At 69.1% G+C, this 114,343-nt stretch carries 105 protein-coding genes and 3 pseudogenes (2 of these 108 running past the window's edge); 62 read left to right on the plus strand and 46 right to left on the minus strand.

Going from position 1 to position 114,343, the window contains the following annotated elements; translation table 11 throughout:
• Positions 1-72: the beginning of a TetR/AcrR family transcriptional regulator gene (locus tag HEB94_RS19690; RefSeq protein ID WP_192751255.1), read on the minus strand. The gene continues 549 nt to the left of window position 1, outside the view; 72 of the gene's 621 nt are visible here — the first part of the coding sequence; its start codon is at positions 70-72; its stop codon lies off the left edge, out of view.
• A gap of 111 nt (positions 73-183) precedes the next feature.
• On the opposite strand from HEB94_RS19690, the gene HEB94_RS19695 reads away from it, so the two are divergent.
• The 3 genes from HEB94_RS19695 to HEB94_RS19705 all read left to right on the plus strand — a co-directional run bounded on the left by HEB94_RS19695 (position 184) and on the right by HEB94_RS19705 (position 3,102).
• Entirely contained in the window at positions 184-1,101 is a 918-nt protein-coding gene (locus HEB94_RS19695) for a class I SAM-dependent methyltransferase (protein ID WP_192751256.1), read from the plus strand.
• 127 nt (positions 1,102-1,228) lie between these two features.
• Positions 1,229-2,650 (plus strand): HNH endonuclease signature motif containing protein, encoded by a 1,422-nt coding sequence (locus HEB94_RS19700; RefSeq protein ID WP_192751257.1) that lies wholly within the window; start codon positions 1,229-1,231, stop codon positions 2,648-2,650.
• Between the two features lie 185 nt (positions 2,651-2,835).
• Complete coding sequence (locus HEB94_RS19705) at positions 2,836-3,102, plus strand: hypothetical protein (RefSeq protein ID WP_192751258.1); 267 nt, start codon at positions 2,836-2,838, stop codon at positions 3,100-3,102.
• A 52-nt stretch (positions 3,103-3,154) separates the two neighbouring features.
• On the opposite strand, the gene HEB94_RS19710 is transcribed toward HEB94_RS19705, so the two are convergent.
• The 5 genes from HEB94_RS19710 to HEB94_RS19730 all read right to left on the minus strand — a co-directional run bounded on the left by HEB94_RS19710 (position 3,155) and on the right by HEB94_RS19730 (position 8,665).
• Positions 3,155-3,928 carry an SDR family NAD(P)-dependent oxidoreductase gene (locus tag HEB94_RS19710; RefSeq protein WP_192751259.1) on the minus strand — a complete coding sequence of 258 codons (774 nt, stop codon included), beginning with the start codon at positions 3,926-3,928 and terminating at the stop codon, positions 3,155-3,157.
• A gap of 103 nt (positions 3,929-4,031) precedes the next feature.
• On the minus strand, positions 4,032-5,561 hold the full coding sequence (locus tag HEB94_RS19715) for a GMC family oxidoreductase (protein WP_192751260.1): 1,530 nt from the start codon (positions 5,559-5,561) through the stop codon (positions 4,032-4,034).
• Between the two features lie 231 nt (positions 5,562-5,792).
• Entirely contained in the window at positions 5,793-6,473 is a 681-nt protein-coding gene (locus HEB94_RS19720; protein ID WP_337918538.1) for an SDR family NAD(P)-dependent oxidoreductase, read from the minus strand.
• A gap of 183 nt (positions 6,474-6,656) precedes the next feature.
• Positions 6,657-8,366, minus strand: a complete 1,710-nt coding sequence (locus tag HEB94_RS19725; RefSeq protein WP_238361577.1) for an amidase — start codon at positions 8,364-8,366, stop codon at positions 6,657-6,659.
• Positions 8,363-8,665 carry a hypothetical protein gene (locus HEB94_RS19730; protein ID WP_192751262.1) on the minus strand — a complete coding sequence of 101 codons (303 nt, stop codon included), beginning with the start codon at positions 8,663-8,665 and terminating at the stop codon, positions 8,363-8,365. Before HEB94_RS19730 ends, HEB94_RS19725 begins: the two co-directional genes overlap by 4 nt.
• A 710-nt stretch (positions 8,666-9,375) precedes the next feature.
• On the opposite strand from HEB94_RS19730, the pseudogene HEB94_RS54645 reads away from it, so the two are divergent.
• The 5 genes and pseudogenes from HEB94_RS54645 to HEB94_RS19760 all read left to right on the plus strand — a co-directional run bounded on the left by HEB94_RS54645 (position 9,376) and on the right by HEB94_RS19760 (position 14,021).
• Positions 9,376-10,217: pseudogene (locus tag HEB94_RS54645) on the plus strand (small ribosomal subunit Rsm22 family protein).
• Positions 10,218-10,412: 195 nt separating this feature from the next.
• Complete coding sequence (locus HEB94_RS19745) at positions 10,413-12,143, plus strand: phosphotransferase (RefSeq protein ID WP_192751265.1); 1,731 nt, start codon at positions 10,413-10,415, stop codon at positions 12,141-12,143.
• A gap of 42 nt (positions 12,144-12,185) precedes the next feature.
• Positions 12,186-12,944 carry a methyltransferase domain-containing protein gene (locus tag HEB94_RS19750; protein ID WP_192751266.1) on the plus strand — a complete coding sequence of 253 codons (759 nt, stop codon included), beginning with the start codon at positions 12,186-12,188 and terminating at the stop codon, positions 12,942-12,944.
• A 121-nt stretch (positions 12,945-13,065) separates the two neighbouring features.
• On the plus strand, positions 13,066-13,362 hold the full coding sequence (locus HEB94_RS19755) for a hypothetical protein (RefSeq protein WP_192751267.1): 297 nt from the start codon (positions 13,066-13,068) through the stop codon (positions 13,360-13,362).
• A 71-nt stretch (positions 13,363-13,433) separates the two neighbouring features.
• The gene (locus HEB94_RS19760; RefSeq protein ID WP_192751268.1) at positions 13,434-14,021 is read left to right on the plus strand and encodes a hypothetical protein; all 588 of its coding nucleotides are present in this window, start codon (positions 13,434-13,436) and stop codon (positions 14,019-14,021) included.
• A gap of 203 nt (positions 14,022-14,224) precedes the next feature.
• Here HEB94_RS19760 and HEB94_RS19765 read toward each other — a convergent pair whose 3' ends face one another.
• On the minus strand, positions 14,225-14,785 hold the full coding sequence (locus HEB94_RS19765) for an NADPH-dependent FMN reductase (RefSeq protein ID WP_192751269.1): 561 nt from the start codon (positions 14,783-14,785) through the stop codon (positions 14,225-14,227).
• A 449-nt stretch (positions 14,786-15,234) separates the two neighbouring features.
• On the opposite strand from HEB94_RS19765, the gene HEB94_RS19770 reads away from it, so the two are divergent.
• From HEB94_RS19770 to HEB94_RS19780, 3 genes and pseudogenes are all read left to right on the plus strand, one after another.
• Entirely contained in the window at positions 15,235-15,720 is a 486-nt protein-coding gene (locus HEB94_RS19770) for a MarR family winged helix-turn-helix transcriptional regulator (RefSeq protein ID WP_192751270.1), read from the plus strand.
• 199 nt (positions 15,721-15,919) lie between these two features.
• Positions 15,920-16,603: pseudogene (locus HEB94_RS19775) on the plus strand (MBL fold metallo-hydrolase); the annotation flags it as partial.
• Between the two features lie 131 nt (positions 16,604-16,734).
• A complete protein-coding gene (locus HEB94_RS19780) occupies positions 16,735-17,199 on the plus strand; it encodes a MarR family winged helix-turn-helix transcriptional regulator (RefSeq protein WP_192751271.1) in 465 nt (154 codons plus the stop codon).
• A 121-nt stretch (positions 17,200-17,320) separates the two neighbouring features.
• On the opposite strand, the gene HEB94_RS19785 is transcribed toward HEB94_RS19780, so the two are convergent.
• Positions 17,321-18,202: an SDR family NAD(P)-dependent oxidoreductase gene (locus tag HEB94_RS19785; RefSeq protein ID WP_192751272.1), complete on the minus strand. Its 882-nt coding sequence runs from the start codon at positions 18,200-18,202 to the stop codon at positions 17,321-17,323.
• A gap of 103 nt (positions 18,203-18,305) precedes the next feature.
• On the opposite strand from HEB94_RS19785, the gene HEB94_RS19790 reads away from it, so the two are divergent.
• Positions 18,306-18,983 (plus strand): TetR/AcrR family transcriptional regulator, encoded by a 678-nt coding sequence (locus tag HEB94_RS19790; RefSeq protein ID WP_192751273.1) that lies wholly within the window; start codon positions 18,306-18,308, stop codon positions 18,981-18,983.
• 191 nt (positions 18,984-19,174) lie between these two features.
• The gene (locus HEB94_RS19795; RefSeq protein ID WP_192751274.1) at positions 19,175-20,524 is read left to right on the plus strand and encodes a hypothetical protein; all 1,350 of its coding nucleotides are present in this window, start codon (positions 19,175-19,177) and stop codon (positions 20,522-20,524) included.
• Between the two features lie 59 nt (positions 20,525-20,583).
• Here the strand turns inward: HEB94_RS19795 and HEB94_RS19800 are convergent, their stop codons facing one another.
• Entirely contained in the window at positions 20,584-20,967 is a 384-nt protein-coding gene (locus tag HEB94_RS19800) for a DUF5990 family protein (protein WP_192751275.1), read from the minus strand.
• A gap of 175 nt (positions 20,968-21,142) precedes the next feature.
• Here HEB94_RS19800 and HEB94_RS19805 point away from each other — a divergent pair, with 175 nt between their 5' ends.
• Positions 21,143-21,703, plus strand: coding sequence for an NUDIX hydrolase (locus HEB94_RS19805; protein WP_192751276.1), 561 nt, complete (start codon positions 21,143-21,145; stop codon positions 21,701-21,703).
• A 55-nt stretch (positions 21,704-21,758) separates the two neighbouring features.
• Here HEB94_RS19805 and HEB94_RS50810 read toward each other — a convergent pair.
• Positions 21,759-23,261 (minus strand): annotated as a pseudogene (locus tag HEB94_RS50810) (HNH endonuclease signature motif containing protein).
• 412 nt (positions 23,262-23,673) lie between these two features.
• Between HEB94_RS50810 and HEB94_RS19820 the strand changes: the two are divergent.
• The gene (locus HEB94_RS19820; RefSeq protein WP_192751278.1) at positions 23,674-24,006 is read left to right on the plus strand and encodes a hypothetical protein; all 333 of its coding nucleotides are present in this window, start codon (positions 23,674-23,676) and stop codon (positions 24,004-24,006) included.
• A gap of 61 nt (positions 24,007-24,067) precedes the next feature.
• The gene (gene sigJ, locus HEB94_RS19825; protein ID WP_192751279.1) at positions 24,068-24,973 is read left to right on the plus strand and encodes an RNA polymerase sigma factor SigJ; all 906 of its coding nucleotides are present in this window, start codon (positions 24,068-24,070) and stop codon (positions 24,971-24,973) included.
• Positions 24,974-24,998: 25 nt separating this feature from the next.
• Here the strand turns inward: sigJ and mca are convergent, their stop codons facing one another.
• A complete protein-coding gene (gene mca / locus HEB94_RS19830; RefSeq protein ID WP_202896445.1) occupies positions 24,999-25,898 on the minus strand; it encodes a mycothiol conjugate amidase Mca in 900 nt (299 codons plus the stop codon).
• 123 nt (positions 25,899-26,021) lie between these two features.
• Here mca and HEB94_RS19835 point away from each other — a divergent pair, with 123 nt between their 5' ends.
• Positions 26,022-26,660, plus strand: a complete 639-nt coding sequence (locus tag HEB94_RS19835) for a TetR/AcrR family transcriptional regulator (RefSeq protein WP_192751280.1) — start codon at positions 26,022-26,024, stop codon at positions 26,658-26,660.
• Between the two features lie 43 nt (positions 26,661-26,703).
• Positions 26,704-27,723, plus strand: coding sequence for a GNAT family N-acetyltransferase (locus tag HEB94_RS19840; protein WP_337917818.1), 1,020 nt, complete (start codon positions 26,704-26,706; stop codon positions 27,721-27,723).
• Positions 27,724-27,775: 52 nt separating this feature from the next.
• Here the strand turns inward: HEB94_RS19840 and HEB94_RS19845 are convergent, their stop codons facing one another.
• The 3 genes from HEB94_RS19845 to HEB94_RS19855 all read right to left on the minus strand — a co-directional run bounded on the left by HEB94_RS19845 (position 27,776) and on the right by HEB94_RS19855 (position 31,482).
• Entirely contained in the window at positions 27,776-29,389 is a 1,614-nt protein-coding gene (locus tag HEB94_RS19845; protein ID WP_192751282.1) for a DUF885 domain-containing protein, read from the minus strand.
• 58 nt (positions 29,390-29,447) lie between these two features.
• Entirely contained in the window at positions 29,448-30,080 is a 633-nt protein-coding gene (locus HEB94_RS19850; protein WP_192751283.1) for an alpha-ketoglutarate-dependent dioxygenase AlkB, read from the minus strand.
• Positions 30,081-30,162: 82 nt separating this feature from the next.
• Positions 30,163-31,482 (minus strand): ABC transporter substrate-binding protein, encoded by a 1,320-nt coding sequence (locus HEB94_RS19855; protein WP_192751284.1) that lies wholly within the window; start codon positions 31,480-31,482, stop codon positions 30,163-30,165.
• A 246-nt stretch (positions 31,483-31,728) separates the two neighbouring features.
• Here HEB94_RS19855 and HEB94_RS19860 point away from each other — a divergent pair, with 246 nt between their 5' ends.
• The 4 genes from HEB94_RS19860 to HEB94_RS19875 all read left to right on the plus strand — a co-directional run bounded on the left by HEB94_RS19860 (position 31,729) and on the right by HEB94_RS19875 (position 36,375).
• Entirely contained in the window at positions 31,729-32,703 is a 975-nt protein-coding gene (locus HEB94_RS19860; protein ID WP_202896447.1) for a carbohydrate ABC transporter permease, read from the plus strand.
• Between the two features lie 7 nt (positions 32,704-32,710).
• Positions 32,711-33,616: a carbohydrate ABC transporter permease gene (locus HEB94_RS19865; protein WP_192751285.1), complete on the plus strand. Its 906-nt coding sequence runs from the start codon at positions 32,711-32,713 to the stop codon at positions 33,614-33,616.
• A gap of 75 nt (positions 33,617-33,691) precedes the next feature.
• Positions 33,692-34,753, plus strand: a complete 1,062-nt coding sequence (locus tag HEB94_RS53635; protein ID WP_202896448.1) for an NAD(P)-dependent oxidoreductase — start codon at positions 33,692-33,694, stop codon at positions 34,751-34,753.
• Positions 34,754-35,145: 392 nt separating this feature from the next.
• Complete coding sequence (locus tag HEB94_RS19875; RefSeq protein WP_192751286.1) at positions 35,146-36,375, plus strand: IS110 family RNA-guided transposase; 1,230 nt, start codon at positions 35,146-35,148, stop codon at positions 36,373-36,375.
• A gap of 442 nt (positions 36,376-36,817) precedes the next feature.
• Here the strand turns inward: HEB94_RS19875 and HEB94_RS53640 are convergent, their stop codons facing one another.
• The 6 genes from HEB94_RS53640 to HEB94_RS19905 are packed head-to-tail and all read right to left on the minus strand — an operon-like array spanning position 36,818 to position 43,304.
• On the minus strand, positions 36,818-38,071 hold the full coding sequence (locus HEB94_RS53640; RefSeq protein ID WP_192751287.1) for a glycosyltransferase: 1,254 nt from the start codon (positions 38,069-38,071) through the stop codon (positions 36,818-36,820).
• The gene (gene wecB, locus HEB94_RS19885; protein ID WP_192751288.1) at positions 38,068-39,213 is read right to left on the minus strand and encodes a non-hydrolyzing UDP-N-acetylglucosamine 2-epimerase; all 1,146 of its coding nucleotides are present in this window, start codon (positions 39,211-39,213) and stop codon (positions 38,068-38,070) included. The genes HEB94_RS53640 and wecB overlap by 4 nt, the downstream gene beginning before the upstream one ends.
• Positions 39,210-39,542 (minus strand): polysaccharide biosynthesis C-terminal domain-containing protein, encoded by a 333-nt coding sequence (locus HEB94_RS52575; protein WP_337917820.1) that lies wholly within the window; start codon positions 39,540-39,542, stop codon positions 39,210-39,212. The genes wecB and HEB94_RS52575 overlap by 4 nt, the downstream gene beginning before the upstream one ends.
• Positions 39,539-40,498: an NAD-dependent epimerase/dehydratase family protein gene (locus tag HEB94_RS19895; protein WP_192751289.1), complete on the minus strand. Its 960-nt coding sequence runs from the start codon at positions 40,496-40,498 to the stop codon at positions 39,539-39,541. Before HEB94_RS19895 ends, HEB94_RS52575 begins: the two co-directional genes overlap by 4 nt.
• Complete coding sequence (locus tag HEB94_RS19900; protein ID WP_192751290.1) at positions 40,495-41,583, minus strand: MraY family glycosyltransferase; 1,089 nt, start codon at positions 41,581-41,583, stop codon at positions 40,495-40,497. Before HEB94_RS19900 ends, HEB94_RS19895 begins: the two co-directional genes overlap by 4 nt.
• Positions 41,580-43,304, minus strand: a complete 1,725-nt coding sequence (locus HEB94_RS19905) for a polysaccharide biosynthesis protein (RefSeq protein WP_238361578.1) — start codon at positions 43,302-43,304, stop codon at positions 41,580-41,582. The genes HEB94_RS19900 and HEB94_RS19905 overlap by 4 nt, the downstream gene beginning before the upstream one ends.
• Before the next feature lie 338 nt (positions 43,305-43,642).
• Here HEB94_RS19905 and HEB94_RS19910 point away from each other — a divergent pair, with 338 nt between their 5' ends.
• From HEB94_RS19910 to HEB94_RS19935, 6 genes are all read left to right on the plus strand, one after another.
• Positions 43,643-44,410: an SDR family NAD(P)-dependent oxidoreductase gene (locus HEB94_RS19910; protein ID WP_192751291.1), complete on the plus strand. Its 768-nt coding sequence runs from the start codon at positions 43,643-43,645 to the stop codon at positions 44,408-44,410.
• A 56-nt stretch (positions 44,411-44,466) separates the two neighbouring features.
• The gene (locus HEB94_RS19915) at positions 44,467-45,459 is read left to right on the plus strand and encodes a sugar phosphate isomerase/epimerase family protein (RefSeq protein WP_192751292.1); all 993 of its coding nucleotides are present in this window, start codon (positions 44,467-44,469) and stop codon (positions 45,457-45,459) included.
• A complete protein-coding gene (locus HEB94_RS19920) occupies positions 45,456-46,235 on the plus strand; it encodes an SDR family NAD(P)-dependent oxidoreductase (protein WP_192751293.1) in 780 nt (259 codons plus the stop codon). Before HEB94_RS19915 ends, HEB94_RS19920 begins: the two co-directional genes overlap by 4 nt.
• A gap of 57 nt (positions 46,236-46,292) precedes the next feature.
• Positions 46,293-47,462 carry an enolase C-terminal domain-like protein gene (locus HEB94_RS19925; protein ID WP_192751294.1) on the plus strand — a complete coding sequence of 390 codons (1,170 nt, stop codon included), beginning with the start codon at positions 46,293-46,295 and terminating at the stop codon, positions 47,460-47,462.
• Between the two features lie 56 nt (positions 47,463-47,518).
• Positions 47,519-48,526: an acetamidase/formamidase family protein gene (locus tag HEB94_RS19930; RefSeq protein WP_192751295.1), complete on the plus strand. Its 1,008-nt coding sequence runs from the start codon at positions 47,519-47,521 to the stop codon at positions 48,524-48,526.
• Positions 48,527-48,614: 88 nt separating this feature from the next.
• The gene (locus HEB94_RS19935; RefSeq protein ID WP_192751296.1) at positions 48,615-49,532 is read left to right on the plus strand and encodes an ABC transporter substrate-binding protein; all 918 of its coding nucleotides are present in this window, start codon (positions 48,615-48,617) and stop codon (positions 49,530-49,532) included.
• 1 nt (position 49,533) lies between these two features.
• Here the strand turns inward: HEB94_RS19935 and HEB94_RS19940 are convergent, their stop codons facing one another.
• The 4 genes from HEB94_RS19940 to HEB94_RS19955 are packed head-to-tail and all read right to left on the minus strand — an operon-like array spanning position 49,534 to position 53,022.
• Positions 49,534-50,391, minus strand: coding sequence for a metal ABC transporter permease (locus tag HEB94_RS19940; protein WP_192751297.1), 858 nt, complete (start codon positions 50,389-50,391; stop codon positions 49,534-49,536).
• Positions 50,388-51,281: a metal ABC transporter permease gene (locus HEB94_RS19945; RefSeq protein WP_192751298.1), complete on the minus strand. Its 894-nt coding sequence runs from the start codon at positions 51,279-51,281 to the stop codon at positions 50,388-50,390. The genes HEB94_RS19940 and HEB94_RS19945 overlap by 4 nt, the downstream gene beginning before the upstream one ends.
• Positions 51,282-51,295: 14 nt before the next feature.
• Positions 51,296-52,060 (minus strand): ATP-binding cassette domain-containing protein, encoded by a 765-nt coding sequence (locus HEB94_RS19950; protein ID WP_202896449.1) that lies wholly within the window; start codon positions 52,058-52,060, stop codon positions 51,296-51,298.
• Complete coding sequence (locus HEB94_RS19955) at positions 52,057-53,022, minus strand: metal ABC transporter substrate-binding protein (protein WP_192751299.1); 966 nt, start codon at positions 53,020-53,022, stop codon at positions 52,057-52,059. Before HEB94_RS19955 ends, HEB94_RS19950 begins: the two co-directional genes overlap by 4 nt.
• Positions 53,023-53,203: 181 nt before the next feature.
• Here HEB94_RS19955 and HEB94_RS19960 point away from each other — a divergent pair, with 181 nt between their 5' ends.
• The gene (locus HEB94_RS19960) at positions 53,204-54,088 is read left to right on the plus strand and encodes a hypothetical protein (RefSeq protein ID WP_192751300.1); all 885 of its coding nucleotides are present in this window, start codon (positions 53,204-53,206) and stop codon (positions 54,086-54,088) included.
• Positions 54,089-54,139: 51 nt separating this feature from the next.
• Here HEB94_RS19960 and HEB94_RS19965 read toward each other — a convergent pair whose 3' ends face one another.
• From HEB94_RS19965 to HEB94_RS19980, 4 genes are all read right to left on the minus strand, one after another.
• Positions 54,140-54,820, minus strand: a complete 681-nt coding sequence (locus HEB94_RS19965; RefSeq protein WP_192751301.1) for a hypothetical protein — start codon at positions 54,818-54,820, stop codon at positions 54,140-54,142.
• A gap of 113 nt (positions 54,821-54,933) precedes the next feature.
• Complete coding sequence (locus tag HEB94_RS19970; RefSeq protein WP_192751302.1) at positions 54,934-55,368, minus strand: organic hydroperoxide resistance protein; 435 nt, start codon at positions 55,366-55,368, stop codon at positions 54,934-54,936.
• A gap of 195 nt (positions 55,369-55,563) precedes the next feature.
• Positions 55,564-56,832 carry a glycosyltransferase gene (locus HEB94_RS19975; RefSeq protein ID WP_192751303.1) on the minus strand — a complete coding sequence of 423 codons (1,269 nt, stop codon included), beginning with the start codon at positions 56,830-56,832 and terminating at the stop codon, positions 55,564-55,566.
• Positions 56,833-56,847: 15 nt separating this feature from the next.
• The gene (locus tag HEB94_RS19980) at positions 56,848-57,984 is read right to left on the minus strand and encodes a glycosyltransferase family 4 protein (protein ID WP_337917824.1); all 1,137 of its coding nucleotides are present in this window, start codon (positions 57,982-57,984) and stop codon (positions 56,848-56,850) included.
• A gap of 475 nt (positions 57,985-58,459) precedes the next feature.
• Here HEB94_RS19980 and HEB94_RS52580 point away from each other — a divergent pair, with 475 nt between their 5' ends.
• Positions 58,460-59,416: a sensor histidine kinase gene (locus HEB94_RS52580; RefSeq protein WP_192751305.1), complete on the plus strand. Its 957-nt coding sequence runs from the start codon at positions 58,460-58,462 to the stop codon at positions 59,414-59,416.
• A 357-nt stretch (positions 59,417-59,773) separates the two neighbouring features.
• Positions 59,774-60,124 carry a DUF6221 family protein gene (locus HEB94_RS19990; protein ID WP_192751306.1) on the plus strand — a complete coding sequence of 117 codons (351 nt, stop codon included), beginning with the start codon at positions 59,774-59,776 and terminating at the stop codon, positions 60,122-60,124.
• Between the two features lie 115 nt (positions 60,125-60,239).
• Here the strand turns inward: HEB94_RS19990 and HEB94_RS19995 are convergent, their stop codons facing one another.
• The 3 genes from HEB94_RS19995 to HEB94_RS20005 form a co-directional block, all read right to left on the minus strand.
• Positions 60,240-61,526 (minus strand): choice-of-anchor P family protein, encoded by a 1,287-nt coding sequence (locus HEB94_RS19995; RefSeq protein WP_192751307.1) that lies wholly within the window; start codon positions 61,524-61,526, stop codon positions 60,240-60,242.
• 449 nt (positions 61,527-61,975) lie between these two features.
• On the minus strand, positions 61,976-62,695 hold the full coding sequence (locus tag HEB94_RS20000; protein WP_192751308.1) for a hypothetical protein: 720 nt from the start codon (positions 62,693-62,695) through the stop codon (positions 61,976-61,978).
• A 152-nt stretch (positions 62,696-62,847) separates the two neighbouring features.
• A complete protein-coding gene (locus tag HEB94_RS20005) occupies positions 62,848-63,717 on the minus strand; it encodes a DUF72 domain-containing protein (RefSeq protein ID WP_192751309.1) in 870 nt (289 codons plus the stop codon).
• Between the two features lie 113 nt (positions 63,718-63,830).
• Between HEB94_RS20005 and HEB94_RS20010 the strand changes: the two genes are divergently transcribed.
• The 4 genes from HEB94_RS20010 (at position 63,831) to HEB94_RS20025 (ending at position 67,929) form a co-directional block, all read left to right on the plus strand.
• Positions 63,831-64,460 carry a MerR family transcriptional regulator gene (locus HEB94_RS20010; protein WP_192751310.1) on the plus strand — a complete coding sequence of 210 codons (630 nt, stop codon included), beginning with the start codon at positions 63,831-63,833 and terminating at the stop codon, positions 64,458-64,460.
• A 43-nt stretch (positions 64,461-64,503) separates the two neighbouring features.
• On the plus strand, positions 64,504-65,508 hold the full coding sequence (locus HEB94_RS20015) for a hypothetical protein (protein WP_202896450.1): 1,005 nt from the start codon (positions 64,504-64,506) through the stop codon (positions 65,506-65,508).
• 98 nt (positions 65,509-65,606) lie between these two features.
• Positions 65,607-66,296: a DUF4118 domain-containing protein gene (locus HEB94_RS20020; RefSeq protein WP_273376007.1), complete on the plus strand. Its 690-nt coding sequence runs from the start codon at positions 65,607-65,609 to the stop codon at positions 66,294-66,296.
• Positions 66,297-66,519: 223 nt separating this feature from the next.
• Entirely contained in the window at positions 66,520-67,929 is a 1,410-nt protein-coding gene (locus tag HEB94_RS20025) for a sugar porter family MFS transporter (RefSeq protein WP_192751311.1), read from the plus strand.
• Positions 67,930-67,958: 29 nt separating this feature from the next.
• Here HEB94_RS20025 and HEB94_RS20030 read toward each other — a convergent pair whose 3' ends face one another.
• Entirely contained in the window at positions 67,959-68,360 is a 402-nt protein-coding gene (locus tag HEB94_RS20030; RefSeq protein ID WP_192751312.1) for a VOC family protein, read from the minus strand.
• 247 nt (positions 68,361-68,607) lie between these two features.
• Between HEB94_RS20030 and HEB94_RS20035 the strand changes: the two genes are divergently transcribed.
• The 8 genes from HEB94_RS20035 to HEB94_RS20070 all read left to right on the plus strand — a co-directional run bounded on the left by HEB94_RS20035 (position 68,608) and on the right by HEB94_RS20070 (position 79,657).
• Complete coding sequence (locus HEB94_RS20035; protein WP_337917832.1) at positions 68,608-70,707, plus strand: phosphocholine-specific phospholipase C; 2,100 nt, start codon at positions 68,608-68,610, stop codon at positions 70,705-70,707.
• A gap of 196 nt (positions 70,708-70,903) precedes the next feature.
• Complete coding sequence (locus HEB94_RS20040; RefSeq protein WP_202896452.1) at positions 70,904-72,382, plus strand: chondroitinase-B domain-containing protein; 1,479 nt, start codon at positions 70,904-70,906, stop codon at positions 72,380-72,382.
• Between the two features lie 316 nt (positions 72,383-72,698).
• Positions 72,699-75,308: a M14 family metallopeptidase gene (locus tag HEB94_RS20045; protein ID WP_192751314.1), complete on the plus strand. Its 2,610-nt coding sequence runs from the start codon at positions 72,699-72,701 to the stop codon at positions 75,306-75,308.
• 205 nt (positions 75,309-75,513) lie between these two features.
• Positions 75,514-76,113, plus strand: coding sequence for a GNAT family N-acetyltransferase (locus HEB94_RS20050; RefSeq protein WP_192751315.1), 600 nt, complete (start codon positions 75,514-75,516; stop codon positions 76,111-76,113).
• On the plus strand, positions 75,999-76,535 hold the full coding sequence (locus HEB94_RS20055) for an MFS transporter (protein WP_337917835.1): 537 nt from the start codon (positions 75,999-76,001) through the stop codon (positions 76,533-76,535). The genes HEB94_RS20050 and HEB94_RS20055 overlap by 115 nt, the downstream gene beginning before the upstream one ends.
• A gap of 33 nt (positions 76,536-76,568) precedes the next feature.
• Positions 76,569-76,865: a hypothetical protein gene (locus tag HEB94_RS20060; protein WP_192751316.1), complete on the plus strand. Its 297-nt coding sequence runs from the start codon at positions 76,569-76,571 to the stop codon at positions 76,863-76,865.
• Positions 76,866-76,869: 4 nt separating this feature from the next.
• Positions 76,870-77,823, plus strand: a complete 954-nt coding sequence (locus HEB94_RS20065; protein ID WP_192751317.1) for a hypothetical protein — start codon at positions 76,870-76,872, stop codon at positions 77,821-77,823.
• A 298-nt stretch (positions 77,824-78,121) separates the two neighbouring features.
• Complete coding sequence (locus HEB94_RS20070) at positions 78,122-79,657, plus strand: CYTH and CHAD domain-containing protein (protein WP_192751318.1); 1,536 nt, start codon at positions 78,122-78,124, stop codon at positions 79,655-79,657.
• 49 nt (positions 79,658-79,706) lie between these two features.
• Here HEB94_RS20070 and HEB94_RS20075 read toward each other — a convergent pair whose 3' ends face one another.
• Entirely contained in the window at positions 79,707-80,447 is a 741-nt protein-coding gene (locus HEB94_RS20075; protein ID WP_192751319.1) for a GntR family transcriptional regulator, read from the minus strand.
• A gap of 140 nt (positions 80,448-80,587) precedes the next feature.
• On the opposite strand from HEB94_RS20075, the gene HEB94_RS20080 reads away from it, so the two are divergent.
• The 5 genes from HEB94_RS20080 to HEB94_RS20100 all read left to right on the plus strand — a co-directional run bounded on the left by HEB94_RS20080 (position 80,588) and on the right by HEB94_RS20100 (position 86,062).
• Positions 80,588-81,322: a phytanoyl-CoA dioxygenase family protein gene (locus HEB94_RS20080; protein ID WP_192751320.1), complete on the plus strand. Its 735-nt coding sequence runs from the start codon at positions 80,588-80,590 to the stop codon at positions 81,320-81,322.
• A 66-nt stretch (positions 81,323-81,388) separates the two neighbouring features.
• Positions 81,389-82,783: an ABC transporter substrate-binding protein gene (locus tag HEB94_RS20085; protein WP_192751321.1), complete on the plus strand. Its 1,395-nt coding sequence runs from the start codon at positions 81,389-81,391 to the stop codon at positions 82,781-82,783.
• 165 nt (positions 82,784-82,948) lie between these two features.
• On the plus strand, positions 82,949-83,806 hold the full coding sequence (locus tag HEB94_RS20090; RefSeq protein ID WP_192751322.1) for a carbohydrate ABC transporter permease: 858 nt from the start codon (positions 82,949-82,951) through the stop codon (positions 83,804-83,806).
• Between the two features lies 1 nt (position 83,807).
• A complete protein-coding gene (locus tag HEB94_RS20095; protein ID WP_192751323.1) occupies positions 83,808-84,683 on the plus strand; it encodes a carbohydrate ABC transporter permease in 876 nt (291 codons plus the stop codon).
• Between the two features lie 29 nt (positions 84,684-84,712).
• Complete coding sequence (locus HEB94_RS20100) at positions 84,713-86,062, plus strand: family 4 glycosyl hydrolase (RefSeq protein ID WP_192751324.1); 1,350 nt, start codon at positions 84,713-84,715, stop codon at positions 86,060-86,062.
• An 18-nt stretch (positions 86,063-86,080) separates the two neighbouring features.
• Here HEB94_RS20100 and HEB94_RS20105 read toward each other — a convergent pair whose 3' ends face one another.
• From HEB94_RS20105 to HEB94_RS20125, 5 genes are all read right to left on the minus strand, one after another.
• A complete protein-coding gene (locus HEB94_RS20105; RefSeq protein ID WP_238362406.1) occupies positions 86,081-86,824 on the minus strand; it encodes a phytanoyl-CoA dioxygenase family protein in 744 nt (247 codons plus the stop codon).
• A 69-nt stretch (positions 86,825-86,893) separates the two neighbouring features.
• A complete protein-coding gene (locus tag HEB94_RS20110; protein WP_192751326.1) occupies positions 86,894-87,793 on the minus strand; it encodes a carbohydrate ABC transporter permease in 900 nt (299 codons plus the stop codon).
• Between the two features lie 10 nt (positions 87,794-87,803).
• Entirely contained in the window at positions 87,804-88,775 is a 972-nt protein-coding gene (locus HEB94_RS20115; protein WP_202896454.1) for an ABC transporter permease subunit, read from the minus strand.
• A 6-nt stretch (positions 88,776-88,781) separates the two neighbouring features.
• Entirely contained in the window at positions 88,782-90,545 is a 1,764-nt protein-coding gene (locus HEB94_RS20120; RefSeq protein ID WP_192751327.1) for an extracellular solute-binding protein, read from the minus strand.
• 190 nt (positions 90,546-90,735) lie between these two features.
• A complete protein-coding gene (locus HEB94_RS20125; RefSeq protein ID WP_192751328.1) occupies positions 90,736-91,518 on the minus strand; it encodes a glucosamine-6-phosphate deaminase in 783 nt (260 codons plus the stop codon).
• Between the two features lie 143 nt (positions 91,519-91,661).
• Here HEB94_RS20125 and HEB94_RS20130 point away from each other — a divergent pair, with 143 nt between their 5' ends.
• Positions 91,662-92,660 (plus strand): substrate-binding domain-containing protein, encoded by a 999-nt coding sequence (locus HEB94_RS20130; RefSeq protein WP_192751329.1) that lies wholly within the window; start codon positions 91,662-91,664, stop codon positions 92,658-92,660.
• A 7-nt stretch (positions 92,661-92,667) separates the two neighbouring features.
• Here HEB94_RS20130 and HEB94_RS20135 read toward each other — a convergent pair whose 3' ends face one another.
• On the minus strand, positions 92,668-94,089 hold the full coding sequence (locus tag HEB94_RS20135) for a Gfo/Idh/MocA family oxidoreductase (protein WP_192751330.1): 1,422 nt from the start codon (positions 94,087-94,089) through the stop codon (positions 92,668-92,670).
• Positions 94,086-95,147 carry an alpha/beta hydrolase family protein gene (locus HEB94_RS20140; protein ID WP_192751331.1) on the minus strand — a complete coding sequence of 354 codons (1,062 nt, stop codon included), beginning with the start codon at positions 95,145-95,147 and terminating at the stop codon, positions 94,086-94,088. The genes HEB94_RS20135 and HEB94_RS20140 overlap by 4 nt, the downstream gene beginning before the upstream one ends.
• 375 nt (positions 95,148-95,522) lie before the next feature.
• Here HEB94_RS20140 and HEB94_RS20145 point away from each other — a divergent pair, with 375 nt between their 5' ends.
• Complete coding sequence (locus HEB94_RS20145; RefSeq protein ID WP_202896455.1) at positions 95,523-96,674, plus strand: inorganic phosphate transporter; 1,152 nt, start codon at positions 95,523-95,525, stop codon at positions 96,672-96,674.
• Positions 96,671-96,904: a hypothetical protein gene (locus HEB94_RS20150; protein ID WP_192751333.1), complete on the plus strand. Its 234-nt coding sequence runs from the start codon at positions 96,671-96,673 to the stop codon at positions 96,902-96,904. The genes HEB94_RS20145 and HEB94_RS20150 overlap by 4 nt, the downstream gene beginning before the upstream one ends.
• Positions 96,905-96,953: 49 nt before the next feature.
• On the opposite strand, the gene HEB94_RS20155 is transcribed toward HEB94_RS20150, so the two are convergent.
• Positions 96,954-97,415 (minus strand): Lrp/AsnC family transcriptional regulator, encoded by a 462-nt coding sequence (locus tag HEB94_RS20155; protein WP_192751334.1) that lies wholly within the window; start codon positions 97,413-97,415, stop codon positions 96,954-96,956.
• 94 nt (positions 97,416-97,509) lie between these two features.
• On the opposite strand from HEB94_RS20155, the gene HEB94_RS20160 reads away from it, so the two are divergent.
• Positions 97,510-97,995: a DUF2000 domain-containing protein gene (locus HEB94_RS20160; RefSeq protein ID WP_192751335.1), complete on the plus strand. Its 486-nt coding sequence runs from the start codon at positions 97,510-97,512 to the stop codon at positions 97,993-97,995.
• A 10-nt stretch (positions 97,996-98,005) separates the two neighbouring features.
• On the opposite strand, the gene HEB94_RS20165 is transcribed toward HEB94_RS20160, so the two are convergent.
• The gene (locus HEB94_RS20165; protein WP_337917839.1) at positions 98,006-99,418 is read right to left on the minus strand and encodes an aminotransferase-like domain-containing protein; all 1,413 of its coding nucleotides are present in this window, start codon (positions 99,416-99,418) and stop codon (positions 98,006-98,008) included.
• 126 nt (positions 99,419-99,544) lie between these two features.
• On the opposite strand from HEB94_RS20165, the gene HEB94_RS20170 reads away from it, so the two are divergent.
• The 7 genes from HEB94_RS20170 to HEB94_RS20200 all read left to right on the plus strand — a co-directional run bounded on the left by HEB94_RS20170 (position 99,545) and on the right by HEB94_RS20200 (position 106,960).
• A complete protein-coding gene (locus HEB94_RS20170) occupies positions 99,545-100,774 on the plus strand; it encodes a Tm-1-like ATP-binding domain-containing protein (protein WP_192751337.1) in 1,230 nt (409 codons plus the stop codon).
• Complete coding sequence (locus tag HEB94_RS20175) at positions 100,771-101,616, plus strand: phosphoenolpyruvate hydrolase family protein (protein ID WP_192751338.1); 846 nt, start codon at positions 100,771-100,773, stop codon at positions 101,614-101,616. Before HEB94_RS20170 ends, HEB94_RS20175 begins: the two co-directional genes overlap by 4 nt.
• Positions 101,617-101,694: 78 nt before the next feature.
• Positions 101,695-102,075, plus strand: a complete 381-nt coding sequence (locus HEB94_RS20180) for a cupin domain-containing protein (RefSeq protein ID WP_192751339.1) — start codon at positions 101,695-101,697, stop codon at positions 102,073-102,075.
• Positions 102,076-102,146: 71 nt separating this feature from the next.
• The gene (locus HEB94_RS20185; protein WP_192751340.1) at positions 102,147-103,142 is read left to right on the plus strand and encodes a Gfo/Idh/MocA family protein; all 996 of its coding nucleotides are present in this window, start codon (positions 102,147-102,149) and stop codon (positions 103,140-103,142) included.
• Complete coding sequence (locus HEB94_RS20190; RefSeq protein WP_202896456.1) at positions 103,136-103,891, plus strand: sugar phosphate isomerase/epimerase family protein; 756 nt, start codon at positions 103,136-103,138, stop codon at positions 103,889-103,891. Before HEB94_RS20185 ends, HEB94_RS20190 begins: the two co-directional genes overlap by 7 nt.
• A 121-nt stretch (positions 103,892-104,012) precedes the next feature.
• Positions 104,013-105,716 (plus strand): DUF885 domain-containing protein, encoded by a 1,704-nt coding sequence (locus HEB94_RS20195; protein WP_192751341.1) that lies wholly within the window; start codon positions 104,013-104,015, stop codon positions 105,714-105,716.
• Positions 105,717-105,721: 5 nt separating this feature from the next.
• Positions 105,722-106,960, plus strand: coding sequence for a metal-dependent hydrolase family protein (locus HEB94_RS20200; RefSeq protein WP_192751342.1), 1,239 nt, complete (start codon positions 105,722-105,724; stop codon positions 106,958-106,960).
• A gap of 88 nt (positions 106,961-107,048) precedes the next feature.
• Here the strand turns inward: HEB94_RS20200 and HEB94_RS20205 are convergent, their stop codons facing one another.
• The 4 genes from HEB94_RS20205 to HEB94_RS20220 all read right to left on the minus strand — a co-directional run bounded on the left by HEB94_RS20205 (position 107,049) and on the right by HEB94_RS20220 (position 111,695).
• Entirely contained in the window at positions 107,049-107,900 is an 852-nt protein-coding gene (locus HEB94_RS20205) for an LLM class flavin-dependent oxidoreductase (RefSeq protein ID WP_192751343.1), read from the minus strand.
• Between the two features lie 134 nt (positions 107,901-108,034).
• A complete protein-coding gene (locus tag HEB94_RS20210) occupies positions 108,035-109,087 on the minus strand; it encodes an NAD(P)-dependent oxidoreductase (RefSeq protein WP_192751344.1) in 1,053 nt (350 codons plus the stop codon).
• Positions 109,081-110,628 (minus strand): FGGY-family carbohydrate kinase, encoded by a 1,548-nt coding sequence (locus tag HEB94_RS20215; RefSeq protein ID WP_192751345.1) that lies wholly within the window; start codon positions 110,626-110,628, stop codon positions 109,081-109,083. Before HEB94_RS20215 ends, HEB94_RS20210 begins: the two co-directional genes overlap by 7 nt.
• Complete coding sequence (locus HEB94_RS20220) at positions 110,625-111,695, minus strand: LacI family DNA-binding transcriptional regulator (RefSeq protein ID WP_192751346.1); 1,071 nt, start codon at positions 111,693-111,695, stop codon at positions 110,625-110,627. Before HEB94_RS20220 ends, HEB94_RS20215 begins: the two co-directional genes overlap by 4 nt.
• Positions 111,696-111,894: 199 nt before the next feature.
• Here HEB94_RS20220 and HEB94_RS20225 point away from each other — a divergent pair, with 199 nt between their 5' ends.
• From HEB94_RS20225 to HEB94_RS20235, 3 genes are all read left to right on the plus strand, one after another.
• A complete protein-coding gene (locus HEB94_RS20225; protein WP_192751347.1) occupies positions 111,895-112,866 on the plus strand; it encodes an aldo/keto reductase in 972 nt (323 codons plus the stop codon).
• Entirely contained in the window at positions 112,863-113,750 is an 888-nt protein-coding gene (locus tag HEB94_RS20230) for an aldolase (protein WP_192751348.1), read from the plus strand. Before HEB94_RS20225 ends, HEB94_RS20230 begins: the two co-directional genes overlap by 4 nt.
• A gap of 298 nt (positions 113,751-114,048) precedes the next feature.
• On the plus strand, positions 114,049-114,343 hold the 5' portion of the coding sequence (locus HEB94_RS20235) for a glycoside hydrolase family 127 protein (RefSeq protein WP_192751349.1). 1,700 nt of this gene lie beyond the right edge of the window; the window shows 295 of its 1,995 coding nt (coding positions 1-295); its start codon is at positions 114,049-114,051; its stop codon lies beyond the right edge, outside the window.

A 114,343-nucleotide genomic window follows, 5' to 3' on the forward strand; every position in this document is an offset into this window, starting at 1 on the left:
GATCGCGGCGATGCTGCGCTCGGCGTCCGCACGTCTCCGGCGCCGTGGCCGTTCGGGTGAAAGCTCAGACATGGTTGTCAAGATTAGCGGTATCGGTTAGCTTTGACAGCGACGTCAGAGATATGGGGACGTCGTACGCGCTCCGGAGCCTTTCCGCGCGTCACCTGTCAACGAGGAGTTGTGATGCCAGCGATCGTCAACACCCATCAGGCCGAGGCCTGGAACGGCTACGAGGGCCACCACTGGGCGGAGTACCAGGAGCGTTACGACCTCGTGAACGGCGGGATGAACGAACCGTTGTTCGACGCCGCCGCCATCGCGGACACCGACCGCGTCCTCGATGTCGGCTGCGGCAACGGCCAGACCACCCGCCTGGCCGCACGCAGAGCCTCCCGCGGCCACGCGGTGGGCGTCGACCTGTCGGCGCCGATGCTGGAGCGAGCCCGCGCCTCGACGGTCGACGATGGCATCGACAACGCGACCTTCGTGCAGGGTGACGCACAGGTGTACCCATTCGAGGAGAACACGTTCGACGTGGCGATCAGTCGCGGCGGGATCATGTTCTTCTCCGACCCGGTCGCGGCGTTCGCGAACATCGGACGCGCCCTGCGGCCGGGCGGACGACTGACGTTCGTGTGCGCGCAGGAGGTGTCGAGGGAGGATCCGTTCGCCCGTGCACTGGCGCCCTTGTGGGCTTTGATGCGAGGCGCGGAGGAAGCGAGGAAGAACGTCGAAGGCACGGACGACGAACGTCAGCGCGCCGACCGTGACGGTAGCCGGCCCGGCGCCGAGACGGGTGGCGTGGGACCTACGTCGCTGGCGGACCCGGAGCGGACCCACGCGGCGCTCTCGGCCGCCGGCTTCACGCAAGTGAGCATCGAGCCCCTGCGGATCCCCATGGTGTTCGGGGCGGACGCCAAGGACGCGGCCGACTTCTTCTTGTTGATGGGACCGATGGAGTTCAACCTGCGCGGCATCGACCCGGTTGCGGTCGCGTCGGCCCGTGACGAGGTGGCCGTGGCGCTGGGCGAGTACGTCGACGATAACGGTGTCAGCCTGCCCAGCGCGTTGTGGCTGGTTCAGGCGCTGCGTCCCGTGTAGGTGGTCGCGACTTCTCCTCCGCGCTGGTCGGGGGGTGGGCGGAAGTTGTCAGAACGAGTTTGCCGATGGGCTCGGATGCCCTTGTTTTGTTGGGGTTGTTGTCGGTGGTCGGGTCTAGGGTTTGGTCATGGTCATGGACATCGACACCGGTGCTGGCAGCGGGGGTGCGGGCTTCGCGCATCCGTTGCTGGCTTGGCTTGCTGGTGTGGGTGAGCAGCTCGACGGTGCGGTGGAGTGCCCGACTCTGTCGTTGCCGCTGGATCAGTACGAAGGGGCGATGCGGCAGATCGCTGTCTGCGAGGCGAGGCTGGCGTCGTTGCGGTTGTCGTTGACGCGGCAGGCGGAGCTGAACGAGGTGAAGAAGCTGACCGGTGCTGCGAACACTGCGGGTTGGGTGCGGCAGGTGACGCGGATGGGGCGTCGTGAGGCGTCGGTGTCGGTGCGGTTGGCGAAGGCGCTGGACCAGATGCTCCGTTCGACGGGTGAAGCCCTCTCTGACGGTGAGATTTCGTTGGGTCAGGCGCAGGTGATCGAACGTGCGATCCGACGGTTGCCCAACGACGTCGACGCCGACGTGAAGGCGGAGGCGGAAGCGTTCCTGCTCGACAGTGCGCAGGCCCTCGACACCGATGAGTTGGACAAGGCCGGCAAGCACCTCTACGAGGTGATCGCCCCTGAGGACGCTGAACGGCGGATCGGGAAGCAACTGGAGGAGCAGGAACGCAGAGCCCGAGAGAACCGCACCCTGAGCTTCGGCCCGGTCCGCGACGGGATGGGCACGGTTTTCCTGCGGGCGGATCTGCCGACCCCGGCGATCCTGCAGGCGCTCCTGGATCCGCTGGCTCGGCCGCGTCCGAGCGGTCCTGGTGGGCCGGACCTGCGCAGCAGCGAACGCCGTCAGGCCGACGCCTTCGCCGAACTCGTCGCCCTGGCCCAGGCAGCCGTCGACGCACCCACCCGCGGCGGCACACGGCCACGCCTCACCGTGACGATGAACCACGACAACCTTGCCAACAAACTCGGGTACGGCACCCTCAACTCCGTCCTCACCGACTTCGGACCCGCGCACCTGCACGTGAAGACCCACAGCGACGAGGACGGGAGCGGGCGGCAGGAGATGATCGGCTATCGGATCACGGGGCCGCCGTTGTCAGCCACCTTGGTGCGACAGTTGGCGTGTGACGCGGAGATCATCCCCATGGTGCTGGGTGGTGACGGGGCCGTCCTCGACCTCGGCAGGGGGACCAGGCTGTTCACGTCCTCCCAACGACACGCACTCGCCGAGCGGGACGGCTACTTCTGCCACTTCCCCGACTGCAGACGGCCCGAGAAGTGGACCGAAGCGCATCACATCCGGCACTGGGTAGACGGCGGAGCGACCGACTTGAACAACGGCGTCCTCCTGTGCCAACACCACCACACCGTCATCCACACGAAGGGTTGGACCGTCCGCATGAGCGGCGACGGACACCCGGAATACACCCCACCACCATGGGTCGACCGCCACCAGAACCCCATCCGCCCCAACGACACCACCATCCGACGCTGAGCTGAGGTGGCCGGAGTGTCCTGGTGGAGCAGGAGTGGAGGACCGCCGCGAAGAAGATCGCCCGAGCACGTTATCCCCGGATGAGAAAAGGGTAATGCGATCAGCAATCGCCGGGGTCAACCTGCCTCGGGCCGCGTCAGCGACCGAGGCGGTCGTCCTTCTACACACCTGCATATGGGGGAAGCGTGTTCGAGCAAAACCCGGACCTGGTCCTGCTCTTCGGTGCCGCCATCGTCGTCGTCGGCTACGTCCTCAGTCTCTATCTCCATCCCTATACGCAGTGCGGCAGATGTAAGGGCACCTCGATCCACAAGGGCGCGCTTTTCGGTGGCGCCCACCGCAGGTGTCACAAGTGCAGTGGAACCGGTCGCCGTCAACGCCTCGGTGCCATGGTGCTGAAGATCGGCGATCCACGTCGTTCGACCAGCAGGTTCCACCCTCGACACCGCTGACGTCCGCACGACCCAGGCACAGAAACAGAAGGACCGGCCCGGGCGTCGTGGCTCAGCGATCCGTTCGCAGCGCCATGGGTCCGGAGGCGAGCAGCCCACCGTCGACGGGTAGCACGACGCCGCTGATCCATGCCGCGTCGTCGGAGGCGAGGAACGCGACGGCAGCCGCGATGTCCTCCGGTTGGCCGACCCGGCCGAGCGGGTAGAGCCTGGTGAGGCGTTCGAGCGCACCGGGCTGGGTGTCCCACACGCGGGTGCGGATGGTTCCGGGCGCGATGAGGTTGAACCGTACGCCGTGTGGACCATAGCGCGAGGCGAGGTTGACGGTGAGGTTCTGCAGGCCCGCCTTTGCAGCGGAGTACGGCTCACCACCGAGAGCGCTCATGCCGTTGACGGAGCCGATGGTCACGACGCTGCCGCCGTCGGGCGCGACGAGCAGGTGGGGGAGCGCGGCCCGGATGCAGCGCGCGACGCCGGTGAGGTTGAGGTCGACGAGACGGTCCCAGGCGTCGTCGTCGGTGTCCAGGAACGTCGTTCCGTCGCGCATGCCGCCGGCGGTGTTGACGAGTACGTCGAGCCGCCCGAACCGTGTCGTCGCGAGCTCGACCGCGGAGTCCACCGAGGCCCGGTCGGTGACGTCACACCCGACGGCGATCGCCGTCCCCCCGGATCGGTTGACTTCGTCGGCGACCTCCAGCGCCGCCTTCAGGTCGACGTCGGCAAGGACGACCGATGATCCCTCGGCGGCCAACCTGAGCCCGGACGCGCGACCGATCCCGTGCCCGCCTCCCGTCACCAGCGAGACCCGCCCATCGAACCGTCGCATGTCGATCGTCCCCCGTCGTGGTGGCCGAAGTGTGGAGTACGACCGTACCGGTGCCACTGGCCCACCTCGACCGTGTCGACGACGGGAAACGTGCGGGCAGTGGCTATCCGCGGATGAGGTCCACGGCGCGTTCGGCGATGGCGTACACCGTGGCGTTCGTGTTCGCGGACACGATGGTGGGCATCACCGAGGCGTCCGCCACCCGCAGGCCCTCGACGCCGCGCACGCGTAGGCCGGTGTCGACGACGGCCAGGGCGTCCGTCCCCATCCGGCAGGTACCGACCTGGTGCGAATAGGTACGCAGGCTCCTGCGTAGGTACTCCCGCATGCTCGCGTCGTCCCGCACCTCGCCGCCGGGGAACACCTCCCGGCCGCGCCAGGGCTCCAGAGCGTCCGCCGTTCCGATCCGTCGGGCGACGCGAAGGCCGGCGGTCATCACCTCGAGGTCGTGCGGATCGGAGTAGTAGTTGGGATCCAGCACAGGGGGCTCGCCCGGGTCGGCGCCGGCGAGTCGGACCGAACCGCGGCTGCGGGGCGTCATCGCCGCGAGCGCAATGCTGTAGCCGGACGCGTCGGCGGACATCGGCGGAGGCAGTGCCGGGGCGAAGTACGGAATGTCGACGAGTTGGAGCTGCAGGTCCAACGCGTCAAGCTCGGGGTCGCTGCGAATCAGCCCGAGCGCGTCGGCGTGGCTGTTCGTACGGTCCGGCATGGGCCCAGCCGCCTGATAGATGACGGTCGACCTCGGATGGTCCTGGACGTTCGCGCCGACACCGGGAAGGTCCACCACGACGTCGACCCCCACGTCGCGCAGGTGGGACCGCGGACCAATGCCCGATCGCATCAGCACCAGTGGTGAGCCCACGGTCCCGCCGGTCAGTACGACCTCACCGCGGGCCTCCGCGACGAAGACCTCGCTACCGACGCTGTACTCGACGCCCGTGCAGCGCCCGGCGTGCAGCCGCGTCCGGTGCACCAGCGCGTCGGTCACCACGTCGAGGTTGGGCCGGTCCAGCGCCGGGACGAGGTAGGCGTCGGCGGCACTCTGCCGCCTACCGTCGACGATGTTCAGATCGTTGCTCCCGAAGCCCTCGTCCAGCCCACCGCTGACGTCCGACGCCGCCGGGTATCCGACCTCGCTCGCCGCGGCCAGGAACGCCTCGGTCACCGGGTGCAGCGAGTGCGCGGGCGCCACGTGCACAGGGCCGGCGTCGCCCCGGACCGTGGGGTCGCGTCCCTCGACGTGCTCGCTCCGCAGAAAGTAGGGGAGCAGGTCATCGAATCCCCAGCCTTCGGCGCCGGCCCGCACCCACGCGTCGTAGCTCGAACGATGCCCACGCAGGAAGGCCATGCCGTTGATGGAGGAGGATCCGCCCAGGCCACGTCCGCGCGGCCACGGAATCCTCCCACCCGTCGCGGCCTGCGGAACGGAGACGCCGGCCCAGTCGGCCGACGTACCCTGCAGGCTCGGCCACGCCAACGGCGCGGCCACGGCTGCCGGGGGTTCCGCCGCGCCGGCCTCGAGGAGGAGTACGCGGACGCCGGCGTCCTCGGACAACCGTGCGGCGATCACACAGCCGGCCGTGCCGGCGCCGACGACGACGAAGTCGTAGCTGTTGGTCGAGGAAGTCATCGGGTGTCAACCATCTCGGACGTTTCCGCGTTTCACAGCGGTACGTTCGACGCTACCCGACGTCTGGGTGTGGAGCCTCGTTCCGGCAGCGCCGGGTGCTGAGTGCCTGGTGCTGGATGCCGGGTGCCGTGTCCCGTGATCCTGAAGGTGTTGTGTGGGTATGTGACCCCATGCCCGTGATCACGAACATCACCACGGGCATGGTGTCATGCACGGGGCATGGCGGACGCGTCACCGCGATGTCAGCCGCCCGCCGTAGAGGATCTCCTGCTCCCACTCCTCGCGCGGCTGGGAGTGCAGGCGCCAGTAGCACTCGGCGATGTCGTCCGGATCGAACGCCGTACCAGGAGCGACGGGACCCGCCACCGTGACCGACGCCACGTGGACACCACCGGGCCCGTACTCCTTGTCGAGCAGGGCCGCCAGGGTACGCACCCCGGCTTTGCCGAGTGAGAGGCTGACGTACCGCGGGTCCGGTTCGGGCATTCCGCCGGTGATGAGGAACGAGCCGCTGCCACGCCGGACCATCGCCGGCGCCACGTGCGCGGCGGCGGTGAGCGCACCGACCACGTTGACCGCCCAGGCGTCCAGATGGGCACGGACCGAAAGTTCCCCGGGCGCGTCCGGCTGGATGATCGCGGCGTTGTAGACGACGACGTCCGGAGTTCCGAGTCCCTCGGTCGCGGTGTCGAGTGCGGCGCGCAGCGCGATCTCGTCGGTGCTGTCGGCGACCAGCGGGATCACCCGCACTCCGGAGGCGGCGACGCCTCGGACTGCCGCGTCCAAGGTCGCCTCGGTACGCGCGACGAGGGCGACCGGCAGCCCTTCCCGCGCGAACCGCCGCGCGACCGACTGACCTATTCCCGGTCCCGCACCAATGACGACCGCACCGGACATCTCCTGCTCCTTCACCTCAGGCAACAGCGAAGAAGCTAGACCTTCACATTGATGTGAGAGTCAATCGCGAGTGACGGACGTTACAGCCGGCGGTGCTTCGGCGACGGGTTCGAGGCGAGCGCGAGGGCTCCCAGCGCGGACCAGGTGCTTCGTGGCCGAGTCCGCGCCGGGAGCCATGAGCCCAGGACCCCGGGAGCCCTACTGCATCAGGTCGACGACCTCCTCGGCGCTCAGCCGACCGCGCGACGGGTCGGCGGCGGCCGCCCGGACGACGCCCTGTGTCTTCATCGCGGCGACTCGACCGCCGGCCGCGGCGGACTCGGGCGGGTTCGGGGGCCGGCGCCAGTGCCAGTCGGTGCTCGCCTGGTACGCCGCCACCACGGACAGCAGGCGGTCCTCGCCGTACGGCATGCCGCCCAGGATCGTGCCGATCGGAACGCCGGCGGAGGTGAAGCCGATCGGGAACCCGATCTCCGGCAGGCCGAGGATGTCGAACGGCACCGGGTCCGTCTGCACCACCACGTCGCAGTGGTCGAAGATCTGGTCCAGCACCCGCTCCAGCAGAAGGAGCTTCGCCCGTTGCCCGGTGAGGAACTCGTTCCCGCCGAGCAACGCACCCTGCAGCCAGCCGGTGACCGAGACGCCGAAGTCACGCAGGTCGCCACGGAGGTACGGCATGAACGGCTCACTGCGCTCGGGCAGCCGTACGTTGTTGAACGCCGAGCCGGTGAGCAGCTCCCACTCGTCCGGGAACGGAACGTCGACCATGGTGGCGCCCGGAATCTCGGCCATGGTGGCCAGGAACGCCTGTCGCGCCTGCGCGGTGGCGGAGGTTCCACTCGTGTAGCCGGGCAGCACGCCGATCCGGGTCTTCCAACGCAACTTCGCCTTGCCGCGGTTGGTGATCGGGGTCGCCGCGGTGATGAGGTTGGGCACCTTGGGCAGCCCCTGCGTACGCGGATCCGCCGGATCGGGTCCGGCCATCGCGGTCATCATGATGGCCGCGTCCTTCGCGTCGCGGGCGAGCGTGCCCGGGTGGTCGCGGGTGTAGCTGAGCGGGATGATGCCGTGCAGGGAGACCCGGCCCATCGTCGGCTTGAGACCGGTGAGGTTCTGCGCGTTCGACGGTGCGGTGATGGAGCCGCCCGTCTGCGTACCCGTTCCCGAGGTGGCCATCCGCCCCGCGACCGAGGTCGCGGTGCCGGTCGAGGAGCCACCGGGGTCGACGCCTGGATCGGTGGGCGTCCAGGCGTTGACCGTCGTGACGACGCCCGCCGGTGTGGTTGCCCGCGTGGTGGCGAGCGGTCCCATCTGCGTCTTGCCCAGCACGATCGCGCCGTTCGCCTTGAGCCTGGCGACCGGGGTCGCGTCGAACGGTGCCACGAAGTCCTGGAAGATGTAGGAGTTCGCGGTGGTCAGCACACCTTCGGTGTAGTAGTTGTCCTTGATGGCAAGGGGAATCCCGTGCAGCGCACCGCGACGCGGTGTCTTGCCGGCGGTGCGCGCGTTCTGCAGGGCCGCACTGGCGAGGACGACGTTGAAGGCCTGGTACGTCGCGTCGTAGGCGCCGATCCGTTCGAGATAGGCCTCGACAAGCTGCTCCGCAGTGAGCTTGCGCGCCCTGAGCGTCCAGGCCGCCTCGGCGAGAGTCAGCTCCGTAGGGTCCGCCATCGCCTCGGGGCGCGGCCGTACGTAGGCGTTCGGGTTGTCCAACGCGGGGTTCTGCGCGCCGCGACCCGCCGGAGCGAACCTGGTCGCGGCGGTGGCGGTCGCGGTGGTCGCGGTGGTCGCCGCGCTGGCCGCCGACGGCAGCGCCACGGCACCTATCGCTCCGGCCGCGGTCAGCGCCGCGGAACGGGCGAGGAACGCGCGCCGGTCGATCGTGCGGTCGATGGGTTCGATCGTCATGACTGCCGCCATTCGGTGCTGATGGACGGGTAGAGCATCGGCGCCGGCTGCTGCGAGAGAGCCTTCGCCAGATCCGCGTCGGCGTCGGCGGGTGCCGGCAACTGGTAGGCCGCGAGCGTGCCGACAGTGCCGCGTACGAACGAACGCAGCGAGGCGAGTACGGAGTCGCGACCGGGTGAACCCGTCTCCGGGTCGGCGGCGGTGCCGGGCGGAAGCTGGTCGAGGTCGATTCCCAGGGACGCGAGTCGAGCGCGGATCGCGACGTCCAACTCGGCATCGGTAGGTGGGGTGGGTGCCATGGCTCTCCTCGGCGGAGCAGGAATGATCCACCACTGTCCGGCCGAACCGTGTCGAACGTGTATCCACGACATCAAGCGGTCATGAACCGGCCCATTTCGGCCAGCTGGTTGGTGCTTCCGCGCGGAGCGCGGACGGCCCGCGGACCGTTTATGCACCTGCGCTCGCGAGGCCGCGTGGATAGGCTGCGCGCACCTGTCCGACGACCCGGAGGTGGGGAGATGGCGTTGCGATCCGCGCTGATGGTGGCACCTGCTTCGACGCGGGAGTCGACCACGCAGGGCTGACGCCTGCCCCGATCGGGTTCCTGAGGCAACTCACCCGACACGTCGCCTTCGGACGCCTGCCGTCCGCGGGTTTCTTCTCGCGCCGTCGAAGCATCCAGGGCACCGGCTTTCCGGTCGCCCTTCTTCGCCGTGCCCTGGGCTGCCGAGCTTCCTCCGGCACGCCCCGGCCGGATTCCCCGGATCTTCTTCGCTCGAGGAGTCTCCAGATGTGCCCGTCGTGCGCGTAGTACTCGACGCCCGCTCTTGCCCGCTTCCTCACCCAGGCGGTGGAGGACGAACTCTCCGAACGCTCCGAACACCCCCGGCACTCGCAGCGGAACCTCGCCCGCCAGGTGCGTGTGCTGAGTGAGGCCTACCGCTCGGGTCCGCGTGATCGGCCGATCCTGCGGACCCGCCAGGACGTCGCGGCCTACGCGGTCTACCGGATGCCGGCCACCTACGCCGCGACGCGGTCGGTACTGCTGCGCACCGTCGAGACTGTGCCCGACTTCCGTCCGCAGACCCTCCTCGACCTCGGAGGAGGAACCGGCGCGTCGTTGTGGGCGGCCGCCGACGTCGTCGACACCCTTCGTACGGCGGTCGTCCTCGACCACCTGCGAGAGGCACTCACCCTCGGACGGCGGCTCGCCGCGCGGTGCCCACGCGCCGTCGTCTGCAACGCCACCTGGTGCGAGCAGACGATCACGTCCGGCACGGCCGTACCCGTGGCCGACCTGGTCACCGTCGCCTACGCCTCGGTGAACTCGATCCCCGAACCCGTCAGGCCCTGGTGGCCACGGCGGCCGGCGTGGTGGCGGCGACCGGCACGGGCGGAACTGTCGTCGTCGTGGAACCCGGTACGCCGCAGGGGTTCCGCCGCGTCCTGGACGCCCGCGGGCACCTCGTCGCTGCCGGGCTGAGCATCGTCGCGCCGTGCCCGCACGACGGCACGTGTCCGCTGTCGAGCCGGGACGACTGGTGTCATGTCGGCGTACGACTCGACCGGTCGGCACTGCACCGGCGGGTGAAGGACGGCTCGCGAGGATTCGAGGACCAGAAGGTGTCGTACGTCGTCGCGACCTCGCTTCGGGCCAGCCCGGCGAGGGCGCGGGTGGTCCGAAGGCCCCGTCCCCGCAAGGGGCTCGTCACGCTGCCGCTGTGCACCCGGGACGACGGCCTTCGAGAGACGACCGTGTCGAAGCGTGACTCCTCGTCGTACCGCGCCGCGCGCGACACCGGCTGGGGCGATCCCTGGCCACCGCCGCCGCCCAGTCCGAGCCGACGCTGAGCCGGTAGCCGAGCCCGGACCGGCAGGGTCAGCCTGCCGGTCCAGGGCTGGACGATCGCCGCGAGCGGTGTGCGGGTCTGGCCGTCCGCGGACACTGTCCGCGACGGTTCGTCGTGCTTGTGATTGGCTTCACGTACTCCGGGACGACTGGTCGAGGTCTCCCGGCGACGCGACCCTCGTCGGAAGGGGATGCGAGTGAACGGCTACCCAGCGCAGGAGATGCTCGAACGGGCGAAGGAATGGGCCAGCGGCGACGACCGGATCTCGGCGGCCCTCGTGTACGGCTCGGTCGCCACCGGGCGGGCGGATGAATGGTCCGACCTGGACCTGCTGGTCGTGACGGCGGGTGACCGGGAGGAGGTGTGGGCGGAGCGTCAGCAGATCGCCGACCGGGTCCTCGGCGGCGAGGGGTGTGTATGGGCGGGGGAGGTGTCCCACCAACGCCCCTATCGGTACGCCGCCTACCGTGCGGATGCCGCCCAGCTGGACCTGACGATGGACGACGGCCGTGCGAAACCGTGGCGGGGACTCGCCGACGGGTTCGTGGCGATCCTCGACCGCGACGACATCGTCGCGAAGCTGCGAGCGGACTTCGAGGGTTGGAAACCTCTCGAACCAGACGTCGAAGTGAGCGACGGTGCCACCTGGGTGTGGCTGAAGTACCTCGCCGGCCGGTTGCGTCGCGGGCAACACTGGATGGTGCGGTGCGGACTCGTGAGCCTGGCGTACGAGCGCATCGTGCCCCTCCTCGGAGTGAGCCCGAACGCCGTCGAGACCGCGCTGCCGGCCGAGCTGCGCACCAGGCTTCACGGTGCGATTGCCGTCCGACGCGGAGGTCGGCGAACTGACCCGAGCGCTCCGAGCGACGGCCGAACTGTACGTCGACGCGCTCGACCTCTGGTCCCGGCGAACCGGGCTGGCCCGACCGGTCCATCCGCTGGCGCCCGCGATCCTGGACCGCATCGGCAGGCTGTGATCGGCGCGACCGGCGCGATCGGGTGCGATCGGGCGCGTCAGCCGATATCGGGTGGCCCGAGCACGAGGAGCCCCGCTAGTTTGCGGACCATGCCATGGGATCGCGATTCCCTGATCGCGGCGGTCGCCGCGGAGGGGCGGGATGTCGACCTCTCGGACGCGGTGCGCAGGTCCGGCTGGGAGAGCGTCGTCCTGGAGACGAGAGACGGTTGGATCCTGCGGTTTCCGCGCCCGCACGTGGCGTTCGAACGCGAGGTCGCGCTCCTCCGCCGGATCGCGGGTCGGCTGCCGGCGCGCACACCCGTCATCGTGTGGACGGGTGAACGGACGAAGTTCGCGGCCTACCGGAAGCTGAACGGCTGCGTGTTCGACGTCGAGGCCTACCGTCGTGCGCCTTCCCATCAACGCGATCGGCTCGCGCGTTCCCTCGCCGGCTTCCTCGTGGCGATGCACGCCGTCCTCACACCGGGGGAGATCGCCGAGCTCGGGATCCCTGGCGGCGGGGACTCCGACGACGCGCAGATTCTCGACCGGCTCGATCGGGTGCCCAGAGTCGTCCGCCACGACGTCGAAACTCTGCTGGCCGAGATCGCCGCCCTGCGACGCGAGCGTGCCGAGCTTGGGCGCCCGGTCGTACTCCACGACGACTTTCACTTCGGGAACGTCGTCCTCGACGGGCCGGTCGGCTACCTCGTCGGTGTGTGGGACTTCTCCTGCGTTCGAATGGGTGACCCCAGCGAGGACCTGCGGTACCTCGCCGGCGGCCCGGTCGACCTGCTGGATCGAGTCGCCCACGCGTACGAGCAACTCAGCGGTCGACACGTCGACACCCGCGTCGCCACCATGGCGCACCGACACGAGGTCGTCTCCGACGCGCTGGACCTCGACGAACCGGAGACCCTCGTCGATGTCGTCACGCGCTGGCGGGTGGCCGATGCTTGCGCATCCTGACCGCGAGGACCCGAGGCGCGGACCTCGGCAGGATCGATCCACGTGACGTCCCGGTCGGCGAGCACGAGTCAGGAGCGCCCCTTCTACGCCCAGTACGCCTGGGCCTACGACCATCTGATCGATGACTCGCCGGAGCCGTGGGCCGCGGCGGTCCACGACCGGCTCGTTCGTGCCGGGTTCCCGCGTGCCGCCGTGCTCGACGCCGGATGCGGTACCGGTCGTCACGCCGCCGCGCTGGCCGCGAGAGGGCATGAGGTCGATCTCGCCGACGCGTCGAAGGAACTGCTCCGGCAGGCGGCCCTGCGTTGCCCGTCCGCACGGGCCCTGCACGTGGATCTCTGTTCGTTTCGGCCGGAGTCCCTCTACCAGGCAGTCGTCTGTAGAGGTGTGCTCAACGACATGACCACCGACGACGAGCGAGACGCCGTACTCCGCGCGTTCGCGGCCAGCCTGCGCGCGGGAGGCCTGGTGGTGCTGGACGTGCGGGAGGAGGCCGGGTCCAGGGGCCGCGCGAACGGGACTCCGCACCGTCGGACCGTGGATCTGCACGGCCGAGGGCGGCTGACGTTCACCAGTACCAGCACCTGGAACGCGGACCTCCTGCTGGTCCGGGAGGAGTACGAGCTCGACCTGGACGGAGAACCCTCGCGGCAGTCGACGTACGAGTTCGCCATGCGGCCCTGGAGCGGGACCGAACTGCGCCAGCGACTGGCTCGGGCCGGCTTCACCGACGTCGAGATCGCACCCGGTGTTGGGCGAAGGACCGACGACCGGTTGTTCGTCACCGCGGCACGCGCCTGAGGAGACGCGCCCGCAGAACCGGTGCGCGGAACCGGCAGGAAAGGTAGGGCGTTCCGACCTCGCCACCAGCCGCCAGCACCGGGTAGGTTGCGCTCCACCATGTCGAGGGAGGGCGACGTTCGTGGCCGAGAGTAACGAGAACGACGCGCGGTGGATGGCGCGACGCCAGCGGAGCTGGCGAGTGCGGCGCGAGGCGGAGTTCGCCCGGGCGGGGATGTCGGAGCAGTCGTCGGCGAATCCGCGGCTGCACCACAACCCCTACGTACGAACCCTGCTGTACGGCGCCTTGGTGTGTGCCGGTCTGGGGCTGATCGCCGCCCTCGGCGGAAGCGGTGGAGGGGGGCTGTGGGCCATGGCCGCCCTGTTCTTCCTGGCATGGCTGGCCGTCAGCGCGATCCTGTGGCGGCCACCGAGCTAGCCCGCGTCGCCGGCCCGCCTCACCAGCCCGGCTCACCAACTCGCGTTCGCGTCCGCTACGGTCGCGTGCTCATGGCCGCAGACGACTCCATCGCACGCACCGAGCAGCGCGTGCGGGACGCCCACCAGGTTCTCGCCGAGCTTGGTCTCCTGGATCGCTGGCGACGCTACGGTGACCCGGTCCTGTGCGGCTCGGTCGCCTACGGCCTCGTCGTGGAGCCGGACATCGATCTGGAGATCTTCACCGACGAGCCGTCGATCGACGACGGGTTCGAACTCCTGCACGAGATCGCGAAGGTACCGGGCGTCGCGAGGTGCGCCTTCACCAACGGGCTGGCCGGGCCCGACCAGGGCCTCTACTGGCGAATCGTCTACGACCGTGAAGGCGTGCGCTGGAACATCGACAACTGGTTGCTCGCCCGCGACCATCCGGGGCCACTCAGCGCGTGGCTGGTCGAACCGATGCTGGCCGCGCTGACCCCGTCGACGCGGGAAGCCGTTCTCGAGATCAAGGAAGCGGCGTACGAGAGAAGCGAACCAGTACAGGGGATCTGGGTCTACCGTGCGGTGCTGGAGGAAGGGCTGCGGGGGTACGCCGCGTTCCGGGAGTGGCATCGAACCGTCGACACGGACGCGCTCACCGACTGGACCCCGCGCTGAACACGCACTGACTCCGCACTGTCTCTGTCGTGCGTCGCACCGGCTCTGTCGGACGCGGAAATGTCGACGGCCATCCCGGACCCGACACCGATCCCGCCCTTGTGCGGGGGGCTCGCACGCGGGCGGGATCGATGTCGAGGTCCGGGATGGCCGGAGGAGATCCAAACGGGATCTCAGTCGACGAGCTGTTCACGCGGCGATGTTCACGCGTTGCGAACGGTCGCGAGCGCCTTGCTCCACGAGACAACCTGGTCGAGCGTGGTGGTCACCGCGTCGGCCTGGTGCGGGCCAGGGGTGAACTGGCTGAAGTTCTGGAAGTCGGTGAACAGCGACAGGGCGACCTGCGAACGCACGTCGGCGACCTGGAGCTCACCCATGATGAGGCGCAGGTGCTCGACCGCACGGGTACCACCGACGGAGCCGTAGCTGACGAAGCCGGCCGCCTTGTTGTTCCACTCCGCGAAGAGGAAGTCGATCGCGTTCTTCAGCGCGCCGGACGTGGAGTGGTTGTACTCCGGGGTGACGAAGACGAAGCCGTCGAACGACGCGATCTTCTCGGCCCACGCCTTGGTGTGCGGCTGGGAGTACTGACCCATCGACGGCGGGATCGCCTCGTCGAGGTGGGGCAGCTTGTACTCGGCGATGTCGACAAGCTCGTACTCGGCGTCGCTGCGCTGCTTCGCGATGTCGTACACCCAGTTGGCGACGGCCTCGCCGTTGCGGCCCGGGCGGGTGCTGCCGAGGATGATCGCGATTCTGGTCATGGAACTACTCCTAGGGGGTGGCCCGGCGGTCGGAGTTGCCTGGGCAGGGGTTGCGGTCGAGGATCGGCTCGACTCAGGGGGTGACTGGCGGAAGTCCTTCGGCGCGTTCCGGCGGAACAGCCGGTCTAGCCACCGGGCCGTCACCGGGTGCTCCCGCCCGCGTCGGACGGCCGAGGGGCAGCACCCGTCGCTCGTTCTGGTGTCACGTCAACAAACCGTACGGCCAGGCTGCTGTCACGTCAACATAAGTCGGGTGTCACGTCAACAAACTCGTCCGCGGCCGACTCTGAGCGTGATTCACCTGACATTCGAGGGGCCCCGGGAAGCCGACGGCGAGCCACTGGTGATGCGGGCGGCCACGACCCTGGATCATGACCATCGGGTCCTTTGCCGACGTATCCCCGCAATCGCGGTTGATGATGCGTCAACATTAGACGTAGGATGTGCTCATGGACGAACCGCGGTGGCTCAACGAGCAGGAGGCGCGCGTCTGGCGGAGCTACATCCACCTGAAGCGCGATCTGTCGAGTCTGCTCGAGCGGCAGATGCTGCGGGACGACGGCCTGTCCGCCGCCGAGTTCGCGCTTCTGGTGCCGCTGTCGGAGTCCGAGGACGGCGTCCTGCGGGCGCGAGACCTCGGTCTCGCGGTGGGCTGGGAGCGCAGCCGGCTCTCGCACCAGGTCAGCCGGATGGAGAAGCGTGGCCTGCTCGTCCGGGAGAACTGCGACGAGGACGCCCGTGGCTCCATGGTGCGACTGACCGACGCTGGGAGGGCGGCCATCGTCGCCGCCGCGCCGGCGCACGTCGAGGCCGTTCGTCGCTATTTCTTCGACGTCCTGACCCAGGATGATCTCCAGGCACTGGAAGCCATCTTCGAGCGAGTCCTCGCAGGCCTCCCGAAGGCGCTCGCCGAGGAGTGCCGCGAAGAAGACTGAGGGGAGCCCCCTTCCGCATCGCATCCGATGCTGCGGGCTAATAAGTGACACGACATAGATGTTGTGTAATGTATCTGTCATGGTCAACGTTCCCGCCCCTGTCGCGGACCCCATCGCGGACCCCATCGCAGGGATCTCGGTCCTCAGCACCGGAACGGTCGCGATCCGTCCCGAGCACGTCGAAGCGACGCGCAAGCCGATGTACTGGTGGCTGCTCACGTCGAGGCGATGGACCTCACCGCGGCCCGTCAACGTCTACGTCATCGAGCATCGGGCCGGCCTCGTCCTCTTCGACACCGGCCAGGACCGCGCGTCGGTGACGAATCCGGACTACTTTCCCGGCGGTGTCACCGGCGTGATGTACGACCGGCTGGCCCGCTTTCGGATCGACGCCACTGACACCCTCACCGCCCGGCTCGCGACGATCGGCCACGACGTCGCCGACGTCCACACCGCGGTGATCTCCCACCTGCACCAGGACCACATCGGTGGCCTGCGTGAGCTGACCGAGGCCGAACTCCTGGTCAGTCGTCGCGAGTGGGAGACACTCGGGAAGCCCGCGCCGGAGCTACGGGGACTGCTGCGCTCACACATCGACATCCCCGGACTGCGGTGGCGCCGCATCGACGTGGAACCTCCCCGAACCCCGGGCGGCGACGTCGAACACTGGCCGGACGGGATCCCCACGGGGCACGACCTCTTTGGTGACGGCAGTCTGGTGCTGCTGTCCACCCCTGGTCACACGCCGGGTTCGATGTCGCTGCTGGTGCGCCGTCCCCACCGGCCGCCGCTGCTCATGGTCGGCGATCTGACGTACGACGCGCATCTGGTACAAGCCGGCCGCGTCCCCGGTGTCGGAAGCAGGCGGCAGTTGCGTGCGACCACGGCGCGGGTCAACGAACTGCGGCGACGCCACCCTGACCTGGTGATCCTGCCGGCTCACGACCCGGAGGCGGCGGCCCGGCTGGCGGCCGCGACCGCTACCTTCAGCCCTGAAGGAGGGAGCCTTCCCCCATGCGTCCGGCTGAAGAACTCCGGTTTCTCATCCTCGCCGCGCAGCGCGAAGGAAACCGGATGCTCGCCCGCGCCCTGCACCCGTTGGGCATCACGCCCTCCCAGGCCGAGGTGGTCCGGCTGCTGCAGGAACGCCAGCCGCTCACCCTGTCCGGCCTTGGCGATCTGCTCGTCTGCGAGAGCGGCAACAGTCCCAGCCGGCTGGTCGATCGCCTCGTCTCGATCGGGCTCGTACGCCGCGAGGTCGCGGCGCACGACCGTCGGCACGTCGAGTTGTCCCTCACCGAGGACGGCGTTCGGATCGCGCGACAGGTTTCCGAGGTCGAGGAGGAGCTCTACCGGACCGTCGACGCGGCCGTGGGGGAGTACGACCTGACGCAGGTCGCGGGGTTCCTCCGGGCGTTCGTGGCCGACCTGCCGGCCGGACAGGCGCTCGCCCGCCGGACGTCGGACGACGCACCCTAAGTCGTGTCCTGTGGATCATGGCCGGTTCGCGTGCCCCCGCTCACCACTCGACCATGATCCGCAGGACACGCCTAGCCCGGCAGCGACGTCCCGGTGAGATCCCTCAGGCGGTCGGGCGCCGTTACTCGGAACGGGCGCCGACGCCGAGCGGATCGAGTTCGGCCGGCGTCGCGTCGTCATGGTCGGTCGAGCGGCTGAGCTCCTCGACGGACGCGTCGCTCGTCGCGAGTGCATCGGCGGCGGCCTTGGCGACGGTCAGCGCGTCGGAGCCGAGCAGGATGCGGACCGGCGGGTCGTCCATCTCGACGATCCTGCGCACGGCCTGTGCGACCTTCGCGGGATCTCCGGCCGCCCGGGCGGCGATGTTCCCGACGATGCCGGCCAGGACGCCGATGGTCGGTGCGTAGGCGTTGGAGAGGGGGGCGACCGTCATGGAGCTGCCTGCCCAGTCCGTACGCATGCCGCCGGGTTCGATCGCGGTGACCTTGATCCCGAGTGGTGCGACCTCCTGGGCGAGCACCTCGCTGAAGCCGCTCACGGCCCACTTGGACATCTGGTACGGGGCAAGACCCGGGGTGGTGGCCCGCCCGCCGACCGAGGAGACGTTGATGATCCGGCCCTGACCCTGTCGGCGTAGAACGGGCAGGGCCGCCTTGGTGACGTTGACGACCCCGAAGAGGTTGGTCTCGACCTGGGCGCGGAAGTCCTCCTCGGTCGTGTCCTCGACGGAGGCCAGGTTGGCGTATCCCGCGTTGTTGACGACGACGTCGATCCGGCCGAATGTCCGGACCGCCTCCTCGACGGCCCTGCGTGCGGCCGCCGCGTCGGCCACGTCGAGCCGGATCGGCAGGACGGCCTCTCCGTATGTCCGGACGAGGTCGTCGAGACGTCCCTCGTCGCGCGCGGTGGCGGCGACCCGGCCGCCGGCCCGCAGTGCTCCCTCGATGATCGCTCGGCCGAGGCCGCGTGCGCTTCCGGTGACGAACCACACCTTGTTGGTCATTGGGACTCCTTCTCAATCTCTAGAGACCATCGGTCTGTTATGGGAGAAGCTAACAGACCGGCGGTCTGATGACAAGAGACCGGAGGTCTGTAGACTCCCCGTCATGACCTCCTTCCAGCGCGCACGCAGCGACGAGCAGCGAGAGGTACGTCGGCGGGCGATCCTCGACACCGCGGCGGCGATGCTGGCGGAGATGTCCGTGGCGCAGGTCAGCCTCAACGAGCTGAGCCGGCGGGTGGGTCTCGCGAAGTCGAACGTGCTCCGCTACTTCGAGTCCCGCGAGGCGGTGCTCTTCGAACTCGCCAACGCCAAGTCGCGGGAGTGGCTGGACGACCTCGACGCGACGCTGGCCGTCGCGATCGACGCCGACGCGCCGCCTTCGGAGCGGGGCGACCAGTTGGCCCGGGCGCTCGCGACCTCGTTGGCGGACCACCCGGTGTTGTGCGACCTGATCAGCTCCCAGGCCGCCGTACTCGAACGCAACGTTTCGCGCGAGGCCGCCGCGAAGTACAAGCAGGACAGCATCGGGCACGTCACGAGACTCGCCGAACTGGTCCGCCAGAGGGTGCCCGAGTTGGGCGAGCGCGACGCGCTTCGGTTCACCGCGGCGTTCATGCTCACCGCGGGGGCGATGTGGACACATTCGCATCCGACCGCCGCCGTGATCGCCGCCTACGAGGCCGACCCGTCACTCGCGGTCTGGCGGCTCGACTTCACCAAGAGCCTGTGCGAGATGTCCGAGGTGGTGATCTCGGGACTGCTCGCCCGCCAGTCGCGCTGACAGGCACACCTGCCCGCTGACGGTGGGACGGGACAAACCTGGCCAGCGCACACGGTTGCGACCCCGACGACTCCTTGACGATCATCGTTGGGGAGTCCTGGTTCGCAGCCGGTTTTCTCTACCGGTGTCTTGGTTGGCTACGAGGCCGGACGTCTTCGGACGTCCTGGGGGTTGCCGTGAAGGACACGAGGGTGCGAAGCGTCGTCGGTCAGGCCGTGAGCCGGCGAAGTCTGTTGCGGTTGTCAGGCGCGGGTGCGGGTGCCCTCGCGCTGCCGGCGCTGTGGGCGAGTGGGGACTCGGTCGCGCAGGCCGCGGTCGCGGACGCGATGGAGGCACCGGACCTGCTGCGCCGCGGCGCCTTCCCGATCGGCTTCTGGTGGCCGCCACCTCCGCAGGAGACGACCGTGGCGCGGTACGCGGAGATCGCCGAAGCTGGATTCACCTTTGTCACCGGCGGAAACGGCGTTCAGGACGGTGCTGCCAACGAGGCGATGCTGACGGCCGCCGCCGCCAACGATCTCGCCGCTGTCGTCATCGACACCCGCATCAGCGGTATCGCGAACTATCCACCGGAGCAGTGGTCGTCGGTCGTCGCCTCGACCCTGGCAGACTACGAGCACTCCTCGGCGTTCTCCGGAATCAACATTCAGGACGAGCCGAACGCCGGCATGTTCGCGCAGATCGGTACGGTCACGGAGCTGCTGCGGGACCTGCGGCCGGACCTGCTGCCCTACGTCAACCTGTTTCCCACCTACGCGAACGCGGAGCAGTTGGGAACCCCGACCTATCAGGACTACCTCGACCGCTACGTCGGCGACGTCGATCCCGCCTTCCTCTCCTTCGACCACTACGCGTTGTTCAAGCCGAGTGGGGTGCGCGACGACTACTTCTACAACTGGGTTCTCGTTCGGGACAAGGCGCTCCGGACGGGTCTGCCCTCCTGGGTCTTCATCCAGGCGTGCGAGCACCTCGCCTACCGGCTGCCCACGGAGGCCGAACTCCGCTGGCAGATCAACGTCAGTCTCGCCTATGGCTGCAAGGGGATTCAGTACTTCACGTACTGGACGCCCGAGCCGCCGGAGGTGTTCCAGCACGCGTTGATCTCCAGGGAGGGTGAACGAACGCCTCTCTACGATGCCGCAGCGCGTATCAACAACGACTACCTGCGTCCGGTGGGCCGACAGCTTCTCCCGCTCACCTCCGAGTCGGTCACGCACTTCGGTGAGGCCGCACCGCCGATGGGCGTCGAGATCTTCCATGGTGACTCGTGGGTCTCCTCGGCCAGCGGGAGTGCGGTGATCCTGGGCCGCTTCTTCGATCGTCCCGCGCAGCGACTGCGGTGGCTCCTGGTCGCCAACAGGTCCTTCGACTCGACGGCGAGTACGTCACTCACCCTCGGGCCCGAGGTCGTCCGGGCGTACGAGTTCGACATCAGTGGCAGATACCTGCCAAGGCGGTTGGACGGACCGCCCGCGGGTCAGGTGCTTCCGGTGACGTTGGAGCCTGGTGCGGCTCGACTTTTCCGACTGCATGGAGCCTGACGTCCCGCACGCGCTGACGCGAGGCGAATGCCCATGGCGTCGGGGGTGGGCGGGGCTGGTCATTCGGTTCGCCAACGCAGTAAAGGGGATCGTACCGACGCGGTCGCGGGCGCTCCACGAGCGTCGCTCAGCGAGAGGTCGGCGGTCAGGACGCTTCCGCCCATGGCGGCTTCCACGAGTGACCTGTCAATCGTGAGTAGCTGGAGCTTGGCCCGGCGTACCCCGGTCCATCCGTCCGCGCCGGCCTGGCCCCAGTTCAGGTAGAGAAAGCGCTCGCCCTTGCGGCCCTGCACGTAGGGTCCACGGAAGTCCAGGCCGTCCGGGCCATCGATCACGTCGACGGTGAGCTCGAACTTCGCACTGTCCTCCTGTGTGGAGACGATGTCGATACCTCCTTTCTTCGGCTGATGCCGAGCTGGGGTACGCCGTGCTCGGCGCACCATGCCGTCGGCATGTCGTGTCCGAGGATGCGGATCGGTATCTCGACCATGGCGAGCTCCTTTCGCTGTGGACGGCGAGACAAGCTTCGGTTGCCATGCGTACGGCGTCAACGCCTCCGCGTGAGCGCTGCCGGGAGTGGACCTCGGGCCTCGAGTGCGGGTCGCTAGGCTGGCCGGCATGGTGGCTGCTCCTGGAACGGTTGTCGATCTGCTCTCCCGATACCAACCACAGGGCGCGGCGGAGATCGCCGACCTGGCCCGGATTCGGGCGTTGGTGGAGGCGGAGCCTGACCCGTGGAGACGCTCCATCCCCTTGCACGTGACCGCATCCGCCCTGGTCGTCCACCCCGACAGTGGCAGGGTTCTGTTGCGCTGGCACGAGCGACTCCAGGCGTGGTTGCAGGTCGGGGGCCACGGAGATCCCGGTGAGATCGATCCGCTCGGTGTCGCGCTGCGGGAGGGACGCGAGGAAACCGGGCTCACGGATCTCACGCCGTGGCCGGACGAGGCGCTCCTCCACGTGGTGATCGTCCCGGTGCCCGCCAAGGGCGACGAGCCCGCCCACGAGCACGCGGATCTGCGGTTCGTGATGGCCACATCCGATCCCGTCGCGGTCCGTCCGGAGAAGCCCGACGCCCCGCTGCGCTGGCTCAGCTTGCCCGAGGCGCACGAGGTCACCACCGAGGCGAACCTTCGCGAGACGTTGTTTCGAGCCGGGAGCCTGTTCCCGGCGGACTGAACCGGGCGGAATGAACCCGGCTGGCTGAACCGAGGCGCCGCTGCTCCCCGCCGGTTCAGGGTCGGCGTACCAGCGTCCGGTCGTCGGGTCGGATGATGGCCTGGTACGGGTCGACCCATGGCGGCGGGAGGTATTCGGGGTGCCCGTCGCTGCTCATGCGGACGGTCCAGCCTTGGGTGTGGATGACGGTGTGGTGGTATTGGCAGAGGAGGACGCCGTTGTTGAGGTCGGTTGCTCCGCCGTCTACCCAGTGTTTTATGTGATGCGCTTCGGTCCATTTCTCGGGTCGTCTGCAGTCGGGGAAGTGGCAGAAGTAGCCGTCCCGCTCGGCGAGGGCGTGTCGCTGGGAGGAGGTGAACAGGCGAGTGCCTCTGCCGAGGTCGAGGACGGCCCCGTCACCACCGAGCACCACGGGGATGATCTCCGCGTCACACGCCAACTGTCGCACCAAGGTGGCTGACATCGGCGGCCCGGTGATCCGGTAGCCGATCAGGGTCTGTCCGCCGCGCCCGTCTGTTGTGCCGCCACCGTTCAAGCCGCCGCCGGCTCCGGCGTGGGTCTTCACGTGCAGGTGCGCGGGGCCGGAGTCGGTGAGCACGGAGTTGAGAGTGCCGTAGCCGAGCCTGGCCACGAGGTCGGCCAGGGACATTGTCAGGGTGAGGCGCGGCCTGATGCTGCCGCGGGTGGGTGCGTTCGCTGCCGCCTGCGCGACACCGAGGAACTCGGCGAAGGCGTCTGCATAACGCCGTTCGCTGCTGCGCAGGTCCGGCCCGTCAGGACCGCTGGGACGAGGGCGAGCCAGCGGATCCAGCAGCGCCTACAGGATCGCGAGAGTGGGCACGTCCAGGCGCACGAACATGGTGCCCATCCCGTCCCGCACGGGCCCGAAGCTGAGGGTCCTGCTCTCCCGAGCCCGGCGCTCCTGTTCCTCCAACTGCTTTCCGATCCGACGCTCGGCATCCTCCGGTGCGACCAGTACCACCTCATACAGATGCTTCCCGGCCCTGTCCAAGTCATCGACATCAAGATCCTGAGCGCTGTCCAGGAGGAACGCTTCCGCCTCCGCCCGTACGGCGGCGTCGACGTCGTTGGGCAACCGTCGGATCGCGCGTTCGATCACCTGCGCCTGACCCAACGAAATCTCACCCTCGGAAAGCGCGCAACCGGTCGCTCGGATCGTCTGGTCCAGCGCTTTCGCGAGCCGGACCGACACCGACGCCTCGCGCCGCCCCATCCGCGTCACCTGTTGCACCCACCCCGCGGTATTCGCAGCACCGCTCAGCTTCCTGACCTCGTTCAGCTCGCCCTGCCGCGTCAGAGACAACCGCAACGATGCGAGCCTCGCCTCGCAGACAGCGATCTGCCGCAACGCCCCTTCGTATTGATCCAGCGGCAACGACAACGTTGGACACTCGATCGCCGCGTCAATACCCGCACCAACATCGGCAAGCCAACGCATCAACGGATGCGCGAAGCCCGCACCCCCGCTGCCAGCGCCGGTGTCCATGACCAAACCTAGACCCGACCACCGACAACAAACCCCGTAAAACAAAGGCATCCAGGTCAACTGACGAAACTCCTCCTGACAGTTCTTCGTCAGGTTCGAAGCTCCGCGAACGATGCGACGCAGGTTGCGCCATCACATTGACGAGGCTGGTCTCCGGAGAGCCCGCCCAGCCGCACTCTCCGCCCTCCGCCGCCGTCTGGGCGCATGTCCAGTGCTCAGGCTCTAACGGCCGGACGGGGACGCAGATTGGAGGAGTTCTCTCATTTGCGACGTAGCGGGCGGCCCGCGCCGGGGCCCAGAACCGCCGTCCGATCGGAGTCCGCCACACGCGACCCCGAGATGTCACATCGGGACTTCGCATATCGTCATCTGGGTATGAGCGCAGGTGTTCGACGTTGGATTCTGGTCGTCCTGGCGTTGACGGCAGCCTTTGTCGGGGTGTGGGCGGCGTTCGTTCGCGCCTGTGTCGTGGTACGCATCGTTTCCCGGGCCGGCCCACCACTGGCTTCTGGTCCTCGGCCCCTATAACGAGCACCTGGCACGTGACACCGGCGGCCTCTATCTGGCGCTCCTGGTGTTGAGTGTGGGGAGTGCGCTTCGGCCGGCCAACGACTTCCAGGTACGGCTCGCGGGTGCCACCTGGCTTGCCTTCAGCATTCCGCATCACGCCTACCACAGCGCTCATCTCGACATGTATCACGGCGCGGACTGGATCCTGAACGTGATCGCTCTGGGCGGAACGGTCGTGTTGGCCGCACTGCTCCTGCTGCCTGTCCGCACGAAGCGAGTGCACTGATGCGGCCGACCCGGACGGTCGCCCTCCTACGCCACGACGAAGCCGAGGCCATGGACGGAGCATGAGAACCGAAGCGGAACTCGCGGAGGCGTACGAGCAGGCACGGCCACGACTGCTGCGGATCGCCTACGTCGTCCTCGGTAGCTACACCGAGGCGGAGGATGTCGTTTCCGACTGCTGGCTGCGTCTCGCCGAGGCGAACGCCCGCGAGCCCGTCCTCGACGTCGAAGCCTGGGCAACAGTCGCCGTCGTTCGCAGGGCCCAGGACGTCCTGAGGTCGGCGCGAGTACGCAGGGAGAGGTACGTCGGGCCGTGGCTCCCGGAGCCGGTGGTCGGCGACGCGCTCCATCCCCGGCACCTGGGTTCGGTTGATCCGGCTGACCGGGTCACCCTCGACGACACGGTGAGCTTCGCTCTGCTGGTGGTGCTCGAGACCCTGAGCCCCGCCGAACGCACCGCCTGGGTGCTGCACGACCTGTTCGGCATGGAGTTCAGTGAGATAGCCCGGGTCGTCGGCCGGTCCAGCGCCGCGGTTCGCCAGCTCGCCACGCGTGCCCGTCGGCATGTCGCCGCCGGCGCACCCCGGATCGACGTCGACGCCGCCGAACACGAGGCGACAGTCGCCGCGTTCACCCGCGCGGCGGCCGGGGGAGATCTCGCCGACCTGCTGGCGGTGCTCGATCCAGATGTGACCCTGACCAGCGACGGCGGAGGCAAGGTCACCGCCGCACGGCGGCCTGTCCATGGGGCCGACCGTGTCGCCCGCTTCCTGCTCGGTGCCACCCGTAAGCTCGGGCCGGACGAGCGGGTCGTACCCCTCGACGTGAACGGCGCCCGCGGCCTGGCCGTGGCTCGCGGTGAGACGGTCACCGCCGTCGTCTCTCTCACCGTGTGGGAAGGGCGCATCACCCGCATCGACCTGGTCATGGCACCCGACAAGCTGGTCCACCTTCGAGTACGGGTCTGAGTCGTCGGGACCGACCCGTCCCGCGCTACCGGGCTGTGATCAGATCCGCTCGCTCGACGGCGATGCCGGCGAACAGGTCGTCCTCCGGCACGTCCGTGCGGACGCGGGACACGGCGAGGTGGTAGTCCTCGGTCGGCCAGGTCAGCTGTTCGAGGGAGAGCGGACAGGCGAGCGCGGGGCCGTTCGGGTCCACCTGGGTTCGGTGGGCGAGCTGTGCCTGTCGCCGGATCGGGAAGTAGTCGGCGCACTCGACCCGGGTGGTGCTCACCCAGGTGGCCTGGGAATCGTCCCACTCGCGAAGGACCTCACCGGCCGGAGAATCCAGTCCTGACTCGGTCATCGCCTGGTGGATGGCCGTGAAGTACGCCTTGCTGAAGGCGGTGATGTAGTACAGCTTGGAAGGTTGCCACGGGTCACCGGCGCCGGGGTGTCGGCTCGCGTCGCCCGCCGCGGCGAACGCCTCCACCGCGACGCGGTGGGTCATGACGTGATCGGGATGCGGATAACCACCATGGGTGTCGTACGTCACGAGGACGTGTGGGCGGAACTCCCGGATGGCATGGACGAGCGGGCGCGCGGCGACGACGGGGTCCTGCGCCGCGAACGATCCCTCGGGTGGTGCGGTGCCCTGGCCGAACAGGCCGGAGTCGAGGAAGCCGAGGAAGCGCTGGCGGATGCCGAGGATCTCGCGGGCGCGGTCCATCTCCTCGCGGCGCAGCCGCGGCAGCTCCCGTCGGACCCCCGGTCTGTCCATGGCCGGGTTGAGGATGTCGCCGCGTTCGCCTCCCGTCATGGTGCACACGAGCACGTCGGCACCTTCGGCGACGTACTTCGCCATCGTCGCCGCACCCTTGCTGGACTCGTCGTCGGGGTGCGCGTGCACGGCCATCAGACGCTGTCCGGAACGGCGTGGTGCTTCGGTCATGGGGTCTCCCATCAGGCGTGCATCCGTGCGGCGACTGGTTCCTTCGATGAAGTTAGGCTTAACCTAATGAATATGTCAAACCTAAAGATGGGTTGGACCTAAATCATCGAGTAGGCTGCGGGCATGGGTTCGACACTTCGCGAGCGGAAGAAGCAGCAGACGCGTCAGGAGATCTCAGACGTCGCGACCAGGCTGTTCATCGAACGCGGCTTCGACGCCGTGACGATCGCGCAGATCGCGGCCGCCGCCGACGTCGCCAAGATGACGGTGACCAACCACTTCCCGCGCAAGGAGGACCTCGTCCTCGACCTGCACGAGGCGATGGTTCGCTGGCCCGCGGAGACCGTCGCCAACCGTGCGGCTGGTCAGTCCGCCCTGGGCGCACTCCGGGAGGCCCACTTCGCCGCGCTCGAACGCCGGGACGCGCTGCTCGGGTTCTCCGGCCCGTCGTTCGCGGGTCTCGTCCTCGGCAGTCCCACGTTGGTGGCGCGGCTTCGGGAGATCGACGAGCAGCGCGAGCAAACCCTCGCCGAGGTCCTCGCCGGCGAGGGGACGTTCGCTGGCCAACCTGGCGGTGACCCGCCGCCGCTCCTAGTGGCCGCCCAACTGAACGCGACCCACCGCGTGCTCTTCCAGGAGGTACTCCGCCGTACCGCGGAGGGGGAGTCCGACGACCAGATCGCCGGTGGTCTCGAACCGCTGGCCAGGCAGGCGTTCGACCTGCTCGAGCCCGCGCTCGGTTGGCACGCCGTGCGCCAGTAACTGCATGGCGTGACCCCGGCCGGACGTGGCAGGCTACGCCACCGTGCGGATCCCTGAACTCAAGATCGTCGCGATCGAGCTGGACGACGAGGCTGGACTTCGAGCCTGGTACGACGCCAACGCGGCCGGGCTCGCGGCAGGTCGGGTCGACGCGACGAACGCCACCTTCCAGGAGACGCTGGTCGCCTACCAACGTCCCTCGGCTCACCAGCGGAACGAGGTCTTCGCGGCCCTGGACGGCGACGGCGTGGTGGGCACCGGAAACCTCGCGCTCCCGTTGCGGGAGAACCAACGCCTCGCGCTGTTCCACGTCGTGGTCGAGCCCGAGCACCGCGGCGCAGGTGTCGGGTCCGCGCTGTATGAGTACGTCGAGGAGCGGGCGCGCACCGAGGGCCGCACCAGCCTCCTGACCGACATCTACCTGCCAGAAGGCGTCGAGCCCGCCGACTGGCCCGGGATCTCCTTCGCCACCCGGCGGGGTTTCAGCCTGCGCAACACCGAGCTTCGCCGACAGTCACGGCTCCCGGCCGACGACGCCCGCCTCGCCGCGCTCGCGACGAAGGCGGCCGAGCGTGCCTCGGCCTACCGGCTGGAGTCGTGGACCGGCGCCTGCCCCGAGCCGTACGCCGAGCAGTACGCGCGGTTCAGAGGCCTGCTGAGTGTCGAGGCGCCGAGCGGTGGCGTCGAGTACGAGCCGGAGATCTGGGATGTCGAGCGGCTGCGCGAGGACGAGGCCAGAACCTTCGGGCGGGGCCGGACCCTGCACGTCACCGTCGCCGTCGCACCGGACGGGTCGCTGGCCGGGCACACGGCGTTGCGGGTGTCCCAGCACGATCCGAGCCGGGCCTACCAGGCGGACACCCTGGTCCTGCCCGACCACCGCGGCCACCGGCTCGGCCTCGCGCTCAAGGTCACCAACCTGCGGATCCTGCAGGAACGTCATCCCGAGGTCGCCCGGATCGAGACCTGGAACGCCGTCCAGAACGGCCCCATGGTGGCGATCAACGAGGAGCTCGGGTTCCGGATCGTGGAGAGCGTTCAGGACTGGCAGCGCGACCTCTGATCCGCGACCTCTGATCCGCGCGATCCCTGATCCGCGTCTGATCCGCGCGACGTCAGTCGAGCTCGGCCAGCGTCAAGGACAGGTTGTCGAGCCCGATCGGGCCGAGGGCCAACGCCTTGGTGTGCCAGCTGCGCAGCTCGAAGTCGGGCCTGGCGCGGGCCGCCTCCCGGGCGGCGAGCCAGGCGCGCTCGCCCAGTTTGTAGGAGATCGCCTGGGCGGGCCAGCCGAAGTAACGCGCGATCTCCGGACGCACGCGGTGGGGCTGCGCGCGCCCACGCCGCAGCAGCACGTCGCAGGCCGTGTCGAACGTCCAGCGCGAACCATCCGGAAGCGGCAGGTCCAGATGAACGCCGATGTCGATCACGACCCGGGCCGCCCGCATCGCCGAGCCCATGAGCATGCCGAGGCGGGTACCACGCTCGGTGAACCAGCCGAGCTCGTCCGCCAGGCGTTCGGCATACAGAGCCCAGCCCTCGCTGTGGCCCGAGACCGTCGAGAACTTGGCGAACCGGGAGAGCTGGTCGCCGGCCACCCGGCACGCGCCGATCTGCAGGTGGTGTCCGGGCACGCCCTCGTGGAAGACAGTCGTGAGCTCACCCCAGGTGTGGAAGCGTTCCCGCCCGCCGAGCGGCCACCAGGTGCGCCCGGGCCGGCGCAGGTCCTCGCTCGGACCGGTGTAGTACGCCGAGCCCGCCGCCGATCCGTGCGCGAGAGTCACCTGCACCCGGCGCAGCGGCTCGGCGATGTCGAAGTGGGTGCCCTGCAGCGTGACCAGCGCCTGGTCGTGTCGCTCCTGGAGCCAGGCGAGATAGGCGTCGGTCCCGACGACGTACTCGGTCTCGTTCAGGAGGGCGATGGCCTCCTCCACCGTCGCCCCCGGACGGATCCGGTCGACCTCGAGGGCCATCTCGGCCTCGACCCGGCGTAGCTCCTCCCAACCCCACGCGTAGGCCTCGGCCGGGTCGAGGTCAGATCCGAGGGAGAGGCGCGCGCCCACGGCATAGCGTTCGGCACCCGCGCCGTCGGTCTCGGTGGCACGCGGCGCGTAGTGGTGGCGCAGGTATGTCGCGAGGTCGCCGTAACCGGCGTGTGCGGCTTCGACGGCCGCGGCCAGCTCGTCGGCCATCGGTCCGTCGGCGTACTCCGTGAGCAGCGGGGAGTGGATGCCGTCGCCGTACCGGTCGGCCAGGGCCGCGGTCTCCAGCGCCTGCCGGCGCGCCGCGGGCATGCCCCGGTCGAGCAGCGCGTCCAGGCTGTCGCGCCAGCCCGCGAGCATCCGGGGTACGGCGGCGAGTCGCGCCGCGACGTTTCGCCAGTCGTCGTCGGAGCCGTGCGGCAGGACCTCCACGCTGTCACGGATGGCGTCGAGCGTCCCGAACTGCGCCCGCAGGCTCAGCGCGTCGACCGTTCCAAGCCACGCGAGTTCGGCCTCGAGTCGTTCGCGCAGGTGGCCCGCCGCCCGCTGGTCGGGCGCGCCGGTGACCGGGAGTTCGGCGAGGCGGGCCAGGGTCGAGCGGATCAGGTCAGCGCGCGCGGCGTAACCGTCGGGGCCGTAGTCGGTCGCGTCGACGAACCCGTCGACGACTCCCCTGATGCCGGCCGCGATCGGATCCAGCGCCGCGGAGTCGGTGACGTAGCGGGCGCAGAGGGCGAAGACGGGGGTCATTCCGTGCACCATAGTCCTGCCGTGGGAGAACGCTGCCAGCGTGGATGTGGGGCGCCGCTCAGCGAACGCCGAAGGGGCGGAACTGGACGCTGATCCTCGGCCCGACCGGTCGCGCCGTCTTGGGCACGCAGTGCTCCCAGGTTCGCTGGCAGGAGCCGCCCATCACGATGAGGTCGCCGTGGCCGAGGGTCTGCCGGATGGTCTCGCCGCCTCCGCCGCGCTGCCGCAACATCAGCGAACGCGGCTCGCCGAGCGAGATGATCGCCACCATGGTGTCCTCGGTGCGACTGCGGCCGATCCGGTCGCCGTGCCAGGCGACGCTGTCGCGGCCGTCCCGGTAGAGGCACAACCCCGCCGTGCGAAACGCCTCGCCGAGTTCCTCGCCGTAGTGCGCGTCGAGGGCAGCCTTCGCCTGGCCGAGGACCGGGTCGGGGAGGGCGGCGTTCTCGTCGTAGAAGCAGAGGAGTCGGGGTACGTCGACGACCCGCTCGTACATCTCCCGCTTCTCGGCGTACCACGGCACGACCTCGCGCAGTCGCTCGAAGAGTTCGTCGGCGCCACGCATCCAGCCGGGGCGAAGGTCGATCCACGCACCACGGGTCAGCGTCACGCGGCGGACGGACTCGCCAAGATCGTTCAGGCCGACGTCGTCGAAGCCGTCGAAGAGGGATGCCTGCAGCGCTGGTCTCACCCTCCCGACCATACCCCGGCTCTTCGAACATGCGTTCGGTGGTCAGGTGTCTGTGCAGGTCAGAGGGGTGGAATGGGGCGATTCAGTCGATCCCGACCGTGCTCGCCGCCCGGTCGAACTTCTCCCAGGTGGTGTCGAGCACCTGTTGGTCCTTCTTCTGGGCGGTCACGAGGGCGGCCTCGACGTTCTCGCCGCGGACGGCCGCGTTGAACGCGTCCTGGTTGTTGGCGTCCCAAGCGTAGAAGTCCGGGGTGAACAGGCTCTCGCGCGCGAGCCGGGACACCTCGACGAACTCCCGCTGCCGTGGGCCCTTCGGCGCGAAGTACTGGTCGGCCGCCGATCCCAGCATCGGCATCAGGTTGTAGTCGGCCTGCAGTTTCTGCGCGTAGGTGCCCCACAGGGCGAGGAACTTCGCCGCCTGCGCCTGGTGCTTGGAGCCGCGCGGGATGCCGTAGGCCGTCGACCACACGTTGATCCACGGTTTGGTGCCCGCGGGGATCGGCGTCGCGGTGAGGCCGTAGTCGGCCTCAGGGAAGTTCGCGCTCTTCAGCGTGTCGATCATGTCGCTGCCGGCGATGGTCATCGCGAGCTTGCCCTGGGTGAACAGGCCGGCGTTTCCGTCGTCCGCGCCCACCGCCGCCTGCTGGGCGGCGGTCGGAGCCGAGCCGTCGCGCATCATGGCGACCATGGTCTCGAACTCGCGGACGTAGCTCGGTCGCGTCAACTCCACCTTGCGGCCATCGGGGCTCATGAACGCCCGCAGGTCGACCCACCACGTCGGCACCGACGCCTCGCCACCCCAGATCGCCCGCTTGGGATCCCGGTCGGGTTTGCTCAGCTTCTTCGCGACCTCGGCGTACTCCTCGAAGGTCATCGGCCTCGTCGTCTCGGGGTAGGGCACCCCGGCGGCCTTGAACAGCTTCTTGTTGTAGAAGAGCGCCAGCGCGCCGGCGTAGCCGCCCACGCAGTAGAAGTGCCCCTGGTAGCCGCAGGCGTACTGCAGGGTGGCCGTGTTGTAGTCGGCCGGGTCGAGGCCGTACTTCTTGTACACGAGGTCGTCCAGTGGATGGAACGACGTGATGTGCCCGGCGGTGTAGACGTAGGCGACGTCGGGAGGGTCACCGGCGAGGATCGACGTCTGGAGCTTCGTGACGTAGGCGTCCTCGGGAATCTGCGTCACCTGCACCGACATCCCTGGGTTCTGCCGGGTGAACTCGGCACCCACTCTCTTCAGGATGGTCGCGTCGATCGCGTCGAAGGTGGTAATCGTCAAGGTGTCCTTGCGGTTGCCGGCTTCGAAGAACCTCGCGGCGGGCGAGGTGCAGGCGCCGGTCAGGAGGGCACCAGCGGCCAGGCCGGCGACCAGGACCGCGAAACGTCGACGTGCCGATCGAAGCGTCATCCGAGCCGCTCCCCGCAAGGAATCCAGAAGGTCTACCCGCGTAGATGGACCGCACCTTACGCAGCGGGCCCGCACATCACAAGGGCTCGTCGGAAGCGGAAATCGCCCGGGTCGACCTGGCCGAAGTTGGCCCTGGCGTACCGCGTTGTAACCCCTTGTGCACCGCCGCCGGCCGGGCATAACATCCCGCAGATCTACGCGAGTAGAACAGCTCGGCCACGACGCACCGGTGGTTCGGGAGGAACGATGACGATGACGCGCGCGGCCGGACCGCGCATCCTGTCAATGCGCCGTGGACGTCCTTTCATGCCGCCCGAACAGGTGCGTCAGGAACGCCGCCGAAACCTCGTCGCCTATGCCTATCTCGCGCCCTGGATCATCGGCATGGTCGCCTTCCTGCTCGGGCCGCTGCTCTTCTCTCTCTACATGAGTTTCACCGACTACTCCCTGGAGATCCCGGCCCGCTGGGTCGGGTTCGACAACTTCCGGGAGATGGTGGGGGAGGACTACCGGTTCTGGCTGTCGCTGCGCATCACCGGCGTCTACCTGCTGTTGTCCGTCCCCATCTACATGGTGTTCGGGCTCCTGGGTGCCCTGCTGCTCAACCAACGGGTGTGGGGAATCCGGGTGTTCCGCACGATCCTGTTCCTGCCGTCGGTGCTCAGCGGGGTGGCTGTCGCCGTGCTGTGGCAGCAGTTGCTCAACCCCGACGTCGGCGTCGTCAACAGTCTGCTCCGCGGTCTGGGGGTCGCCCATCCGCCCGGCTGGTTCAACGATCCGGGCTGGGCCGTGCCCGCGATGGTGGTCACGGGTCTGTGGGGAGTGGTCGGCGGCGGCGCGATCATCTATCTCGCCGGGCTGCAGAACATCAGTCCGGGGCTCTACGAGTCGGCGATGATCGACGGCGCCGGCGCACTGCGCAGGTTCTGGCACGTGACGCTGCCGATGCTGACTCCGACCCTGTTCTTCACCCTGCTGACGTCGATCATCGGGGCGTTCCAGATCTTCGACACGGCCTACACCATCGGCGGCGCGAACGGCGGCAACGGCAACTCGCTGCTCTTCTACCTCCTGTACGTGTGGCAGGCGGGGTTCCGCGACGGCCGGCTCGGCTATGCCGCCGCTCTCAGTTGGGTGCTCTTCGTGATCGGCGCCGTGGTCGTGCTCGTGCTCATGCGGACGTCCGAACGCTGGGTCTACTACGAGAACGAGGCGAGGTAGCCAGACCATGACCGCTTCGGTGTCGGCCCCGGTCGGCGACATCTCCCGCGGCCGGGGCGGCCTCTACGACCGCTACGGGCGGGACGTACTCCGGCTGGCCCTGACCTACGCGCTCCTCATCCTCGCGAGCGCCTTCATCCTCCTGCCGCTCGGCTGGATGCTCACCGTGGCGCTCAAGCCGGACAAGTCTCTCTTCTTCGCCAACCCGCCCGAGTGGTTTCCGACCAGTGACTTCCACTGGGAGAACTTCCGGCGCGCGTTGTTCGGGGCGGACCGCCCGTTCATGCTCTATCTCTTCAACACGATCTGGGTCGAGATCTTCGTCGTCCTCGGCACCGTGGTCTCCTGCGCCCTGGTGGCCTACCCGCTGGCCAGGATGCGGTTTCGGGGGCAGCGGGTCATCTTCACGGTGATCGTGCTGACGATGCTGATCCCCTGGCAGGGGCTGATGATCCCGCAGTTCCTGCTCTTCCACCGGATCGGCTGGTACGGCACCTACCTGCCGCTGATCGTGCCGTCTTTCACCGGTTCGGCGTTCTTCATCTTCCTGATCCGGCAGTACATGAAGACGATTCCGCGTGAACTCGACGAGGCGGCCCGGCTGGACGGTGCCGGCAGTTTCCGGATCTTCTGGTCGGTGATCCTGCCGCTGTCGGCACCGGCCCTGACCGTGTGCGCGGTGCTCACCTTCCTCAGCACCTGGAACGACCTGCTCGGGCCGGTGATCTACCTGAACGACAGCCGCCTCTACACCGTCGCGGTCGGGCTGGCGACGTTCAACTCCACCCACACCAACCAGATGAACCTGCTGATGGCCGCTAACCTGATCACGCTGATACCCGTGATCGTGCTCTACTTCGTCGCCCAGAAACAGCTCATCGGTGGCATCGCCTCGGTAGGACTCAAGGGGTGAGGCGGTCGATGGCCGGAGGTGGTCGAGGTGGACGTGGAGGCCGGCCTCGTGCGAGCCGGCGGAAATGAGGATCGCGTGACGTTCGAGCCCGCAACGCCCTCCGACGAAGGTCGTGGTGTGCTGGTGTCCCACGCCCGCTTCGACGCCGACTGGCCGTGGGTGGCCGAGGCGTTCCGAGCCCAGTGGCCGGGATCGACACCGCTCGAGTGCCTACGTCAGGATCTCGACGACACCCGTGCCGTGCACGAGGTGGTCAAGGATCCGGGCAGCGTACGCCGCCTCGTCGTACTGGGCAGTCCCGTCACCGCGGAGTCGGTCGCGGCGTTCACCGGCCTGGCCGAGGCGGCCCTGCTGGGCAGCTACGGCGAACTCCCGGAGGCCGAACTGCTCCGTGCGCGTGGCGTCGGTGTCCACCGGCACACGAGCGAGGGCTTCTGGGGCCAGTCGGTCGCGGAGTTCGGGTTGGCGCTGACGCTGTGCGGGCTGCGTCGGATCCCCCAGCTCCACCACGAGATCCTCACCGACCTGGCGCCCTGGGACTACCGACCGCCGGGCGGCATACCGCGCCCCGGTGGACGTGGCGGTCAGTACGGCGACGACCCGCGGTTCACGAGCGGCACGGTCGCCGGCGCCCGGGTGCGCATCGTCGGTGCAGGCAACATCGCCAGCCGGTACGCGAGCTTCGTGTCGACGATGGGAGCGGACGTGGCGGCCTGGGATCCGTTCGCGCCCGAGCCCAGCTTCCACCGGGCCGGGGCGCGTCGCGAACTCCACCTCGAGCGGCTGGTGCGCGACGCGGGGATCTTCGCCCCGATGGTGCCGCTGATCCCGTCCACCGAGGGGCTCGTCACCGCCGCGCACATCGACGCCCTCCCGAAGGGCTGTCTGGTCGTGCTCGTCACCCGCGCCCGGATCTGTGACATGGAGGCACTGCGCCGACGGGTGCTCGCCGACGAGCTCGCGCTCGCCGCCGACGTCTTCGACATCGAGCCGCTCCCGTTGACCGACCCGCTGCTGGGCCGGCCCAACGTCGTCCACACACCCCACAACGCCGGGCGAACCCGGCAGGCCAACGAGGCCTTCGCCCGTGCGATTCTCGACCAGTTCCAGCCGTTCGAGGTCCAGGTCGGGTCCTAGGGTGTGTCTCCCACATCCTGCCTGACTCGCGATACCCCGCATCCACGCTGGCCACGTTGTCCTCGTCGCGCGTAGAACACCGCTGCGCGCTCCTCCTCGCCACCGCGGCGCGGATGGACCGCTCGCTTCACCGGCTCGATGTGGGAGACGCACCCTAATGGGAGTGCACCGGGTGGTTTTGCCAGTCTGGTGTCTGAGCCGCTGGCCGGTGAGCACTTACGCGCCCTGGTCTTGTGTTTGAGACCTATGGCTAGATCGTGCCCCGTGCTGGTGGTCGGGGAGCGGTAGGGCTGGTGGGATGTCGTGCCGGTGAGCACTGGTCCATTAGGTCGCCTGGGTCTCCTCGCAGGCTCGTGTGGTGTTGTCGAGGAGGGTGTAGGGAGGCCTGGCTGGTGTTGTTCGTGGGTGATGACTGGGCGGAGTCCCATCACGACATCGAGATCGTGGATGAGGGTGGGCGAAGGTTGGTGCGGCGGCGGGTGCCGGAAGGGGTGGCCGGGATCGCCGTATTGCACGGGCTGGTCGCTGATCATCTACCCGATCAGGGTGAGCCGGTAGATGTGGTGGTGGGGATCGAGACTGATCGGGGCCCGTGGGTGCAGGCGTTGATCGCGGCCGGCTACACCGTCTATGCGGTCAACCCGTTGCAGGCCGCCCGCTACCGGGAACGACACGCAGTCTCCGGCGCCAAGAGCGATGCCGGGGATGCGCATGTGCTGGCCGAGCTGGTCCGGCTGGACCGTGCCCACCATCGCCCCGTGGCCGGGGACTCCGCGCTGGCCGAGCACGTCAAGGTGGTGGCCCGGGCGCACCAGTCGCTGGTGTGGTCTCGGCAGCGGCAGACCAACACGCTGCGCTCCACGTTGCGCGAGTTCTACCCCGGCGCTCTGGCCGCCTTCGACGACCTGGCGAGCCGTGACGCACTCGCCGTGCTCACCCTCGCGCCGACCCCCGCCAAGGGGGCCCGGTTGACCCAGAAGCGGGTGGAGCAGGTGCTGGCCCGGGCCGGGCGCAAACGTAACCTGCCCGGCACCGCGGAGACGATCGTGACCGCGCTGGCCGCCCAACAGCTACCCGCCCGGGAGGGTGTCGTCGACGCCTACGCGGCCAGCGTGGCCGCCCTGGTCGCGGTGATCAGCGAACTGTCCCGCCAGATCCAGACCCTGGAGGGTGAGGTGGAGGCGGGTTTTGGTCGGCACCCGGACGCTGAGATCTACCTGAGCCAGCCAGGGCTCGGCATGACGCTTGGTGCCCGGGTGCTCGCCGAGTTCGGAGACGACCCGCACCGCTACACCGACGCCCGCGCCCGCAAGAACTACTCCGGCATGGCGCCGGTTACCAAAGCCTCCGGCAAGAAACGCGTCGTCTTGGCCCGACACGCCCGCAACCGCCGACTCGCTGATGCGCTCTACCAGCAAGCCTTCGCCGCCTTGGGCGCCTCGCCAGGAGCACGCGCCTACTACGACACCCACCGAGCCCGCGGCGCCACCCACCACCAAGCCCTACGCACACTCGCCAACCGACTCGTCGGCATCCTCCACGGCTGCCTACGCCACCACACCCCCTACAACGAAACGACCGCCTGGCCCCCCACCAACCAAACCGATCACCAAGCCGCTTGACACCTTACGAACGTGGGATGTCTAGCCTGGCGGGCGCCCTGATGAGGCGGACCTAGGAGCAGTCCGGGGTCTCCTTCGTCGCGAGGACCGCGACGCATCCGCCGAACCTCGCAACGCCGTCGTCGCGCGGCGGCCCTGTCGCAGCACACCGAACCTCGATCCCGGCACACCGAACCTCGACCGCGGCCCGCCCGGAACGGCAGGCAGCGGCCGGGCAAGCAGGCCGTGGCGTCGGCATCGCAGTCGGTGCAGGATGCGGTTCGTTTGGATGGCGACCGCGAGGCGGAGAAGTCGCCAGCGCCGGTGCTCCGCGCGAGCGCCCGACAGTGCGGTCAGCGCGGGCTCCGGAGGCCGCGAGTCGGGCGGGGACGTGTGGGCCACGGCCTAGCCGGCCTCGAGGCCCGGACGCGGTGCGAGCGGCGGTCCGGATCGAACCGCGGGGTCAGCGAACCAGCTGATCATAGAACTCCATCACTCGTTCGAGATTCGGTTCCGCGCCGTAGCGCGCGAGGACGGTCTCGGAGTTGGCCCGCCTGGCCGTCGCCGGCACCGTGAGTGCCTCCACGGTCGCCGCCGTCAACGCCCCGACGTCCCCGTGCGGGACGGCGTAGCCCTGTACCGGAGCGGCCATCAGCTCCTCGGCGTAGGGGAGCTGGTAGACGACGGGTACGGCGCCGAGCGCGGTGGCCTCGAGCACGGAGGTCGGCAACCCGGCGCTGTGCCCCGGCGACACGATCACCGACGCGTGCGCGAACAGCTTCCAGAGTTCGTCCTGCGACATGAAGTCGAGGAGTTCCACCGAGGTGCCGAACGCGTGGGCCTGCTCGACGGCCCGCTGGTCACGTCCGATCCCGACGCAGACGATCCGCGCGTCGGGACGCTTGCGCAGGACGCCTGGGATGGTCTCCAGGAAGGTCGCCGCGTCGACGAACGCGCTGATGCCGCGTGGATAGACGACCAGCGGCCGCCGCTCGCCCTGAGGTCCCCGCGCGAGGACGGCTCGCAGCACGGGAACGTCCAGCCCCATGTTGCCGGGGACGACCAGGCGGGGTGTCGACGCGGGCAGGCCGAAGGACTCCGCCAGCGGGACGTCGGAGGAGATGTCGGCCATGAAGCCGTCGCAGCGCGTGAGTGTGCGGCGGGCGTGCTCGGCGATCCGCCCGCGCGCCTGTGCCTGCAGGTCCTGGCCCCAGGTGCTCACGACCATGGGCACCCCCACGTCCGCGAGGGTGGCGCTGATCCCCTCGAAGGGGATGCGCAGCGCGTGTACGAGGGTCAGTGGTTGTTCGCCGTGTAGTGCCTCGAGCCTGCGCGCGAGCCGGCTCGCCGCCCACAGGTCCAGGGTGGTCTCCACCCCTCCGTCGCCGGCCGCCACGTCGGTGGGGCGCGGGTCGCCGGGCCGTCCCCGCCCACTCGCTGACCGGGCGAGCGGTGGCCGGACGACTCGTCGCGGAAGGGAGCTGTTCATCCCCGCGAGGATCGTCTGGCGCCCGACGTTCCAGGCGTCCGTGGGTTCGATCACCCGGAAGCCGCCGCAGTTCGACCGCCAGGCCCAGCGCTGCGCCCTGGGGAGGCGGCGACTCGACAGCAGCGTTCCGGTGATCCCCGCCCGGGTGAGGTGCATGGCCCAGCGGCGGGCATGGATGCTCCGGCCGTCCGCGACCAGGCACATGGTGTTCAGGGCGATCGCGGTCACCGGGGAGCCTCGCTCACCCGGATCCCCGCCCACGCGTGGTGCCGGTGCGCGGTCGAGAGAATGAAGCGGACCGTCCGCCGTGAGGTGTCGCCGATGTCGTACTCGGCCGGGCGGAGGAGCCCGGCTCGTTGGTCCTGGGGCCCGTTCGCGATCTGCGCCGCGACCGCGTCCTCGACGTCGTCCGGGTGAAGGCCGGTCATGATGATCGCCCCCGCGTCGAGGGCTTCGGGCCGTTCGATCGACTCGCGCAGGGTGACGGCGGGGAAGCCCAGGATCGCGGACTCCTCGGAGATCGTGCCCGAGTCGGAGAGCACACACGCGGCGTTCAGCTGGAGGTTCACGTAGTCGAGGAACCCGAACGGCTCGTGGAAGTCGATGCCCTCGGTCGGTTGCGTCGTGGTGAGGCTCGCCAGCCGTTTCCGGGTACGCGGATGGGTCGAGACGAGCACCGGAAGCTGCCAGCGCTGTCGCACGGCGACGACGCACTCCACCAGCAGGCGCAGCCGCGCCGGATCGTCGACGTTCTCCTCGCGGTGCGCGCTGGCGAGGAAGTAGCGGCCACGTTCGAGGCCGAGTCGTTCGAGTACGTCGGAGGCCTCGATGCGAGGGCGGTAGTGGTCGAGCACCTCCCGCATCGGCGAACCGGTGAGCAGGATCCGGCGCGGATGCAGTCCCTCCGCCAGGAGGTTGCGTCTCGCGTGCTCGGTGTAGACCAGGTTGAAGTCGGCCACGTGGTCGACGAGTCGCCGGTTGGTCTCCTCCGGGACGTTCTCGTCGAAGCAGCGGTTGCCCGCCTCCAGGTGGTAGACGGGAATGCGCATCCGCTTCGCCATGACCGCCGCGATGCAGCTGTTCGTGTCGCCGAGCACGACCACGGCGTCCGGCTCCTCCGCCCGGAGCACGTCCTCGGTCCTGATCAGCGTCTCGCCGAGCACCCGCCCCAGGGAGGAGGTGTCGACGTCGAGGTAGTGGTCGGGCCTGCGGAGTCCGAGGTCCTCGAAGAAGACCTGGTTGAGGTTGTAGTCGTAGTTCTGGCCGGTATGGACGAGCACGTGGTCGACCGACTGGTCGAGCCGCGCGATGACCCTGGAGAGCCGGATGATCTCCGGACGGGTCCCGACGATCGTCATCACCTTGATCATGGGGTCACCTCGGCGTTCACCCCGGCCCGCACGGCGGCGGTCGGCTCGACAGGCTCGGCGAACGTGTCGGGTCGGTCCGGGTCGAAGATTGTGTGGGTCCAGAAGAGGGTGACGAGTTCGCCGCGGCCGGTGTTGGTGACGTCGTGCACCCACAGGGTGGGCAGGTCGACCACCTCGTCCCGGCTCAGTACGCGAACCTCGCTGACGTCGGTGCGCAGGAGCCGGCGGACCATCGTGGAGCCGAAGGAGCCGGTGCCTCCGGTCACCAGGACACAACCGAAGTCCACCGGCGACGCCGTGCGGTGGATGCCCTCGCTGAGTGCGGTCACGCGCTCGTCCCCCTCCGATCCTCAGATCTCACGGCGCCGGCCAACTCCTGCCAGGCCTGGACCCCGAGCGGTGCGCGCCAGCCCTTGCCGGCCAGCCAGCCCTCCGCCTGCGCCTGGCCGAACCAGACCATCTCCAGTCGGCGCGCCTGGCCGGCGACCCGGCTGGACCGGGCGCCGATGCCGCCAGCGGTGTCGACCAGGCTCCGCGCGAGGACTGTCGGCAGGTGCCGGGGCTCCTTCCCACCGAGGATGCGGAGCAGGCCGGCGGTGGTCAGGCCTTCCGACGGTTGCAGGACGATCTCGGGCGGAGACTCCGGGCACACCGCGACGTAGCCGATCGCCGCACCGACGTTGCCGAGGAGAACCTGCGGGGTCGGGCTCCTCCCTGTCCCTGCGACTGACGCGAGCCCGGAGGCGGCGAAGCGCGCGAGGCTTCGGGTCACCGACCGGTCGGGTCCGTGCACGGAGGTGGGGCGGAAGAGCACGGTGTGCGGGCGGGAACCCAACCGGCGTAGGCACTCCTCACCGAAGGCCTTCGACCGGGAGTACGCCGAGAAGGGAAACAGGTTCGGCGACTCGTCGAGTCGCGCCACCCTCCCCTGGACCGCGGCCGAGCTCACGTGGACCAGCCGCTGGACGCCGGCCCGCCGGCACGCGCGCTGCACGAGCAACGGCAGCAGGGCGTTCGCTCCGCACAGCGCCCGCCAGGCGGGCCCGGTCGCGTCGGCGAGCGTGGCGGCGTTGACGACACAGTGGGCACCGCGCAGGAACCTCGTGAGGTCCGTCACGACGCCGTCGTAGGCCGAGGCCTCCTCGATGATCGCGTCAGCTGACGTGCCGGCCGCCACCAGTCGCGGGGCCCGGATGACCCGGACGTCGGCGCCGCACTGGCGCAGGTGGGAGCTGACCGCGGAGCCGACGAACCCGCTCGCGCCCAGGACGGCGATGCTCGTCACCTCACCGCTCCGCGGCCGTGGTCGGATGGGCGGCCGCGCCCGGTTCGGGGCGGTACCACTGGCTGAGGAAACCGATCTTCACGGCGTGGTCGACCCCTCGGTGTCGGCGCGGTGCCGTGGATCGCCCGTGGCAACAGCAGGTAGCAGGCGGCGCCGATGAGGAGGATCAGCGCGCCGACGATCACGCCGACGCTGCTCGTCACCGTCGCCGCCGCACAGCACATGAGTGCTGCCACCGCCGAGACGAGGGAGGACTGGACATGGCTCCAGCCACCGTCCACCAGACGCTGGTAGACGTGCTCGCGGTGGGCCTCCCACCAGGGCCGCCCGGACAGGATCCGCCGGGCGAGGGTCCAACCGGTGTCGAGGACGTACACCAGCAACGGCGCGAACGCGGTCCACAGCGGTACGCCGGAGACCACCGCCCACAGGGCGAGACCCGCGAGGGACATGCCGATCGCGTAGCTGCCGACGTCACCGAGGAAGACGCGGGCCCGCGGCACGTTCCAGGGCAGGAAACCCGCCGCAGCGCCGGCCACCGCGAGGCTGAGGGTCGGCAGGTGCGGGACGTCCCAGTGCCAGCCGACGTACGCGAACCACCCGCCGGCCACGACCGCGTTGAGCGCGGAGATCCCGTTGATGCCGTCCATGAAGTTGTAGGCGTTGGTGAACCCGGCCAGCCAGATCGCGGCAGCCACGATCCCGCCGGCGAGGCTGAGGCCGACCAGGTCGGTCCTCGACCACAGGATCCACAGGGCGAGCCACAGCGCGATGCCGAACTGGATGGACGACCGTGGCATGACCCCGAGACCGCGCATGTCGTCGAGCAGGCCGAGAAGCGCGAAGAGGCCGAGTGCGACGACGGCGATCAACCAGGGTACGGGCAGCCCAGCGAGCCAGCCGGCGACGACGCCGAGCCACGTCCCCGCCACCACGGCGACCCCGCCGCCGCGAGCGGTCGGCGCGAGGTGGGACGAACGGCCGTTCGGGACGTCCATGAGGTACCGGCGTAGGAAAGGCAGCAGGACGCCCTGCAGCCCGAGGCTCGCGAGACCCGCGGCGAGGACGATTGTCACGTGGGTCATGCCGGCCTCCCGCCAAGGTGGGGCGAGGCGTCCGCACCCACCTGGACGCCTCGCGGATACGTCACCGCCTCCACGGAACTCTCCGCGGCCGCGGCGTTCCTTGGCTCCGGTATCGCGACGTCCGTCATCCTGAGACAGAGACTCCGCATGGCCTCGATGACTCCGTGGCGCCCGTCGCTGAGGTCGATCTCGTGGACCAGCGCCGGGGCGACGGGGCGGACATTGAGGTGGGACACCAGCGGGTGCCGTGGCCGATGGTCCGGTTCACCATCATCGAACAGGTCCTCGTGCAGCTTCTCCCCGGCGCGCAGTCCGGTGTAGACGACCTCGACCTTGCGGCCCGAGGTCGCGATCAGGTACCTCGCGACGTCGGCGATCCGGACGGGGCGACCCATGTCGAGGACGAGCGCCTCTCCGTCGCGGCCGATGGCGGCCGCCTGGATGACCAGCTCGACCGCCTCGTGGACGGTCATGAAGTACCGCGTGACGTCGGGGTGGGTGACGGTCACCGGCCCGCCCGCCGCGATCTGAGCCTGGAACGCGGTCAGCACCGACCCGCGGCTGCCGAGGACGTTGCCGAACCGGACGCTGAGGTAGGTCCCCTGGGACTCGGTGGCGATGGCCGACGTGAGTCCCTCCGCGAGCCGCTTGGAGTAGCCGAGCACGCTGCAGGGCTTGGCCGCCTTGTCGGTCGAGATGTTCACGAACCGTTCGGTGCCGCAGGACCGGGCCGCGTCCAGGACCGCCAGCGAGCCCCACACGTTCGTCTTGACGGCCTCGTCCGGGTACTGCTCGAGCATCGGTAGGTGCTTGAGGGCGGCCGCGTGGAAGACCACCTCGGGCCGCCGCTGCGCGAACAGCTCCCGGATGTGCTGGCTGTCGCGGATGTCGGCCAGCACCACCTCCGGGGAGTCGAGGAGCGCGCGACCGTGGATCGAGAGCTGGACGGCGTGCAGGGCGGACTCGTCCCGGTCGAGCATGATCAGCTCGGCGGGGGCGAACCGGTGGATCTGCCGGCACAGCTCCGAGCCGATCGAGCCACCGGCACCGGTGACGAGCACCCTCCGGCCGGCCAGGTAGCCGGCGACCGACGCGAGGTCGGTGTCGACCTGGCGGCGGCCGAGCAAGTCCGTCACCTCGACGTCGCGGAGGTCGGACAACGCGGCACGCGGTGTGGGTACGTGTAGGCCCGGTGCCACCTGGCCGGCGAGCATGGCCCTGCCAGCCTCGAGCGGAGGCGTCCGAGCGGTGCTCGCACTTGGACGGGCCACCCTCTTGTCGTGGTGGTGCCTCGCGTGACCCTCGCGCCAGCAGGCACGGGCGGTGGCCGCCGTGACGAGTGTCATGAAGGTCGCCGCCGGTGCGGTCGTGGGAGCCGCCGCCTGGGTCGGCAGGAACTGCAAAACCCACGGCTGGAGCACGGTGGCGATGCTGACGGTGAGACCGGTCGCCAAGGTGGCGGCGGCGAGGAGTCGAGCCTCGGCGAAGCTGCCCAGTTGCGTCCGACCATGATGCAGCCGAATCACCCGGCCGAACGCGGTGTGCACGAATGCCGCCAGCAGCCCGAGCAGGAGCGGGTCACCCACCGGGAACCGCCAATCCGTACTGCCCTCGCCCAACATGGCGAACGTCGCCATCGACGCGAGCCACGCGAGGCTGTCGACCAACGCCAACACCACCACTCTGCGTCGACGCAGAGCGGCCACCATTCGCTCTCTCAACACATCTCCCGTCGAGGCCCCGGCCACACGGTCAGAGGTTTGTCGCGTCAAGTGATGGAGGGACTGTGAGATGCAATGGTGGCCGCTGGAGCCTGATCGGTTCGCCCGCAGGTGGGAGTCCTAATGTTCTGGTCGCCGGGCAGGCGTGGTGCGCCGACGTTCACCCACCGCGGCACCTTCCGCGGACGCCTTGATGCAGCAATGTCAGCGGCACCGGTGCCGCTCTTGGACACTCCGGGAGCGATGCCCTGCCACTAGGTTGATCGTTGGAGACGCGCGCCGCGGCGTCGCGGACGCGGGTCCATGACCGACGAGGTGTGGGAGAGAGGTTCGCGTCCATGGGTTTGGAGTCGTTCGAGCTCGACGGCCGGGTCGCACTGGTGACCGGCGGCAACCGTGGCCTGGGGCTGGTGATGGCCAACGCCTTGGCCTCGGCCGGCGCGGAGGTCGCCGTGGTCAGTCGCCAACAGGAACAGGCCGAGCAGGCCGCGACCGAAATCGGCAAGGCGTCCGGACGCCGGACCCTCGGCATCGCCGCCGACGTCACCCGGGCAGATCAGGTCGAAGCGATGGTCGAACGCGTGGTCGAGACGTTCGGGCGCATCGACATCCTGATCAACAACGCGGGCATCAACATCCGAAAGCCGATCGAGCAGTTCGACGAGGAGAGCTGGGACCTCGTCCAGGCCACCAACCTCAAGGCGCCCTACCTGTGCGCGCGGGCGGTCTCCCCGCACATGAAGGCGCAGCGGTACGGACGAGTGATCAACATCGGGTCCATGCTGGGCGTGACCGCACTGCCCGAACGCGGCGCCTACTGCTCCAGCAAGGCGGCGGTGATCCAGCTCACCAAGGTGCTCGCCCTGGAGTGGGCCGGGCACGGAATCACGGTCAACGCGCTGTGTCCAGGGCCGTTCGCCACCGACCTGAACATCCCGGTACTCGAGAACCCCGAGACCAACAAGTACTTCGTCGACCGAATCCCGTTGGGACGTTGGGGAAACCCCGAAGAGATCGGCGGCGCGGCGATCTTCCTCGCCTCGGCCGCCGCCAGCTTCATGACCGGCTCGGAGCTGGTCATCGACGGAGGGTGGACCGCGCAGTGAGCGCCACAGGCAGTTCTACGGACAGCCCTACGCACAGCCCGGCGAAGAGCCGCACGATGAGAGTGGGCCTGTCCGTCTACGGCACCACCTACAGCATGGGACTGAACCGCTCGGCCGCTCGGCCGCGGATCACCGCACGCGGTCTGATGGACCAGGCACTCGGCCTCGGCCTGACCGGCGTCGAACTCCCCGCGACGATGCTCGAGGGCGGGGACATCCAGGAGCTTCGCAAGTACGCCACTGAGAACTCCCTGTTCATCACCGTCGACACCGGCGGGTACGACCCGGCGGCGCTCGCCAAGGTGTTCGAGCTGGCGGCCGAGGTCGGCTCGCCGACGGTCCGCACGGTGGTTGGTGGCGCGAAGATCGGTGGTGACCGGCGGCCGCTCGCGGGCCGCTGGCAGCCCTTCCTCGCCGAGGTGGGTGAGAAGCTCACGGCCGCGGCGCGTGAGGCGGAGCGGGTCGGGGTCACCCTCGCGGTGGAAAACCACCAGGACCTCGCGTCGGAGGAGTTGCTGTGGCTGTGTGAGTCGATCGGCTCGCCCCACTTCGGCATCAACCTCGACACCGGCAACCCGCTCGGCACCGCAGAGGAGCCGATCGACTACTTCCGCCGAGTGGCGCCGTACGTCAAGAACGTGCACCTGAAGGACTACTGGACCTACCTGAGCGAGGAGGGCTACCGGCTCGTCCGGTGCCCGATCGGTCACGGGATCACCGACTTCCCGACGCTGCTCGACATCCTCGACGCGGAGTCGCCGGGTGTGACGATGGCGATCGAGCTCGGTGCGCTGGAGGCACGCCACATCCGGGTGCTGGCCGCCGACTTCTGGCCCGACTATCCGGCCCGGTCCTCCGCTCAGCTGGCCGAGGCGCTCCGGGTCGTGTACGCCAACGCGAGAGGCGGCGGCGACTGGCGGACGCCGTTCGAACGCGGCGAGTCGGTCGAGGAGATCGTGGCCTACGAACAGCGGCAGCTCCTCCAGAGCGTCGCCTACGTCCGCGCACTGCAGACCGCCATTCCCACCTCGAACGGGAGCGCCTCATGACGACCGAGGACCTGACCGGGAAGGTCGCGCTGGTCACCGGCTCGAGCCGTGGCCTCGGCCGCCACTACGCGCTGGAGCTGGCGCGCCGCGGTGCCGACGTCGCGATCCACGACGTCAACGCCACCGCCGCCGCGCAGTTCGGCGAGGCGGAGTCGGGCCCGAGCGTGGCCGACGAGATCCGGGCGCTCGGTCACAAGTCCGGGTTCTTCACCGCCGACCTGACCGACGCCGCGGCGACGGAGAAGCTGATGGGGGAGGTGATCGACGCGCTCGGGCAGATCGACATCCTGATCAACAACGCGGGCGGCGACATGGGTGCCCGCACCCCCCGTCCGGACCCGAACAACGCGCTCGACATCGATCCCGACGACATTCGCTCGGTCGTCGAACGCAACGTGCTCACGACGATGTACGCGTGCAAGTACGCCGGACAGCACATGCGCGGTCGGCGTACCGGCAAGATCATCAACGTCGGCTCGGTTGCCGGCCACGTCGCGGCACGCAACGGCATCATCTACGCGGCCGCCAAGGCGGCGAACTCCCACTACACCCGGTGCCTGGCCGAGGAACTCCGGCCCTTCGACGTCAACGTCAACTGCATCGCACCCACCGCGACCTACACCGGCAGGTTCCTCGCCACCCGCACGGTGGCCGACCAGTCGGAGCGGTCGCGGCTGCAACAGGTCGCGCAGCCGGAGGACATGGCCGCCATCGTGTTGTTCCTGGCCGGACCCGCGTCCGACCACCTCACCGGCGAGACGATCGTGTGCTGGTGACATAGTCCTGTCGGAGACGAATCGCCCAGCCACTGCGACAGGTAGGACAACGCGCACATGAAGATCACCGACGTCAAGGTCGCGGAAGCGCCGATCGGCTCGCGCTTCAGCAATGCGGTCATCGACTTCTCGCGGATGACGGTTTCCGTGATCGCCGTCGAGACCGATCTCGTCGTCGGTGGCGAGCGCGTCGTGGGCTACGGCTTCAACTCCAACGGCCGCTACGCCCAGACCGGCATCTTGACCGAGCGGCTGCTGCCCCGGCTGCGGGAGGCGTCTCCGGAGAGCCTCCTCGATCCCGAGACCGGCATCCTCGATCCCGTCGCGGCCCGGTCGGTCATGATGACGAACGAGAAGCCGGGCGGCCACGGCGACCGCGCGGTGGCCGTCGGGATCGTCGACATGGCGCTGTGGGACGCCGCCGCCAAGGCGGCCGGACGGCCGCTGCACCAGGTGATGCACGAGCGGTTCCGGCTGGTGGACAAGCCGGCCGATTCCGTCTGGGTCTACGCCGCCGGGGGCTACTACTACCCGGACGGCACGCTGTGCTCCCTCCAGGAGGAGATCCGCGGCTACCTCGACCTGGGCTACCGCGACGTGAAGATGAAGATCGGCGGGGCGTCCCTGCAGGCCGACATCGAGCGGATCGAGGCGGTGCTCGGCCTGCTTCCGGAGGGGTGCCGTCTCGCGGTCGACGCCAACGGCCGGTTCGACCTGCGGACGGCGCTCGCCTACGCGTCGGCGCTGTCGGACTACGACCTGATGTGGTTCGAGGAGCCCTGCGATCCGCTCGACTACCTCAGCCACGCGGCGCTGGCGGAGGAGTACGCGGGGCCGATCGCGACGGGGGAGAACCTTTTCGCGGTGCAGGAGGTACAGAACCTCCTGCGCCACGGAGGGCTGCGACCCCACCAGGACATCCTGCAGATGGACCCCTCGCTGAGCTACGGAGCGACGGAGTACGCCGCGATGCTCGGCGCGCTGTCCAGCAAGGGTTGGCGAAGCTCGCAGTGCTGCCCGCACGGTGGGCACCTGTACAACCTCGCGGTGGCGGCGAGCTTCGGTCTCGGCGGCTGCGAGTCCTACCCCCGAGTCTTCGAGCCGTTCGGGGGTTTCGCGGACGACGCGCCGATCGAGGACGGCCGGGTCCGCCTCGGCGACCGCCCCGGCGTGGGGATCGAGGGCAAGGCCGCCCTGCACGACCTTGTGCGCCGCCTCTTCACCTGAGACCGTCGGCCGACCGACGTTCGCCCGTTCGACCCGCAGAAGGGACCCCACCGCTGATGGACATCCTCGAGTTCACCCCGGAGCCCGAGCAGTACGCCTACACCTTCGGCGGTGCCGCCCCGACGCACCGGATCAGGCCGGGAACGCTCCTGCGGCTGTGGAGCGACGACGCGTTCGGTGGCCGGCTGCGTACCATCACCGACCTGCCGAGCTCCCACATCGACATGCGTTTCTCCAACCCACAGACCGGCCCGTTCTACGTCGAGGGCGCCGAGCCGGGGGACACCCTGGTGCTGCACTTCGTCGACCTGACCCCCGCGCGCTCGTGGGGTGCCTCGGCGACGATCCCGTTCTTCGGCGGGCTGACGAGCACCGACCGTACGGCCACCCTGCAGGCGCCGCTGCCCGAGCGCACCTGGATCTACGAGGTGGACTCCGCCCGCAAGACGCTGAGCTTCCAGGCGCAGGGCAGCGACTTCGGTCTGGAGCTTCCGATCGAACCGATGCTCGGCACGGTCGGGGTCGCTCCTGCCGCCGGAGAGGTACGAACCTCCCTCGTACCCGACAAGTTCGGCGGAAACATGGACACGCCCCAGATCCGGCCGGGCGCGACCTGCTACCTCGGCGTCAACGTCGAGGGCGCGTTGTTCTCCGTCGGCGACGGTCACTACCGCCAGGGCGAGGGCGAGTCCTGCGGCACCGCGGTCGAGGGGGCCATGAACTCCACGATCCTCGTCGAACTGGTCAAGGGCGGTGCGCCGACCTGGCCGCGGATCGAGGACGACGGGCATCTGATGGTCGTCGGATCGAGCCGCCCGCTCGAGGACGCGTGGCGCGCCGGCCAGGTCGACATGGTCGGGTGGCTCGGTGACCTGTTCGGCCTGGACACCCTGGACGCCTACCAGCTGCTCAGCCAGATCAGCGAGGTGCCGCTCGCCAACGTCGTCGACACCAACTACAGCGTGGTGACGAAGGTGGCCAAATCGCTGCTCCCGGCCACGCAGGTCTACGGCGGGATCCACCGTCACCTCCGCGACCTGGCGGCCACCGTCTCCGGCTCCTGACCGCCGCGCGGGTCCGCCCCGGAATCCCCGCACCGCGGCCGCGGCGGATTCCGGCGGAGGGTAGCGTCGTGGTGGTGGGGTGTTCTCGGTGAGAATCGTGTCGCTGCTGCCCTCGGCGACCGAGATGCTGTTCGCGCTCGGTGCGGGCGACGACGTGGTCGGCGTGACCTTCGAGTGCGACTATCCGCCGGAGGCCCGGACGCGGCGGGTCGTCTCCACCAGTGCCCTGCCCGAAGGGCTGACCGCACGGGAGATCGACGCGGCCGTGACCGAGCGGGTGGCGGCCGGTGAGGATCTCTACCACCTGGACGAGGGAGCGCTTCGCGGTCTGGACCCGGACCTCGTCGTCACCCAGGACCTGTGCGCCGTCTGCGCGGTGGACGTCTCGATCGTCGACGACGCCCTCGCCTATCTCGGTTGTGACGCCCGGGTGCTCACCCTCGATCCACTGGACCTGGGACAGGTGCTCGCCTCGGTCACCGAACTCGGTCGAGCCGTGGGGCGTGAGGACGCCGCACAGTCCATCGTCGCCGGGCTCCGATCTCGGCTGGACGCGGTCGAGGCGGCGGTCGCCGGGCGCCGGCCCGTACCCACGATGGTGCTGGAGTGGACCGACCCACCCTTCGCCCCGGGCCACTGGGTGCCGGAGATGGTGACCGTCGCCGGTGGTACGCCGGTCCTCGGTCAGGTCGGTGAGCGCTCCGAACGCACCAGCTGGGACGCCGTGGCCGCGGCGGCGCCCGAGGTGGTGGTGTGCGCGCCCTGTGGCTACGACCTCGCCGGCTCGATGCGGCTCGCTGAGGCCGTCGTCGCCGAACGCCGTACGCCCCGCGGGGTTCCGGTCTGGGCGGTGGACGCCAACGCCTCCTTCGCCCGCCCGGGCCCGCGCCTGGTCGACGGGGTCGAGGTGATGGCCGCGCTCGTGCACCCCGATGCCGGGATCCCGCTCGACACCCGGCTGGCCCGCCGGCTGCCCGACCCGGGCTGGGCGCGCCGGACCGGCTGACCTACGGCGCGTCCGCGGTGGCGGGGGCCGGGGACCGGCGCGAGGTGCGGGACACGCGTCGGACGCCGCCGCGCGGGGCGACCACGAACGACACCGCGAACACCGCCCCGCTGATCAGCGCGATCACCCCGCCGGCCGCGACGTTCACCTGGCTGGAGATCAGTACTCCAGCCACCCCGCTGCCCGCACCCAGGAGCACCGCCAGGACGGTCATCACCGAGATCCGGTCGGTCCACAGCCGGGCGGTCGTGGCCGGGGCGACGAGCAACGCGATCGCGAGGATCGTCCCCACCGCCGGGACGGCCGCGACGACGGTGGCCTCGACCAGCACCAGCACCCCGAGGTCGACCGCCGTACGTGGGTAACCGGCCGCGGCGAAACCGGCCGGGTCGAACGCGCCGAAGGTCAGCTCCTTACCGAACGCGAGGAGCCCCAGCATGGCCACCAGGCCCACCGCCGCGGTCAGGACCAGGTCGCGGTCGCTCACGGAGAGGATGTCGCCGACGGTGTAGGCCGTGAGGTCCCGGCTGAAGCCGTTCTGCGCGGACAGGAGCACGACGCCGAGCGCGAACCCGGCCGACAGGGCCACGCCGACAGCGACGGTGAGATCCTGCCCGCGGGCACGGCGCAGCGCGAGGATTCCCGCGACGATCACCAGGCCGAACACGCCGCCGCCGAGGAAGATGTCCACGCCGAGCAGGGACGCGGCGACCACACCGGGAAACGTCGCGTGGGTGAGCGCCATCGTGTAGTACGACAGTCGGCGGAGTACGACCTGCACACCGACACCGCCGCCGATGAGGCCGACCAGGCCCGCCTCGAGGAGCGCCCGATGGGTCGTGACGTCGAGCCAGCTCACGGTGTCTCCAACCGGTTGGTGGGCTTGGCGTGTCGTCGTACGAACCGGCCCAGCACCGGCACCGTGACGGCGAGGAGGTACGTCAGGACCAGCACGAGAACGACCGTGCCGCCCGACGCCAGCCGGAGGCCGTGGTGGATCGACGCCTCGTAGCTCGCTGCCAGACCGAGCCAGCCGCTGAGTACGCCGACGAGCGCGGCCAACGGGATGAGCGGAGCGAGTCGGTCGGTGAGCGCCCGCGCGGTCGCGGCCGGGACGATGAGCAGTGCGATCACCAGGACGGTGCCGATGGCCCGCGCCGCCGCGACCACCACCAGCGCGACCAGCACGTTGGTCACGAGGTCGAGGACGTCGACGTGGTAGCCGGCGGCGCGGGCGCCCTCCGCGTCGAACGTTCGCAGCAGGAGCGGCCGACGCAGGAGCAGGAGCGCCCCGACGACCAGCAGGGTGACGATGCCGGTCTGCAGGATCTGTGTCTCGCTCACGGTCAACACCCGGCCGAACAGGAACGCCGTCAGGTCCGCGGTGTAGCTCGAACGCCGGGACACGAGGACGACGCCGACGGCGAAGAACGTCGTCAACAGGATCGCGAGGGCGGCGTCCTCGGTGACCCGTCGCCGGCGGGTGAGAAGCGTCAGGATGATCGCGGTGACCACCCCCGCCGCGAGCGCCCCCCAGAAGACACCGCCCTCTCCGGTGCACAGGAAGCCGATCACCAGGCCGGGAAACACCGTGTGCGTGAGCGTGTCGGTGACGAACGCGAGCCGGCGCAACAGGACGAGCAGGCCGACCGTACCCGCGAGGGCGCCGAGGATCACCAACTCCAGCAGTGCCCGCACCATGAACGGCGTCCGGAACGGCTCGATCAGTACGTCGTAGAGAGGGTTCATCGGGAAGCCACCACTCATGCCTCGGCCACGATGACATGGTCGCCCGCGAGTTCGAGGGCGCGGCCGCCGTACGTCGCCCGCAGCCGGTCCGGGGTGAGAGTCGAGGCGGTCGGCCCGAAGCCGTACTGCCGGCGGTTCAACAGGCACACCTCCTCACAGGCGAGGTGGGCGATCGACAGGTCGTGTGTACTGACGACGATGCTCGCGCCGCCGGCCTTCAACTCGGCGATCGCGTCAAGGAGCGCTTGCTGGCTCACCGCGTCCACACCGTTGAACGGCTCGTCCAGCAACAGCAGGGCGGGCTGAGCGGCGATGGCCCGGGCGAGCAGCACCCGCTGGCGCTGCCCGCCGGACAGGACGCCGAAACGGTCCCGCGCGCGGTCGGCCAGACCCACCCGGTCCAGCGCCGCCGCGGCCAACTGGCGGTCGCGGCCCGACGGCCTGCGGAGGAAGCCGATCTGCCGGTAGCGGCCCATCAGCACCACCTGGGCCACCGAGACCGGGAAGTCGGCGTCGAGGGTGTCGACCTGCGGTACGTACGCCACCCGGTGGCGGACCTTCGCCGGCTGCTGGCCGAGCACCCGGATCTGTCCCTCCACGACCGGGAGGAGTCCGAGGATCGCCCGGATGAGCGTGGTCTTGCCGGCTCCGTTCGGACCGATCAGGGCCACCGCCTCGCCTGGACGTACGGCGCCGTCGACCCTCTCGAGGACCGGCGTACGCCCGTAGGCGACTCGCGCCTGGTCCATGACGAGGGTGGGCGGAGGGGACGCGCTCACTGGCCGAGCGCGTCGACGAGGGTGTCGGTGTTGTGCTCCTCCATCTGGAGGTAGGTCGCACCCGCCGACCCAGCCGGCCCGAGCGTGTCGCCGTAGAGGGAGTCCTCGCCGGCCTCGACCTTCACGCCCGCCTGCTTCCCGATCGCCTCCGCCGTCTTGGGCGGCAGGGAGGACTCGGAGAACACCGCCGTGGTCCCGGTGTCCCTGATCCTCGCGACCAGATCGCTGATCTGCTTGCCGGAGAGTTCGGCGGAGGTGTCGAAGCTCGGGATGATCGAGCCGACGAAGGTCAGGTGATAGCGGTCGATGTAGTAGCCGAACGCGTCGTGGTTGGTCACGAGCTTGCGTTGGGCCGCCGGGATGGAGTCGATCTTCTCCGCGATCTCGGCGTCGAGCGTGTCGAGTTTCCCGTCGTAGGCCCGCAGGTTCGCCTCGTACTTCGCCTTGTCCGCGGGATCCGCCGCCTCGAACGCGTGCGCGATGTTGCCGCTCATGATCTTGGCGTTGCGTGGGTCGTGCCAGATGTGCGGATCCCCGTCCGCCTCCTCCTCGCCTTCGCCCTGGCGGATCTTCACGCCCTTGCTGGTGTCGACGAGGGTCCCGTCGAAGCCGGCGGAGGAGATCGTCTGGTCGAGCCACTTCTCGAGTCCGACGCCGTTCTTCACGACCACCTCGGCCTGCGAGATGGCCTGGATGTCGGCCGGGGACGGTTCGTAGTCGTGCGGATCGACGTTGGGCTTGAGGATCTGGGTCACCTGGACCCTGTCGCCGCCGATGTTGCGGGCGAAGTCGGCCACCTGCGTGGTGGTCGCCACGACCCGAAGGGGCTGCTCCGCCTGCCCGGTCGCACCCGCTGTCGGCGCCGGCTGCCCGGCCGCGTCCGACTGACCACATGCTGCCGTGAGGGCGAGCAGACCGGTGCCTGCGATCACTGCCGCCAGCCGGCCCTTGCGAGAAACCATGACCTACTCCCAACCCGAGGAACAGCGCCCTCGGCGTGTATCCGAACGGCAGCCACCCTCGCAGTGGATGACAATGATTGTCAATTCCGTTGTCGTCTGGCCCGGATGTGGCATGACCCACACCGCGTCGGTTGTGGGCGTTCGCGTTGTCGGTCGCGACGATCCGGGGCATGGTTGGGTCGTGGACCTCGACGAAGCCGCCCTGCGGCTGTACGGGCTGCCTCCGGAGGAGTTCACCGCGGCGCGCAACGACCTCGCGAAGCGGACGAGCGCCGACGGCGACACCGCGACCGGCACGGCGATCAAGGCCCTGCGGAAGCCGACGCTCGCGGCGTGGCTCGCCAACCAGTTGGTCCGTGCCGACCCTGACGGCGTCTCCGAGCTGACCAAGCTCGGAGAGGAGCTGCGGGAGGCTCACCTCAGCGGCGACGGCGACCGGCTTCGTGATCTCTCGCCACGGCGACACGAGCTCGTGCAGAAGCTCGTCCAGTCCGCCCGCACGCACGCGAAGGACGGCGGCCACAAGGTGACGGACGGGGTGGCCGACCGGTTGACCGAGACCCTCGACGCGGCACTCGTCGATCCGGACGCGGGCCAGCTGCTGCGATCCGGTGTGCTCACCAGCGCGCTGCGTCACGTGGGGTTCGGCGTCGTCGACGAGACCGGTGAACCCGCGCAGGTCATCCCGATCCGTACGACGCCCACCGAGCGGAGGACCGCGCCGGGCAAGGCGGACAAGGCCGCCCGGCGCAAGGACGAGGACCGAGGCGGCGACGCACGGCGGCGCAAGGAGCTTCAGGAGAAGGTCGCCCAGGCCACCGCGGACCTGGACGCGGCGGAGGCCGAACGGGCCCAGGCCGAGGCCGAACTCGACGCCAACGAGCACCACGTCGACGACATGCGGACCGCCGTCGAACGGTTGACCGAGGAACTCGACAAGGCCCGCCGGGAGTTGCGGAAGGCGGAGTCCAGGACGGCCTCGCTCGAACGCTCGCTGACCAGCGCGACGCGGGCCGCGGCGACGGCCCGTCGGCGACTGGATGCGGCCCGCACCGCGCAGCCCTGAGCGATCCGCCGCCGGGCGCGCGCGCCTCAGCCGAAGCCCATCGCCCGCGCCTCAGGTCTCGAGGCCGTACGCCACGAGGTCGGCGACCAGCTGTGCACGTTGCCTGGCGGCGTATTCGCGGGTGAAGTGCGGGATCTCGAGAATGTACCTGCAGCGGTCGCGCGGCATGAGCCGAAGAAACTCGTCCATGTCAGCGTGGATCTGGTCGAGGATCAGACCCCCCGCGACACCGAGGAGGTCGATCAGCTTGAGGCGCCCGTCGGCTGACCGGAGTACGTGATCCTCGAGATCGATGCCCATCCAGAAAGGCACGTACTCCCGGCACTCGCGATCGAGCGCCTCGACCAGGCGTCGGAGCTGTCGCAGGTCCGGATCGGGGTCGGCACCGTCGTGCCAGCGCTGGAGGAACGCCGTCTCCTCAGCGGCCTCGACCGGTGCGAGGTACTCCAGCACCGTGAGATGGCCGCCACCCTCGAGTTCGGAGGCGAAGTCGATCCGCGGCAGGTACGGACTGCCCTCCGCTCGCCGGCAGAGTTCCAGGAACCACGCGTAGGACGGTTCGAAGGCGCTGATCCGCGCCGCCAAGGCGGCCCCGGGTGAACGGAGTGCGACGGCCCAGTCGCCCTCGCCACACTTCACCCACCCATGGGTCTCCAGCCGGGTGCGCGCCTGGCGATGGTTGAGAGCCGGCCACGCCACTCCGGCGAACACGCGCAGGTCCGGGTCGCTCACGGACGCAGGCTAGGACGGTCGTGGGGCCGCCCGCGAGTGTTTGTGGGTGGTCGGTCGATCTTGGACGCTGCCCGAGCCGCCGGGAGCGCGGCTCGGGCACCTGAGTGTCGGCCTCAGACGGCCTGGCCGTTGGCCGTCAGCTCGACGTCGATGTTGCCGCGGGTGGCGTTGGAGTACGGGCAGACCTGGTGGGCTGCGCGGACGACCTCGACCGCCTGGGCGGCGTCGGTGACCGATGGCAGCGTCACGTCGAGCGCGACGCCCAGCTTGAAGCCGCCGTCACCGGTCGGCAGCAGGCTCACCTTCGAGTTGATCGACACGTCACCGGTCTCCAGGCGCTGACGACGCCCGACAACGCCGAGCGCCCCTTCGAAGCACGCGGCGTAACCGATCGCGAAGAGCTGCTCGGGGTTCGTCCCGCCACCTTCGCCGCCCATCTCCTTCGGGCTCCGCAGATCGACTTCGAGCATCCCGTCGGAGGTGCGGCCGTGTCCTTCGGCGCGCCCGCCGGTGACGGTCGCCTCAGCGGTGTACAGGACCTTCGCCATGTCGTTCCTCACTTCGTGCGATGGATACTCGTCCACTCTGGCACACGCGGTGAGTGCCACCGACGTGCTTCGCACCACATTCCACCGAACTCGCCACAGGTCGACCAGCCCCGGCTACCGAACCGCCCGGTGCCGGGGTGGATCAGCCTGGACCAGACATGGATCAGACACGGATCAGATCTGTGCGGCGTCTCATCAGACGGCGCGCGACGCCGGCTGCGACCCGACCGCCACCGACCAGCGGTCGGTCGTGCGGGCGACCGAGGAGTGGACGCCCAGCATGGCGTCGATCGTCGAGCGCCACGGGTATCGCTCGGCTCGCCGGCGTGCGCCTTCGCGCCGCTCCAGAGGTGGCCGGGTCAGAACGGCCCGGACGGCGGCCGCCAGCATGGCCGGCTCGGGCGGAGCCCAGGCTCCCGCCCCCGCGTCGAGGAGTTCGCGGCCACCGCCCTGGTCGGCGGTCACGACCGGCGTACCGCAGGCGAGCGCCTCGAGGATGGCCAGCCCGAACGTCTCCACCGGACACACCGACAACGCGACGTCGGCCGCGGCGAGCCGGACCGCGAGCGCCGTGCGGTCCGCGACATAGGGATGGAAGATCACCGGCGCGTCGCCGGCCATCCGGACCAGTGTCTCGCGGTCGGGGCCGTCGCCGTAGACGTCCAGCCGGAACGCGAATCCCTGCCGGTGCAACTCCACCGCGGTCGCGATGGCGAGGTCCGGCCGCTTCTCCATGGACAGCCGACCGGCGTACACCAGGCGGGCCATGTCCGCCACGTCCGCCACGTCCGCCGCGACCGCCGGCCGCCGATCGACGTCTGAGTACGTCAACTCGACGTTGCCTGTGCTGGGACTGTTGGACGACGCGGCTTCGGAGCCGGCGTCGTCGTCCGTGTCGGAGTCGTGACGACGGTCGGGATGGAACGTCGTGAGGTCGACACCGAGAGGGATCCGGTGGACGGGTCGGCCACCGAGCCGGGCGAACTCCTCGGCGGCGAAGGAGGAGGTGACGACGATCTCGTCGAAGGACCTACGCAACACCCGGTTGACGGTGTTCGTCCCCGTGACGAGACCGCGGCGCCAACCGAGGCGCGGCGCGAGGTGGGTGTCGAGTCGCTCGTGGGAGAGCAGCACGCTACCCGTGCCGTTGCGCGCGGACCAGCGGGCGCCGGCCACCATGGTCGACTTGTCCGAGACCTCGATACTGGTGGGCCGAAGCCGCTCCAGCACGTCCTGGACCCGCCAGGGCTCGACGACGACCCGGTAGGACGTACCGGGCAGCTGCGGCGAGCGGAGCATCACCGTGACACCGTTCTCGTCCTGCCGCCAGCAGTCCTTCGGGCCCGGGATCACCAGCGCCCGCTCGTGTCCCGCCGCGAGGTAGCCGCGTCCGAGCGCGTCGACGGCCGTGCGCAGACCGCCCGACGTCGGACCGTAGAAGTTCGCCAGCTGAACGATCCGCATCGAAGTCCTCCGTCCTCAGGCCGCGAGCGGCGGTGTCGCCGCCGACTCGACGACGGCCCGGTAGTGCACGTCGATCAGGTCGTCCAGGATCCGCTCCCAACCTCGGCCGACCACCGAGTCGCGCGCGGCCAGCCCCATCTGCGCACGGAGTTCGGCGTTGCCGGCGAGGTGGCGTACGGCGTCGCGGAAACCGCCCATCGCCGCCTCCGACTCCTCCGGTGGGTAGAGCATGCCGGTGCGGCCCGGTGTAACCAGGTCGAGCAGGCCCCCGGCGGCGGGCGCGACCACCGGAACGCCGCTCGCCAGCGCCTCCTGTGCCGCCTGGCAGAAGGTCTCGTGGGCGCCGGTGTGGACGAAGATGTCGAGGGAGGCCACCGCCTGGGACAGCTCCTCACCACGCAGCATGCCCAGCATCACGGCCTCGGGCACGGCATCGCGAACGTCGTCGGTCGCGGGTCCGTCCCCGACCACGACGAGCCGGGTGCCGGGCAGGCCGGCGATCGCGCGCAGCAGGTGGACCCGCTTCTCCGTCGCCACCCGCCCGACGTACCCGACCAGCGTCTCGCCGTTGGGGGCCAGACGCCGGCGAAGAGACGGGTCCCGGTGGGCGGGGTGGAAGCGTTCCAGGTCGACGCCCCTTGGCCAGCAGAACAGTCGTGGTACGCCGATCTGTGCCAGCTGGGCGAAGGCCGCCTGGGAGGGCGCCAGGGTTCGACCGGCCCGGGCGTACACCCGGCGCATCCAGGCCCACAGCGCGCGCTCCACGCCGACGAAACCGTACTGCTGGGCGAAACCCACGACGTCGGTCTGGTAGACGGCGACCGTGGGGATGCCACAGCGCTCGGCGGTCCGCAGCCCCGACATCCCAAGGACCAGCGGCGAGGCCAGGTGGACGACATCGGGTGCGAACTCGGTCAGGGCCCGCCGGACCGCGTTGTCTGGCAGGCCGATCGGAAACTCCGGGTACATGGGCAGGGGCAGGCTCCGGACCCGGACCACGGGCGTCTGCCCGTGTGCCTCACCCCCGGGACCGGGCGCGACGACGAGGGCCTGGTGGCCACGCTTCACCAGGTGATCCACCAGGTGGCGCACGGAGTTCGCGACCCCGTTGACCTGGGGAAGGAACGACTCTGCGACGACGGCTACTCGCACAGCCGCCACCGTGGCCGTCGCAGGTGAACCTGCGGGACAGATCGTGTGGACGTTCAGCGTCGAATGCGTGAGCCGTTGCCTGCGCGCCGCTCACGCCACGGCGATCGGCGGTAATCCGGGCGACCGGCATCGGTCATCGACCCCGATCCAGGTCGCGAGAACGCTTCGGATCCGGTCTGGAACGGGGGCTGATAACAAGATCGGAGCCAGCCATGAATCCGATCTTGAAAGGCTCGGGGAGTTGGAACGATCAAACCGGCTGGCCGGCCGCGGGGGAGTGCGGTACGGCGGGTGTGAGAGCGATCTCGGCGATTCGCCGGAAGCGAGGCATCCTTTAGGTAGCAGGGGTCTTGTAGGCGTTCGGCCGATCCGTAATTGATCATGAAAGGGATCCCGGCGGGCGAGGAATGCGTTCTGAGGAGCTGCTCCGAAAGAGTCTCGGAGTCGAGCCGGCCGCCGGATCGGGGAGAAGTGCATGGGTCTGGTAGACGATCAGCGGGCGCCAGGCGGCGAGCTACTCCACGTAGCGCTGTTCTACACCCATATATCGGAATACGTCGACGGGGTTCTCGGTGTGATCGACAGCCGGAACGGGGAGCGACCGACCCTGGTCGCGGTGTCCGCCCCGGTGATCGACCTGTTGCGGGAGAAGCTCGGGGACAGAGCCACTGGCATCCATTTCGTCAATGTCCGGGAGGCGGGAAGAAACCCCACCCGGGTGACGCCGGTCTTGTTGCGGTTCGCCGACGAACACCCCGACCAGCACATCGTCATCGTCTGTGAACCGATCTGGCCGGAACGCACCGCTGCCGAGTACGGCGCCGCCGTGCAGAGTGAGGCGCTGGCCAACCTCGCCTTCGCGGGCCGAACGGCCACCATCGTGTGCGCCTACCACGTCTCCACCGTGCACGGGGCGATCGTGCACGACGCCGCCGTCGACGACGCCGTACGCACCCACCCGGTCGTCGTCGACTCCGACGGCGACCGTTGGGAGAGCCTCCGCTACGCCGACCAGGTGCAGCTGGCCACGGACGCGTTGCACCCGCTGCCGAAGCCTCCGACGGCGCCCGAGACCCTGACCTTCGAGGTCGCCGACGAGGGCGAGCTCCGCGAGTTCGTCACCACCCACGCGACGCGGGCCGGCCTGCGGGGACGCCGTCTCGACGACCTGCTGTACGCCGTGGCCGAGGCTGCGAACGACATCGTCGCGCGAACGAGCGGGCCCGACCGCCTACGGATCTGGCGAAGCGACGAGCGGCTGGTCTGCGAACTCCACAGCACCGGCCAACTCGATCCACTCGCCGGTCGGTTGCCGGAGGACGGCGACTCCCGCGGTCTGTTGCTCGCGAGCGAGGTCGCTGACCTGGTGCAGATCGACGCCCACCCGACGGGGGCGACCGTCCGGATCCATGTCGACATCCAGCGGCAGTGAGGGTTTGGAGCCTTGCTGCAAGCCCGTGTTGCCGGCCTGTGCACGGGTCCTTCGACACCGAGGGCGGGTACGCCGTGCAAGGGTGCGTCAAGGAAGTGTCAGGAACGCGCCAGGTGTGCTTGACGAACTGAACGCGCCGTGAACGCCGTGCCAGCCAATGTCTACTGGCGTCAGGTTCGCCTGGCAGGTCGGCCCCAGCGTGGACTGCGGAAACGACCGCGGAGCCCCACTCCGGGCGGCGTGGGCCGGCCACCCGAGACGCGCGTTAAGGCTTCTTTACACGTAATCTCGCCTCCATGCACTCGGCGGTACTGCTGTCGTGTGCTGACCCTGTGGACGAGTGCGAGGAGTGGCGTCATGATCGACCTGCCGAACTATCTCTCACTGGCGGGATTTCTCCTCACTCGCTACGACGAGGACGAGGCGATGGCGCGCGAGGCGGCGTTCCGCCAGTACACCGGCGTCGATCCCGCCGAGGATGTGGATCCGACCACGTTCGCCGCCCACTTCACCGCTTCCCTCGCCCTCACCGACATCAATGCCAAACGCCAGATCGTCGACCGCTACCGGGAGCTTGTCACCGACCCCGACTTCGGTGTGGATCCGGAATACCGCAGCGCGTTCTACGAGTACGAGCGCCACGTCCTACCGTCGCTGGCGGCTCCCTACGCCGACCACCCGGAGTTCGAAGCCAAGTGGCGGCACTGAGACCTGTCGACGGTCGGGGGTGAGACCCGACGCGGCCCGCACCATCGTGGTGCGGGCCGCGCTGCGAGGAGTGTCTGTCTCGCATGTCAGCACTGGACGTGCTGGGTGACTGTCATCAGCCCGCCGGGGTGATGCCGGCGTAAGCTCGGCCGATCTCGACCTTGGAGCCAATCGGGAGACCGGTCCCGGCGCCTGTGATGACGAGCTCGATCATGGTGACCTCGATCGTCCGGGCGTCCCTCTTGATCTTGAAAAGGTTCACGGTGACGGCGCCGTTGAGGAGTTCAACCTTGGTGTTCGGTTTCACCTTCAGCGAGGACAAGGCTTCTCCGGCGATCACGAGGTTGACGAATTCCGACCCGGCTTCACTGAGTTGGATCGGACCGCTGCCGGCCCGCGTCGCTGTGGCAACCGCCTTGACCGTATCGGCCCGGATGAGGCCGTTGAGGATGTTGACTGAGGCGATCGTGTCGGTCACCGTGCTCGACGCGTTCGAGGCTGTCGTGCTGCCCACCCCGGTCGAGGTCGCCGCGCCGGTGACAACCACGTTGCCGGGAAGGTGGATGGAAGCGATGGTGTTGCTGGTGTTGCCTCCTGTGCAGGGCACCTTGGCGAGTGCGGTCGGTCCGGAGCTCACCGCACCGTCGGCGAGGGTGATCCGGGTGGCAAAGCCTTGACCCTTGAGGAAGCCAACCGCGGGTTTCGTCAACTGTGCCTTGGCGTTGGCGATCCAGACGTTGAAGTCGGCGCCTGGCACCCACGGGTTGTTCGGCAACAGGACGAGGTGGAGTGCGGTCGTGATCGCCTCGCGACCGCCGTCGACGACCCGGTTGATCTGCCGGTTGAGCTCGACGTATCCCACCGTGCCGAGGACCGGAAGGGCGAGGTTGATCCTCGTGTTGGGTGCCGGGTTGAGGCCGACGCTGACGCCGAGGATCCTGAGGTCTGCGATCGAGGTGCTCTGTACGGCGCTGTAGGTCGACCCGTTGAAGGTCGTCCGCGTCGAGGTCTGGATCAGCCCCGACGTGATGATTCCGCCGAGCAGGTTGATCCCGTTGGTCTGCGACGTCGCGACCGCGGTCCGTGTGTTGCCGGACTCGAGCGCCTGCACACGCGTCAACTGCGCTGACACGCGACCGAGAGTGAGCGGGAGTACGACCAGCGAACTGTTGTTGAAGTCGGTCGTGCCTGGTGCGGCACCACATGCGATGTCGCTGTAGGCCGTCGGGCCGCTCACGACCGTCTGAGCACCGTTGAACACGTAGGTGCCGTATGCCTGTGCGACGTACCCAGGCTTGGCCGTGGCAGCCTGCGCCGGTGCAACGGCGATGAGGGGCGCGGCGGCGATGCCGACGGAGACGAGAACGCCGGTGCCACGTCTGGCGAGGGTGGCTAGGTGCATCGTGTCCTTCCTGGAACATGAAGTAATGCGGAGTAATCGCGTAATGTCTGACCGTAGTCGCGTTCCGGGTCGCGCAGCCGCCAATAGATTGTTGACACCTGCATGTGAAGGAACTGTCATCGTCGATGTGCGAGATAACAGCTAGGGCCTCGCTCCAACCGGCCTGACTCGCGGCGTCGCTCACTGTGCGGTGCGTCTCTAGCCATCAGGTGATGCGACCAGTTGCTGGTCTGACCGGAGCGTGTCGCTGACCCAGCGTTCCTACGCTCTTCACCACGACGGATCCGGAGCGACACACGTGCGAGCGCGTTGTGACCGCGCTGAGGAGCAGAGGATCCCACGTCGTCGACGCGCGCGAGGAGATGGTTCTTTCGCCTACCGTGACATCGGCACGGTTGTCTGTCGCCAAAGCGTCGTAGGCCGGCAGGTCCCAGACTCGACGTCGAGCGTTACGACGCAACCTGCGAGACCTCGATGCGCATGTGGAAGTAGAGCTCACCGTGGTTGAGGGCTGACGGTAGGCCGGATACGGATTCCTCCGCTCGCCGATAGGCCGCGAACCACCTTCGCGGCTCGACCCTCACCTGGGGGGCCGGGTCGCCGGCCAGCATCGTCAACGCATCCTTGACGAGGGCGTGGAACTCTGTCCAGGGAAGTCCCGGTCCCGGCCGGAAAAGCTCCGGCGGGGGCTGTCGTACGGCGTTCAGGCGCGCGATCAGGAGCAGGAGATCGTCTGCCTCGTCAGGTTGGATCCCGATGGTGGGCAGAAACTCGAGCACCATGACCTCCCGGTCCGCACGCTCGACCACATGCAGGAGCCGGGGAGTCGGGAAGTCGGTCGAGGCGAGGAACCTGTACTTCGCGGACTCCGCTGCCGAAGCATCCACGCTCTCCGGGAAGTGGGGGCCTTCCTTGAAGAAGAAGGTCCGCGTACGCCGAGACCGGTCGATGCAGGAGTGGCGAAGGGTGAGGATGAGCGAGTTCGATCCGCCGTGCAGTCCTTGTTTCACGTGGGACGTCCAGGCTTGGGCGTCCACCGCGGACGCGAACCCGGGCAGACATGGTTGGAGGTCCGCCCAGGTCAGGCCATAAGGCAGCGGGCTGGGGCGGGACTCGACTCGCAACGGCGAGAGGCGTGCCGGAGTGAGGTGTGCCGCCTGTTCTGACATGCCGCGCCCTCCCCGAGGGGTGTGGACAATGTGTGGTGCCGTGACGCCGGTTCTCGCGAGCCGATCCACGCGAGCGCGGCGCGCCCCGTTGCGGACCGTGAGCAACCCTACTCGCGTGCGGTCGTTGGTTCCGGGTGCGTGTAGAGCCCCGATCAGTCGTGGAGCAGGCGTGTCAACTGCTCCGCGTTGGTCTGGGCGTAGTCGCGGTAGCAGTTGTTCATCAGCACGTGGGTGGTCGGTGCCTCGTCCGCGAGTCCGCGCAGGTGCGGCACCCATGCGAGGAGCTCCTCTTCGGAATAGAGATAACCGAAGCGCTCGTAGATGTTTCGGCTCTCCCACCTGTCGCTGTGCCCGTGGAACCGTACGACGGCGAGGTCGCCGGTGACGGCGAGCACGGGAGGGATCGAGCTCCGGTAGCCCTGCGGCATGTCGACACACACAAAGGGGACGGCGTAGGACCGGAGGAAGTCCAGCGTCTCCTCCCGGTTGTCCTCCGACATCCAACTGGCGTGACGAAACTCCACGCTGACCTGGTACGGCGCACTGCGCTCCTTGACCTCCAGGATGTAGTGCTTGTTCCTCCTGTTGATGCCGAACCACGGCGGGAACTGGAAGAGCAACGACCCCAGCTTGCCCGCGTCGTACAACGGCCCGAGCGCCCCGAGGAACCTCTCCCACACGGCGTCCACCGACGTGGCGTCCAGATCCTTGAGGTAGAGGTTCTTCTTCTCCGTCCGCGGACGCAGGTCCTTGTACAACGCCGAGGTGCGAGCCGGGTGCTGGGTCAGCAGCGAGAACGCCTTGACGTTGAAGGTGAAGCCCTTCGGGGTTCGCGCCGCCCACAGTTCGCTGTTGCGGGCGTTCGGAGGGGTGTAGTACGTCGAGTCGACCTCGACGAGTGGGAACTGCTCGGCGTAATGCCGCAGTCGCTTCTCGGGGGTGTCGGCGTCGGAGGGGTACCAGCCCGACTCGAGCAGCGTCTTGTCGGTCCACGAGGCGGTGCCCACGAGCAGGTTGGCCACAGGTTCGATCTAGCCGCGTCGCCCGGCCCGGAAACCGGTCGACCACCGGGCGCCAGGTCCTCGCTCCGAACAGGTAGTAGACAGCGCCGCTATCCGATAGTTAAGCTATCTGTATGCGCATGGCCGAACTGAGCCGGGTGTCCGGCGTCTCCGTACCGACGATCAAGTACTACCAACGGGAGGGCCTGCTCCCGACCGGCGAGCTCTCCACGCCCAACCAGGCTCAGTACGGCGAAGCGCATGTCCGACGACTTGCTCTGATCCGGTCCCTCCTCGAGGTCGGAGGCCTGTCCATCGCGGAGGTGGGAGTCGTGCTCTCGGTGATCGACACTCCGGGCCGGCCGACACACCACATCCTCGGCGCCACGGTCCATGCGCTCACCCCGGCTGGACGGGGCGAGGAGGCCGGGGAGGAGTACAAGCAGGCGATCGACGACCTGATCGCGCGCCGTGGCTGGCGGGTGGACAGGTCGAACCCGGCCCACGCGGTCGCCGCGGGAGTGCTGGCCCGATTCGACCAGTTGGGTCAGCGGCAGATCTTCGACGCGGTGGACGCCTACAGCCGGGCGGCCGAGGTGATCGCGGAGGCCGACCTCGCCGCGGTGGCCGCGACCGAAGGTCGAGACGCACGGGCCGAGACCGCGCTGCTCGGCACCGTCCTCGGCGACGTCCTGATCGGCGCCCTCCGTCGACTCGCGCAGGAAGACGTGTCAGCCAAGCAGTTTCCACCACCGCCGAAGTAGCTGGCTCACATTCACAGGGGGAGTAATGACTACCACGCCCGCCATGCCCACTCAGGCAGGACAGACAGGACACGCAGCATACGAACCAGGCCGTGGCACCCGCCTCGCACAGGCGTTCCGGTGGCACGTGCCGTTGATGACACTCGCGGCTCTCATGGCCGTGGTGGGAGTGGTCGCGATCGTCGGCATCCTCGTCGACGACCGGGTCCTCACCGGCCTACCCATCTGGGCCAAGCCGACGAAGTTCGCCCTCTCGATCCTTCTCTACTCCGTCACCTGGGCCTGGTTCATCAGCCAACTCACCCGCCTCCGTCGCACGGCATGGTGGATGGGCACCGTCGCTGCCGTCCTCCTCGGGGCGGAGATGGTCATCGTCGTCGGCCAGGTGATCAGGGGCACGACGAGCCACTTCAACGGGACCACCCCGTTGAACGCCGCGCTGTACCAGATGATGGGGATGCTCATCGTGGTGGTCTGGGTGGCCACCCTGGTCGTCGCCCTGATCATGTTCCGCAACCCTGGCCCGGACCGCGCCCGCAACCTCGCGGTCCGCGCGGGTTCGCTCGTCGCGCTCGTCGGTATGGCGCTCGGCTTCCTGATGACCCTCCCGACGAAGCAGCAGATCGCCGAGGACTCGCCCTTCACCGGTGCCCACACGGTGGGTCTGGCCGACGGTGGACCCGGGTTGCCGCTGCTCGGATGGAGCACGGTCGCCGGCGACCTGCGGATCCCGCACTTCGTGGGCATGCACGCGCTCCAGTTGATCCCGCTGGTGCTGATCGGGCTCGAGCTCCTCGCGCGCAAGGTGACGTTGCTTCGGCAGGAGAAGGTACGGGCCCGGCTGGTCGCGGTGGCGGTCGTCGGGTATCTCGCGGAGCTGGCCCTGCTCACCTGGCAGGCGCTGCGGGGGCAGTCGATCGTCCGCCCGGACCTGCTGACCGGTCTCACGTTCACCGGGATCGTGGTCTGCGTGGGCGCGGGCGTCCTGGCCGCCCTGCGCGCCGGCCAGAGCCGGTCGGAGAGGTCGCTTTCGACGCGATCCTCCTGACTCGCAGGGTGCTGTGGCGGCGCGGTCCCTCCGCGCCGCCACAGTCTGCTGGCGCCCACGACGCCGCGCTGCTAGACAGGATCGCGGGAGGTACGCCCATGCGCCGCTACCTCGACCGAGACCGGCTTGCACTCATAGCGGCAGTGTTGGCACCGCTTGCCGTCCCCGCGATGCTTGTGCCGTTCCGCGTGAGTTTCTCCAACACCAACTCCGCGCTCATCCTGGTCGTGGTCGTCGTCGCCGTGGCGATCATCGGCAACCGGGTCGCGGGCGCGCTCGCCGCCTTGTCGGCCGCGGTGTGGTTCACGTTCTTCCTGACTTCGCCGTACGACGAGTTCGTGATCGGCAAGGCGGCCGACGTCACCACCGCGGTCCTGCTGCTCGTCGTGGGTCTGGCCGTCTCGCAACTCGCGGCGCACGCCCGCCGGTTGAAGGTCGTCGCCATCACCGACGCCCGCTATCTCGGCCAGATCCACGACACGGCCCGGTTGGCCCAGTCCGGCGCGTCGGCGAACACCGTGGCGACGCAGGTGCGGGAGCAGTTGGTCGACCTGTTGCAGTTGCGGGGATGTCGGTTCGAGTACGGCACTCTGCTCGGTCACCCGCCCCGGCTCGAGTCGGACGGGACCATCGCCACTGGCCACGCCCGCTGGAACGTCGAGCGCCACGGCCTGCCGCCCCAGGAGATCGAGCTTCGCGCGTCGGGAGGGGAGTTCTGTATGGACGGTTCCTCCTCCAGCCCAGCCCTGGAAGCGTTCCCACCCTCGAGGCACGTCTCGTCGCGGTGACCCTGGCCGACCAGGTGGGCGCCGTCTACGACTCCGAGCGTTCCGCCGGCGGCGCCCGATAGGGCAGCTTCTGGACGCGACCGTGATCGCGGCCCGCGCTCGGCCGCCCAGATTCCCTCGTCCGTCTCGTGGGCATAGGCGATGGTGTACGCCGGGGGAAGCCCGGCCGTCGGCCGAGTAGCCATCGAGGCCGGCGGGGCCGCGCGACCCGAGAGAGGCGCCCATGCCGGCATCCAGGGCGGAGGAGCCCCAGGCGGCGCACCCGACCTCCCGGCAGATCAGGCGGCACCAGACCACCATCGCCGTGATCGCCACCCAGGGCGGCTTCCTCTTCGGTTACGACACGGGCGTGATCTCCGGGGCCCTGCCCTACATCCGGCAGGACCTCGACCTGTCGGCGGCCACGCAGGGATTCGTCGTCAGCTCGCTTCTCGTCGGCGCGGCGTTCGGCGCGACCTTCGGTGGCCGGCTGTCCGACATTCTCGGCCGCAAGACCTCGATCCGACTGGCCGCGCTGGTCTTCGTCCTCGGTACGCTCGGCTCCGCTCTGGCGCCCTCTGCTGAGCTTCTGATCGGTGCCCGCGTCATCCTGGGGCTGGCCGTCGGTGCGGTTTCCGCGACGGTGCCGCTCTACATCGGTGAGATGTCGCCGGTCGAGCGGCGCGGCCGCCTGGTCAACCAGAACGAGCTGATGATCGTCAGTGGCCAGTTGGTGGCCTTCATCGTCGACACGATCATCATCCACGTCCTGAGCCAGACCAGCGCGTGGCGTTGGATGCTCGGTGTCGCCGTCATCCCGGCGATCATGCTGTTCATCGGCACGTTCTTCATCCCCGAGACGCCGCGGTGGTACGCCGCGCGCGGACGGTACCGCGAGGCCGAGGTGGTCCTGCGCACGGTGCGGGTGCCACCGGTCGTCCAGTCGGAGTTCGCACTGATCCGCGAGACCGCGGAGTACCGACACACCCATGAGAGCCGGAGCGGGTGGGTCTACTTCCGCGAGCGCTGGATTCGCAGGCTCACCCTGGTCGGTTTCGGGATCGCCGTCTGCCAGCAGATCACGGGCATCAACACGGTCATCTACTACGCGCCGACCATCCTGGAGGACACCGGGCTGGCGGCCCAGTCGTCGGTGGCGGCGTCGATCGCCGTCGGCGCGATCGGGGTGATCGGGACCTGCATCGGGATGTGGTTGCTCGGACGGGTACGACGCCGACCGCTGTTGATCATCGGGCAGATCGGGACGACGACGTCGCTCTTGGCGGTCTCCCTCGCCTTCCAGTTGGGGGAGTCGACCGGGCGCAGCTACCTGATCCTGTTGTTCATGGTCGTCTTCGTGTTCTTCCAGCAGTGCTTCATCTCCACCGTGACCTGGCTGCTGCTCTCGGAGATCTTCCCGATGCGGATCCGGGGTTTCGCCATGGGGATGGTGGTCTTCGTGCTCTGGATGGTCAACTTCCTGGTCGCGCTGCTCTTTCCGATCCTCACCGCGTCGATCGGGCCGACCCCGACGTTCCTGGTCTTCGTGGTCCTGGGAGTCGCGGCCATCGGGTTCAGTACGACGACCGTTCCGGAGACGAAGGGGCACACCCTCGAGGGGCTCGAGCGTGGGTTCCGTTCGCGGTACGCGTAGCGCTCGGGCGAGCGCCTCAGCGGCACCGGTCAGGCGAGGTTCAGCTGCCAGGAGACGCCGAACCGGTCGGCCACCCAGCCGAACCTCGTGCTGAAGCCGTACGACCCGAGCGGCATCAGCGGCTGGCCCTTCTCCGCCAGCGCGGCGTAGATCCGCTCGAGTTCGGCCTCTGTCGCGCAGTCGACGTAGAGAGAGATCGCCGGGGTGAAGCCGAACCCGTGCTTCACGCTGCTGTCCATGCACATGAGCTGCTGACCCGCGAGGGAGAAGGTGGCGTGCTCCACGCTGCCCTCTGCGCCGGGTCCCTCGGCGCCGTAGCGGGCGATGGCAAGCACCTCCGCGTCCTCGAAGAGCGACAGGTAGAACGTCATCGCCTCCTCGGCCCGCCCGTCGAACATCAGCAGGGTGGTGATCTTCTGCGGTGCTGGCATCGCGTCGTACTCCTCGTGGTCAGTGGCTGCGTCGCGTTCCAGGGAGTGTTTCAGCGGCCACTTATATAAGTCAAGGCTGGCTGTTCGGCGTGTCCGGCGAGTCCGGTGTGTCCGGTGGGACGCGTGTCGAGTGCGCGGCCAGGTCCCGTCGCGTGGGTGCCGTAGTGATCGTGCGTCGCGCATTCGTCATCGGCGCATGGGCGACTGTTCCCCTTCGGGTCAGCTTGTGGGTCGACCCTTGGGCGACGTGACTCACTTCTCTCGCCGCCGCCTCCTCGGCGCCGGGGCGGCGGTCGCCGCCGGTGGCGCCGCCGCGTCGGTCCTGCCTCCGTCCCTACACCGCGCGATGGCCGCACCCATGCCGCCTGGCGGGCTGCGGGCGATCGAGCACGTCATCGTGCTGATGCAGGAGAACCGTTCGTTCGACCACTACTACGGGACACTGCGCGGTGTCCGTGGATACGCCGACCGCACGCCGCTCACGATGCCGAACGGTGCCTCCGTGTTCGCCCAGCCGACTCCTGACGGGGGACACGTGCTGCCGTTCTCCGTCCGTGCGGGCGCCGAACGGGAAGGCCGGTCGCCGAGCGACATCCAGTACCTCGGAGCGCTCGACCACAGCTGGCCCGGAAGCACGCAGGCGTGGGGTCAGGGCTGGAACAATGACTGGGTGGCGGTGAAGACCGAGGCCACCATGACCTACTACGAGCGGCGCGACATCGAGTTGCAGTACGAGCTCGCCGACGCGTTCACCATCTGCGACGCCCACCACTGCTCGGTCTTCGGATCCACCAACCCCAACCGCAACTACCTGTGGACGGGAACGGTCGGCTTCGAGCCGGGAAGCACCGCGCGTGCGGTGACCAACGCGGCCTACGACTACGACCACAAGGGATACGACTGGACGACGTACCCGGAGCGGCTCGAGGCCGCCGGCGTGTCCTGGCAGATCTACCAGGAGTGGGACAACTTCACCGACAACCCGGTGGAGTACTTCGTTCCGTTCAAGAAGATCGGCACCAAGGTGCTGCAGGGCGTCGACGGCGACTTCCGGACCACCGAGGAGTTCTACTTCGCGCTCTTCGACAAGACCGAGGAGGAGCGCGGGCATCTGTTGGAGCAACTCGCGGCGGGCCGGGACGCGCTGAGTGACGCGGAACGTCGGCTGTTCGACCGCGCTCTGTTCCGCAGTGAGCCGGAGACGCTCGTCCCGCGGTTGCGGGCCGACATCGAGGCGGGCACGCTGCCCGCGGTCACCTGGCTGGTGCCGTCGGCGGTCGACTCCGAGCACCCCGGTAGCTCGACACCGGTCGGCAGCGCGAACCTGATCTACGACGTCCTCGACGCGATCGCCTCCGACCCGAAGACCTGGTCCAGGACGGCGCTCTTCGTCAACTTCGACGAGAACGACGGCTACTTCGACCACGTCGCGCCGCCGGTGGCGCCGCGCCCGGCCTCGGGCAACGGCGACGACTGGTACGACGGCAAGCCCATCGGTCTCGGTCCGCGGGTGCCCATGACCGTCGTGTCGCCGTGGACCATCGGCGGGTACGTCGACTCAGAGGTGTTCGACCACACGTCCGTCCTGCGGTTCCTCGAGCGGTGGACCGGAGTCGAGGAACCCAACATCAGCGCGTGGCGGCGGAGCGCCTGCGGCGACCTCACCTCGGCGTTCGACTTCCATCGCAAGGGCATGCCGCCCTCGGTGACGAAGCCGGGCCCGGTGCCGGCCCCGATCGAACGCTGGCACCCCGAACACCCACAGGAGCAGGTGATGCCGGTGCAGGAGTCCGGGCGCCGTCCGGCGCGGGCGTTGCCGTACCGGCCCTCCGTGTCCTCCCGGGTGGACGGCAACAGCCGGCTGCGGCTGAAGCTCACGAACGGCGGGTCGGAGTCGGCGCACTTCGCGATCTACCCGTACCACGGCGAGTTCGAGTACCCCGTCCACGTCGACGTCCGGGACGAGAAGGGGATCGCCATCGCGCTGGGCTCGGCCGGATACCGACTCGCGATCCAGGGCCCGAACCAGTTCTGGTACGAGCTCGCGGGCCTACCCGGCGGCGTCGCGGCGGGTGTCGACGTCTCCGTTCGGACGGCGCCGCGCCCGCGTACGGTCGACCTGGTGCTGGAGAACACCGGACGGATGCCGGTGACGTTGCGGCTGCGGGCACTCGGGTACGGCGACCGGGTCCAGTCGGTCACCCTGGCGCCGCGGGCCAAGCGCGTCCAGCCCTGGCCGACCGACAAGGGGTGGTACGACGTCGAGGTCACCGCCACCAAGGACACGACCTTCCGTCGCCGGCTGACCGGCCACGTCGAGTCCGGGCACGAGGGAGTCACCGCCTGAAGCCCCGACACGCAGCCGAAGGTCCCGGTCCGCCGGCTTTGCTGGATCGGGACCTTCGGCTTCCTCGCGTAGACGCGACCGTTCGTGTCCGAACGTGGGCAACCGCTTTCCCATTCTCTCGACGCTGACTACGGTGGCGATTCACACGACGAGGGGAAGCGCGAGAACGGCGGCAGTCTGACCCGAGGGAGCTGCGGTGACCAGGTGGATGGGCAGTGTCGGTTGGGGAACGTCATGGCGTCGTAGGACCTGGCCCGTCGCGGTCGCTCTGCTCGGCGGTGTGCTGGCCAGCCTGCTGGTCATCACACCTGGTCCGGCTGCCGCCGCCGGCTCGACGTGGGTGGTGCGTGGACCCGCGGCTCACACGGTGTCAGTCGACTCGCTGGCCGCCCTGCAGGGCGCCATTGACGTGGCTTCGCCGGGTACGCGGATCGTGGTGCGGGCCGGGACCTACGACGTCACCGAACCGATCCGGATCGCGGGCAGGTCCGGAGCGCCGGGCGCTCCGATCGTCGTCGCGGCCGAACGCGTCGGCGCGGTCGAACTCACCGGTGCGGCGGGCTTCACCGTCACCAACTCGTCCTACGTCGTGCTGCGGGGCTTCCGGCTCACGCACCGGTCGACCCTTCGTATCCCCGCCGACTCCTCCCACATCCGGGTGACCCGCAACCACTTCGAGCTTCCCGCGGCCGACGGCGACCACTGGCTGAACGTGGACGGCAACGACGTGGAGGTGGACCACAACACCTTCGCCAACCGCGCCAACCTCGGCGTCTACCTGTCGATCTCCGGGCCGGACGGGGACGTGGCGAAACGCACCTGGATCCATCACAACTACTTCTTCCACCACACCTACGGTGGGGACAACGGCGGCGAGCCGATCCGGTTGGGGCTCAGCTCCAAACAGAGTTACTCCGCGTACGCGGTCGTGGAGAACAATCTCTTCGACCAGGTGAACGGTGATCCGGAGGCGATCTCGGTCAAGTCCTCCGACAACATCATCCGCTCCAACACGGTCGTCGACAGCGTGGGTTCGATCGTCCTCCGGCACGGCAACCGCAACCGGGTGGAGGGAAACTTCCTGCTGGGCGGGAGATCCGGTATCCGGTTCTACGGCAACGACCACCAGATCGTCAACAACGTGGTCTCGGGCAGCGCCGGCAGCGGCATCGTGATCGGCAGTGGCAGCGTCGTCGACGACACCGCCAGCACCGGCAACGACCGGCCGGATCGGGTCACGGTGGCCTTCAACACCCTGGTCGGCAACGCCGTCAGCATCACCGGTGAGGGGAACCGTCCGCTGGAGCCGCACGACTGCGTGGTTGCCAACAACATCGTCTCCGGCTCGGGAACCCAACTGGTCACGATGCCGCGCGGCGAGGTCGGCTTCCGTTGGGAGGGCAACATCCTGCACGGGGCACCGGCTGGCGACATTCCTGTTACGGGGTTCACGATCGCGGATCCCCTGTTGTCAACCGAGGGTGACGGCGTGCCGAGGCTCACACCGGCGAGCCCGGCGGTGAACGCCGCGGTCGGTTCGTTCCCCACGGTTCGTCGAGACCTCGACCGGATTCCGCGTGTCGGTGCGAAGGACGTCGGTGCCGACGAGTTGACCTGGTTCGGAAGGCGGCAGGTTCCGCTGACCCCGAACGACGTTGGGCCGTTGGCCAGGTAGAGCAGCGCCCACGAGCGCGGCGAAAGTTCCCACATCTGGCGACCGTTCGTTGGCCAACCCCGGCCAGTGGGCGGTCGCTACGTGTTCGGTCGACGAACGGTGCGGTCGCTGGCCTCGATGCCCTTGAGCAGGGGCGACGGATTCGGAGTCGTCGTGGGGCGTCCCATTGCTTGCATGCCGTCATGCAGTTTCGGCCACATCGCGTTACGGAATCGTCCGGCCACGATCAGACACGGTCTTGTTGACGATTCCGCGCGTACCTACATTGATCACCGTCCCAGACGTTGGTTCACCCCCACACAGACCTGAGGTCGCGATGAAACGCAAGATCCAGGCAGGGTTGGCCGTCCCCATCGTCGCAGCGCTCACCGCCGTGGTTGGTCCAGCCGCGTCCGGCGCGTTGTCGACAGCGGCTGATCCGCCGGAGACCGGCTTGCCCACACCTGCGTCCGTGCTGGGCTTCGCGCCGTGCACCGACTACAAGCTTGCCAATTACGAGCAGATTACCGATTACTTCACGGCTTTGGACAAGTCCAGCGACCGGATGCAGCTGATGAGCATCGGCAAGACGTCCGAGGGTCGCGACCAGGTGCTCGGCATTGTGTCCTCGCCGGAGAACCTGGAGCCGAAGAACCTCAAGAAGTACCAGGACATCGCCGAACGCCTTGCGCACTCCCGTGGACTGACCGACGCGCAGGCCAAGGAACTCGCCCAGGAGGGCAAGTCGGTCGCGTGGGTGGACTTTGGTATCCACTCGACCGAGGTGGCGCCGACCCAGACCGCGCCGCAGTTCGCCTACGACCTGGTCCGTGGTGAGAGCGCCGAGGCGAAGTCCATCCGCGACAACGTCATCACCTTGTTCAACCCGAATGTCAACCCTGACGGAACGACGCATGTGTCCGACTGGTACATGAAGTACGTCGGGACGGAGTACCAGGACTCCGACTATCCGGAGCTCTACCAGAAGTACGCGGGCCACGACGATAACCGCGACTGGTTCATGTTCAACCTGCCGGAGACCAAGAACCAGGGCAACATCCTGTGGCACACGTGGTATCCGCAGCTTGTCTACAACACCCACCAGACGGCCGCCTACCCGGCGCGGATCTTCGTGCCGCCGTTCAAGGATCCGTCCAACCCGAACATCCAGCCCGAGGTGATTCGCGGCATCAACGCCGTCGGCGACGCGATGACCCAGCGCCTGGACCGTGAGGGCAAGGTCGGTGCCGTCTCGCGCCAGCAGTACGACCAGTGGTGGAACGGTGGTCTGCGTTCGGTGCCGGCCTTCCACAACCAGATCGGCATCCTGACCGAGACCGCGCACGCGTCGGCGACCCCGACGTTCGAGGACCCGGCGGACTTCCCGAAGACGTTCCCCTACCAGGGTGTGTCGACCTCGGAGCCCTCGGCCTTCTACCCGAGCCCCTACAAGGGCGGGGAATGGCACCTCAAGGACAGCTGCTCCTACATCGAGTCGACCGGGTGGGCCTACCTCCACACGGCGGCCACGGACCGGGAGGGCTGGCTGTACGGCGTCTACCGGATGGGCAAGCAGGCCATCCAGGCCGGTGGCGACGTGTCCTACATCATCCCGGCGGACCAGGCGGACTTCGCCACGGCGGCCAAGATGATCAACGTCCTGCGTTGGGGCGACGTGGAGGTGCAGCAGGCCACTGCGGCGTTCACCGTCGGGGACAAGAGCTACCCCAAGGGCAGCTACATCATCCGTGAGGCGCAGCCCTTCCGTCCCTACGTGGTGGACCTGATGAACCCGCAGGTCTACCCCGACCGGCGCAACCCGGACGGTTCGCCGGAGCGCCCCTACGACATGGCGGGCTGGACGCTGCCGTACCAGATGGGCGTGCAGTTCGACAAGGTTGACGCGAAGTTCAAGGTCGCGACCACCCAGGTCGAGTGGGCGAAGGTTCCGAACTACCGGATGCCGTCGACGACCCCGGGTTACGCGTACGCGCTCGACCCCCGTGTCAACGACTCCTTCACGGCGGCCATGCAGCTCGTGAAGGCCGGCGACAAGGTGACCCGCACCAAGGACGCGGTCACGACCGACCAGGGCAGCTGGCCGGCAGGAACCTTCCTCGTCGCCGCGGGCCAGGGCACGAAGGCCCGGGTCACCGCGCAGGCCAGGTCGCTCGGACTCCAGGTCGCCTCGGTCGCCACGGAGCCGGAGAACACCCTCGCGCTCAGCCAGCCGCGGATCGGGCTCTACCACGGTTGGGGCGGTAACTCCGACGAGGGCTGGACGCGCTACGTCCTCGAGCAGTTCAAGTTCCCCTACGGCCAGATCCACGACGCCGACGTTCGCGCCGGCGCGCTGAACGACAAGTACGACGTCATCGTTCTGCCGGACGCCTCGTACAACAGCATGCTGAACGGCGAGCGGGCCGGCAGTCTTCCGCCCGAGTACACCGGTGGTATGACGGCGGCGGGCATCGCGAACCTCAAGGAGTTCGTCAACAACGGCGGCACGCTCGTCACCGTCAACGACGCGGCCCAGTTGCCGATCCGGGCGTTCGACAACTTCCCGGTCACCGACGTCACCGAGGGTGTTCCGTCCACGGACTACTACTCGCCGGGATCGGTGGTTGCGACCAACGCGAACGCCAACACCCGGTTGACGTGGGGCCTGCCCGAGAAGCTGGACGCCTACTCCTCGACCAGCCCCGCCTTCGTCGTCAAGGAGGGTGCGACCTCGGTCACCACGCCGGTGAACTACCCGACGTCGAACGTCCTGCGCAGCGGCTGGCTGCTCGGTGAGAACCTCGTCGCGGGCAAGGCCGCGGTCGCGGACGTCGGCTACGGCGACGGAGAGGTGCTGTTGCTCGGCACCAGTGTCCAGCACCGGGCCCAGGCGCACGGCACGTACAAGTTGCTCTTCAACGCGCTGCTCGTCGGTGGCGAAAGCTGACCCGACAGCAGAAGGGTCGGTGACAGACTGACCCGATCCAGGTCCCCGCGCCACGTGGCGAACCTACGTGGTGGCGGGGACCTGCCAGTTTCGAGATCGTGACAGAGTTCGTGACCGACGTTGACGGCCGAGTTCGTGACCGAGCTCATGGCCGAGTTCGCGACCGGGGTCATGACTGGCGGGCGTGAACCATGAAGGGACAGCGATGGTGGACAGTGCGGTTCTCCAGCTTCGGATGGTCTGGCCCTCCGGCCGGCGTCTGGATCCGAGCGCACTCCGGTTGCCGGACGGATACGTGGTGTGTCCGGCCGACGCCGACACGCTTCCGGCGTTTCGTGCGCTGATGGCGAAGGTGGAGCTGGGGGCGTGGGACGACGAGACGTTCGCGCGTGTCCACCAGACCGTCCTGCCGGGTGGTTGGCGAGTGATCCTGCACGAGGCGAGCGGCACCCTGGTGGCGACCGGCATGGCACAGCACCGGCCGGTCGAGGACCTCTACCCTGACGGCTACGAGGTCGGGTGGATCGCGGCGGATCCCCAGCACAGCGGGCGCGGTCTCGGGCGGGTGGTCACCGCCCTGGCGACTGCCCGACTGGCCGAGGAGGAAGCCGCCCGCGTCTACCTGCAGACCGACGACTTCCGGCTCCCGGCCCTGAAGACCTATCTGGGACTCGGCTTCGTCCCTCATCTGTGGGCGGCGGGCATGGCCGAACGCTGGCAGGTGATCTGCGCCCGCCTGGACTGGCCCTACCGTCCGCAGGACTGGCCACGCTGGACGCGCGAGCCTGGGCCGGCGGCGCCGTAGCGGGTCGCGAGGTCCGTGGGCTGGCACCCGGGATCGTCCCGCTGGTCCTCGCGCGTCTGGTGCAGGGCGCAGCGGCCGCGCTTATGGTGCCGCAGGTGCTCAGCGGAATCCAACTGCACTTCACCGGGGCACATCGCGTACGGGCGCTCGGCTTCTACGCGATGGCGTTGTCCGGCGGTGCGGTCTTTGGGCAGGTGCTCGGTGGTCTGCTGGTGGCGGCGAACCTCCTTGGTACGACCTGGCGGCCGATCTTCCTGATCAACGTCCCGCTCGGCGCGATCCTTCTGGTGGCGGCCATGCGGGTACTTCCGCCCGACAGCGCACGCGTACGACGTGGCTTGGATCCCGCCGGAGTGGTCGTGTTGTCGGTCGCGGTCCTGGCGCTGGTGGTTCCGCTGGTCCTGGGTCGGGAAGAGGATTAACCGGCCTGGACCCTCGTCTGCCTGGTCGCGAGCGTGCCCGCGATCGCCTGCTTCGTGGCGGTCGAGCGGCGGGTGGCGACGCGGGGTGGCCGGCCACTGGTCGCCTCGGCTGTCGTCCACGACCCGGTGGTTCGAAGCAGCGGCGCCTTCGTCCCCGGCCAGCCCGGTCCCGGTGACGCGGTCATCATCAACGTGCCGCGGACGGCGTTCTCCCACGTGGGTGGAAGCGGCATCAACTCCGCGTCCTGGAACCCCACGCTCGTCGTGAACATCCCCGCGGACTCGGTGGCAGGTCTCTACAGCGGCACGGTCAACCATTCGGTCACCTGACCGCGTGGCCAGGCTCGCCGCGGCCACAGGGCTCCTCGTACTCCTGCTTCCGGGAGTGTGGGCGGGCCCCGCGGCCGCGGACGGCGACACCGGCAAGCCGAGCAGCACGGCGACGCCGACGCCTGGTCCCGAGGGCAGAATCAGCCTCGGGCTGCTCGAGGTACCCGGAAACCGCGCCGACGACCCACGGGCGCGCATCTACATCGTGGATCATGTCAATCCCGGCACGACCTTCTCCCGGCGGATGTTGGTCACCACGACCTCCCGTAAGCCGGTGCACGTGGACCTCCCGCCTCGCGGCACCGCCGTCGTCAAGGCCACCATCGCCGTCCCGCCCCGGGCAAGTCGCGGGGAACGCTACGCCGCGGTCTGGGCGGAGGTCTCCTCACCGAAGAAGCACGACCAGGGGCGCATCACGCTCGTCAACCGGGTCGGCATCCGGACCTACCTCGACGTGGGGCCAGGTGGCGATCCGCAGACGGACTTCTCCATCGGCCAGGTGCGTCCGCAGCGTACCGAGGACGGCGACGCGCGGGTGGTCGCCGAGGTCCGCAACACCGGTGAGCGCGCCATCGACCTCAGGGGACAGCTGACACTGTCGGATGGACCGGACTCCCTGAGCGCGGGTCCCTTCCGGATCATCGACGGTCCGACACTCGCTCCCGGCCATCGGGGCAACGTGGTCGTCGCGCTGAGCGGCCGCCTGCCGGACGGCCCGTGGAAGTTCCGGCTCACCGTGCAGAGCGGGACGATCACTCGAACCGCGACCGGGACCCCCACGTTTCCCCAGAAGCGCGGCATATGGGGCCTGCCGGCCGCCCTCGACTCGCCACTGCCGTTGACGCTCACGGTGACCGGCTCGCTGGTCGTCCTCGCGGCGCTGGTTCTGCTGGTCGCCGTTCCCATGCCCGATGAGCATCGTCACGACGGCGCAACTCGTCGTTGTCACAACGTATGACCCGGCGCCGGTCAGCGGAGAGCGCGGATCCCGCGCAGTCGACGGATGCCGAGGCATGGCCATGGTCGTCGCTGGCCTACTCCGGCCAACTTCCTGGACTGGTCAGCCCCGCCTGCGTCGCGCCCGTTTCGGGCTTCGGCCCGAAGTGCCAGTTCGCCCGCGAAGGTGAACAATGGATCACGGACGTTGATCGTTCGCCGGAGTGCCTCACCGGGAGAGCCGGATGCGCGTTCGCCGCTCGTCGGTGGGCGCGCGACCGAACCCGTTCTCACCGGGTGCGGCGGTGGGAGGTAGTGGCATGGGACATCTGGAGGTCGAACGCAAGTACGACGTTCCGGCCGGATTCGTCGTACCGACAGTCGTGTCAACACTGTCCGCACGCGGTGTCGCGTTGGCGGACGCCGGCAGCGAGCGTCGGCTGGACGCGTTGTACTTCGACACCGCGGAGTTCCACCTCGCCCGGCGTGGCGTGACCCTGCGGCGGCGTACGGGCGGCGACGACGACGGCTGGCACCTCAAGCGGCCGGCCGGCAGGAACTCCCGCACCGAACTCCGCGCGCCACTGGACGACAGCGTGGCCGAGCCGCCGGACGTTTTCGGCGAGGAGCTGTGGGCGCTGACCCGGGGGAGTGCGCTACGACCGGTCCTTCGACTTCTCACCCGACGTGTCGAGCATCCCGTCCGGTCGTCTGAGGGCGTGACCCTCGCGGTGCTGGCCGACGACCAGGTGGCAGCGCAGACGCCGGACGCCCGGCGGGTGCTGCGGAAGTGGCGGGAGGTCGAGGTCGAGCTCGTCGACGGGCCCGACGACCTTCTCCGCGTGGTCGAGCGGGCTCTCCTCGACGCCGGTGCCCGGGCGTCCAAGGCGTCCTCCAAGCTGGCCCGGGCTCTCAAGGGCCAACTGCCGCGGGGCGGCAGGTCCCACGGTGCGTGGGACACCGTGGCCGACTATGCCCGGGAGCAGCGCGACGCGATCGTGGCGCTCGACCCTGGTGTGCGCCGCGACGACGAGGACGCCGTCCATCAGATGCGGGTCGCCTGCCGACGGCTTCGAAGCACCCTGCGTACGTTCCGACCGATGTTCGGGATCGACCGGGCCGAACCCTTGCGGGGGGAGCTGCGCTGGTTGGCCGGTGAGTTGGGCCCGGCCCGCGACTCCGAGGTGATGGCCGAGCGGCTGCAGGCGGCGATCGCGGCGGAGCCGGCCGAACTCGTGGTCGGTCCGGTCGCCCGCCAGGTCAGCGTGAGCTTCTCGATACAGCACGCGCAGGCGCGGGACCGGCTGCTGGCCGCGCTCACCAGCGAGCGGTACGCCGCCCTGCTCGAGCGGCTCGACGAGGTCGTCGACGGGCCACCCGTGACAGCGGTCACCAAAGCCGCGTTGCGCAAGCGTGCGCGCAAGGCGGTGCACCGGGTCACGGCGCGTCTCGACCTGGCCGAGCGCCTCGCCGACGCGCCGGCGGCAGGTGCCCGCGTCACGCCGCCGCTGCCGGGTGTGACCCCGGACCGAGACACCGCACTGCACGACGCGCGGAAGGCTGCCAAGCGGGCACGGTACGCCGCCGAGGCGTTGCGGCCGCTCGGCGGCAAGGACGCTCGCCGACTCGTGCAGCGGTTCAAGCATCTCCAGGAGGTGCTCGGCGTCCACCAGGACTCGATCATCACCCGCCAGGTGCTTCGCGACCAGGGCATGCGCGCCTACCTCGATGGTCAGAACTCCTTCACCTACGGCCTCCTGCACGCGAAACAGGAGCTCGCGGGTGAGGCCTCCCTGGCCGAGCTCGGTGCCGCCCGGAAGGCGATCGGGAAGAAGGCGACCAGCTGGCTGCGGTAGCGCGGCCGGTCGGAGCGTCGACCCCCATGGGGGGCGCCGTCGGGGGAGGTCAGCAGGCGGAGGCGGCGGTTGCCGGGGCGAGCAGAGTGGCCCGGAACCGGTACCGGTCGCCGCGATAGATGATGCCGCCGAGCTCGACCACCCGGCCATCGCCGGAGTACGTCACCTGCCTGGTGACGAGGAGCGGCTGACCAGGTTCGAGGTCGAGCAGGGTCGCCTGGTCCGGGCTGGCGGGCTGCGCCTCGACGCTGTAGTCGGCGCGTTGGGGAGCCGCGCCGGCGCGGGTCAGTGCGTCGTACAGCGATCGGTCTGAGAAGTCGTGCTCCGCGAGCTCGGGCGCCACCGCCAGCGGAACCCGGCTGCGGTCGAGCGCGACGGGCAGCTTCTCCAGCATCCGCAGCCGGCGCAGGTCGAGGAGGTCCGCACCCGGCGCGACGCCGAGCTGCTGCGCCTCGTCCAGGTCGGCCGGGCGCACCTGCTGGGAGAGCACGGTGGAGGAGGGAGTCAGTCGCTGCGCCCGGGCCATCGCCGTGAAACTCAGCAGCGCGTTCGCGGGCTCGCCCACCTGCTCCGCGGAGACGTACCAGCCACGGCCGTGTGAAGCGGCGAGCAGTCCCTCCTCGGCGAGGGTGGTGAGCGCGCGGCGTAGCGTCACCCGGCTCACGCGCAGTCGCGCGCAGAGCTCGCGCTCGCTGGGAAGCCGTGCGCCGCGGGGGTGGACGCCCGCTCCGATCTCGTCCGCGAGCTGGTTCCGTACGCGCTCGTGCAAGGGGACGGAGGCCTCGCGCATGCGGGAAGTATCGCACCACCAAATACCAGGCAAATACCAGTTGGCCGGGATAGGAAGACCACCTTGGACCAACAGGATCGGCGCGGTATGTTCCGTGCGCACTTGGCCGGCGCAGCCACTGGATGGCAGAGGAGCCTCCGATGAGCCAGGTTGACGTGAGGTGCTACGCGCGAGACGGCTACGCCGTCAGCCGTTCCGTGCTGGGCCACGACCAGGTGCAGTCACTGCGGCAGGAGGCCAACCGGCTGCTCGAGCTGTGTACGCGGAACTCCGACCGCTACGGCGCCCGGATCGAGTGGGAGGTCGACCACCTCGCCGACTCCGACCAGGCCGGCATGCACGGGGTGATCCGCAAGCTCGAGCCCGTCTCCGACCTGAGTACGACGTTCCAGGAGTTGGCGCAGGATCCGGCGGTCACCGCGGCGGCGGAGAGCATCTTCGGCGAGCCGGTCGAACTCTTCGAGGACAAGCTGAACCTCAAGCTGCCAGGCGGATCGCCCTATCCGTGGCACCAGGACTGGAGCTGTTGCTGGCGCGCGCACACCGACGAACTCGTCACCTGTTTTCTGTATCTCGACGACGCGGACGAGACCAACGGTTGCCTGCAGGTGGTGCCCGGAAGCCATACCGGTAAGCCGACTCATCCGTTCCGCTCGGGCGGCCACTTCGAGGTCGATCCGGCATGCGTTCCGGCGGACCGCATCCAGCCGGTTCCGCTGCGGGCCGGTGACATGATCTGTTTCGACTCCTACCTTCTGCACTACTCCGACCTCAACCGCAGTGCGGTGCCGAGGATGGCCATCATCTACACCTACAACCCGGCCCGCCTCGGCCGGATCAACGAACGACGGTTCCCAGCCCTGTCCAGCGGATAGTGCCGTCGCGTCGATCGTCAGTGGATCGTCGCCCTGTCGGCCCTTCGCAAGCTCCTGGAGCGCTCCATGTCACCCCACGCAGGCCGTTCGCTCCGACCGATCCGCGCCGCGGCGGAGCCGTTCTCGCGCCGTCGCTTCCTCTCGCGGGTGGGCGTCGGCCTGTCCGCGGTCGCCGGCTCCACACTCTGGTCGGGCTGCATGCCGAGTTCGGTCGGGAACGACGAGGCCGGTGTCGCGGTCTCCAAGCCGATCGACGGCAAGCTGAACGTGAGTTGGTGGAGCCACAACAACCCGAGTTTCGTGGCGGCCAACACCGAGATGATCAAGCGGTTCGAGGCGGAGAACCCCGACCTCCACGTCGTCTACCAGTACTTCCCGTACGACGTGCTGGCCCGCAAACTGCAGGCCGCCTATCGAGCGGAGAACGTCGCGGACATCCAGCAGATGTTCGGCACCTGGGTCACGGAGTACGCCGAGAACAGCCTCCTCGACGAGGTGCCCGCGACCCTCGCGGGCGGTGACCCGATGCAGAAGTTCTGGCCGGCATCGCTTGGTGCCTACACCCTCGAGGGCAAACTCTACGGCGTACCGCACGAGTACAACCTGGAAAACGGGGGCATCCTCTACAACCCGAAGCTCGCCAGGGCAGCCGGCATCCAGGAACCCCCGAGCACCTGGGACGAGCTCGTCGAGGCGGGCCAACGGCTGACCAAGCACGACTCCAAGGGCCGAGCCACCCAGATCGGGTACGCCTTCACCGGCAACGACTCGATCACCTTCACCTTCCTCTCGATGATCCTCCAGCTCGGCGGCGACTACTGGGACTCCGACGGCACCCACGTCAACTTCCACAGCCCGCAGGCGCAGAAGGCGTGGACGGACGAGACCGAGCTTGTGACCCGCTACAAGGTCGACAACACGACCTGGTACAGCGGCGACCCTTACACGATGTTCTTCCGCGGCCAGGCGGCGATGGCCCACCAGGGTCCCTGGGTGGTGGCGTCGGGTCAGGCCGACTTCCCCGACTTCAAGGACATCTCCTACATCGCCGAACCGCCCTACGCGGGCGACACACTGAAGTTCGCCGCCGAGTCCGGTTGGGGTGAGGTGGTCAACGTCAAGGCCGACAAGGAAGTACGCGACGCGGCGTGGAAGTTCGTCGACTTCATGGCCCGTCCCGACAACGCCCGCATCTGGAACCTGAAGTCCGCGACCGTACCCGCCCTGAAGGAACTCCAGGACGACGAGCAACTTCTCAAGGACGCCCCCTATCTGAAGGTCCCGTTCGGCGTGCTGCCGCACGGACAGTGGGTCGGCAACGTGAAGGACCGCGACGAGTTCTGGACCTTCCTCCACGACGCGTTCATCAGCGTCGAACTCGGCCAGCAGGATCCGATCGCGGCGATCACCGAAGCCGAGAAGCAGATCAACCTGATGATCGACGAGAAGATCGGGCCCTGAGCCATGGCCGAGCCACCGAAGTTGCAGCGCAGTGTCGCATCGCCAGCCGGGCAGGGAGTTGATGGCGCCACGCCACCGGTGCCTGCCCGCCGGGCGAGGATCACCGGCCCACGGCATGCGGGCGCGGGCAGGGGCCGACCCAGACCACCCGGCCAACGACGGCAGATGCTGTTCGTCTTCGGGTGGCTCACCCCCATCCTGGCCCTCTTCACGGTCTTCTCGCTGATCCCGATCGGTATCGCGATCTGGCTCAGCCTGCACCGGTACAACCAACTCGCGCCGGTCTCGCCGTTCCTCGGGCTGCGCAACTTCACCTACGCGTTCACCGACGACCCGGCGTTTCTGAAGTCCCTCGGCAACACCGGGAAGTACGCGCTGGTGGCGGTTCCACTCAACATCGTGCTCTCACTCGCGGTGGCGCTCGCGCTGAACCAGATCACCAGGCTCCGGGCGTTGTTCCGTACGGTCTTCTTCCTGCCGGCGATCGCGTCCGCCGTCGCGGCCTCGCTCGTCTGGGTCCCGATCTACGACCCGCAGGCCGGCTGGCTCAACTCCGCGCTCAACCTGGTGGGGCTGTCGGGCGGGTCCTGGTTGGGTGATCCGAGCACCGCGTTGTGGGCGGTGATGGTGACGGCCGTTTGGCAGGACCTCGGCTTCAACGTGATCGTGTTCCTCGCGGGCCTGCAGGCGATTCCGCTGGAGTTCTACGACGCGGCGAAGGTCGACGGCGCGGGTGCCGTGGCACGGTTCCGGAACGTCACCCTTCCGCTGCTGCAGCGGACGTTCCTCTTCGTCTTCTGCCTGACGACGATCGGCTACCTGCAGGAGTTCACCCGTGTGCAGGTGATGACGCAGGGCGGGCCACTCCGGTCGAGTGAGACCGTCGTGCTGCACATCTACCAACGCGCCTTCGGCGACTTCCAGCTGGGTTACGCGACGGCGATGTCGATCATCCTGATGCTGATCATCCTGGTGATCTCGCTGATCCAGCTTCGTGCGCTCCGGACCCGGTGGGAGTACTGACATGGCCATGACCGTCGAGCCAGGGCGCACCATCGAGACAGAACGGCAGCCGACGCGGCAGCCGCGACGGATCGGCCGGATCGTGCTCTACGCCGTGCTCACCGTCGCCGCGGTGCTCTTCGTGATGCCCTTCGTGTTGATGGTGAGCAACTCGCTGAAGACGGCGCAGGAGATCATCCAGATTCCGCCGACCCTGCTGCCCGAGCATCCGACGCTGCAGAACTTCGCGTTCGTCCTGCAGAACTCCCCTTATCTGGTGTGGTATCGCAACAGCCTGCTGGTGGCGTGCACGGTGACGGCGGTCACGTTGTTCACGAGTTCGATCGCCGGCTACATCTTCGCGAAGTTCTCCTTCCCCGGGAAGAACGTCATCTTCGTCGTGATGCTGAGCACGATGATGATCCCCGCACCGGTGATGCTCATCCCGAACTACCTCGTGATCGACTTCCTGCACCTGCTCAACACGTTGTGGGCGCTGATCGTCGGAAGCATGGTGAGCGCGTTCGGCATCTTCTTGATGCGGCAGTTCATCGCCGCCATCCCCGACGACCTGATGGACGCCGCACGTCTGGACGGCGCGGGGGAGTTCACCATCTACTGGCGGGTGGTTCTGCCGCTGACCGGGCCTGCCCTCGCGGCACTGGGGATCTTCACGTTCCTCGGCTCCTGGAACGACTACCTGTGGCCGCTGATCGTCATCAACGACCAGGACAAGATGGTGGTCCCGCTGGCGTTGACGTACTTCAACAGTCAGCACTCCCAGCGTTCGGATCTCGTGATGGCCGCAGCGACGATGGCGGTGGTTCCCGTCTTCATCGTCTTCCTGATCTTCCAGCGGCGGATCGTCAACGCGTTCGTGCTCACCGGCATCAAGTGAGCGCCTGCTCCCCATACGAAAGGATGTCGATGTCCCGGATCAAGGTCGTGCTGGTGGGCGCGGGAAGCACGGTGTTCACACCCGGGCTGCTGGCTGACCTCGCGTCGTCAGCGGTGTTCGACGATGCCAGCGTCCATCTGGTCGACATCAACGAGGACGCCGCGCAGACGATGGCGCTCCTTGGCCGGCGGATCGCCAAGGAGCGTGGTTCGGGACTCTCCGTCGAGGCGCACGTCGAGCGCCGGGACGCGTTGCCCGGTGCGGCGCTGGTGGCCACCACGATCGCCGTCGGCGGCGCGGACGGGTGGCGCGCCGACCTCGACGTTCCGCTCGCCCACGGCATCACCCAGACAGTCGGCGACACCGTCGGCCCCGGCGGTGTGTTGCGCGCCCTGCGCCAGGTGCCCGAACTCGTGGCGATCGGACGCGACGTCGCCGAACTCGCTCCGGACGCGTGGCTCGTCAACTACGCCAACCCACTCACGGCCAACGTCCGGGCGATCAGCGGCTTCGCGCACGAGAAGGTGTTCGGGCTCTGTCACGGCACGATGCACACGAAGGCCATGCTGGCCAACGCCCTCGGCGTACCGCGACAGGAGCTGACCGCGGTGTTCGCCGGCCTCAACCACCTGTGCTGGCTGCTCGAACTGCGGCACGGACGCCACGATGTCTACCCGCGACTGCGGGCCCTGGTCGCGGAAGCGACGGCACCGGACGCATCCCGCTCCGGCCAGCTGAGTGAACCGGTCACGGCCGACCTGATGGAGGTGTTCGGGCTCTATCCGGCGCCCGGAGACCGGCACGTCTCGGAGTTCTTCGCGTGGTATCTCGCGGGTACCCCGAACGGCGCCGAGTTGCCGTGGCGGCTGCAACCCGGCCTTGACGCGACCCGCCGCTACATCGACGAGAAGTCCGACCTGTGGGACAAGCTGCACGAACAGGCCTCCGGTGCCCGCCCGCTGGACGCCGCCCCCGAGGGGCAGGAGGCCGAACGTCTGGTGTCGATCGCCGAGGCGCTGCTGACCGGCGCCGACCTGGTCGAGTTGGCGGTGAACGTACCCAACCAGGGCAAGATCCCGAACCTTCCGTCCGAGGCGGTCGTGGAGGTGCCAGCGGTCATCGGGGCTGCCGGGGTCACCGGTCTCGCGGTGGGCGACCTCCCGCCGGCCCTCGCCGCCACGTTGACGGCACGCGCCGCGCAACAGGAACTGACCGTTCAGGCCGCGGTGTCGGGTTCACGGACGCTCGCGTTGCAGGCGCTGGCGATGGATCCCCTCGTGCCCAGCCCGCACCTGGCCCGATCGATCCTGGACGACGGGATCCTCGCCCACGCCCCGCTCCTCGCCGCCTTCGCCGCCTCTGACGACGCCACGTCCTGAGTCGAAACTAGCCGTGTCCTAGCCGGCGACCGGGTAGTCCGGCGTGGGCGGGGTGCCGGTGTAGTCGTGCCTCGGCCCCAGGTAGCTCATGGTCACCGCGCGGCGCGGGTTGCCCGAGGTGTTCGCCGCGCTTCCGTGCAGGAGCAGGCTGTGGAAGAACAGGCCGGTGCCCCGCCTCATCGGCACCGGTACGAGTGCGGCCGGGTCGTAGTGATCCGTCGGCACGATGTAGTCGTCCTGCGTCCGCACATGGGGAAGCGCCCCACCGTGATGACTGCCGGGAACGACGGTGAGGCAGCCGTTGTCCAGCGTCGCGTCGTCGAAGGGCACCCAGCACGACCACAGCGACATCGGCGCGATCGGCCAGTACGGCGAGTCCTGGTGCTGTCCCTTCTCCGACCCGACCGCGGCCGGCTTCATCAACGCGCTCGCCCGGAACAGCTGGGCGGGTGCGCCCACCAGGTCGTGCATGTGGCCAAGCACCGGCTCGCTGCTGATCAGCGTGCGCAGCAGGTCGTCGTGGAAGAGCCCGTCGATCTTGCGGATGTCGCCGCCGCCGGCTCGCACCTGCCCGGCGCGTTCCAGCTCCGGCTCCCGCTGGATCGAGATTCCTTCGCCGGCGGGACGGGCACCGCTGGCGTACTCGTCGAGACGTTCGGCGTAGCGGGCACACTCGTCCGCGCTCAGGAGGTTCTCGACGAGGAAGAACCCGTCGTGCTCGGCCCGGTCGCGAAGCCCGTCGATGTGCTGGTCCTGCTGCATGGTCACCACTTCCTGGTCAGGTGGGGTTGAGGCAGGTCGGTCCGTCGCTCCAGAGCATCACGCGACACGTCACTCCTTGATTCCGCCGACGAGGATGCCCTTGACGAAGTGCTTCTGCAGGAACGGATAGACGCAGACGATGGGGGCGATGACGACGACGATCAGGGAGTACTTCATCTGGATGGCGAGGGCCGACTGGGTCGCGGTGTCGACCGGACCACCGGCCCCGAGCATCGTCTGGTCGTTCTGCAGCAGGATCTTGGACAAGAAGATGGACAGTGGTTGCAGGTCGGCGTTCGGGAGGTAGATCAGCGGAGTGAAGTAGTCGTTCCAGTGCCCGACGGCGTAGAAGAGCGAGAGCACTGCGAGGATCGGCTTGGACAGGGGAAGGACGATCCTCCACAGTATCTGCAGGTCGTTCGCACCGTCGGTCTTGGCGGCCTCCAGGAGGCTCTCCGGAATAGTGGTCTGGAAGAACGTCCGGGTCACGATGATGAGGAAGGCGTTGACCGCCGCGGGGATGATCATCGCCCAGCGGGTGTTGTAGAGCCCGAGGTCCTGGATCAGCGTGTAGGTCGGGATCAGGCCGCCGCTGAAGAACATCGTCACGACGATGAAGACCATGAAGAACTTCCGGCCGACGAACGTGCGCCGGGACAGCGGATAGGCCGCGAGCACCGTCATGATCACGTTGAGCAGGGTGCCGACACCGGTGTACCAGAGCGTGTTGTAGTAGGCCCGCAGGGCACCCTCGGTCTCGAAGACCAGCTTGTACGCGTCCGCCGAGAACCCGACCGGCCACAGCCACACCCGCTGCTGGAGTACGGCCACCGGATCGCTGATCGACATGCTCACGACGTAGACGAAGGGAAAGAGCGTCACGCAGATGACCACCAGCATGACGAGCACGAGAAGGCCGTCGGCCACCCTCTCCCCGCGGGCTCGGCGAAACGCGTTGACTGTCGTCATCGTGCCTCCCTCACCACAGGGACGTCTCGGAGACGCGGCGGGCGATGCGGTTGACGATCAGGAGCAGGGCCAGGTTGATGACGGAGTTGAACAGCCCGATCGCCGCGGCGAAGCTGTAGTCGGAGCTCACGATCCCGCGACGGTAGACGTAGGTCTGGATGACGTCCGCCGTCTCGTACACCGCCGGGTTGTAGAGAAGCAGCACCTTCTCGAAACCGACAACCATCAGGTTGCCCGAGTTGAGGATCAACAGGATGACCATCACCGGCACCAGGCTCGGAAGCGTGATGTACAGCACCTTCTGCCAGCGCTTGGCACCGTCCACGTCGGCCGCGTCGTAGAGGTGGGGATCGATCCCGGCCAGTGCGGCGAGGTAGATGATCGCGCCCCAGCCGAACTCCTGCCAGATGCCGGAGACGATGTAGACCGACCTGAAGTAGTCGGGGTTGCTCATGAAGTCGATTCGCTCGAACCCCAGGAGCGCCCGCAGGTTGTTGACGATCCCGTCGGCCGGAGCGAGGAAGGTGACCAGCATGCCCGCGATCACCACGACCGAGATGAAGTGCGGCAGGTAGCTGATCGTCTGCGCGGCACGTTTGAGGAGCTTGCCGCGTAGCTCGTTCAGCAGCAACGCGAAGATGATCGGAACTGGAAAGCCCCACAGCAAGGAGTACAGGCTGAGCAGGAGGGTGTTGCGAATCAGCCGCTCGAAGTAGAACGAGTTGAAGAACTCGACGAAGTTGGCGAAGCCGACCCAGGGACTCCCGAACACGCCGAGTCCCGGCGAGTAGTCCTTGAACGCGATGACCGCGCCGAGCATCGGGCCGTAGTGGAAGACGGCGTAGTAGAGGATGACGGGGGAGATGAGCAGCAGCAGGTAGCGGTCCCGCCAGATCCGCCTGCGAAGCGCCGGCCAGGAGCCTCCGGGCCCTGGTCGGGTCCGGGTGGGAGCGCCCGCGCGCCTGGTGTCGGTGGCGACCACCGTGGTCTACTTCCGGCCGGTGAAACGGTCGTACTGCTGCTGCTGGATCTCGACCACCCGGTCGAGCCCCATCCCGTTGATCGTCGAGACGTACTCCTGCCAGTTCCCATCGTCGAGTGGCTGCTGACCCAGGATGAACTTGAGGATGGACTCGTCCCGGTAGGTCTCGAGGTCCGGCAGGATCCCGGTGAGCTCCTTGGTCTCCTCCGGCGTCGCGAGGATGGTCGGGTACGCGAGCACCATCGACGGTGCGATCTTCTCCGCGGACGCGAGCCAGTTCTCGTCGGTTCTGGTGACGTCCCACTGGAACTCCGACAGCGGGCCCTTGGCCGCGCGGATCCAGGGTGATGCGTACGGCATGGCGCCGTGGTAGCGCAGCGCCGCCTGGGGGTCGAGTTCCTGGGGGTTGTCGGTGACCCACGTGGTGAACTCCAACCGACGATCGGCGCCTACGGTGTAGGTGAGGCCCTCGACGCCGTAGGACACCAGCGTGTTTCCCTCGTCGCTCGCCCACACGTAGTCCAGCCAACGTGCCGCCAGTTGGGGGTTCTCGCACTCTCGGGTGACGCTGAACCATCCACTGAGGGGGCCGTACCCCTCGTAGTAGGGCTGGGAGACCTGGTCCGAGGTCGGCGGCTTGGCCATCACCCAGTGGGCGTTCTGCTGACCTGCCGCCGCCTGCGCCTTGTTGTACTCCAGCGTGTGGTTGCTGAAGTCGATGCTGGCGCCGGAGAGGTCGCGGGTCACCTTGCGCAGCACGGCCTCGCGTTCGGTCTGGTAGAACTGCGGGTCGAGCAACTTCTCCTTGTACAGCCGGTTCAGCCAGGTGAGCAGTTCCTTCAACCGGTCGTCGGTCCACTCGTAGTAGACCCGGTGGTCGTCGGTGACGTACCACCCACCGCCGTAGAACAGGTGCAGGCCGAGCGCGTTGCCGAACAGGTACGCCGCCTCCGGACCGGTCCCGATCGTGAGCGGAACCTCGTCCTGTTTGCCGTTGCCGTTCGGGTCCTTCGTCAGGAACGCCGTGAGGACGCGGTGCCACTCATCCAGTGACGTGGGCTCGGCGAGGTCCAGCTTGTCCAGCCAGTCCTGGCGGATCATCAGCCCGAACGGGTCCGAGTAGGCCGCGTCGGTGACCACCGACGGCAGGGCGTAGATCTCCCCGCCGGGAGCGGAGATGAGCTTCTTGACGTCGGGGAAGTCGGCGAACAACTTCATGATGTTGGGGGTGTTCTGCTCGTTGAGGTACTTGTTCAACGGTACGACGAGCTTCTCGGCACCGGCCCGGACCGGATCCCAGCCCTGCGGCAGCGACACCAGGTCGGGTAGGTTGCGGCCGCTGCCGAGTCGCGGCGCCATCGCGTCGCTGTACTGCGCGGACGGCGCGACGTCCCAGGTGATGCGGACGCCAGTGCGCTTCTCGATCTCCTGCCACACCGCGAGGTTTTGGGTGTAGCTGCGCGGTGCGTAACCGTTGTCGGGCGCGGCGAAGGTGAACGTCACCGGCCGGTCGGTGAGCGGCAGCGAGTATCCGGGAGGCCCCGGCACCGTTCCACCGGTGCTCTGCGCGATGGGATTGTCCGGCACGGGCGGCGCGTCGGGAGTCGCGGACGCCCGGAACGGTCCCTTGGGTGCCTCCTGCTGCCCGGAACCCCCGCTCGATCCGCCCCCACCGCCCCCGCTGTTCGATCTCGTGCACCCTGCCAGCGCGATGCCAGCGGCCGACATCGCCGCCGCGGCCAGCAGTCTTCGACGCTCCAGTCCTGCCACGTCGTCACCTCCACGTAGGGGTGCGCGTCGGTCCTACTGGATCGCCAGGTGCGGTCGGGATGCGATCAGGGACCCCAGCGCGGTTCGGGCGAGCGGGTGATCACAGGTCGGCACTGCGTCAGGTGCGGATCCGCCTTGTTTCTCGGCGGTGTTCCGCGGGTGTTGCTCTGCGGTGTTCCGCCGGGTGTTGCTACACGCTCAGGAGCGCGGCGGACTCGCTGTCGAGGAAGAGTTCGGCGTTCGGCTGTTGTCGCAGGATCGTCGCGGGAACGGCGGGCGAGACCGGCGCGGTGAACGTCGCCGCGACCGCCTCGGCCTTGCGGCGTTCGGGAACGACGACCTGGATGTGGCGTGGTGCGAGCAGCGCAGGGACGGTGAGGGTGATCGCCTGTTCGGGAACGGCGGTCACGTCGGGGAAGTGGCCCTCGTCGACCTGTTGCCGGCGGGACCGATCGTCGAGGCTGATGACCCTGGCCCACCGAGGGTCGTCGAAGTCGGCCTGGTGCGGTTCGTTGAACGCGATGTGCCCGTTCTCCCCGATACCGAGGCAGACGAGGTCGAGCGGCGCCTCGCGAAGCAGCTCTTCGTAGCGGCGGGCCTCGGCCTCGGGGTCGGTCGTGTCCGCCTGGAGGTAGTGGACGGCGGCCGGGCGCAGCGGCTCGGTGATGTTGCCGGCGATCCAGCGCTGGAAGCTCGCGGGATGCGTGGGCTCGATGCCGACGTACTCGTCCATGTGGAAGACCGTGACGGCCTCCCATGGGACGTCCTTCTCCTCGGTGAGCGCGCGGACGAAGGGGAGCTGGGAGTTGCCGGTGGCGATGATGACGCGGGCCTGCCCGCCGGCGGCGACCGCGTTCCGTACGATCTCGGCCGTGTTGCGTGCCGCGGCCCGCCCCAGTGCCTCCGCGGACTCGAACACCCGGGCACGCATCTGACCAGCGGTGAGCTCCGACCCTGCCGTGACCTCCGCCATACCAGTCCTTCCTCCCGAGCCGGAGCAGACGGATCCCGTCCAGGACCCGCGATGGACAATAATGCAAGCGCTTGTCTTCGTACAGGGAGCGCAACCGCTTCGCTAGCATCTGGTGATTCCGAAACCGGTACCGGAGGTCGACCGTGGCCGTCACGCTCGCCGACGTCGCGCAGGCGTGTGGTATCTCGCCGTCCACGGTGTCACGCGCGCTGGCGGGCTCGCCCAAGGTTCGCCCGAGCACACGCGAGCACATCCGGCGGGTGGCGGAGCAGATGGGGTACGCACCCAACCGGATCGCGCGCTCGCTGTCGATGGGCCGCACCGGCGCCATCGGGGTGATCGTCCCGGACATCGCCAACCCGTTCTTCCCGCCCATCATCAAGGCCATCCAGGCCCGCGCCGCCCGCAAGGACACCGCCGTCCTGCTGGTCGACACCGACGAGCACGCGGGCGACGAGCTCGAACGCGCCCGGGTCCTCGCTCGCCAGGTCGACGGCCTCGTCCTGGTGTCGCCGCGCACTCCGGAGGACCAGCTCGCGGAGTTCGTACGGCTCGCGCCCGTGGTGTTCGTCAACCGCCGGGTCGAGGGCGCGGCATGCGTCCTCATCGAGAACGCCGACGGCCTCCAGCAGGCGGTCCAGCACCTCACCGCCCTTGGCCACCAGCGGATCTGCTACCTCGCCGGGCCCCGTCGGTCCTGGTCCAACCGGCAGCGGCGGGCCTCGCTCGCGGCGGCGTGCGCGGAGTTCGGTGTGGAGTTGAGCGAGTTCGGTCCGTTCGAACCACAGATGCAGGCGGGCGTACGCGCCGCGGACCTGGTGCGGGCAAGCGGATACACCGCGGTCATCGCCTACGACGACCTGATCGCCCTCGGCCTGATGGCACGGCTCGCCGAGCACCGGATGCGGGTGGGTCGCGACATCAGCGTGATCGGTGTCGACGACAGCCCGATGTCCGGCCTGGCCTATCCGACCCTGACCTCGATCCACGTGCCCGGCGCCGAGGCCGGCTCCGTCGCTGTCGACCTGCTGCTGCGCCGGCTCGACCAGCCTGGTTCCGACCCCGCCGTCATCGAGCTCGAGACGCACCTCGTCATCCGCGGCTCGACGGGTTCGGTCCGGTTGGATCCGCTGCCGACGTGAGTGTCGCTCACGGCGACCGGACGTCTCCGAGCAGTTCGTCGATGCTGTAGGGCCGGTTGTCGGCGACCGATCGCCACACCGCTTCGCCCATCGCGACCGCAACCGCTCCCTGACGGCTGTCGGCCATGATGCGAAGGTCCCTGGACTCCTGCGACGGGCCGAGCAGGAGGTCCCGGCGGATCAGCGGGTCCGCACCACCGTGACTTCCCCTGCCGGTCACGACGTCGTGGCGCTGTCGCGGTCCGAACATCGGGTAGTAGAGGATCTCGGCGGATTCCGCCGTCTCGCCCCGACCGTCCCGGAAGTCGACGCTGCACGCTTCGATCCGCCCGTGGGTACCGTTGATCGCGAGGCGGTAACCCTCCCACGCGCCGGAGAAGGTGACGGAGTAGCTGAGGCTCGCTCCGCGTCGGTAGCGGACGACCGCGGAGTAGGTGTCCTCGATGTCGATCTCCGGGTCGTAGATCCAGTTCTGCTCACCGGGCGGGTACTGCACGTCGTAGGGCAGGCCGTGCAGGCCGCTCCGCGGTTTGAGGTGGTCGTCGTCCGGCACCTCGCCGTCCGCGAGCCAGCGCAGGTGGTACGGACACTGCTGGCGCTGCGCGCGCGCAGAGGGCTCCGCACCATCACCGCGATCGGCATCGGCGGCGCCGTCACGGTTGGCCGGGTTGTGCGGGCTCTCCGGCCCGTAGAAGTTGAGCGCACCGTAGGCGAAGACCTGCTCGGGTGTGTCGTCGAGCAGCCAGGTGACCATGTCGAAGTGGTGGCACGCCTTGTGGATCGACAGCCCGCCCGACCAGGCTCGCCGGCGGTTCCAGCGGTGGAAGTAGCTCGAGCCGTGGAAGGTGTCCACGCTCCACGTGAGGTCGACGCTCGTGACCCGGCCGACCAGGCCGTCCAGCATCATCCGTTTCAACTGCCTGGTGCGTGGTGTATAACGCAGGTTGTGCGCCACCCGAACGCTGCCGCGGCTTCGTCGCTCGGCCTCCAGAATCGCCTGGACCTGGGCGCAGCTCGCCGCCATCGGCTTCTCGGTGATGACGTCGAGGTCGCGCGCGAGCGCCGCCGTCACGTAGTCGGCGTGGGTGTAGTCGGGTGAGGTGACCAACACGACCTCGGGGGCCGTCTCGTCCACCATGCGGTCGAAGTCGTCCGGCAGGTACGACGGGACGCCGGCGCCGGTGAGCTCGTTGAACCGCGCCACCCGCGCCGGGTCGATGTCGACGATCGCCACCAGTTCGCCGTAGCGGGACATGTCCGCGCCGCTACCGGCGTCGCCACCAGATTCGCCACCGGCCTTGCCCAGTCCGAGCAGCGGACCCACGAAGAGGGACAGACCGCGGTTGGAGAGCCCGCACACGGCGTAACGGGTCCGCCGGGCGGAGGCCGCCTGCTGGGCCACGTCCGCATCGGTCGTCGGGACGGTCATGGGAGCGCTCCCAGGTGGCGGGAGAAGAAGGCGACCGAACGGTTGCCGCCCCAACCGTGCCCGCCGGGAAACAGGTCCAGCTCGAGTCGGTCGGAGGCGCCGGCCGCACGGTAGATCTCGGCGACCTGGGAGTAGCACGCCATCGCCGACTCGAGCCGGAAGCACTGGTCGTAGGTGCCGATGTCGACCAGCAGTGGCCGTGGGGCAAGGAGGCCCTGCAGGTCCGACACGTCGACCAGACCGTAGAGACCGGGGGTGATCTGGGAACCGCAGAAGTTCAGGTCCCGGAAGGCGAAGAACTCGAACAGGTCGCTGTAGCAGATGATCTCGACGGCTTTCAGACGCTCGTCGGCGAGCGCACTCCACAGGGTCATCGTGCCGCCACCCGACAGGCCCATCACGCCGAGTTGGTCCGCGTCGACGAAGGGCAGCGTGGCCACGAAGTCGACGAGCGCTCGGCCGTGCGCGAGATTGATCCCGAGTGGTGTCATCCCGAGCATGGTGGCCTGAAGGTAATAGAGGTTGCACCAGTCCCGGCCGCGGGCGAGGTTGCGATGGTGGGGCTTGGCGCTGTCGTCCTGGTCGCCGTAGCCCATCCAGTCGATGCCGAAGGTGACGAACCCCTGCTCGGCCAGTTGCCGGCCGTAGGAGGTGTTGAGCTCGCTGTCGGTGTCGCGGTAGGCCGAGGAGGAGTCGTTGCCCATGACGACTTCCTTGCCGCCCTGACTGTGCCCGTGCCAGCACAGGATCCCCGGGCGCCGCTGGGACGGATCAGAGCCGGCGGGGCGATTGACGTAGGCGTAGGCGGTGAGGTGGGCGCTGACGGGGACCGCCCAGCGCTGCGTGACGACCTCGCCCTGCTGCCACTCCGCGACGAGTTCGGCGTCGGCCGTCGCCGGCGCCGGTGGTCGGCCGAGGGTCGCGAGAACCTCGGACAGGGTCTCCGCTCGCCACTTCTCGACGTCGCGGCCCGGCGTGTAGCGGTGCGTGGGTTCGTGTTCCCGGGCGAGTGCCAGGAACATCTCGTAGGGGCTCGTGTTGCCCGTGCCGGCGGCCATGCCAGTCATTCCCTCCCGACCTGTCGATCTCAACCGATCGGTGTCAACGGACCCACGGCTGGGGTCCGTGAAAGACGGTAATGCAAGCGCTTGCCCGGGTCCAGGTCGGTTGGTCGCGGCGTCGTCGATCCGGCCGAAGCCGGTCGCGCCGGTGGCGTGACGTGCACCGAGTGGCCGCCGGACGCCGAACCGAGAGGAGCGATGCCTCGCCGCGAGCTGCCCGATTGGCCTGAATCACCCGCGCCGCGGTGTTCGGTGCCGAAGTCCTGACCGGCGAGGACCGACGTCATCGCGATCCAGGGCGGTTTCGGTGCCGACGAAGGAGGGTGAACACTGGGGCGAGGAGCTTGTTCGTCCGTCGGCCCAGCGCATGGGATGGGGCACGTGGAAATCGCACTCCTGGTGATTGTCGTGGTGGCGGCGCTCGCGTTCGACTTCACGAACGGCTTTCACGACACGGCCAACGCGATGGCTACATCCATCGCATCAGGCGCGCTCCGACCACGAATCGCCGTGCTGATATCAGCGGTGCTGAACCTTCTCGGCGCATTCCTGTCGATCAAGGTGGCGTCGACCATCGCCTCCGGGATCGTCGACGCCGGCGCGACGTCGGCATCGGTGGTCTTCTCCGGACTGGTCGGCGCCATCGTGTGGAACCTGATCACCTGGTACCTCGGCCTTCCCTCGAGTTCGTCGCACGCCCTCATCGGTGGCGTGGTCGGCGCGACGCTTGTGGCGGTGGGAAGTCGGGCGGTCAACGTGCCCGGAATCGTCTCCGACGTGCTCGTTCCCGCGGCGGTGGCACCCGTGCTCGCGGCGCTGGTCGCGGCGGTGGCGACGTTCATCGCCTACCTCGCCGTGCGGAAGGTCGGAGCGAAGCGCTCGCGGCGAGGGTTCCGTTACGGCCAGATCGTGTCGGCCTCGTTGGTGTCGCTGGCACACGGAACCAACGACGCGCAGAAGACGATGGGCGTCATCACCCTGGCGTTGATCGCCGGAGGAACGTTGGCGCCGAACTCCCATCCACCGCTGTGGGTGATCATCTCCGCGGGCTCGGCGATAGCGCTGGGCACCTATTTCGGCGGATGGCGGGTCATCAGGACGGTCGGCACGCGGTTGACCGAGATCAGCACCCCGCAGGGGTTCGCTTCGGAAACGTGTGCGAGTGCCGTCATCCTCGCGTCGTCCCACTTCGGCTTTCCGCTCTCGACCACACATGTCTGCGCCGGCGGCGTGGTCGGAGCCGGTATCGGCCGCCGGCACGCGCAGGTGCAGTGGGGAATGGCGGGCCGGATGGTGGCCGGCTGGCTGGTCACGCTCCCCGCGGCCGGCGCCATCGGCGCCTTCGTGGCGTGGAGTTCCGGACTTGTCGGGGGCATCGTCGGTGTGCTGGTGGTCGCCGCCGCCACCCTCGCGGTCGCGGCCGGGCTCTACCTCGCCTCGCGGCGGAGCGCGGTCGGTCCGGACAACATCAACAAGGTCAGCCTGCCGCAGTCGACGACCGGCTCAGAGGAACGGGCGGCGTGATCATGGGCTCGCTGGTCGACGTCACGGCACTCTGGCAGGTGTGCGTCATCGCCGTCGTCGGGGGCGTCGGCATCGTCGCGCTCTTCTCCCTCGGCATCGTCGGCATGAACGTCTTCACCGTGCGCCGGACTGGTTCAGCTGCGGTGCTCGGCCTCGCCGCGGCGTGTGTGTGCTTCCTGCTCAGCCTCGCCGCCGTCGTGCTCGGCGTCTGGGTGATGCTCGACAAGTGAGCGGCCGCTCGGATGGTGGCCGGGCGAGGCGCCTTCGAACCCGCGCGACTCAGGCCGGGCTGATCGCGGGACTGCGCAGGTGCTCGTAGACGACGCTGGTGCGGACGTCGGCGACCTCGGGGCGTTGGGTGAGTCGGTCGATGACGAACGCGTAGAGGCTGTTGTTGTCGGGGACGGCGACGTGGATCAGGAAGTCCTCGGAGCCGGAGACGACGAAGACCCCGATGGTGTCAGGTAGCTGGCGGACCCAGTTGCGAAACGCCTCGATCACCGGGCGGGACGGCGGCCGGATCCGCACCGCGATCAGCGCCTGGACCGGACGCCCGATCGCGGGCAGGTCGACGTCGAGGATGGCGCCCCGGATGATCCCGCGCTCCCGGAGTGAGCGGGTGCGGTCGAGAGCAGTCGTGGGGGAGACCCCGACGGCCGCGGCGATGTCGCGGTTGGTCCGCCGTGCGTCGCGCTGGAGCTCCCGCAGGATCGCCGTATCAAGTTCGTCCAGATCTGCCATCAGGGCAGCGTAGCCGAATTATGTACGGATCCCTTGGCTGGTATCCGGACCTCTCGCTAGCGTCACGAGTTGAGTCCGTACATCAGTGAAGGAGATGTGCTCGGTGAGTGTGGAAGATGCGGCGTCGGTGGTCGGGTTCGCCCCGGAGGAGATCCTGCTCGGACAGCCGACCAGGGCCGCGAAGCTGAAGTGGGTGATCGTGGTCGACGAGGCGTTGCCGGCGGGACGCGCCGTCAACGCCGCGGTCTGTGCCGCCGCCGCGACGGCGGTGGCGGTGCCGGGCCTGCTCGGTCCGGAGGTCGAGGACGCCGCCGGTACGCGCCACCTCGGGCTGCCCTGGGCGGGGTGCTCCATCCTTGGTGCGGATTCGGCGCGGCTGGCCGCTGTCAGGGCCAGCGCGGAGGCAGCGGCGGACATCCTGGTCGCCGACATGCCGAGCATCGCGCAGAGCGTCCGGGTCTATGACGAGTACGTCGAGCAGTTGGCCCGCACCGACGGCGTGGGCTACTACGCCGTGAGCCTCATTGGTCCACGCAACAAGGTCGACAAGATCGTGCGCAAGCTGCCCCTGTTGGCGTGAGCCGGACCGGTCAGTCCCGCGGCGGCTGGGTGTGCCACAGTTCGGCGAGCGTGTGCAGACCGTTCGCGAGGACGTCCAGGGGCGCGGCGAACGCCACCCGCAGCCAGTCGTCGAGGGCGTCACGGCAGCTGAACGTCGAACCGGCGAGGACGTCCACACCCGCGCGGCCGGCGCGCTCGGCGAACGCGGTCGCGGAGTAGCCGGCTGGCAGCTCGATCCACAGGGACGCCCCGCCGGCGGGTACGAGCGGTCGCCACTCCGGGATCTCGTCCGCGATGAACTGCAGGGCGAACGCGCGGGCGGCGCCCAGGGCCACCCGGCGCTGCGCCCGGGCCTCCGCGGCACGGTCGAGCAGGCGCGCCGTCACCACCTGCGCGGGGATCGACGTACCGAGGTCCTCCGCTCCCTTGACCACCGCGAGGCGTTCGACGAGTCGACGGTCGGCGCGCAGCCAGCCGACCCGGAGCCCGCCCCAGAACCCCTTGCTGGCCGAGCCGAGGGTGAGCACCCGCCCGCCGTAGGACGCGAGCGGTGGGGGCGGCGGGCCGTCGATGAGCGCGTCGGTCGGGGCGGCGTCGTCGATGATCGTGCAGCCGGTCTCCGCCGACATGCGCGCCACGGCGGCGCGCGCCCACTCCGGCAGGACCGATCCGGTCGGGTTGTGCACCGTCGACTGGAGCAGGACGAACACGGGTTTGTGCCGGCGTACCGCCGCGGCGAGCGCGTCGACGTCGACGCCCTCGGGTCCGCTGGGCACCCCCACCAGGGGCGCGCCGACACCGCGCAGCACCTCGATCGCACCGCGGAACGTCGGCTCCTCGACCACGACGGTTCCGCCCGGCTCGATGAGCGCCTCGGCGAGGAGCCGCATCGCCTGTTGCGCGCCGGAGGTCACGAGAACCTGACCGGGATCGGTGCGCAGGCCCAGGGCCGTGTAGTAGTTGGCGACCGCGGTGCGCAGCGCTGGCAGCCCCCGGGGTACGTAGCCGTGCGAGGGCAGCGTGTCCAGGAAGTCGGCGGAGGAGAGCCGGTCGAGTTCCTCGGCCACCAGGGAGATGCCGGGCAGGGCGGCGCTGCGGAGGTCGACGCGTGCGGTCTGCGGCCCACTCACGAATGACCGAAGCCGGTCATCGCCCCGGGCTCCCGCACTCGCCGCCGCCGAGGTGACGAACGTCCCCGTGCCCGTCCGGCTGACCAGGACGCCGTCGGAGCGAAGAGTGTCGAACGCCTGGCCCACCGTGGTGCGGCCGAGGCCGAGGGCCGCCGCGAGCACGCGTTCGGAGGGCAGCCGGGCACCTGCCGGCAGCTGGCCGGAGCGGACGAGCTGCCGCAACGCCCCGGCGAGCCTGGTGCTCAGCCCGCCGGGCTGGTCGCCCCAGCCGTCGAGCAGCCGGGTCAGCCGTGGCGCGCCGAAGTAAACCACTGGGGGCTGATTGGATCTAGCGCCGCTGGTGCCCATCGTCCGATCATCAACCAAGTCGGGACGAAAGTGCAGTCCCCGACGCATTGCGAATGCGTCGCAATTCATCGTTGACGGGAGTGATGAGCAGTGGCGACTGTCGTACTCCTCGGAACACTGGACACCAAGGGCGCCGAGTACGCCTTCGTCCGTGACCGACTGGTCGAGGCAGGCCTCGATGTCGTCCTCGTCGATGCCGGCGTGACGGAGAACAACGGCCCGACGGCCGACGTTCCGCAAGCAGACGTTGCCGCCGCCGGCGGTGCCGACATCGCCGCGCTCGCGGCGGCACGGGACCGTGGCGCGGCCGTCACGGCGATGGCGAAGGGCGCTGCGCTCGTCGTCAAACGTCTCTACGACGAGGGCTCCTGTGACGGCGCGCTCGCGCTCGGCGGGACCGGCGGCACCTCCATCGCCGCCCAGGCCTTCCGCGAGCTCCCCCTCGGCGTACCCAAGGTGATCGTGTCCACGGCCGCCTCCGGCGACACCCGGATGTACGTCGCGCAGAGCGACCTGGTGCTCTTCCCCAGCGTGACCGACATCGCCGGGGTCAACCGGCTGTCGGCCCGCATCCTCGCGAACGCCGCGGCCGCCCTGGCCGGCATGGTGACCACGCCCGCGCCCGCCACCGCGGCCGACCGGCCGCTGCTCGCCGCGAGCATGTTCGGCGTGACGACCACCTGCGTCACCAAGGCCCGCGAGCTGTTGGAGAAGGCCGGCTACGAGGTCCTCGTCTTCCACATGACCGGGGTCGGTGGTCGCACCCTCGAGGAGCTGGCCGGTGCCGGGTGGCTCTCCGGGGTGTTCGACGTCACCACCACCGAACTCGCCGACGAACTCGTCGGCGGGGTCTTCTCGGCGGGGCCCGACCGCCTCACCGCGGCCGGCCGGGCCGGCGTGCCCCAGGTGGTGTCGGCCGGTGCCCTCGACATGGTCAACTTCGGGCCGAAGGAGACCGTGCCGGAGCGGTTCGCCGACCGCAACCTCTACGTCCACAACCCGAGCGTGACGCTGATGCGGACCACGCCCGAGGAGTGCGCCATCCTCGGTGCGCGGCTGGCGACCCGCCTGTCGGCGAGCACCGGTCCGGCCGCGTTGTTCCTTCCGCTGCGGGGCATCTCCGCCATCGCGGTGGAGAATGGGCCCTTCCATGACCCGGACGCCGACGCCGCACTCTTCGACGCGATCAGGTCGAACCTCGACCGCGACCGGGTGGAACTCGTCGAGTTGGACCTCGATGTCAACGATCCGGCGTTCGCGACCGCGATGGTCACCAAGCTGGACGCCTATGTCAGCGCGCACAAGGGAGTAGACCGATGAGCCGCCTGTCCAGAGAGACGATCCTCGCTCGTCTCCGCACCAAGGTCGAGGCGGGCAAGCCGATCGTCGGCGGGGGCGCCGGCACCGGGTTGTCCGCCAAGTGCGAGGAGGCCGGAGGGATCGACCTGATCGTCATCTACAACTCCGGCCGCTACCGCATGGCCGGGCGTGGGTCGCTCGCGGGCATCCTGGCCTACGGCAACGCCAACGACGTCGTGGTGGAGATGGCCCGCGAGGTGTTGCCGGTGGTCGAGCAGACCCCCGTGCTCGCCGGTGTGAACGGGACCGACCCGTTCTACGACCCCGACGTCTTCCTCCCCGAACTCGCCCGCCTCGGCTTCTCCGGCGTCCAGAACTTCCCCACCGTCGGGCTGATCGACGGGATCTTCCGCGCCAACCTCGAAGAGACGGGGATGAGCTACGCGCTCGAGATCGACATGATCCGGCGCGCCCACCAGCTCGACCTGCTGACGACGCCGTACGTCTTCTCCGTGGAGGACGCGGCCGCGATGACCGAGGCCGGAGCCGACATCGTGGTCTGCCACTTCGGGCTGACCAGTGGCGGCGCGGTCGGCGCCGAGACCGTCCGCACCCTGGACGACTGCGTGGACCTCGCGACGACGTGGGCGAAGGCCGCCCGCGAGGTGCGTGACGACGTGATCGTCCTGGTCCACGGCGGTCCGATCGCCGAACCCGACGACGCGGAGTACGTGCTGCGCAGGGCGAGCGGGGTGCACGGCTTCTACGGCGCCTCCTCGATGGAGCGGCTGCCGACCGAGCGGGCGATCACGGCGCAGATCCGCGCCTTCACCGAACTCGACCTCACCCTCGACAACACCTGATCGACAACCTGACTCGACATCTGGTCGACACCCGACCTTCGGCACCTGACCGGCCGACGACTTTCTGGGAGCGGAGCAATGGGCGAATCGCGCATCGCGCGGGCGAAGGACAACGTCACCGAGGAGTACCCGTGGGGGCATCTCGACTGGTTCGTGTCCGGAGCGCTCGGCAACTCCGACACGCTGACCGTCGGCCGCTGCACGATCGAGCCTGGCCAGGCCAACCACGCCCACTACCACCCGAACTGCGACGAGGTGCTGCACGTCCTGCGCGGGACGATCCGGCACCGGCTCGACGACGAGTACTTCGAGATGAGCGAGGGCGACACCATCTCGATCCCGAGCGGACGGATCCACAACGCCACCAACGTCGGGGCGGAGCAGGCGCTCCTCATGATCACGTTCTCGACGCCGGAACGCCAGGTCGTGAGCGCCGACGCCGGTACGACGGCTGAGTGAGTGGACCGGTCAGCGGCTGGGCACGAGCGTCGCGGTCGCCGTCGATCACCAGACCCCGGAATGAGGAAACGATGACAGTTCAGAAGATCGCCGTCGTCGGCTGCGGCGGAATCTCACGAGTACACCTGTCGGCCTACACCGCCCACCCGGAGCGGGTCGAGGTGGTGGCCGCCTGCGACCCGCTGCCCGAGCGGACCGCGTGGGCGCGGGAGACCTACGGCATCGAGCGCACGTACTCCTCGGTCGCGGAGATGGTCGACGCGGGCGGTTGGGACGTCGCGGTCGTGTGCACCCCGAGTAGCGTGCGCAAGGACGCGTTGGCGGAGCTGGCCCGCGCGGGCAAGCACATCCTGGTGGAGAAGCCCCTCTCCGACAACGTCGACGACGCCCGCGAGATCGTCGAGACCTGCGAGAAGGCCGGCGTCATCCTCGCCGTCAACCAGAACTTCCGTGACCAGTACTCCTTCGGCATCGCCCGTAAGCTCATCGAGGACGGCCGGATCGGTGAGGTGCTCGGCATCGACCAGCAGGACCTGACCTTCCGGCAGGACAAGGGCTGGCGGCTCGGCATGGCCCGACACGCGATGTCGGTGATGGGCGTGCACTGGTTCGACGGATTCCGCGTGCTGCTCGGCCGCGAGGCCACCTGGGTCTCGTGCCGCACGTTCTCCTCGCCCGCGATCGAGTCCGCCGGTGAGACCGACGGGTTCGTGCAGATCCACTTCGGCGACATTCCCGTGTCGTACGTGCAGAGCTTCTCCAGCAGCCGCAAGCACGTCGAGACCATCGTCTTCGGCGATCGCGGCACGCTCAGCCTCAACTACGACAGCGCGACGGTTCTCACGCCGGACGGCGCATCGGAGACCATCCCGAACCCGTACGCCGGCGACCAGCGTCGCGAGTCGATGTTCCGGAGCCTGGACCGACTCCTCACCGCGATCGAGAGTGGCGGCGAGCCCAGCAACAGTGGCCGGGACAACCTCCGCACCGTCGCTCTGCTCGACGCGGCCTACCGGTCCGCGGAGCAGCGCACCCCGATCGAACTCGTCGAAGGACTCCCATGGTGAAGCTCGCGTTCTCCAAGCCCACCCGCGACGCCGAGGGCCAGCGGTTGCTGTTCGACCGCTACCAGCAGGCCGGGTACGACGGCCTGCAGCTGAAGGGGAACCAGTACTCCCCCTACCTGGACGACCCGGCGCGGTTCCAGGCCGAGTGGGGGAGTGACCCCGCACACGTCTCCTCCCTCATCACGATGAACCCGTTGGACGAGGACGGCAAGGAACGCTTGCGCACCCTCTTCCGGTTCGCCGCCGCGGTCGGTTCGGAGCGTGTGGTCCTCTGCCACGACGTTCCCCGCGTGGGCCTGACCGACGACGACCTGGCAGACATCGCCCGGATGATGTCCGGACTCGGGCAGGAGGCGTCGGACCAGGGCGTGCGACTCTCGCTGCACCACCACACCAACGAGCCGGTCATGCACCGCCGCGACTTCGACGTGTTCTTCGACGCCGTGCAGGACAAGGCGGTCTCGCTGACCGTCGACACCGGGCACCTGATGAAGTCCGAGGTCCTCGACATCGCGGGGCTGATCCGCGACCTCGCACCGGTCATCGACAACGTGCACCTGAAGGACTACGAGGACGGCCAGTTCCGACTGCTCGGTCAGGGCACGGTCGAGTTCGGGGACATCATCGACGCCCTCACCACCCTCGACGCCAGCGCCACGCTCTGCGTCGACGAGGAGAGCCGCGCGGAGATCTTCGAAGGGATGGAGGTCTCCCAGCGGTTCCTGGAAGGCCGCCTGGTGGCCCGCTGACCGCACCGAGACGAGGCTCCTCCGGGCCGGGCGGCTCAACCTCGCAGAGCCGCCCGGCCCGGGGGAGCTTCCACCCGACCCACGGATCCTGAGTGGGGCAAGAGCTGACTGGAAGGTGAGGATGGAGCGCACGAACGACGGTGCCGCCGCCGAACTCGACGCGGTCGCCGAGGAGATGTTCCGCCAGCAGCTCGCCTGGTCTCCGCTGTACGCCAGCCAGATCGGGTACGCCGAGCACACCGGCGAGCTACCCGACCTGACCGTCGCGGGGGAGGAGCGTCGCCAAGCTGACCTTGACATCCTCCGGGAACGCGCGGAGCGGGTCGATCCGGCATCGCTCGACCACGAACGCCGCGTCACCCACAAGGTGCTGCTCCGCAAGATCTCCGACGCACAGCTCGCGATCCGCGCGCGTCGGCAGGACTACACCGTCACCCCGATTCCCCAGACGGGGCAGGGGGCCACGGTCCTGATCAGCCTCCCGCACACCCCGGTGCAGACGGCCGAGGACGCGCGGGCCTACCTCGAACGCTGCGCGAAGGTACCCGGCTGGCTGGACGTCGGAACGGAGCGGCTGGGCACCGGGCGCCGCGAGGGTCGTACACCGGTGGCGCGCCCGGTCCACAACGCCATCGCCCAACTCGACGTCTGTCTCACCTCGGCACTCGCCGACGACCCGCTGCTGTCGGTTCCCGATCCGGTCGAGGGCGCACCCACGGGATGGCGGGAGTCGCTGGAGGCCGTCGTACGCGACGAGGTACGCCCCGCGCTCGCGCGCTACCGCGACCGGCTGCGCGCGGAGGTGCTGCCCAGCGCCCGTAGCGACGATCGGCCCGGCATCGCGCACCTGCCCGGTGGCGAGGACGTCTACCGCCAGCTCGCGGCCGAGCACACGACGACCGACCAGAGCGTCGACGAGCTGCACGAGCTTGGCATCGAACTCGTGGCCGGCCTCACCGAGGAGATGCGCGAACGCGGTGAGAAGACGCTCGGCACCGCCGACTTCGCCGAGATCACCGAGCGGTTGCGCAACGATCCGGCGCTTTACTTCACCGGCCCGCAGGAGGTCATGGACGCGGCTCGCGACGCGTTGACGCGCGCGCAGGAGGAGCTGCCACGGTGGCTCGGAGTGTTGCCGCGCGCCGGCTGCCAGGTGATCCCGATGACCGCGCACGAGGTGGAGAACGGCGACCTCGGCCACTACCAGTGGCCCGCACCGGACGGGTCACGGCCGGGCACGTACTGGCTGAACACCTCCAAGCCGCACACCCGCCCGCGGTTCGAGGCGCAGACACTCGCGTTCCACGAGTCGGTGCCGGGCCATCACACCCAACTGGCGCTGGCGCAGGAGCTCCCCGGGCTGTCCAACTTCCGGCGCCACACGCAGGTCACGGCCTTCACCGAGGGGTGGGCGCTCTACACCGAGCGGCTGGCCGAGGAGATGGACCTCTACACCGACGACGTGTACCGGCTCGGGATGGTGTCGTTCGACTTCTGGCGTGCCTGCCGGCTGGTGGTCGACACCGGCATGCACGCGCGTGGTTGGAGCCGCGACCGGGCCGTCGGCTACATGGTCGAGCACAGCGCGCTCACGCACAAGAACATCGAGAACGAGATCGACCGCTACATCGGCTGGCCGGGGCAGGCCCTCGGCTACATGGTGGGGCGGCTCGAGATCCGTCGGCTGCGGGCCGAGGCGGAGGCCCGTCTCGGGCAGGCGTTCGTGCTGCGCGACTTCCACGACACACTGCTCGGAAACGGCAACCTTCCCTTGTCAGTGCTCGGTGAGGTCGTCGCCGAGTGGGTGCGCGGACAGGAGAGCTGATCGAGATGGGGACCGGACTCCAGGTCTTTCGCCACGCCCGGGTGATCGCGTGCAACGGTGAGGATCCGTTGGACGACGCGACGGTCGTCGTCGAGAACGGCGTGATCAGGGACGTCGCGGCGGGCGGCGCATCGGTCAGCGATGCCGACGTGATCGACTGCCGGGGCCGCACCCTGCTGCCCGGCCTGATCGACGCGCACGTTCACGTGTGTTCGCTCGACGTCGAGGTCGGGCGGGAGCAGCGCGACTATCCGACCAGTCTGTTGGCGTACGAGATCGCCGCGGTGATCCGGCGGACCCTCGACCAGGGCTACACCACGGTCCGGGACGCCGGCGGAGCTGACTGGGGGATGAAGGAGGCCGTGGCGCGCGGCCTGATCCCCGGTCCGCGGATGTTCGTCAGCGGCCGTCCGCTGTCCCAGACCGGCGGCCACGGGGACAGCCGCTCCCGCGCGGAGGACAGCGTCGGATGCGGTTGTGGTGCGCACATCGGGATGGTCGACAACATCGCCGACGGCCCGGACGGTGTACGCCGCGCGGTGCGGGAGCAGTTGCGTCGGGGGGCTGACGCGATCAAGGTCATGGCGAGCGGCGGTGTCGCCTCGCCGACGGACAAACTGGACAGCCTGCAGTACACCCGCGAGGAGCTCGCGGCGGCGGTGGACGAGGCGGCCCGGGCCGGCACCTACGTTCTCGCCCACGCCTACAGCTCGGACGCTATCCGCAACGCGGTCGAGGCCGGGGTCCGTTCGATCGAGCACGGCAACTTCCTCGACGAGGAGACGGCACGGCTGATGGCCGAACGCGGCACGTTCCTCGTGCCGACGTTCGTGGCGTACGAGAAACTGCACGAGCAGGGCCGCCAGCTCGGCTTCGCGCCGGAGAAGCTGGCCAAGCTGGACGACGTTCTGGGCGCCGGGCTCGACGGGCTCAAACGCGCCCACGACGCAGGGGTGCGGATCGCGTCCGGGTCCGACCTGCTCGGCCCCCTCGCCGTGCACAAGACGCGCGAACTCGCCATCAAGGCGCAGGTGCTCGGTGCGCACGAGACGCTGGTCGCGACCACCCGGACCAACGCCGAACTCCTCGGCATCGCCGAGGAGGTCGGCACCGTGGAGCCCGACAAGCGCGCCGACCTGCTCGTCGTCGACGGCGATCCGCTGGCCGACATCGCGGTGCTGGCCGACCTCGACCGGATCAACGTCATCATGAAGGCCGGGGAGTTCCACAAGCGCGAGCTGTAGCCGGGCCTCCCGCCCGCCTCACGCCGGGTCTCCTGCTCGCCTCGAGCTGGGAGACCCGGCGCGCTCGTGCGGCTGGGCTGCTGGTCGCTCAGAAGACCGTCTCAGCGATCCGCTCGATCTGCTCGGGGTCCGGCGACCAGCAGTAGAAGATCACCTCGTCGGCGCCGAGGTCGGAGAACGTCGTGACCGCGCGGCGGATGGCGGCGGGGGTCGCCAGCATGGAGTCGACCACGCCGCTGGTGTCGCCGAGGAAGGCGTAGTAGTCGCTGATCCGGGTGCTGGCCTGGTCGAGGGTCCGGTCCGGCCCGAGGACGGCGTTGACCTGGGCGATGAGGCGGGGTCGCCCTTCGCGTCCGGCCTGCTGCCAGGATCGCTCGACGTCGCGGAACAGTTGGTCCACCGAAGGCTCGTAGTGTGCCGCGGCGAGGAAGCCGTCGCCCCACCGTGCGACGCGTTCGATCGCGGCGGGAGCGAACCCGCCGAAAATGACCTCCGGGCCACGCGCGCGCAGGGGTGCGGGTCCGATCGGACCCGCACCTTCGGCATAGGACTCGCCGGCCCAGATCTGACGCAGCCGCGCCATCTGTTCGTCCAACCGGCGGCCGCGCTGCCGGATGTCGACACCGGCCGCGACGTAGTCGTCGAGACGACCGCCGGTGCCGACGCCGAGGGTGAACCGACCGCCTGCGAGACGGTCGAGGGTGGCGCAGGCCTTGGCGAGTACGGCGGTCTGACGCAGCGGGGCGATGAGCACCTCCGTCTGCAGCCGGATCCGCGCCGTGGCGGCCGCGAGACCGGCCAGAGCGATCAGCGGGTCGGGATTGCGGTAGACGAGCCGGTCGAGCATGCCGAGGGTGCTGAAGTCGCTGACGTCGGCGCATCGGGCCCAGGTCAGGAGGACGTCAGGGTCAGCGATGGGAAGGCCGAGACCGATTTTCATAGCGGAACGAACTCCTCAGGAGGGGACACCACCACACTGATGCCGCCCCTCCATGGCTCCGCGTAGACGCGAATGAGCCGGCTCCCATTCTGCGGCGTGCTTCTTGGGGAGCTGTACTTCGAGTAATCCCAACCCTATAGCAACGACCCACCGGGCGCGGCGACCTGGCTGCCGGAGGGGCGCAGGACCGCCACGATCCGCTCGGCCAGCAGCGCGGGTGCCCGCGTGCGGGCCTGGACGGTGGAGCCGGCGAGGTGCGGGGAGAGCGAAACCGACGGGAGTACCCGCAGTGGGTGGTCCCGGGGGAGTGGCTCGGTACCGAAGACGTCGAGCACCGCACCGGCGATCCGGCCGTCGACCACGCGTTCGACCAACGCCTCCTCGTCGACGAGTTCGGCCCGCGCGGTGTTGACCAGAAGCGCGTGCGGGGCGAGCAGGTCGAGTTCGGCGGCGCCGAGGAGATGCCTGGTCTGGGGAGTGAGCCGGGCGTGCAGCGACACGATGTCGGCCTCGCGAAGAAGTTCGGGGAGGGGTACGCCACGCACGCCGGCGTGCCCGGACAGGTCCGCCCACGGATCGCTGACCAGGACGCGGGTCTCGAACCCGCGCAGTCGCCGCGCGACCAGTGCGCCGACGGCGCCGAACCCGACCAGTCCGACCGTCGCTCCGGAGAGCTCCTGGTAACCGCGTTTCGGCGCGGTCGGTCGCCATCCACCCGTCCGGATCGCGTGGTGGCCCTCGCCGACGTGGCGGAGGTGCCCGAGGATCGACGCCACGGTGAACTCCGCGACCGCGTTGGCGTTGCGGCCGGCGTTGTTGACCAGCGGTACGCCGCGCCTGCGGAGTTCGGCGTCGTCGATGTGCTCGGTGCCCGCGCGCAGCGTGGCGACGAAGGACAGTCGTGGCCAGCCGGACAGCGTCGAGGCGGTCAGCGGGTGGAAGCCGGTGACGACACCGGCCAGCCGCTCGGCGTCCAGGTCGGGCAGAGGCGCGAGCCGGGCCGCGTCCGGACCGGCTCGTTCGACGACGCGGTTGACCTCGACCGCCTCCTCCAGCGCGATCGGCCAGTCGTGCTCGACCACGGCGTAGCCCGCCGGGAGCAGTGGGCGTAGCGGCGCGGCCATCGCGGCGGCGGAGACGAACGGGTCGCCGATCACGAGGATCAGCCTGTCCGGCGCTGTCAGCATGGGATTCCTCGGTCTGGGGACGGCTCGGCCGTGGTGACCGCCGCGGGCGGGGACTGGTTGTGGTGCAGGTAGACCTGGTAGGCCTCCTCGATGCGCTCGTGCGCACCCGGGCGGGGCGGGACGAACCGCCCAGGCCGGCACATCGCCGCGGCGGCCGCCTGCAGGTCGGGGAAGTGGCCGGTCCCGACGGCGGCGCACATCGCGGCCCCGAGGGCGCCTGACTCACCTGGTGGAACGCTCACGCCGGCGCCGAGAACGTCGGCGAAGAGTTGGGTCCACCGTCGGCTGCGGGTGGCGCCGCCGGTGAGGTGCACCGGACCGGTCGGCACGGCACTGCGTAGCTGCTCGACGTCGGCCCGGTGGTTGAAGGTGACGCCGTGGACGACGGCACGCAGGATGTCGGTGGGCGTGTGCCAGGCGCGCAACCCCAGCAGGGCCGCCGACTGCGGCCGACCGACCGGACCGCCGAAGAGGTACGGCAGGTAGAGCGGGGCGTCCGGGGTGGGTTCTTCCTCCAGAGCGTGTTCGATCGCCGAGCCGACAGCCGGACCACCGGACCGGTCACCGTGAACCGGGCCGGTCGGCTGGCTCGTGAGGGTGTCGACGGCCCAGTCGATGTTGGCGCCGGAACCCATCGAGGACCGGCGTACCGTCCACCGGTTCGGTTCGAACGCCGGCCGGCAGGTGACGGAGGTCGATCGGACGGGGCGATCCGTCAAGGTGATGTTGACACCGAAGGTGCCCGCGACGACCACGACGTGGTGCAGGGCGCTGCCCGCGGTGCCGAGATAGCAGGCGGCGACGTCGTGCAGGCCGGTCGCGACCGGGGTACCGGGCGGAAGACCGGTCTCCCGCGCCGCCGAGTCGGTCACCTCGCCCATGACCGCGGTCGACTCGACGACCGGTGGGAACAGCCGGGCCGCCTCCCGTACGCCGTAGGTGTCCGCGAGACGGTCGGAGTAGGAACGGGTGAGCAGGTCGGTGAACGACGCGGACGCGTCCGTGGGATCGGTCGCCACGACGCCGGTGAGGCAGCTGCGAAGCCAGTCCTTCGCGGTCACGAGCCACCGTGTCCGCGCCAGCAGCTCCGGGTCGTGTGCGGCGAACCACGCGACCAGGGGAGCGGCCGATCCGGCGAAGGGCACCGAACCTCCGTGCGTGACCGCGTCGTCGAGGACGCCGCGCCGGTGCCACTCGCGGAGCAGGCCGGCCGCCCGGGTGTCGGGGGACAGCACCGCCGGCGCCAGTGGCGCGAGGTCGGCGCCCAGGAAGTACAGCCCGTCGCCGTGGCCCGCGACCCCGACCCCGGCGATCCGGCCGCCGGTGTGGTCCGGGTGGTCGTGTGCCTGCTCGAGCGCGCGGGCGACGGTGGCCGCCGCGACCTTCCAGTGCTGTCTCGGGTCCCGTTCGACGTGCTCGGAGGTGAAGCTTCCTCGTGGCGTCCGGGCGGTCGCCGCGCCAAGGGTGGTGCCGGTGTCGTCGTAGACGACCGCCCTGGTGGTGGTCAGCCCGGTGTCGAGGCCGACGAACAACGGCCTCATCGACGGCTCGGGAGACGCTCGGACGGATCGCGACGGTAGGGGGCGGTCGACTGCCGGACGATGATCTCGGTCGGACCGTCGATGACCACCCGGTCGCCGGTGCCGCCCTCGATCACGTCGAGGAGCATCCGCGCCGCGCGGTGGCCGAGCTTTCGTTGCGGGACCTTGATCGTGGTGAGCGGCGGCGTGGTCTGGGCCGCCATCACGTGCTCGTCGATGGTGATGACGCTGACGTCGTCGGGTACGCGCAGGTCGAGCTCACGCAGGGCGGTCAGGCAGCCGAGCGCGCTGACCAGGCTGTCGACGGCGAGTGCGGTGGGTCGTTGGTCCTCCCGCCGCGACATGATCGCCAGGGTCGCCGCGTGGCCGCCGGCGAAGGTGAACCCACTGTCGGCCGTCCAAGCCGGGGGAATCGGCAGGCCGCGCGCTCCCATCGCGTCGTCGAACCCCTGTTGGCGGCGCAGTGCCGTGTCGGTCGTGAGCGAGCCGGACACGTGGCCGATCCGGCGGTGGCCCAGTCCGGCGAGGTGCTCGACCATGAGGCCGGCGTTGCCCTCCTCGTCGAGGACCACACAGGCCAGTGCGTCCGGTGCCCCACGCTGGACCATCACCGTCGGCAGGTCGAGTTGGTGCAGCCACTGGCCCACCTGCGGGTCGTCGACGGTCGCGAAGGCGACCAGCGCACCGTCCACCCGGCCGGCGAGGTTGGCCGGGTCGTGGCGGGGGGAGTGTGGCCCGGCGCGGACCTCGGACAGGAGCAGGGTGAAGCCCTCCTCCTCGCAGATGTCCTGGATGCCGCGCAGCACCTCGGTGAAGCCGAAGTTGTCGAGGTCGGGTACGAGCATCGCGATCGCCTGCTGGCGACGCAACCGGAGCGCCCGGGCCTGGGTGTTGGGGCGGTAGCCGAGTTCGGCCGCGACCCGTACGACGCGGTCGACGGTGTCCCGGCGGTATCCGTCGGTGTGGTTGCGGAGGAGGCGGGACGCCGTCGACAGGTCGACGCCGGCCGCGGCGGCGACGTCGCGAAGGGTCGGACGACGCCGCGGGGTGGAACGCGCTGTGTCCATGGAAGATCCGTTGATCCCAACCGGTGCGGGAATCTTGACAGCCCATCGGGCGCGGGCGACGATACGTGCCAACGTTGCTGCAAACGTTTGGATAACTCACTCTCCTCCACCAGCACCGCTCAGGCAAGAGGCGGATATGCGCGAGTCGGATCGGAGCGCGAACGTCGCTCCAGCAAGAGTTCCTTTCGGCCGTACGGACATGAAGACAACCCGCGTCGGCGTCGGCGCCTGGGCGATCGGTGGCCTCGGCGCCACGTTCGCCTGGGGTCCGCAGGACGACGACGCCTCGATCGCCGCGATCCACCGCGCGGTCGAGCTCGGGGTCAACTGGATCGACACGGCCCCGATCTATGGCCTCGGCCACTCCGAGGAGGTCGTCGGAGCCGCGGTCGCGGCACTGCCCGAACCGGATCGGCCCTACATCTTCACCAAGTGCGGGCTCCGCTGGGGCGCGGACGCCGTCGCCCAACGCGTGGGGGCCGAGGCCTCCCTGCGTTTCGAGGTCGAGCAGTCCCTGCGCCGGCTGGGTGTCGAACGCATCGACCTGTACCAGATGCACTGGCCCGCCGAGGACGGCAGCCGGGTCGAGGACTACTGGCCGGTGCTGCTCGACCTCGTTCGGGAGGGCAAGGTCCGTGCCGTCGGGCTGTCCAACCACGGTGTCGCGCAACTCGAGGCGGCGGAAGGGTTCGGACACGTCGACTCGCTGCAGCCGCCGTTCTCCGCCATCCGTCGGGACGCGGCGGCCGAGATCATCCCGTGGTGCAACGAGCACGGCACCGCCGTCATCAACTACTCGCCCCTGCAGGCGGGCCTGTTGAGTGGCGCGTTCACCTCGGAGCGGGCCGCCCTGACGACCCGCGACGACTGGCGGGGCCGTTCACCAGACTTCACCGGCGACGCGCTCACCCGCAACCTCGGCTTGGCAGCGGCGCTCGCGCCCGTCGCCGAACGCCACGACGTCAGCGTCGCGGCGGTGGCCGTGGCGTGGACGCTGGCGTTCCCGGGCGTGACCGGTGCCATCGTCGGCGCGCGGTCTCCGGGCCAGGTCGACGGCTGGATCGCCGCCGCGAACCTCGAACTCACCGAGGCCGACCTGGACGAGATCGCCGCCGCGATCAGCGACACGGGTGCGGGCGAGGGCCCGGCTCACCCACGGAGGACGCCATGAACGCCGGGCCGATCGGCATCGCCGCGCTGGAGCGTTCGGAGGGCGGCTTCGCCATGGTGGCGCTCGACCAGCGCGAGTCGCTGCGGACCCTCCTCACCCGGGACGGCAGGCCCGCCAGCGACGAGGTGATGCGCAGCTTCAAGGCCGAGGCCGCCGCGGCGCTGTCGCCGTACGCCTCGGCGGTCCTGCTGGACCGGCCGTTCGGACTCAACGGCTCGGCGGCACCTCCGCTCGATCCAGGAAGTGCGCTGATCCTCGCGGCCGACCGGTTCGTCCAGCCGGCGGGCGAGCCGGTCCGCTCCAGCGACGTCGACCCCGAGGTGACGGTCGAGTTGGTGACCGCTTCCGGGGCGACGGCGTTGAAGCTGCTGGTCGTCTGGCGGGAGGCGAACGGCCGGCGGGAACGAGCACGTACGGTCGAGCAGTTCCTCGCCCTGTGCGCCGCGGCCGGCGTGCCCGGCATCGTCGAAGGTGTCGTTCGCCCACCAGGAGACGCCTGGGCGTCGGAGGACGCACGGGACGATGCGATCGTGGCGGCGGCCAAGGAGTTCGGGGCACACGGACCGGCGCTCTACAAGGCGGAGGTGCCCGGTCACGGCCGCGGTGACCTCGACCGCGTCCGGGAGCGTTGCGCCCAGATCACGGCGACCCTGCCCTGCCCGTGGGTCGTGCTGTCCACCGGAGTGGCGCCGGACGACTTCGCGCGGGCGGTGGAGGTGGCCTGTGCGGGCGGGGCGTCGGGTTTTCTCGCGGGCCGGGCGATCTGGTCGGAGGCGGCGACCTCCGCCAATCCGGCGGAAGGCCTGCGGACGCAGGCGGTCGGCAGGCTGAGTCGCCTGCTCCGAGCCGTTCCGGCCCGCAGACTGTCGCCAGGACCGGCTTGACACGGGCGTGTCGTTCGGAGTTTCAACGTTTTCCGTTGGGCTTCGGTCCGCGGACAACCGACCACTCAGCACGTTTTCATCGTCGATGTAAACCACCAGTGCGGAATTGGTTCTGGCCGCACCAGATGTTCCCCGGCAGGATTCTCGCATCACAACCCGTCGGCGGGTCTCGCAGGTGGCACCAGCCGTCGTTACTGATGACGCCCGGGGAGCTGTCCCGCCGGAGTATGGCCGCGGGGTGCGGTCGCTTCGACAAATGCCGCCCGTTCGCGTCGGGTCGGGGATCCTGGAGGGGTCGATGACGAGTTCAGCCGGACCATCCGAACGCGTCGTACGCGGGCCGGTGGTTCCCACCGCGGCCGCGCGCGCCGTCCAGCAGACGCTGGGTGTGGACGACGTTCGCCTCTCCGGGGGAGTTCTCGGCCGCCTGCAGGACGTCAACCGGCACGCGAGCATTCCACTCGGGCTCGAACAACTCGAGACCGCCGGGAATCTGGACAATCTCCGGCTGGCGGCCGGATCGGCTGGTACTGATGTTTCGGCTGATACCGATGCTTCGGTCACGGGAGAGTTCCGTGGTCCCGTCTTTATGG

Origin of the sequence: Actinopolymorpha pittospori (assembly GCF_014873875.1) — a bacterium.
GTDB classification, from domain to species: Bacteria; Actinomycetota; Actinomycetes; order Propionibacteriales; family Actinopolymorphaceae; genus Actinopolymorpha; species Actinopolymorpha pittospori.

Excerpts from the sequence above, each read along its gene's own strand:
- HEB94_RS20200 (WP_192751342.1), top strand. The coding sequence starts at position 105,722 with ATGGGGACCGGACTCCAGGTCTTTCGCCACGCCCGGGTGATCGCGTGC.
- HEB94_RS19995 (WP_192751307.1), bottom strand. The coding sequence starts at position 61,526 with ATGCACCTAGCCACCCTCGCCAGACGTGGCACCGGCGTTCTCGTCTCC.
- HEB94_RS20135 (WP_192751330.1), bottom strand. The coding sequence starts at position 94,089 with ATGACCGTCCCGACGACCGATGCGGACGTGGCCCAGCAGGCGGCCTCC.
- HEB94_RS20215 (WP_192751345.1), bottom strand. The coding sequence starts at position 110,628 with ATGAGGCCGTTGTTCGTCGGCCTCGACACCGGGCTGACCACCACCAGG.
- HEB94_RS19765 (WP_192751269.1), bottom strand. The coding sequence starts at position 14,785 with ATGACCAGAATCGCGATCATCCTCGGCAGCACCCGCCCGGGCCGCAAC.
- HEB94_RS19865 (WP_192751285.1), top strand. The coding sequence starts at position 32,711 with ATGACCGCTTCGGTGTCGGCCCCGGTCGGCGACATCTCCCGCGGCCGG.
- HEB94_RS20095 (WP_192751323.1), top strand. The coding sequence starts at position 83,808 with ATGGCCATGACCGTCGAGCCAGGGCGCACCATCGAGACAGAACGGCAG.
- HEB94_RS20125 (WP_192751328.1), bottom strand. The coding sequence starts at position 91,518 with ATGGCGGAGGTCACGGCAGGGTCGGAGCTCACCGCTGGTCAGATGCGT.
- HEB94_RS20105 (WP_238362406.1), bottom strand. The coding sequence starts at position 86,824 with ATGCAGCAGGACCAGCACATCGACGGGCTTCGCGACCGGGCCGAGCAC.
- HEB94_RS20160 (WP_192751335.1), top strand. The coding sequence starts at position 97,510 with ATGTGCTCGGTGAGTGTGGAAGATGCGGCGTCGGTGGTCGGGTTCGCC.
- HEB94_RS20085 (WP_192751321.1), top strand. The coding sequence starts at position 81,389 with ATGTCACCCCACGCAGGCCGTTCGCTCCGACCGATCCGCGCCGCGGCG.
- HEB94_RS19955 (WP_192751299.1), bottom strand. The coding sequence starts at position 53,022 with ATGGTTTCTCGCAAGGGCCGGCTGGCGGCAGTGATCGCAGGCACCGGT.
- HEB94_RS19725 (WP_238361577.1), bottom strand. The coding sequence starts at position 8,366 with ATGACGATCGAACCCATCGACCGCACGATCGACCGGCGCGCGTTCCTC.
- HEB94_RS20190 (WP_202896456.1), top strand. The coding sequence starts at position 103,136 with ATGGTGAAGCTCGCGTTCTCCAAGCCCACCCGCGACGCCGAGGGCCAG.
- HEB94_RS20110 (WP_192751326.1), bottom strand. The coding sequence starts at position 87,793 with ATGACGACAGTCAACGCGTTTCGCCGAGCCCGCGGGGAGAGGGTGGCC.
- HEB94_RS19760 (WP_192751268.1), top strand. The coding sequence starts at position 13,434 with ATGGCCGCAGACGACTCCATCGCACGCACCGAGCAGCGCGTGCGGGAC.
- mca (WP_202896445.1), bottom strand. The coding sequence starts at position 25,898 with ATGACCGAAGCACCACGCCGTTCCGGACAGCGTCTGATGGCCGTGCAC.
- HEB94_RS20180 (WP_192751339.1), top strand. The coding sequence starts at position 101,695 with ATGGGCGAATCGCGCATCGCGCGGGCGAAGGACAACGTCACCGAGGAG.
- HEB94_RS20220 (WP_192751346.1), bottom strand. The coding sequence starts at position 111,695 with ATGGACACAGCGCGTTCCACCCCGCGGCGTCGTCCGACCCTTCGCGAC.
- HEB94_RS19910 (WP_192751291.1), top strand. The coding sequence starts at position 43,643 with ATGGGTTTGGAGTCGTTCGAGCTCGACGGCCGGGTCGCACTGGTGACC.
- HEB94_RS52580 (WP_192751305.1), top strand. The coding sequence starts at position 58,460 with ATGGGTCTGGTAGACGATCAGCGGGCGCCAGGCGGCGAGCTACTCCAC.
- HEB94_RS19805 (WP_192751276.1), top strand. The coding sequence starts at position 21,143 with ATGGTGGCTGCTCCTGGAACGGTTGTCGATCTGCTCTCCCGATACCAA.
- HEB94_RS19930 (WP_192751295.1), top strand. The coding sequence starts at position 47,519 with ATGGACATCCTCGAGTTCACCCCGGAGCCCGAGCAGTACGCCTACACC.
- HEB94_RS19780 (WP_192751271.1), top strand. The coding sequence starts at position 16,735 with ATGCGTCCGGCTGAAGAACTCCGGTTTCTCATCCTCGCCGCGCAGCGC.
- HEB94_RS19730 (WP_192751262.1), bottom strand. The coding sequence starts at position 8,665 with ATGGCACCCACCCCACCTACCGATGCCGAGTTGGACGTCGCGATCCGC.
- HEB94_RS19845 (WP_192751282.1), bottom strand. The coding sequence starts at position 29,389 with ATGACCCCCGTCTTCGCCCTCTGCGCCCGCTACGTCACCGACTCCGCG.
- HEB94_RS19770 (WP_192751270.1), top strand. The coding sequence starts at position 15,235 with ATGGACGAACCGCGGTGGCTCAACGAGCAGGAGGCGCGCGTCTGGCGG.
- HEB94_RS19790 (WP_192751273.1), top strand. The coding sequence starts at position 18,306 with ATGACCTCCTTCCAGCGCGCACGCAGCGACGAGCAGCGAGAGGTACGT.
- HEB94_RS20140 (WP_192751331.1), bottom strand. The coding sequence starts at position 95,147 with ATGGCCGCCGGCACGGGCAACACGAGCCCCTACGAGATGTTCCTGGCA.
- HEB94_RS20020 (WP_273376007.1), top strand. The coding sequence starts at position 65,607 with ATGCGCCGCTACCTCGACCGAGACCGGCTTGCACTCATAGCGGCAGTG.
- HEB94_RS19900 (WP_192751290.1), bottom strand. The coding sequence starts at position 41,583 with ATGACCCACGTGACAATCGTCCTCGCCGCGGGTCTCGCGAGCCTCGGG.
- HEB94_RS19800 (WP_192751275.1), bottom strand. The coding sequence starts at position 20,967 with ATGGTGCGCCGAGCACGGCGTACCCCAGCTCGGCATCAGCCGAAGAAA.
- HEB94_RS20050 (WP_192751315.1), top strand. The coding sequence starts at position 75,514 with ATGGTGGACAGTGCGGTTCTCCAGCTTCGGATGGTCTGGCCCTCCGGC.
- HEB94_RS20075 (WP_192751319.1), bottom strand. The coding sequence starts at position 80,447 with ATGCGCGAGGCCTCCGTCCCCTTGCACGAGCGCGTACGGAACCAGCTC.
- HEB94_RS19975 (WP_192751303.1), bottom strand. The coding sequence starts at position 56,832 with ATGCGGATCGTTCAGCTGGCGAACTTCTACGGTCCGACGTCGGGCGGT.
- HEB94_RS19855 (WP_192751284.1), bottom strand. The coding sequence starts at position 31,482 with ATGACGCTTCGATCGGCACGTCGACGTTTCGCGGTCCTGGTCGCCGGC.
- HEB94_RS20210 (WP_192751344.1), bottom strand. The coding sequence starts at position 109,087 with ATGCTGACAGCGCCGGACAGGCTGATCCTCGTGATCGGCGACCCGTTC.
- sigJ (WP_192751279.1), top strand. The coding sequence starts at position 24,068 with ATGAGAACCGAAGCGGAACTCGCGGAGGCGTACGAGCAGGCACGGCCA.
- HEB94_RS20145 (WP_202896455.1), top strand. The coding sequence starts at position 95,523 with ATGGGGCACGTGGAAATCGCACTCCTGGTGATTGTCGTGGTGGCGGCG.
- HEB94_RS20230 (WP_192751348.1), top strand. The coding sequence starts at position 112,863 with ATGAACGCCGGGCCGATCGGCATCGCCGCGCTGGAGCGTTCGGAGGGC.
- HEB94_RS20225 (WP_192751347.1), top strand. The coding sequence starts at position 111,895 with ATGAAGACAACCCGCGTCGGCGTCGGCGCCTGGGCGATCGGTGGCCTC.
- HEB94_RS19695 (WP_192751256.1), top strand. The coding sequence starts at position 184 with ATGCCAGCGATCGTCAACACCCATCAGGCCGAGGCCTGGAACGGCTAC.
- HEB94_RS20155 (WP_192751334.1), bottom strand. The coding sequence starts at position 97,415 with ATGGCAGATCTGGACGAACTTGATACGGCGATCCTGCGGGAGCTCCAG.
- HEB94_RS19925 (WP_192751294.1), top strand. The coding sequence starts at position 46,293 with ATGAAGATCACCGACGTCAAGGTCGCGGAAGCGCCGATCGGCTCGCGC.
- HEB94_RS20080 (WP_192751320.1), top strand. The coding sequence starts at position 80,588 with ATGAGCCAGGTTGACGTGAGGTGCTACGCGCGAGACGGCTACGCCGTC.
- HEB94_RS19785 (WP_192751272.1), bottom strand. The coding sequence starts at position 18,202 with ATGACCAACAAGGTGTGGTTCGTCACCGGAAGCGCACGCGGCCTCGGC.
- HEB94_RS20185 (WP_192751340.1), top strand. The coding sequence starts at position 102,147 with ATGACAGTTCAGAAGATCGCCGTCGTCGGCTGCGGCGGAATCTCACGA.
- HEB94_RS19715 (WP_192751260.1), bottom strand. The coding sequence starts at position 5,561 with ATGACTTCCTCGACCAACAGCTACGACTTCGTCGTCGTCGGCGCCGGC.
- HEB94_RS19970 (WP_192751302.1), bottom strand. The coding sequence starts at position 55,368 with ATGGCGAAGGTCCTGTACACCGCTGAGGCGACCGTCACCGGCGGGCGC.
- wecB (WP_192751288.1), bottom strand. The coding sequence starts at position 39,213 with ATGATCAAGGTGATGACGATCGTCGGGACCCGTCCGGAGATCATCCGG.
- HEB94_RS19915 (WP_192751292.1), top strand. The coding sequence starts at position 44,467 with ATGAGAGTGGGCCTGTCCGTCTACGGCACCACCTACAGCATGGGACTG.
- HEB94_RS20205 (WP_192751343.1), bottom strand. The coding sequence starts at position 107,900 with ATGAAAATCGGTCTCGGCCTTCCCATCGCTGACCCTGACGTCCTCCTG.
- HEB94_RS20070 (WP_192751318.1), top strand. The coding sequence starts at position 78,122 with ATGGGACATCTGGAGGTCGAACGCAAGTACGACGTTCCGGCCGGATTC.
- HEB94_RS20030 (WP_192751312.1), bottom strand. The coding sequence starts at position 68,360 with ATGCCAGCACCGCAGAAGATCACCACCCTGCTGATGTTCGACGGGCGG.
- HEB94_RS19920 (WP_192751293.1), top strand. The coding sequence starts at position 45,456 with ATGACGACCGAGGACCTGACCGGGAAGGTCGCGCTGGTCACCGGCTCG.
- HEB94_RS19945 (WP_192751298.1), bottom strand. The coding sequence starts at position 51,281 with ATGAACCCTCTCTACGACGTACTGATCGAGCCGTTCCGGACGCCGTTC.
- HEB94_RS20015 (WP_202896450.1), top strand. The coding sequence starts at position 64,504 with ATGCCCACTCAGGCAGGACAGACAGGACACGCAGCATACGAACCAGGC.
- HEB94_RS20100 (WP_192751324.1), top strand. The coding sequence starts at position 84,713 with ATGTCCCGGATCAAGGTCGTGCTGGTGGGCGCGGGAAGCACGGTGTTC.
- HEB94_RS19710 (WP_192751259.1), bottom strand. The coding sequence starts at position 3,928 with ATGCGACGGTTCGATGGGCGGGTCTCGCTGGTGACGGGAGGCGGGCAC.
- HEB94_RS20090 (WP_192751322.1), top strand. The coding sequence starts at position 82,949 with ATGCTGTTCGTCTTCGGGTGGCTCACCCCCATCCTGGCCCTCTTCACG.
- HEB94_RS20025 (WP_192751311.1), top strand. The coding sequence starts at position 66,520 with ATGCCGGCATCCAGGGCGGAGGAGCCCCAGGCGGCGCACCCGACCTCC.
- HEB94_RS20000 (WP_192751308.1), bottom strand. The coding sequence starts at position 62,695 with ATGTCAGAACAGGCGGCACACCTCACTCCGGCACGCCTCTCGCCGTTG.
- HEB94_RS20195 (WP_192751341.1), top strand. The coding sequence starts at position 104,013 with ATGGAGCGCACGAACGACGGTGCCGCCGCCGAACTCGACGCGGTCGCC.
- HEB94_RS19700 (WP_192751257.1), top strand. The coding sequence starts at position 1,229 with ATGGTCATGGACATCGACACCGGTGCTGGCAGCGGGGGTGCGGGCTTC.
- HEB94_RS19835 (WP_192751280.1), top strand. The coding sequence starts at position 26,022 with ATGGGTTCGACACTTCGCGAGCGGAAGAAGCAGCAGACGCGTCAGGAG.
- HEB94_RS20045 (WP_192751314.1), top strand. The coding sequence starts at position 72,699 with ATGAAACGCAAGATCCAGGCAGGGTTGGCCGTCCCCATCGTCGCAGCG.
- HEB94_RS19860 (WP_202896447.1), top strand. The coding sequence starts at position 31,729 with ATGACGATGACGCGCGCGGCCGGACCGCGCATCCTGTCAATGCGCCGT.
- HEB94_RS20010 (WP_192751310.1), top strand. The coding sequence starts at position 63,831 with ATGCGCATGGCCGAACTGAGCCGGGTGTCCGGCGTCTCCGTACCGACG.
- HEB94_RS20175 (WP_192751338.1), top strand. The coding sequence starts at position 100,771 with ATGAGCCGCCTGTCCAGAGAGACGATCCTCGCTCGTCTCCGCACCAAG.
- HEB94_RS19990 (WP_192751306.1), top strand. The coding sequence starts at position 59,774 with ATGATCGACCTGCCGAACTATCTCTCACTGGCGGGATTTCTCCTCACT.